At 41.3% G+C, this 115,343-nt stretch carries 90 protein-coding genes and 5 pseudogenes (2 of these 95 cut by a window edge); 52 read left to right on the top strand and 43 right to left on the bottom strand.

Annotated elements, in window-relative coordinates; all coding sequences use genetic code 11:
* Both QUD05_RS24105 and QUD05_RS24100 read right to left on the bottom strand, forming a co-directional pair.
* Nucleotides 1-628 carry the 5' portion of a PGAP1-like alpha/beta domain-containing protein gene (locus QUD05_RS24105; RefSeq protein ID WP_289798304.1) on the bottom strand. It extends 845 nt beyond the left edge of the window, so the window shows 628 of its 1,473 coding nt (coding positions 1-628); it begins with the start codon at nucleotides 626-628; its stop codon lies beyond the left edge, outside the window.
* 157 nt (nucleotides 629-785) lie between these two features.
* Nucleotides 786-2,741 (bottom strand): hypothetical protein, encoded by a 1,956-nt coding sequence (locus tag QUD05_RS24100; protein ID WP_289798303.1) that lies wholly within the window; start codon nucleotides 2,739-2,741, stop codon nucleotides 786-788.
* A 721-nt stretch (nucleotides 2,742-3,462) separates the two neighbouring features.
* Here QUD05_RS24100 and QUD05_RS24095 point away from each other — a divergent pair.
* The 8 genes from QUD05_RS24095 (at nucleotide 3,463) to QUD05_RS24060 (ending at nucleotide 11,472) form a co-directional block, all read left to right on the top strand.
* Nucleotides 3,463-4,857 carry an NADH:flavin oxidoreductase gene (locus QUD05_RS24095; RefSeq protein WP_289798302.1) on the top strand — a complete coding sequence of 465 codons (1,395 nt, stop codon included), beginning with the start codon at nucleotides 3,463-3,465 and terminating at the stop codon, nucleotides 4,855-4,857.
* A gap of 66 nt (nucleotides 4,858-4,923) precedes the next feature.
* Entirely contained in the window at nucleotides 4,924-6,390 is a 1,467-nt protein-coding gene (locus QUD05_RS24090; protein ID WP_289798301.1) for a c-type cytochrome, read from the top strand.
* A 12-nt stretch (nucleotides 6,391-6,402) separates the two neighbouring features.
* Nucleotides 6,403-6,813: a hypothetical protein gene (locus tag QUD05_RS24085; RefSeq protein ID WP_289798300.1), complete on the top strand. Its 411-nt coding sequence runs from the start codon at nucleotides 6,403-6,405 to the stop codon at nucleotides 6,811-6,813.
* A gap of 89 nt (nucleotides 6,814-6,902) precedes the next feature.
* A complete protein-coding gene (locus QUD05_RS24080; RefSeq protein WP_289798299.1) occupies nucleotides 6,903-7,583 on the top strand; it encodes a hypothetical protein in 681 nt (226 codons plus the stop codon).
* A 35-nt stretch (nucleotides 7,584-7,618) separates the two neighbouring features.
* Nucleotides 7,619-8,335, top strand: coding sequence for a c-type cytochrome (locus tag QUD05_RS24075; RefSeq protein ID WP_289798298.1), 717 nt, complete (start codon nucleotides 7,619-7,621; stop codon nucleotides 8,333-8,335).
* A gap of 92 nt (nucleotides 8,336-8,427) precedes the next feature.
* Nucleotides 8,428-10,068: a lipoxygenase family protein gene (locus tag QUD05_RS24070; RefSeq protein ID WP_289798297.1), complete on the top strand. Its 1,641-nt coding sequence runs from the start codon at nucleotides 8,428-8,430 to the stop codon at nucleotides 10,066-10,068.
* Between the two features lie 29 nt (nucleotides 10,069-10,097).
* On the top strand, nucleotides 10,098-10,406 hold the full coding sequence (locus QUD05_RS24065; protein ID WP_289798296.1) for a putative quinol monooxygenase: 309 nt from the start codon (nucleotides 10,098-10,100) through the stop codon (nucleotides 10,404-10,406).
* Nucleotides 10,407-10,419: 13 nt separating this feature from the next.
* Complete coding sequence (locus QUD05_RS24060; RefSeq protein WP_289798295.1) at nucleotides 10,420-11,472, top strand: saccharopine dehydrogenase family protein; 1,053 nt, start codon at nucleotides 10,420-10,422, stop codon at nucleotides 11,470-11,472.
* A gap of 107 nt (nucleotides 11,473-11,579) precedes the next feature.
* On the opposite strand, the gene QUD05_RS24055 is transcribed toward QUD05_RS24060, so the two are convergent.
* Nucleotides 11,580-13,145: a cation:proton antiporter gene (locus QUD05_RS24055; protein ID WP_289798294.1), complete on the bottom strand. Its 1,566-nt coding sequence runs from the start codon at nucleotides 13,143-13,145 to the stop codon at nucleotides 11,580-11,582.
* A gap of 178 nt (nucleotides 13,146-13,323) precedes the next feature.
* Here QUD05_RS24055 and QUD05_RS24050 point away from each other — a divergent pair, with 178 nt between their 5' ends.
* Together QUD05_RS24050 and QUD05_RS24045 are read left to right on the top strand one after the other, a co-directional pair.
* Complete coding sequence (locus QUD05_RS24050; protein ID WP_289798293.1) at nucleotides 13,324-14,325, top strand: DUF389 domain-containing protein; 1,002 nt, start codon at nucleotides 13,324-13,326, stop codon at nucleotides 14,323-14,325.
* Nucleotides 14,326-14,388: 63 nt separating this feature from the next.
* The gene (locus QUD05_RS24045) at nucleotides 14,389-15,942 is read left to right on the top strand and encodes a cation:proton antiporter (RefSeq protein ID WP_289798292.1); all 1,554 of its coding nucleotides are present in this window, start codon (nucleotides 14,389-14,391) and stop codon (nucleotides 15,940-15,942) included.
* Between the two features lie 163 nt (nucleotides 15,943-16,105).
* On the opposite strand, the gene QUD05_RS24040 is transcribed toward QUD05_RS24045, so the two are convergent.
* The 7 genes from QUD05_RS24040 to QUD05_RS24010 all read right to left on the bottom strand — a co-directional run bounded on the left by QUD05_RS24040 (nucleotide 16,106) and on the right by QUD05_RS24010 (nucleotide 24,959).
* Nucleotides 16,106-17,740, bottom strand: coding sequence for an alpha-D-glucose phosphate-specific phosphoglucomutase (locus tag QUD05_RS24040; protein WP_289798291.1), 1,635 nt, complete (start codon nucleotides 17,738-17,740; stop codon nucleotides 16,106-16,108).
* A 196-nt stretch (nucleotides 17,741-17,936) separates the two neighbouring features.
* The gene (locus QUD05_RS24035) at nucleotides 17,937-18,491 is read right to left on the bottom strand and encodes a DUF3124 domain-containing protein (protein WP_289798290.1); all 555 of its coding nucleotides are present in this window, start codon (nucleotides 18,489-18,491) and stop codon (nucleotides 17,937-17,939) included.
* A 68-nt stretch (nucleotides 18,492-18,559) separates the two neighbouring features.
* A complete protein-coding gene (locus QUD05_RS24030) occupies nucleotides 18,560-19,237 on the bottom strand; it encodes a potassium channel family protein (RefSeq protein WP_094352965.1) in 678 nt (225 codons plus the stop codon).
* Nucleotides 19,238-19,396: 159 nt separating this feature from the next.
* Nucleotides 19,397-19,933, bottom strand: a complete 537-nt coding sequence (locus tag QUD05_RS24025) for a general stress protein (RefSeq protein WP_289798289.1) — start codon at nucleotides 19,931-19,933, stop codon at nucleotides 19,397-19,399.
* 230 nt (nucleotides 19,934-20,163) lie between these two features.
* The gene (locus tag QUD05_RS24020) at nucleotides 20,164-23,169 is read right to left on the bottom strand and encodes an MFS transporter (RefSeq protein ID WP_289798288.1); all 3,006 of its coding nucleotides are present in this window, start codon (nucleotides 23,167-23,169) and stop codon (nucleotides 20,164-20,166) included.
* Between the two features lie 499 nt (nucleotides 23,170-23,668).
* Nucleotides 23,669-24,202 carry a translation initiation factor IF-3 gene (infC, locus tag QUD05_RS24015; RefSeq protein WP_104908867.1) on the bottom strand — a complete coding sequence of 178 codons (534 nt, stop codon included), beginning with the start codon at nucleotides 24,200-24,202 and terminating at the stop codon, nucleotides 23,669-23,671.
* A gap of 373 nt (nucleotides 24,203-24,575) precedes the next feature.
* A complete protein-coding gene (locus QUD05_RS24010) occupies nucleotides 24,576-24,959 on the bottom strand; it encodes a transposase (protein WP_289800063.1) in 384 nt (127 codons plus the stop codon).
* A 429-nt stretch (nucleotides 24,960-25,388) separates the two neighbouring features.
* On the opposite strand from QUD05_RS24010, the pseudogene QUD05_RS24005 reads away from it, so the two are divergent.
* A pseudogene (locus QUD05_RS24005) lies at nucleotides 25,389-25,532 on the top strand (IS4 family transposase); the annotation flags it as partial.
* 31 nt (nucleotides 25,533-25,563) lie between these two features.
* Here the strand turns inward: QUD05_RS24005 and QUD05_RS24000 are convergent.
* Together QUD05_RS24000 and ftsH are read right to left on the bottom strand one after the other, a co-directional pair.
* Nucleotides 25,564-26,475, bottom strand: coding sequence for a DUF928 domain-containing protein (locus QUD05_RS24000; protein WP_289798287.1), 912 nt, complete (start codon nucleotides 26,473-26,475; stop codon nucleotides 25,564-25,566).
* Between the two features lie 304 nt (nucleotides 26,476-26,779).
* Nucleotides 26,780-28,669 carry an ATP-dependent zinc metalloprotease FtsH gene (gene ftsH, locus QUD05_RS23995; RefSeq protein WP_289798286.1) on the bottom strand — a complete coding sequence of 630 codons (1,890 nt, stop codon included), beginning with the start codon at nucleotides 28,667-28,669 and terminating at the stop codon, nucleotides 26,780-26,782.
* A 441-nt stretch (nucleotides 28,670-29,110) separates the two neighbouring features.
* On the opposite strand from ftsH, the gene QUD05_RS23990 reads away from it, so the two are divergent.
* Nucleotides 29,111-29,656 (top strand): NADPH-dependent FMN reductase, encoded by a 546-nt coding sequence (locus QUD05_RS23990; RefSeq protein WP_094353353.1) that lies wholly within the window; start codon nucleotides 29,111-29,113, stop codon nucleotides 29,654-29,656.
* 44 nt (nucleotides 29,657-29,700) lie between these two features.
* Here the strand turns inward: QUD05_RS23990 and QUD05_RS23985 are convergent, their stop codons facing one another.
* Complete coding sequence (locus tag QUD05_RS23985; RefSeq protein ID WP_289798285.1) at nucleotides 29,701-30,819, bottom strand: ferrochelatase; 1,119 nt, start codon at nucleotides 30,817-30,819, stop codon at nucleotides 29,701-29,703.
* Nucleotides 30,820-31,219: 400 nt separating this feature from the next.
* Between QUD05_RS23985 and QUD05_RS23980 the strand changes: the two genes are divergently transcribed.
* Nucleotides 31,220-31,648 (top strand): hypothetical protein, encoded by a 429-nt coding sequence (locus QUD05_RS23980; protein ID WP_289798284.1) that lies wholly within the window; start codon nucleotides 31,220-31,222, stop codon nucleotides 31,646-31,648.
* Here QUD05_RS23980 and QUD05_RS23975 read toward each other — a convergent pair.
* Both QUD05_RS23975 and QUD05_RS23970 read right to left on the bottom strand, forming a co-directional pair.
* Nucleotides 31,558-33,972 carry a tetratricopeptide repeat protein gene (locus QUD05_RS23975; RefSeq protein ID WP_289798283.1) on the bottom strand — a complete coding sequence of 805 codons (2,415 nt, stop codon included), beginning with the start codon at nucleotides 33,970-33,972 and terminating at the stop codon, nucleotides 31,558-31,560. The two genes, QUD05_RS23980 and QUD05_RS23975, sit on opposite strands and share 91 nt — an antisense overlap.
* 3 nt (nucleotides 33,973-33,975) lie before the next feature.
* Nucleotides 33,976-34,392 (bottom strand): hypothetical protein, encoded by a 417-nt coding sequence (locus QUD05_RS23970; protein WP_289798282.1) that lies wholly within the window; start codon nucleotides 34,390-34,392, stop codon nucleotides 33,976-33,978.
* 454 nt (nucleotides 34,393-34,846) lie between these two features.
* Here QUD05_RS23970 and QUD05_RS23965 point away from each other — a divergent pair, with 454 nt between their 5' ends.
* From QUD05_RS23965 to ilvB, 3 genes and pseudogenes are all read left to right on the top strand, one after another.
* Nucleotides 34,847-35,440, top strand: a complete 594-nt coding sequence (locus QUD05_RS23965; protein WP_289798281.1) for a hypothetical protein — start codon at nucleotides 34,847-34,849, stop codon at nucleotides 35,438-35,440.
* 152 nt (nucleotides 35,441-35,592) lie between these two features.
* Nucleotides 35,593-36,857 (top strand): annotated as a pseudogene (locus QUD05_RS23960) (MFS transporter).
* A gap of 126 nt (nucleotides 36,858-36,983) precedes the next feature.
* Complete coding sequence (ilvB, locus tag QUD05_RS23955; protein WP_289798280.1) at nucleotides 36,984-38,879, top strand: biosynthetic-type acetolactate synthase large subunit; 1,896 nt, start codon at nucleotides 36,984-36,986, stop codon at nucleotides 38,877-38,879.
* Between the two features lie 1,485 nt (nucleotides 38,880-40,364).
* Here the strand turns inward: ilvB and QUD05_RS23950 are convergent.
* The 3 genes from QUD05_RS23950 to egtC form a co-directional block, all read right to left on the bottom strand.
* On the bottom strand, nucleotides 40,365-40,628 hold the full coding sequence (locus QUD05_RS23950) for a hypothetical protein (protein ID WP_289798279.1): 264 nt from the start codon (nucleotides 40,626-40,628) through the stop codon (nucleotides 40,365-40,367).
* Nucleotides 40,629-40,855: 227 nt separating this feature from the next.
* Nucleotides 40,856-41,935: an L-histidine N(alpha)-methyltransferase gene (gene egtD / locus QUD05_RS23945; protein WP_289798278.1), complete on the bottom strand. Its 1,080-nt coding sequence runs from the start codon at nucleotides 41,933-41,935 to the stop codon at nucleotides 40,856-40,858.
* A gap of 345 nt (nucleotides 41,936-42,280) precedes the next feature.
* Nucleotides 42,281-43,069 carry an ergothioneine biosynthesis protein EgtC gene (gene egtC / locus QUD05_RS23940; RefSeq protein ID WP_289798277.1) on the bottom strand — a complete coding sequence of 263 codons (789 nt, stop codon included), beginning with the start codon at nucleotides 43,067-43,069 and terminating at the stop codon, nucleotides 42,281-42,283.
* A 1-nt stretch (nucleotide 43,070) separates the two neighbouring features.
* Between egtC and QUD05_RS23935 the strand changes: the two genes are divergently transcribed.
* On the top strand, nucleotides 43,071-43,832 hold the full coding sequence (locus QUD05_RS23935) for a nucleotidyltransferase domain-containing protein (RefSeq protein WP_289798276.1): 762 nt from the start codon (nucleotides 43,071-43,073) through the stop codon (nucleotides 43,830-43,832).
* 392 nt (nucleotides 43,833-44,224) lie between these two features.
* Here QUD05_RS23935 and QUD05_RS23930 read toward each other — a convergent pair whose 3' ends face one another.
* From QUD05_RS23930 to QUD05_RS23910, 5 genes are all read right to left on the bottom strand, one after another.
* A complete protein-coding gene (locus tag QUD05_RS23930; RefSeq protein ID WP_289800062.1) occupies nucleotides 44,225-44,647 on the bottom strand; it encodes a DUF423 domain-containing protein in 423 nt (140 codons plus the stop codon).
* Between the two features lie 101 nt (nucleotides 44,648-44,748).
* Complete coding sequence (locus tag QUD05_RS23925) at nucleotides 44,749-45,228, bottom strand: hypothetical protein (RefSeq protein ID WP_289798275.1); 480 nt, start codon at nucleotides 45,226-45,228, stop codon at nucleotides 44,749-44,751.
* Between the two features lie 173 nt (nucleotides 45,229-45,401).
* Nucleotides 45,402-45,833: a GFA family protein gene (locus QUD05_RS23920; RefSeq protein WP_322637699.1), complete on the bottom strand. Its 432-nt coding sequence runs from the start codon at nucleotides 45,831-45,833 to the stop codon at nucleotides 45,402-45,404.
* 347 nt (nucleotides 45,834-46,180) lie between these two features.
* Nucleotides 46,181-46,549 carry a hypothetical protein gene (locus QUD05_RS23915; RefSeq protein ID WP_289798274.1) on the bottom strand — a complete coding sequence of 123 codons (369 nt, stop codon included), beginning with the start codon at nucleotides 46,547-46,549 and terminating at the stop codon, nucleotides 46,181-46,183.
* A 296-nt stretch (nucleotides 46,550-46,845) separates the two neighbouring features.
* A complete protein-coding gene (locus tag QUD05_RS23910; RefSeq protein WP_289798273.1) occupies nucleotides 46,846-47,610 on the bottom strand; it encodes a DUF6748 domain-containing protein in 765 nt (254 codons plus the stop codon).
* 740 nt (nucleotides 47,611-48,350) lie between these two features.
* Here QUD05_RS23910 and QUD05_RS23905 point away from each other — a divergent pair.
* Nucleotides 48,351-49,331, top strand: coding sequence for a helix-turn-helix domain-containing protein (locus QUD05_RS23905; protein WP_289798272.1), 981 nt, complete (start codon nucleotides 48,351-48,353; stop codon nucleotides 49,329-49,331).
* Nucleotides 49,332-49,608: 277 nt separating this feature from the next.
* Here QUD05_RS23905 and QUD05_RS23900 read toward each other — a convergent pair whose 3' ends face one another.
* The 3 genes from QUD05_RS23900 to QUD05_RS23890 all read right to left on the bottom strand — a co-directional run bounded on the left by QUD05_RS23900 (nucleotide 49,609) and on the right by QUD05_RS23890 (nucleotide 55,712).
* The gene (locus tag QUD05_RS23900) at nucleotides 49,609-50,046 is read right to left on the bottom strand and encodes a DUF6918 family protein (RefSeq protein ID WP_099103615.1); all 438 of its coding nucleotides are present in this window, start codon (nucleotides 50,044-50,046) and stop codon (nucleotides 49,609-49,611) included.
* Between the two features lie 435 nt (nucleotides 50,047-50,481).
* The gene (locus QUD05_RS23895) at nucleotides 50,482-53,784 is read right to left on the bottom strand and encodes an efflux RND transporter permease subunit (RefSeq protein WP_289798271.1); all 3,303 of its coding nucleotides are present in this window, start codon (nucleotides 53,782-53,784) and stop codon (nucleotides 50,482-50,484) included.
* A 260-nt stretch (nucleotides 53,785-54,044) separates the two neighbouring features.
* Nucleotides 54,045-55,712, bottom strand: a complete 1,668-nt coding sequence (locus QUD05_RS23890; RefSeq protein ID WP_409879345.1) for a mechanosensitive ion channel family protein — start codon at nucleotides 55,710-55,712, stop codon at nucleotides 54,045-54,047.
* A 392-nt stretch (nucleotides 55,713-56,104) separates the two neighbouring features.
* Between QUD05_RS23890 and ahcY the strand changes: the two genes are divergently transcribed.
* Nucleotides 56,105-57,382, top strand: a complete 1,278-nt coding sequence (gene ahcY, locus QUD05_RS23885; RefSeq protein WP_289798270.1) for an adenosylhomocysteinase — start codon at nucleotides 56,105-56,107, stop codon at nucleotides 57,380-57,382.
* Nucleotides 57,383-57,531: 149 nt separating this feature from the next.
* A complete protein-coding gene (locus tag QUD05_RS23880; RefSeq protein WP_289798269.1) occupies nucleotides 57,532-58,083 on the top strand; it encodes a hypothetical protein in 552 nt (183 codons plus the stop codon).
* Nucleotides 58,084-58,472: 389 nt separating this feature from the next.
* Here the strand turns inward: QUD05_RS23880 and QUD05_RS23875 are convergent, their stop codons facing one another.
* Both QUD05_RS23875 and QUD05_RS23870 read right to left on the bottom strand, forming a co-directional pair.
* Nucleotides 58,473-58,757: an HNH endonuclease gene (locus tag QUD05_RS23875; RefSeq protein ID WP_289798268.1), complete on the bottom strand. Its 285-nt coding sequence runs from the start codon at nucleotides 58,755-58,757 to the stop codon at nucleotides 58,473-58,475.
* A 5-nt stretch (nucleotides 58,758-58,762) separates the two neighbouring features.
* On the bottom strand, nucleotides 58,763-59,080 hold the full coding sequence (locus QUD05_RS23870) for a hypothetical protein (protein WP_289798267.1): 318 nt from the start codon (nucleotides 59,078-59,080) through the stop codon (nucleotides 58,763-58,765).
* Here QUD05_RS23870 and QUD05_RS34170 point away from each other — a divergent pair.
* Complete coding sequence (locus tag QUD05_RS34170) at nucleotides 59,069-59,317, top strand: element excision factor XisH family protein (protein ID WP_354666153.1); 249 nt, start codon at nucleotides 59,069-59,071, stop codon at nucleotides 59,315-59,317. The genes QUD05_RS23870 and QUD05_RS34170 overlap by 12 nt on opposite strands.
* 103 nt (nucleotides 59,318-59,420) lie before the next feature.
* Here QUD05_RS34170 and QUD05_RS23865 read toward each other — a convergent pair whose 3' ends face one another.
* Together QUD05_RS23865 and ccmP are read right to left on the bottom strand one after the other, a co-directional pair.
* Nucleotides 59,421-60,227, bottom strand: a complete 807-nt coding sequence (locus QUD05_RS23865; protein WP_289798266.1) for a pentapeptide repeat-containing protein — start codon at nucleotides 60,225-60,227, stop codon at nucleotides 59,421-59,423.
* Nucleotides 60,228-60,237: 10 nt separating this feature from the next.
* Nucleotides 60,238-60,879: a beta-carboxysome protein CcmP gene (gene ccmP, locus QUD05_RS23860; protein ID WP_289798265.1), complete on the bottom strand. Its 642-nt coding sequence runs from the start codon at nucleotides 60,877-60,879 to the stop codon at nucleotides 60,238-60,240.
* A 443-nt stretch (nucleotides 60,880-61,322) separates the two neighbouring features.
* Here ccmP and QUD05_RS23855 point away from each other — a divergent pair.
* Nucleotides 61,323-61,642: pseudogene (locus tag QUD05_RS23855) on the top strand (nitrogenase component 1); the annotation flags it as partial.
* Nucleotides 61,643-61,695: 53 nt separating this feature from the next.
* Nucleotides 61,696-62,949: a glycoside hydrolase family 10-like protein gene (locus tag QUD05_RS23850; RefSeq protein ID WP_289800059.1), complete on the top strand. Its 1,254-nt coding sequence runs from the start codon at nucleotides 61,696-61,698 to the stop codon at nucleotides 62,947-62,949.
* 70 nt (nucleotides 62,950-63,019) lie between these two features.
* Here the strand turns inward: QUD05_RS23850 and QUD05_RS23845 are convergent, their stop codons facing one another.
* The 5 genes from QUD05_RS23845 to QUD05_RS23825 all read right to left on the bottom strand — a co-directional run bounded on the left by QUD05_RS23845 (nucleotide 63,020) and on the right by QUD05_RS23825 (nucleotide 67,951).
* Complete coding sequence (locus QUD05_RS23845) at nucleotides 63,020-64,501, bottom strand: site-2 protease family protein (protein WP_289798264.1); 1,482 nt, start codon at nucleotides 64,499-64,501, stop codon at nucleotides 63,020-63,022.
* A 377-nt stretch (nucleotides 64,502-64,878) separates the two neighbouring features.
* Nucleotides 64,879-65,649, bottom strand: coding sequence for a lipoyl protein ligase domain-containing protein (locus QUD05_RS23840; RefSeq protein WP_289798263.1), 771 nt, complete (start codon nucleotides 65,647-65,649; stop codon nucleotides 64,879-64,881).
* Between the two features lie 31 nt (nucleotides 65,650-65,680).
* A complete protein-coding gene (coaBC, locus tag QUD05_RS23835; RefSeq protein WP_289798262.1) occupies nucleotides 65,681-66,892 on the bottom strand; it encodes a bifunctional phosphopantothenoylcysteine decarboxylase/phosphopantothenate--cysteine ligase CoaBC in 1,212 nt (403 codons plus the stop codon).
* An 86-nt stretch (nucleotides 66,893-66,978) separates the two neighbouring features.
* Entirely contained in the window at nucleotides 66,979-67,191 is a 213-nt protein-coding gene (gene isiD / locus QUD05_RS23830; protein WP_094351471.1) for a protein IsiD, read from the bottom strand.
* Nucleotides 67,192-67,345: 154 nt separating this feature from the next.
* A complete protein-coding gene (locus tag QUD05_RS23825; RefSeq protein ID WP_409878234.1) occupies nucleotides 67,346-67,951 on the bottom strand; it encodes an alpha/beta hydrolase in 606 nt (201 codons plus the stop codon).
* 420 nt (nucleotides 67,952-68,371) lie between these two features.
* Here QUD05_RS23825 and QUD05_RS23820 point away from each other — a divergent pair, with 420 nt between their 5' ends.
* From QUD05_RS23820 to QUD05_RS23805, 4 genes are all read left to right on the top strand, one after another.
* Nucleotides 68,372-69,448 (top strand): iron ABC transporter substrate-binding protein, encoded by a 1,077-nt coding sequence (locus QUD05_RS23820; RefSeq protein WP_289798261.1) that lies wholly within the window; start codon nucleotides 68,372-68,374, stop codon nucleotides 69,446-69,448.
* A 155-nt stretch (nucleotides 69,449-69,603) separates the two neighbouring features.
* Nucleotides 69,604-70,614 carry an iron ABC transporter substrate-binding protein gene (locus QUD05_RS23815; protein WP_289798260.1) on the top strand — a complete coding sequence of 337 codons (1,011 nt, stop codon included), beginning with the start codon at nucleotides 69,604-69,606 and terminating at the stop codon, nucleotides 70,612-70,614.
* A 3-nt stretch (nucleotides 70,615-70,617) separates the two neighbouring features.
* Nucleotides 70,618-72,255 (top strand): ABC transporter permease, encoded by a 1,638-nt coding sequence (locus tag QUD05_RS23810; protein WP_289798259.1) that lies wholly within the window; start codon nucleotides 70,618-70,620, stop codon nucleotides 72,253-72,255.
* Between the two features lie 62 nt (nucleotides 72,256-72,317).
* Complete coding sequence (locus tag QUD05_RS23805; protein ID WP_289798258.1) at nucleotides 72,318-73,358, top strand: ABC transporter ATP-binding protein; 1,041 nt, start codon at nucleotides 72,318-72,320, stop codon at nucleotides 73,356-73,358.
* Nucleotides 73,359-73,401: 43 nt separating this feature from the next.
* Here QUD05_RS23805 and QUD05_RS23800 read toward each other — a convergent pair.
* Nucleotides 73,402-73,788 (bottom strand): annotated as a pseudogene (locus QUD05_RS23800) (Uma2 family endonuclease); the annotation flags it as partial.
* Nucleotides 73,789-74,016: 228 nt separating this feature from the next.
* On the opposite strand from QUD05_RS23800, the gene purH reads away from it, so the two are divergent.
* Nucleotides 74,017-75,537, top strand: coding sequence for a bifunctional phosphoribosylaminoimidazolecarboxamide formyltransferase/IMP cyclohydrolase (gene purH / locus QUD05_RS23795; protein WP_289798257.1), 1,521 nt, complete (start codon nucleotides 74,017-74,019; stop codon nucleotides 75,535-75,537).
* Between the two features lie 889 nt (nucleotides 75,538-76,426).
* Here purH and QUD05_RS23785 read toward each other — a convergent pair.
* The gene (locus QUD05_RS23785) at nucleotides 76,427-76,648 is read right to left on the bottom strand and encodes a P-loop NTPase family protein (RefSeq protein ID WP_289798255.1); all 222 of its coding nucleotides are present in this window, start codon (nucleotides 76,646-76,648) and stop codon (nucleotides 76,427-76,429) included.
* 129 nt (nucleotides 76,649-76,777) lie between these two features.
* On the opposite strand from QUD05_RS23785, the gene gatB reads away from it, so the two are divergent.
* The 9 genes and pseudogenes from gatB (at nucleotide 76,778) to QUD05_RS23740 (ending at nucleotide 88,182) form a co-directional block, all read left to right on the top strand.
* Nucleotides 76,778-78,253: an Asp-tRNA(Asn)/Glu-tRNA(Gln) amidotransferase subunit GatB gene (gene gatB, locus QUD05_RS23780; RefSeq protein ID WP_289798254.1), complete on the top strand. Its 1,476-nt coding sequence runs from the start codon at nucleotides 76,778-76,780 to the stop codon at nucleotides 78,251-78,253.
* A 679-nt stretch (nucleotides 78,254-78,932) separates the two neighbouring features.
* Entirely contained in the window at nucleotides 78,933-80,174 is a 1,242-nt protein-coding gene (gene argJ, locus QUD05_RS23775) for a bifunctional ornithine acetyltransferase/N-acetylglutamate synthase (protein WP_289798253.1), read from the top strand.
* A 762-nt stretch (nucleotides 80,175-80,936) separates the two neighbouring features.
* Nucleotides 80,937-82,309: pseudogene (locus QUD05_RS23770) on the top strand (CmpA/NrtA family ABC transporter substrate-binding protein).
* Between the two features lie 66 nt (nucleotides 82,310-82,375).
* On the top strand, nucleotides 82,376-83,215 hold the full coding sequence (ntrB, locus tag QUD05_RS23765; protein WP_289798252.1) for a nitrate ABC transporter permease: 840 nt from the start codon (nucleotides 82,376-82,378) through the stop codon (nucleotides 83,213-83,215).
* A gap of 113 nt (nucleotides 83,216-83,328) precedes the next feature.
* Nucleotides 83,329-85,329, top strand: coding sequence for an ABC transporter ATP-binding/substrate-binding protein (locus QUD05_RS23760; protein ID WP_289798251.1), 2,001 nt, complete (start codon nucleotides 83,329-83,331; stop codon nucleotides 85,327-85,329).
* Nucleotides 85,330-85,483: 154 nt separating this feature from the next.
* Complete coding sequence (locus tag QUD05_RS23755) at nucleotides 85,484-86,341, top strand: nitrate ABC transporter ATP-binding protein (RefSeq protein ID WP_069073991.1); 858 nt, start codon at nucleotides 85,484-85,486, stop codon at nucleotides 86,339-86,341.
* Nucleotides 86,342-86,519: 178 nt separating this feature from the next.
* The gene (locus tag QUD05_RS23750; RefSeq protein WP_289798250.1) at nucleotides 86,520-86,999 is read left to right on the top strand and encodes a YbjN domain-containing protein; all 480 of its coding nucleotides are present in this window, start codon (nucleotides 86,520-86,522) and stop codon (nucleotides 86,997-86,999) included.
* Nucleotides 87,000-87,206: 207 nt separating this feature from the next.
* Nucleotides 87,207-87,473 (top strand): hypothetical protein, encoded by a 267-nt coding sequence (locus QUD05_RS23745; protein WP_289798249.1) that lies wholly within the window; start codon nucleotides 87,207-87,209, stop codon nucleotides 87,471-87,473.
* Nucleotides 87,474-87,831: 358 nt separating this feature from the next.
* Nucleotides 87,832-88,182, top strand: a complete 351-nt coding sequence (locus QUD05_RS23740; RefSeq protein ID WP_289798248.1) for a hypothetical protein — start codon at nucleotides 87,832-87,834, stop codon at nucleotides 88,180-88,182.
* A 161-nt stretch (nucleotides 88,183-88,343) separates the two neighbouring features.
* On the opposite strand, the gene QUD05_RS23735 is transcribed toward QUD05_RS23740, so the two are convergent.
* Nucleotides 88,344-89,354: a cyanophycin synthetase gene (locus tag QUD05_RS23735; RefSeq protein WP_289798247.1), complete on the bottom strand. Its 1,011-nt coding sequence runs from the start codon at nucleotides 89,352-89,354 to the stop codon at nucleotides 88,344-88,346.
* Between the two features lie 621 nt (nucleotides 89,355-89,975).
* On the opposite strand from QUD05_RS23735, the gene QUD05_RS23730 reads away from it, so the two are divergent.
* The 4 genes from QUD05_RS23730 to QUD05_RS23715 all read left to right on the top strand — a co-directional run bounded on the left by QUD05_RS23730 (nucleotide 89,976) and on the right by QUD05_RS23715 (nucleotide 92,470).
* Nucleotides 89,976-90,212, top strand: coding sequence for a hypothetical protein (locus QUD05_RS23730; RefSeq protein WP_289798246.1), 237 nt, complete (start codon nucleotides 89,976-89,978; stop codon nucleotides 90,210-90,212).
* Between the two features lie 398 nt (nucleotides 90,213-90,610).
* Nucleotides 90,611-90,745, top strand: coding sequence for a response regulator (locus QUD05_RS23725; protein WP_289798245.1), 135 nt, complete (start codon nucleotides 90,611-90,613; stop codon nucleotides 90,743-90,745).
* Between the two features lie 205 nt (nucleotides 90,746-90,950).
* A complete protein-coding gene (locus QUD05_RS23720; RefSeq protein ID WP_289798244.1) occupies nucleotides 90,951-91,505 on the top strand; it encodes an Hpt domain-containing protein in 555 nt (184 codons plus the stop codon).
* Nucleotides 91,502-92,470, top strand: coding sequence for a response regulator (locus QUD05_RS23715; RefSeq protein ID WP_289798243.1), 969 nt, complete (start codon nucleotides 91,502-91,504; stop codon nucleotides 92,468-92,470). The genes QUD05_RS23720 and QUD05_RS23715 overlap by 4 nt, the downstream gene beginning before the upstream one ends.
* Nucleotides 92,471-92,702: 232 nt before the next feature.
* Here the strand turns inward: QUD05_RS23715 and QUD05_RS23710 are convergent, their stop codons facing one another.
* A complete protein-coding gene (locus tag QUD05_RS23710) occupies nucleotides 92,703-93,839 on the bottom strand; it encodes a cob(I)yrinic acid a,c-diamide adenosyltransferase (RefSeq protein WP_069068662.1) in 1,137 nt (378 codons plus the stop codon).
* A gap of 380 nt (nucleotides 93,840-94,219) precedes the next feature.
* Here QUD05_RS23710 and fraC point away from each other — a divergent pair, with 380 nt between their 5' ends.
* The 3 genes from fraC to QUD05_RS23695 all read left to right on the top strand — a co-directional run bounded on the left by fraC (nucleotide 94,220) and on the right by QUD05_RS23695 (nucleotide 96,731).
* A complete protein-coding gene (fraC, locus tag QUD05_RS23705; protein ID WP_289798242.1) occupies nucleotides 94,220-94,759 on the top strand; it encodes a filament integrity protein FraC in 540 nt (179 codons plus the stop codon).
* A 60-nt stretch (nucleotides 94,760-94,819) separates the two neighbouring features.
* Nucleotides 94,820-95,827, top strand: a complete 1,008-nt coding sequence (gene fraD / locus QUD05_RS23700; RefSeq protein ID WP_289798241.1) for a septal junction protein FraD — start codon at nucleotides 94,820-94,822, stop codon at nucleotides 95,825-95,827.
* A 124-nt stretch (nucleotides 95,828-95,951) separates the two neighbouring features.
* Complete coding sequence (locus tag QUD05_RS23695) at nucleotides 95,952-96,731, top strand: ABC transporter permease (RefSeq protein WP_289798240.1); 780 nt, start codon at nucleotides 95,952-95,954, stop codon at nucleotides 96,729-96,731.
* Between the two features lie 249 nt (nucleotides 96,732-96,980).
* Here the strand turns inward: QUD05_RS23695 and QUD05_RS23690 are convergent, their stop codons facing one another.
* The 3 genes from QUD05_RS23690 to QUD05_RS23680 all read right to left on the bottom strand — a co-directional run bounded on the left by QUD05_RS23690 (nucleotide 96,981) and on the right by QUD05_RS23680 (nucleotide 100,958).
* A complete protein-coding gene (locus tag QUD05_RS23690; protein ID WP_289798239.1) occupies nucleotides 96,981-97,637 on the bottom strand; it encodes a pentapeptide repeat-containing protein in 657 nt (218 codons plus the stop codon).
* Nucleotides 97,638-97,912: 275 nt separating this feature from the next.
* Complete coding sequence (locus QUD05_RS23685) at nucleotides 97,913-99,667, bottom strand: asparagine synthetase B family protein (RefSeq protein WP_289798238.1); 1,755 nt, start codon at nucleotides 99,665-99,667, stop codon at nucleotides 97,913-97,915.
* Nucleotides 99,668-100,076: 409 nt separating this feature from the next.
* Nucleotides 100,077-100,958, bottom strand: coding sequence for a 4-hydroxybenzoate solanesyltransferase (locus QUD05_RS23680; RefSeq protein ID WP_289798237.1), 882 nt, complete (start codon nucleotides 100,956-100,958; stop codon nucleotides 100,077-100,079).
* 349 nt (nucleotides 100,959-101,307) lie between these two features.
* On the opposite strand from QUD05_RS23680, the gene QUD05_RS23675 reads away from it, so the two are divergent.
* From QUD05_RS23675 to QUD05_RS23640, 8 genes are all read left to right on the top strand, one after another.
* Complete coding sequence (locus tag QUD05_RS23675) at nucleotides 101,308-102,957, top strand: Ppx/GppA phosphatase family protein (RefSeq protein WP_289798236.1); 1,650 nt, start codon at nucleotides 101,308-101,310, stop codon at nucleotides 102,955-102,957.
* A 720-nt stretch (nucleotides 102,958-103,677) separates the two neighbouring features.
* Entirely contained in the window at nucleotides 103,678-104,649 is a 972-nt protein-coding gene (locus tag QUD05_RS23670) for a lipoxygenase family protein (RefSeq protein ID WP_289798235.1), read from the top strand.
* 19 nt (nucleotides 104,650-104,668) lie between these two features.
* Nucleotides 104,669-105,523 carry a lipoxygenase family protein gene (locus QUD05_RS23665; protein WP_354666152.1) on the top strand — a complete coding sequence of 285 codons (855 nt, stop codon included), beginning with the start codon at nucleotides 104,669-104,671 and terminating at the stop codon, nucleotides 105,521-105,523.
* A gap of 364 nt (nucleotides 105,524-105,887) precedes the next feature.
* A complete protein-coding gene (locus QUD05_RS23660) occupies nucleotides 105,888-106,442 on the top strand; it encodes a RidA family protein (RefSeq protein ID WP_289798234.1) in 555 nt (184 codons plus the stop codon).
* Between the two features lie 509 nt (nucleotides 106,443-106,951).
* Nucleotides 106,952-112,369: an ATP-binding sensor histidine kinase gene (locus QUD05_RS23655; protein ID WP_289798233.1), complete on the top strand. Its 5,418-nt coding sequence runs from the start codon at nucleotides 106,952-106,954 to the stop codon at nucleotides 112,367-112,369.
* 277 nt (nucleotides 112,370-112,646) lie between these two features.
* On the top strand, nucleotides 112,647-113,054 hold the full coding sequence (locus tag QUD05_RS23650; RefSeq protein WP_289795575.1) for a transposase family protein: 408 nt from the start codon (nucleotides 112,647-112,649) through the stop codon (nucleotides 113,052-113,054).
* Between the two features lie 129 nt (nucleotides 113,055-113,183).
* The gene (locus QUD05_RS23645; protein WP_289794483.1) at nucleotides 113,184-113,456 is read left to right on the top strand and encodes a hypothetical protein; all 273 of its coding nucleotides are present in this window, start codon (nucleotides 113,184-113,186) and stop codon (nucleotides 113,454-113,456) included.
* A gap of 195 nt (nucleotides 113,457-113,651) precedes the next feature.
* The gene (locus QUD05_RS23640; protein WP_289794484.1) at nucleotides 113,652-113,813 is read left to right on the top strand and encodes a hypothetical protein; all 162 of its coding nucleotides are present in this window, start codon (nucleotides 113,652-113,654) and stop codon (nucleotides 113,811-113,813) included.
* 287 nt (nucleotides 113,814-114,100) lie between these two features.
* On the opposite strand, the gene QUD05_RS23635 is transcribed toward QUD05_RS23640, so the two are convergent.
* Nucleotides 114,101-115,343, bottom strand: partial view of a M36 family metallopeptidase gene (locus QUD05_RS23635; protein WP_289798232.1) — the 3' portion only. It continues 155 nt past the right edge of the window; only the last 1,243 of its 1,398 coding nucleotides appear in the window; its start codon lies beyond the right edge, outside the window — the gene reads right to left on this strand; it ends in the stop codon at nucleotides 114,101-114,103.

Here is a 115,343-nt window from a genome sequence, read left to right as displayed (position 1 = left end):
AATACTGATACATTCGCTGAGGGCCAAAATCATCAGAATTATTCAATTGAAACTTGTCTCTCAAGTTTTCCAGCAAGCCACTCCCAACCTCAAAATAAATACCGCCATGAGGTGTACCGTAGGTAAAGAATTTGTCAATGTGATCCGCAGCTTGTTCGCCTTGTTCTGGATAAATCTTTTGAATCAAGCTGCGACAAACAAGACCTCCCATTGAGTGGCCAACCAGATAAATTTTGTCAGCACCAGTCGTTTTCTTGACATTCTGGATCAAGTCTCTTAAACCCTTGGCAATCTCCTCCATCTCTTGTCGAACTACACTTGAGGAGCCAAAACTAGGTGTAGATATATCATAAAATCGATAGATCCAAATAGTTTGATCCAGTTGACCAGACAATCTTTTAATCTGATTGCTCACATTCTGATTGTCAACAATCGGTTGATAACCATGATCGGTCATTAGCCGCAGCAATGGACTCTCGAAAAAAAACTTCTGAGGATTTTCTTCCTCATCTACTCGAATATGAGTTGAACCACTATTAAATCCATAAAAGGGATCGTTGACTGTTTGCTCAACGTCTTTTTGTGTACCTGCATATCCACGAACAAAGACGATTGGTAAATACTGCATAATATATATCCTTGCTATTTAATCAATATTTTTTCTCGTTCCCAGATTTAACCTGGGAACGAGTGCAGAATATCAAGACAAGTTGTCTTAGTACAACATTGTATTAATTCGTAGCGAATTCTCTGTATTTAAAACACTACGATTTTACAAGCTGTACTTAAAAAGTTTTCACGAACTCAATTAAGGCTTTCTTATCTTCATCTGGGAGATTTGAGCCAAAATAATGACCCTCATCTTCTACAAAGTCAGGAGATTTGTTGGCTCTTAAAAGTACACGTGCCAACTTACCCTTAATGCCACCGCCTGGTTTCAAATCTTGGAAAAGGCTGCTGAGATTGAGAGATGTAATCGCCTCTCTAATATTGATGCTTGCTAGCAAATTCACAGGTGTACCTTTAGGAACAGGAAGCCTAAATCTCGGATTCGGATCTCCTGGGGGAAGCTCTAATTTAGTATCTTGAGATGTCCTGCTGATAATTCCCTCGCGTTTTTCAGGCCATAGCAGCTTTTCCATCGCATCCGTATAGGCTTCTACACGTCCTTTCACTGAAGGATCTTCGTTATAAAGTCCTAGTGTGTTGTTATGCAGAAGTGGTGCTGTTGCCCAAATGCTCACTAGTGAAGGTGTACGGTAATATCCCAAACCGCCGTCAGGTATCTTAAATTCGATGGGTTTTTTCTCATCGAAGGGGTTGTACAGCGTCAAAGTACCTGGTGAAGGCAGTTCTTTGAACGTCTTCGACGAGAACTGATCCCAAATATGCCCTTTACTGGCATTTGTCCCTAGCGATCGCGCCGCATTAGTCCCAATTAGTGTAACTGGGTAACGCTGGTCATCAGACAAGAAGTTGTGGTCGAGGAAATTACTACTGAGTACAGACTCTTCGTACCATTTTTGAGCCTGTTCGGCGTCAGCTGCAATTTCAGCCGGTGGCTTTTTGCTGGAATGACAACTAGCGCAAGTGCTAGCAAAAACCAGCTTGCCACGTTTGAGAACTTCCTCATCTTTAGTCAAGAACTCTTCACCACCTGGTGCATCTTTCAGGTGCATCGGCTTGATGGTTTTTAAGAATGCTTCGGCATCAGCCATACGTGCTTCTGTCTGTCTCCAGCCTTCGCACTCCTTCCGCGCCTTTTCGATATCAAAAGGTTTTTGGGGAGTTCTGCCTAATAAAGGCTCATGGAGAGTTGTCCAGTAATCGCCGCACATCCCAATGTTGACGTAGACGCGTAGTGAGGCATTTGCCACTCCTGTAGAGTCTGCACCATCCTTGAGAATATGATTAACATCCTTGGTTGAACCATCATTCATTACCTCTGGATATGTGGGGCGATCGCCTAAATTAAAAATGGCATTAATCGCATTCGGATTATTGATGTGATCGGTGGCAATCCGAGAAGTATCAGAAGTTCCAGGTCTTTGAGAATCAAGTACTTGCTTAACAAAACTATTTTTTCCAACGCTGGATGCAAATAATTTATTTTCCTTAATGTACTGATTACCCAATGCTGCTACCAGGTTTTCCCATTTTGGATGTTCCTTGTCTTTGGGTGGATTGAGAGGATCTAACGCTACATGACAGATGGCGCAGGACTGCCCGATCACGTATGGAGGCTCAATTTGTGAGTCTTTGGCATATTCAACAGGGTTCCATTTCGCCGAGTCGAAGTTGGGGTTGGGAAACTTACGCAACCCAATTACGCCAGTTGAGAGCGGATCTTTACATTTATCTAGCAGCAATCCGTATTCATCTGGTGCTGTCGCCTTTTCACATCCAGGATCATTAATTGCGCCAAAACGTTGCAATCGCTCGTCATGCATACGTGAGTCAATCAGCTTTAGCAAGTCAACACCGCCATGTGTTCGCTTCGCTAAATCGCGATAGTACTTAGCATTACCACCAGTCCATAAGTACCAAGTGCAACGACCCCGTTTCTCGGCATCTGTCAAATTCTCCTTGGTGTACTCTGGGAGATAACCGATGCCCTCGCAATTATCTGGGTATTCAGATACACCCGTACCTGAATACCCTGTACTTATGGATGTAGGTATTTCACTATACTCATCGGCTAGAGCTGTAGACGTTCCATAAAAGCCGCAGACTATAAACATAGTCGCGAATAGGAGGAGCAGACAGCCCTTAAAAATTAGACTTGTCTTTTTCATAAAACTCTCTGGTCATAACACCTAAACCTTTCCCACTGCACCTCACGTTTGCAGAGGTACACTAATGCTTCATCACCAATTTCCCATTTTCCAGATTTAGTCTTGGGAGATTTTGATGATTAATGTACCCTACTGAGGTTCGTTATATATGAAGTTACTACACAAATTTGCAAAACGTCATCAATAAACTTTTATACATTTCTAAATCAAAAATTTAAAAAATTGTAAATTTACAATGGTGTTCAATAACCAATTTGCTATGGTTATATCGATTTCCTACCTACTTGGTTAAGTTTGTAACAAATTGTTAGCAGCTACTTTTAAGGTTGCCTTAACCTTTTAAGACAAATAAAAGACGGAAAATNTTCACTTTTTTTAACAATCGCTCTGTAAATCCCGTAGGTTTACAAATTGCAAAAGTCTTTATATAACTGTAAAAACCAATAAGGATAAATATCCATGCTGAAACTGGNNNAGTAAATTTAAGTAACAAAAACTTAATACTTAGCGCTCCCATCCGAAAACCTCCACTGTAGATTTGTAGACATAAAAACTTGCCTTCCCAGAGACACTAGAAATAATAGTTCTCTGGCGAGACTGTTAGTGCTACGAATAATTTTGACTTCTAATTTTATTGCCGAAACAATATATAAAGCCAGAGAAACACATGGAAAACGATATTATCTTTGAACCATTGAGATTCCGTAATCTCACAGTAAAAAATCGGATATTTCGCTCAAGTATTTCTGGAAGATGGGATAACTATGATGGTTCAGGAACTCAAGCCCGAATCAACTGGGAAGAAAAGTTTGCTCGTGGTGGTGTAGGAGCGATTATTAGTTCCTTTGTTCCAGTCGCCATCCGGGGAAGAATTATGCCCAATTACGCCACCATTAACTGTGATGAGCGCATTCCCTTTTGGCGAAAAGTAGGAGAAAGAGTCCACGAATATGACTGTAAATTTATTTTGCAATTAAGTCATTCAGGGCGACAGCAAGATATTGGTGGTGTAGAAAACTTAGGAAAAAAAGCCTTAAGTTCCACTAGCCAAACTGAGCCATTCCACGGCTTTTTGTGTCAAGCGATGACACTAACAGAGATTAAAGAAACAATCCAATACTTCGCCGATGGTGCTAGACGTGCCCGTGAAGCAGGTTTGGATGGAGTAGAATTGCACAGTGCTAATGGATATCTTTTTAATCAATTTCTCAGTTCTGGAATTAACGACCGTCAAGATGAATATGGTGGTTCATTAGAGAATCGAGCGCGGTTTTTGCTAGATGTAATTAGAGCAATCCGCAAAGAAGTAGGCAACGACTTTCATCTGCAATTCAAAATTAGTGCCGTTGACTATAACAACGCCGTCACCTTTTGGGAAAAACCAGGTAATACCATAGAAGATTCTATCCAAGTTTGTCAATGGGCAGAAGAAGCTGGGGCTGATGCGGTCCATGTGTCAACTGGTAGCTTATTTCCTCACCCGCTCAATCCCATTGGTGATTTTAATTTTGATGTAATTACTAGAACTTATGATGCCATGTTGTCAAGTGGTGTCGAAACCACACGCAACTACATTTTATTTCGCAAAGCATTTTTTCATCCACTTTTCAATTTTTTATGGAATCGTGTGAAAAAGCAATTGCCTCCTCAAGCATTTAGCGGTGATGATGTAAAAGACCCGAAAATTAAACAGCTACTAATAGAGAACCAAGGCAGAAACTTACTAGATTCCAGAGAAATTAAAAAGCACGTTAATATTCCTGTATTATGTACAGGTGGTTTACAGCAAGCTTCTTATATTCGTCAGGCAATTAATGATCAGTATTGTGATGGCGTCACAATGGCTCGTACCTTAATTGCTAATAATGACCTAGTTAAATCTTTTCAAGCAGGTAAAGACCTGGCAGATAAACCCTGTACTTATTGCAATAAATGTCTGCTGAATGTAATTGAAAATCCCTTGGGTTGTTACGAGCAGGATCGCTTCAATAGCTATGAAGAGATGATGGAAGAAGTAATGTCAGTCTTTCATGAAACTCAGTTTGCAAATTTATCTAGATAAAAAAGCGATGCGGATCACATCGACAATTTCGCTTATAAATAATCTCGACAAAATGGGGAGTGTTTCATGACTGAACAAACAAACCCTACTCTACTTCCAACCTCAATCAAGGGACTCTTTAAACGGATTTGGGTTGTGATTGTAGGTATTGTAGCAGTAGCAGTATTTTTCCTGTGGCCTGTTTTGTCCAACTCCCCAGTGGATTATGCTGATATTGAAAACCACTTTAAATATGGTTCAATCGGCAGCGAACCCATCAATGGCATCCCTTACTGGATTTGGAAAGTTTTACCAGAATTATTCTCAGATAAATTACCTGGAAAAGGTTATACTTCTTTGGGATTTATCAAAGAACCTGATAAAGATTTGCCTATAGGTTTTTCGCAACGAAGAATCTTTATCGATAGAGTTGGGTTGAATTGTGCTGTATGTCATACAGGAACGCTGCGAAATACCCCTAATAGTGAACATCAAGTCATCACAACAATGCCTGCTAATGTAGTTAATTTGCAGGGATATATCAAATTCTTATCAGCAGTTGGTGTAGATGAGCGCTTTACTGCTAACCGAATGTTGCCAGAAATTGAAAAAATCAGTGGTGGTCTTAATCCCATTGAAAAATTACTTTATCGCTTCATTGCAATTCCTCAAACTAGAGATGCACTAATTAATCAGGCATCTCGACTTAATTTCGTTGAAAAACAACCAGATTGGGGGCCAGGAAGAGTAGATACTTTTAATCCTTATAAAGCAATTCAATTTCATTTCCCAATGGATAAATTGCGTGAGGATGAACTGATTGGGACTTCTGATTTCCCTTCAGTTTGGAATCAAAAGCCCCGTGAGGGATTGCAGTTACATTGGGATGGTAATAATACTTCTGTTGATGAACGAAATAAGAGTGCAGCTTTAGGCGCTGGAGTCACACCCACAACAATCGATTTACCTCGAATTCAAAGAGTTGCTGATTGGCTTTGGGAACTACCACCACCAAAATATCCCTACGAAGTTAACGAAACTATAGCAGCGAAGGGAGAACAGCTTTTTGAAAGCAATTGTGCTAGTTGTCACGCTTTTGGTGGTGCATATACAGGCAAAGTTGTCCCAATTCAAGAAATTGGTACAGACCCTCATCGTCTCGACTCATATACCTACAAAACGATGTCTAACCAAAATACTCTGTATACAGGGTATCCGTGGCGCTTTAAGAATTTCCGCAAGACTAATGGCTATGCAAATATGCCCCTTGATGGTGTTTGGTTACGTGGCCCTTATTTGCACAATGGCTCAGTCCCCACCTTACGGGATTTACTAGAAACACCAGAAAATAGACCTAAAGAATTCTATCGTGGCTACGATGTGATTGACAGAGCAAAAGTTGGTTTTGTATCTGATGTCGGTGTAGAAAACGGTAAGCAATACTTTAAGTTCGATACCACAAAACCTGGAAATAGTAACAGTGGTCATTTATATGGAACCGATCTTCCTACAGAAGATAAAGATGCACTAGTTGAGTACATGAAAAAGCTTTAAAAGGATAAAAAAATGAATAATTACGCTAAATGGTTTAGTCGCGTTACTTGGGTTGGCATTATTGTTAATATGCTTTTTGTCATTCCCTCTTGCTTCTTTCCAGAACTAATGTTGACGTTCCTTAAAATGCATATACCAGAGCCAATTATCTGGGTTCGTGCTGCGGGAATGCTGTTGTTTATTATTAGTGCATTTTATATTCCTGGGGCACTTGACCCGTATCGATATCAGGCAACTGCCTGGATATCAATATTTCCTTCAAGAGCTTTTGGATCAACATTTTTCATTTGTGCAGTACTTTTCTTTGGACAAGATAAAGGATTTTTATCCATTGCCTTTGTAGACCTGTTTTTTGGATTAGCGGAACTAATTCTTCTGACCTTAGCGATGCGTAGCAAAATGCAATCGCTGCAATTCCAGTGAAGCAATTCTTCTAATTTTATCCCTAGTCTAGTGTAGGTATATTGCCTGCACTACAAACAGATTCTTCTGCAAAGGAGCAAAAGAGTGCCATGACAATACTCAAAAATAAAATAGGTAGGGTAATCACAAGCATTGTTTTAATTGTGATCCTTTTAGCTGGTGTAGTTGGGTATGTGGGATGGTACAACCTTTTTCGAGAGGTTCCCACATATTATGAATCGCCTGAAGAACACTTTAAATATGGTTCTATTGGCACAGAAGAAGCGCAAGGTGTTCCCTATTGGATTTGGCTGGTACTACCAAGAATATTCCCTGATAAATTACCAGGGCCAGGTGGTTATACTTCCTTGGGAATCACATGGGAAGAGGGTAAAGAAATGCCAGTTGGGTTTACGAAAAAAACTATTGGCTTCCCTCGTGTCGGTATAACTTGCGCTGTTTGCCATACTGCTACCTATAGAAAAACAGAGAAAGATAAACCCACAATTGTAGCTGCTGCTCCTGCTAATAAGTTTGATTCGCAAGGCTATTTACGATTTTTGAGTTCAACTGCTGGTGATGCCAGATTTACAGCAGATTATATCCTTGACGAAATCAAATATAATTACAACCTTTCATGGTTAGAAAATTTACTTTATCGCTATGTGCTAATTCCTCAAACTAAGAAAGCACTGCTGCAACAAAAAGAAGACTATAGTTGGACAGATTCTCGTCCTAACTGGGGCCTGGTCGAATTGACCCTTTTAATCCAGTTAAATTCAATACTTTAAAGTTGCCCAAAGATAACACTATTGGCAACTCTGATATGATGTCTCTTTGGAATCAAAAGATGCACAAAGGGTTTGCACTTCATTGGGATGGGTTAGAAACTTCACTAACAGAAACTGTTCAAACTGGAGCAATTGGTGACGGTGCAACCAAAAAATCACTTCCTGTAGCAGATTTACAACGAGTAGAAGATTTTATTCAAGAACTACCACCTCCTAAATATCCATTTGCGATTGATGAGCAAGTGGCTGCAAAAGGAAGTCAAATTTTTGCTAATACTTGTGCATCTTGCCACGCTTTTGGTGGTGAAAGAACGGGTACTGTTATCCCTGTGGAAGAAGTGGGAACTGACCGCCATCGGTTAGATATGTGGACGCAAGAAGGAGCGGATACTTACAATCATTTTGGTGATGGCTACCCTTGGGACTTTAAGAACTTACGTAAAACTAATGGGTATGTATCTGTTTCTCTAGATGGATTATGGTTAAGAGCGCCATATTTACATAATGGTTCAGTTCCATCTCTACAAGATTTGTTCGAGAAACCAGAGAATCGTCCTCAAGTTTTTTATCGGGGATATGATGTCTACGATCCGAAAAAAGTCGGCTTTATTACTGAGGGAGATGAAGCCAAAGCTATAGGTTTTAAATACGATACGACGGTAACTGCTAATTCAAATCAGGGACATATTTATGGCACTGATTTATCTGATGAAAAGAAAAAAGCTCTGATTGAGTATCTGAAAACTCTGTAATTCAAGTTGTTGCTATATCCTGACGTAATTTAGTAACTTTTTGACGTTAATCATTTACTACCAAACGCTAAAAACCCGAATTGGAGATAATCGTGAAACCATATTTACCACAAAAAGATCCTGATGTTAATGTCCGAATCAATTGGCTAGATAAAAATCGAGAAGAGTACAAATTTAATTACGATTATCTAGCTCCTCTACCAGTCATTGATAAAGTTCCTCATAAAGAAATATTCTCGGCGGAATATACTGCTAAACGTTTGGCAAGTATGGCAAGTCTTGTACCAAATATGCTAGCTGCCAAAGCCAGAAATTTCTTAGACCCATTAGATGAATTGGAAGAATATGAAGAACTTTTGTCACTACTACAAAAACCCGATGTCATAAAAAATTACAAAACAGACTCTTGTTTTGCGGAACAACGACTCTCTGGAGCGAACCCATTAGCTATCCAAAAAATTGATGTATTACCTGATAGTTTTGCTGTAACTGATTCCCATTTTCAGAAGGTAGCAGGTACAGAACTTACTTTGGAAAAGGCACTTAAGGAAGGCAAGCTGTATTTCTTAGATTATCCTTTGTTATCTGATATTAAAGGTGGTGTCTATGAGAATGTTAAAAAGTACCTTCCCAAGCCACAAGCTCTATTTTATTGGCAAAGTAATGATAGTCCTAATGGTGGTTCTCTAGTACCTGTTGCCATCCAGATTAATCATGATTCTGGTGCAAAAAGCGTAATTTATACACCAGATGACCCCCATTTAGATTGGTTTTTGGCAAAAACCTGCGTTCAAATTGCTGATGGCAACCATCAAGAATTGGGTAGTCATTTCGCCTATACCCATGCAGTTATGGCTCCGTTTGCAATTGTCACTGCGCGGCAACTAGCAGAAAATCATCCCATCGCTTTACTGTTAAAACCCCACTTCCGTTTTATGCTATTTGATAACGATTTGGGGCGCACTCAGTTTTTACAACCTGGAGGCCCGGTTGATGAGTTTATGGCAGGTTCATTGGCGGAGTCTCTTGGGTTTGTGGCGAAGGTTTATGAAGAATGGAGTGTGGAAAAGTTTACTTTCCCTCGGTTAATAAAAAGTCGGCGAACGGATGACCCAGAAATTTTACCGCACTTTCCTTTCCGGGACGATGGCATATTAATTTGGAATGCTGTCGAAAAGTTTGTGGCTGAATACTTGCAACTCTATTACAAAACCTCACAAGATATCATTGATGACTATGAGTTGCAAAATTGGGCTAGAGAATTAGTGGCTCAAGATGGTGGTAGAGTCAAGGGAATGCCAGCCAAGATTGAGACTCTAGAACAACTGATTGAAATCATCAGTGTGGTAGTATTCACTTGCGCTCCTCTACACTCTGCTTTAAATTTTTCTCAGTACGAATATATGGCCTTTGTACCCAATATGCCCTATGCAGCCTACCACCCAATTCCAGAAACTAAGGGTGTAGACTTGGAAACTATTATGAAGATACTTCCTCCCTTTAAACAAGCTGCCGACCAGGTGATGTGGACTGAGATTTTAACATCGTACCACTATGATAAATTGGGTTTTTATGATGAGGAGTTTGCCGACCCATTGGCGCAGGAAATTGTGGTGCAATTTCAACAGAATTTACATGAAATAGAACGGCAAATAGACATTAGAAATCAGACTCGTCCCATACCTTATAACTACTTCAAGCCTTCGGAAATTATTAACAGCATTAATACTTGAATTAGTTTTAGTAAAAAAGAGGAACCACAATGTCAAATCAGAAAGTAACTGTCACCGCTCGACTAAAAGTAAAGCCAGGTTTGGAAGACAATTTTAAGCAGGAATTTCAACCTGTAATAGCTCTCACTCTTGCAGAAGAAGGTTGTATTAATTACGATTTGCACCAATCTGTTGATGACCCATCTTTGTTTCTGTTACATGAAAACTGGGTCAGCCAAGAAATTTTGGCTCAACACTTAGAGCAGCCGTATATTAAAGCTTTAGGGGAAAAATCAGGACAATTTTTAGTTGAACCACCTGAAGTCAGGTTATGGCAGCAGATTGCGAACAACTCCTAGCTGGTGATAATTAATGACATCAAGGGTGTTATTGTATGGTGCAACTGGCTATGCTGGAAAACTCATTGCTGAATCTGCTAAAAATAACGGACTGGAATTAATTTTAGCTGGACGCAATCAAAATTCACTAGCAGCTGTAGCCAATGAATTAAGTTTGGACTTTCGGGTTTTTGGCTTAAATGAGCCGCGATCGCTCGCTCGCTCTCTTGAGGATATAATTGCTGTCATCAACTGCTCTGGGCCTTTCTCCAAAACCTCAAAGCCACTTGTCGATGCTTGCCTCCAAACTAAAACTCACTATTTAGACATAGCTGGCGAAGTACCTGAATTTCAGGCGCTACAAGCACGAGATGCTGAGGCTAAAAGTGCAGGGATAATGCTTCTCCCTGGTGTGGGATTTGGAGTTGTCCCTACTGATTGTGTAGCTGCTTACCTCAAACAGAAGTTAGCAGCTGCAACGCGACTGATTTTAATCTATGAAACAGTAGGCGGTGTATCTCAGGGAACTGCAAATACAGTACTGCCAACTTTACATCATATCGGGGTAGTTCGAGAAGCAGGTAAGCTCATCCCATCTGCTCCAGCATCGAAAAGACGTAAGGTTGATTTTGGTTATGGCCCGGTGACAGCGGTAACAAACCCTTGGCGTGCTGATATTATCACTGCGTTCCAAACTACGGGTATTCCCAATATTGAGGTTTATACCGTATTCCCTAATCCTGTGCGCTTCCTGATGGAGTTGAGCCAGTATTTGGGATGGTTATTTAACTCGTCTTTATTCCAAAGTGCTTTAGCAAGTCTAATTAAAACTCTACCCACTGGGCTAACGGCGGCAGAACGAGCCAAGGGGCAAGTTCGAGTAATTGGTATTGCTGAGGATGAAACTGGTCAACAAGTAACTGCAAAGCTCTTAGGACCGGAAGCATACGATTTTACGGCATTAGCGGCTGTAGCAGTGAGCAAACGGGTGATTCAAGGCGAAGTTAAGGTAGGATTCCAGACTCCTGCATCTGTATATGGGGCAGATTTTGTCCTTGAAATTCCGGGAGTTACCGGGTTCGAGTAAAAATATAAAAGAAAGCTGGGTTTTTTAGGCTTGATAGCGAAAAAACCCGGCTTTTTTTTTGCAGACTTAACAAATAAGCCCTTATTACGATCGATAAAAATTCAATTTTATTGAGATTTATTATCTTGCAAAACATCCTCAAGCATAGATGCTAATTCTTTATTTAACCGACCAGATTTGACAAATTCTGCATAAGTATCTGCCTCAATTGCCAACAGTTCTCCTCGAAATTGTTCTGTTGTAAAGCTCTGAAGATTCGGATATTCACCCTGTAATTTGTCAATTTCCATCCGTAGATCTACAAGTTCACCTTTGATTAGTGTCTCTTGATAACGGCGAAATTCTGGGTCAATACCGGGGCGTTGATCTGCCTGGAGGTGTTCTAAAACGCGTTCTAAGGCAACATGACGGGCAACGAATTCTAAATATTGCTCGCGCAAGGGTGCATCACCAAGCAAATTGAGTTTTTCCAGCAAAGGTTTGATGGTCAATCCCTGAACAAGCAGAGTAAATAAAACTACTCCAAATACTGTTGCAATGATTTTTTCTCGCTCTGGCAGTGTCGTCGATACACTCAATGCCAGGGCAATGGAGACGGAACCGCGTAACCCACCCCACCAGAGGATAGTTTGTTCTGGTAAAGAAATGTCCGATTTGGTGATGCTAGTACTCAATTTGCTGAGAATGTAAATACCAACTGCCCGCATTACAATCATTGCTGCGACTGTCACCATTATGATTTGCAGGTTTTCGCCTAAACTAGCAAAGCGTATTTGGTCGCCAATTAGCAGAAAGACAATTGAATTAACAAAGAATGCCAGAAATTCCCAAAACTCGGAGACAATAATCCGGGTGCGGGGATTCATGCCGATACGAGAGCCAAAGTTGCCTAAAATCAAACCTGTGGTGACAACTCCAATTACTCCAGAACCGCCTAAGTCTTCGACAATTAGGTAAGTGCCGTAGGCGGAAACTAAAGTTAAGGATTGTTCCACTAAAGGCAAATCGAAACGCTGGGTAAGGTAGGAAATACCAAATCCGATAAAAGCTCCCACCCCTATACCAATGCCAACAACTGTAAATAACTGTAATAAAATTGGCTGGAATTCCAATTCTACAGTTCCCAAAGATAAGGCTACCAAAAAACCAAAGGCAACTACAGCCATACCATCATTAAACAAGCTTTCGCCTTCCATTAAGGTGGTAAGACGACTACCTACGCCGAGTTGGCGAAACAAAGCGGTGACAGAAACAGGGTCAGTTGCAGATAGACTGGCTGCAATGAGTAAAGCTGTAGTTAGGGAAATACCAACGAGTTGATTGAGAGCGATCGCTACCCCGGCGATCGCAATTAACACCCCGAACACTGCATACAGGCAAATTGGCACTAAATCTCGCTTCAGTTCCGCCCATTTCAAATTCCATGCGGCTTCAAATAGTAGCGGTGGTAAGAAAATGAACAAAATTAATTCGGGGGAAAGGGTTACTAAACGGACATCGACAAAGGCCAAACCTAACCCGACAATCACCAATAGTAAGGTGTAAGGTATATTGCGAAACCAGCTAAATATCTGCGGTAGTGTCGCCACGCCTAGAGACACCGAAAGTACCAACAGAAATTGCTTGAGATTATTTGTAATGACTTCCTCGGCGATCGCTGATTCAAGTACCATAAGTAAATTCCTGGTATAATTTTGCATTTATCGAAACAGAATTCAAAATAAAGCCGTGAATTCTGTACGTCTGGTGGACTTCAACATGACTATTTTCAGATGACACTAGTTCAATGTAAGACTTTAATTAACAGAGAAAGAAGATTTTACAGTTAACCGAACATTTAGGAGGAAGGTCTTGGGTAATAACATTCGAGACCGGTTTAAAAATTTCCGCCGCCGGGGTTCGCAGCCGGAACAACTACAACAGCTACAAACCGACTTGCTGGCTGAATCGACTCTAGATTCAGCTTACATAATTTTAATTATTAGCTCTTGTGCGATCGCAACTTTGGGTTTATTATCCAACAGTGCGGCCGTGATTATCGGTGCAATGATTATTGCCCCCCTGATGTTGCCGATTCGTGGGTTAGCTTTTGGTGCTTTGCAAGCAGATATTACTTTGTTTCGCAAGGGGATAATTGCTGTAGCAGTAGGCACTATGTTAGCGGTAGCGATCGCTTTTACTCTGGGCTTGCTGGTGGGATTGCCGAGTTATGGTGGCGAAGTACTGGCTCGATCTAGACCAACATTGTTAGATTTGGGAATTGCTGTAGCAGCTGGTGGTATTAGTGGCTACGCGAAAATTGAAACGAAAATATCTACTAGTTTAGCAGGAACTGCGATCGCTGTTGCCCTCATGCCCCCCATTTGTGTCATTGGTTTAGGCTTGGCACAAGGAAATTGGTCACTCAGTTTGGGGGCAACTCTACTTTATCTCACCAACTTATTAGGTATTGCCCTCTCCTGTATGGTGACATTCTTAGTAGCAGGTTACACTTCAATGGCGCGGGCCCGTCAACCCCTAATTTGGACTATGGCTTTGACAGCTATTCTACTAATTCCCTTGGGAGTCAGCTTTGCCCGACTTGTACGACAAGCACAACTAGAAACCAGCTTACGACGGGCATTATTGAATCGAACTGTCACCTTTGGCCGCTTGCAGTTGCTTAACAGTAATACCAATTGGTTGACAAATCCCCCAGAAGTGCGTTTGAGCGTCCGAGCAAGAGAACCTGTCACACCTCGGCAAGTAGAATTATTAGAAGCATTTATCAAACGAGAGATGGGGCAACCATTCACCCTAATTTTTGAAGTTGGTCAAGTGGAGGAAATTAGAAGTTCTGAAACCACACCCTGAACTTGCTAATTTGGTATGAATGAAGAGAGAATCTATCAGCAAAGTTAAAATAGCTTTTCTAATGTGGATGTTACTGAATTAGTCAAAGTTTCAATTATCCTCTTGCTGCTTGCCACAGGAGTAGCTTTGCTATCCCGACGGTTGGGAATCCCTTATGTTACGGGTTTAGTATTAGCAGGTTTGCCCATCACTGAGTTATTGTCTCGTCGGATTGGTTTAAATCCAACCCTTGTTTTAAATCTTTTCTTGCCAATTCTCATCTTTGAAGCTGGTATTAATACAGATGTTAGCCGCCTACGCAGCACCTTTAAACCAATTGCCCTACTAGCTGGGCCAGGGGCTGTGATTTCCAGTGCGATTATTGCCCTCCTGTTGAAATTTGGGCTGGGACTGAGTTGGATACCTGCGTTATTTGTCGGAGTAATTCTGGCAAACACTGATACTGTTTCCATGATTGCTGTATTTAAGGATATACCAGTACCCTCGCGGCTTTCCACCATCGTTGAAGGGGAAACCCTATTCAATGATGCCGCTGCCCTAGTTTCCTTCAACTTGATTGTGCAAGTATATTCAACAGGCTCACTCACATTTATAGAGGGAATCCAACAACTGCTATTTATCTCTCTAGGAGGCTGCGTTGTGGGGTTGGTCTTGGGCTACTTGAGTATACCTGTATTCGCCCGTTTAGATGATGCTCTTAGCAGTCTTTTGCTGACAGTCGCAGTTGCATTAGGAACTTTTCAGGTTGGGCAATTTCTCGGTGTATCAGGTCCTGTGGCCGTAGTTGTCGCTGGATTAATTTTTGGGAATTTTGGGCTTTCTCGCAATACTTCTGCCTCTAGCCGCATTACCTTGTTGAGTTTCTGGGAATATGCCAGTTTTACTGTCAACACCTTTATTTTTCTGTTGATTGGTGTAGAAATAAATTTGGTAACGCTCTGGAAAACTTTACCTGCAATTCTACTTGCAGTTTTGGCTTATCAAATCGGGCGAGTTCTTACGGTGTATCCACTGCTAGCAGTAGTTCGTTGGATTGACCGCCCAATTCCGCTGCGCTGGCAACATTTACTGTTTTTAGGCAACATCAAAGGTTCACTCTCAATGGCTCTGGCATTGAGTTTACCCACTACATTACCAGGGCGAGAAGTCCTGATCGCTATAGTCTTCGGCTGTGTGCTGGTTTCGTTAGTGGGACAGGGTTTAAGTTTGCCTTGGGTGGTAAAACGCTTAAAGTTATCTAAATTTTCTGAAGTTCAACAACAGGTTGAAGAGTTGCAAGCCCAGTTGATGACGGGTAAGGCGGCACAAGATGAATTAGATAGCCTGTTAAAATCAGGGGTATTACCAAAAGCCGTTTATGAAGAGATGCGTTCAGCTTATCAGGTACGAATTGCGAGTGCAGAAAAGACACTGCGGGAATTATATAATCGTCGCCCTGATGAGGTGGAAGCTAGAAGTGGCAAGAGCAGTAAACTTGAGGCTATTCGCCGACGTTTACTGCTGGCAGAAAAAGGAGCGCTCAATGAGGCAATGCGGAAGCGAATTCTTTCAGAAGAAATTGTGCGCGGACGGATACAAATTCTCGATGAACAATTACTGAAATTAGAAGATGATTAACCCGGATTTCTCAGCACACCTCTTAAAGCCTGCGCATGTGCCGGGGAGAAGTAATGAGTAAGAAGTAAGAAGTTTTTACTCATTACTCATTACTTATTACTCATTACTTATTACTCATTACTCATTTGTGGGATTCTTTCTTCAAGTTGGTATTAACAAAGTGCTAGGTGATTACAGTTGGCTGTTCCCGTCCTGTCAGTTCGCGAATCTGGACTATCTCTTGAGCAATAGTGATTAAAGAAGCAAGTGCTTGCTGTGGCTCAAGGTCATGTTTGGCGGGATCTGGCTCGTAGCTTTCTAGATAAACTCTTAGGGTTGCACCTTGAGTGCCCGTGCCAGAAAGTCGCACGACAATGCGGGAGCCATCGGTAAAGCCAATGCGAACACCCTGTTGATGGCTAATGCTACCATCAACAGGGTCGGTATAACTAAAGTCATCACTGTATTCAACTTGATAGTTACCGAATTGCTTGCCTTTAAGATTTGGCAATAAGGAACGCAGTCTTTCTATTAAAGTGTTGGCTGGACCTGTCTCTATCTCTTCATAGTCATGGCGTGAGTAATAATTGCGTCCATAGGTTTGCCAGTGTTCCCGGACAATCTGCTCAACAGATTGTTGCCGGACTGCTAGGATATTCAGCCAAAACAGGACAGCCCATAGCCCATCTTTTTCACGGATATGATTAGAGCCGGTACCAAAACTTTCTTCACCGCACAGAGTTGCTTTCCCCGCGTCTAAGAGATTGCCGAAAAACTTCCAGCCTGTGGGTGTTTCATAAGATTCAATCCCAATCTGAGCAGCAACTCGATCTACTGCTTGGCTAGTAGGCATCGATCGCGCTACCCCGGCTAAACCTGCACTATAACCAGGGACTAGCTTGGCGTTTGCGGCTAACACTGCGAGGCTATCGCTAGGGGTGACAAAGAATTTACGCCCTAAGATCATATTGCGATCGCCATCTCCATCAAAAGCTGCCCCAAAGTCGGGCGCATTCTCTCCGTACAAAATATCTACTAAATCATGGGCATAAACCAGATTTGGGTCAGGGTGGCCGCCGCCAAAGTCTTCTAGGGGTGTACCATTTTGCACAGTTCCCACTGGTGCGCCTAAACGTTGCTCGAAAATAGCATGGGCATAAGGGCCAGCCACCGCATGTAAGGCATCGATGCTGAACCGAAAATTTCCTTTTGTCAACAGTTGGTGAATCTGTTCAAAATCAAACAGGGACTCCATTAACTCTTGATAATCATGTACGGAGTCAATCACCTCAACTACCGTCTCTCCTAAATGTGACTCACCCAAAGTTTCTAAATCTACATCTGATGCTTCCAGAATTTGGTAGCTATCAATCACTTTACTGCGATTGTACATAGCCTCTGTCACCTTTTCCGGGGCTGGGCCACCGTTGTTAATGTTATATTTCACGCCAAAGTCACCATTTGGCCCGCCCGGATTATGGCTAGCAGACAAGATGATGCCACCAATAGCCTCGTACTTGCGAATAATCGCGGAAGTTGCAGGAGTAGACAAAATCCCCCGTTGGCCAACTTTAATCCGCCCAATTCCATTGGCCGCAGCCATTTTCAAAATGATTTGAATGGCTTGGCGATTGTAATAACGACCATCACCACCCAGGACTATGGTTTGTCCCTGCAAGTCCCCTACAGAATCGAAGATGGATTGGATAAAATTTTCCAGGTAGTGGGGCTGCTGAAAAACCTTAACTGCTTTCCGCAGCCCAGAAGTACCAGGCTTTTGGTCGCTGAAGGGAGTAGTAGAGACTTTATGGATGTTCATAGATTTAACAAGGCATTTTTCTTTTACAGCTTTACATAAGTTCGTTACAAAAAAAAATTGCTTACGTATTATCTACCTATCGGCTATCAACTCCCCTATTCTGCGATTCCCGATAGCGCCGCATCACACAAGTCCCCTTTACCATACTGAGTGCTGACTCCTGAATTCTGTTCGATAAATTAGCTTTTGAAAAATTCTATTTTAAAGGCGATCGCTTATAGTTATTTTGACTTTTAATCACTCTACCAGGACTGATAAAAGAAATTCCTTGCTGAAAGTCAGTACCAATCATGACTGCCTCCACTATCGGTTCGGATATTTCTGTTTGGGCTACCCACTCGACAATGAAGTTTGCGCCTAAACCTCCACTGGTGTCATTTCTATTGATAAAAAAATCTGTCGAAGCTAGGGCATCAAGTTGAATAGGGCGCTCCAAATACTGCTTAATTAGTTTCCCTTCTGAGTTGTAGTAACGTACAGAAGTAATAATCATCGGATTGGTCAAATCTGTATTCCGAATACTAAGCGTAGCTGCTAACTCAAAAATCTCTTGGCGATTGTGATGATAGATATGAGAGTAGACAGGAACATAAACAGTTTGACCGCTTGCTATCTTAAAATTCTTATCCAACGTCACTGTTTTTTGCAATGGGGTTGCTGGAATGGCATTGGGTTGTGACTTGGGTGTTGATTCACAAGATGCAAGAATAATAACAGCGATCGCTAAATAAATATATCTATACAGCTTCATCAAAACTCACCAATTTTTTATATGTGTAGCTAACCCTACCTAATAAACAATTTAGGTAGGAACTACGCTCAACATCTTTGTTCAATAAAATCAATGACTTGATGTAAGCATCTTGGTTTAGTCACAATCAGCACAGTTGAATGAGGTTCCAGTATTGTACTGCCGTTAGGAATCATCAAATCTTCGTGGGGATGAGATTGATAGCCAATAATTAGCGAACCAGTGGGGAATTGGGGATCTTGAGCAATTTCGGCAACACTACGACCAGCAACATAGCAATTGTTGGGGATGGAAAGTTTCAGAACCTCAATCTGTCCCTGCTCAAAATGCATCATTGATTCTACTTGCGGATACTCAATGGCATTCACCATTGTTGAAACTGATAGTTCAACAGTACTGATAATATGGTTAGCTCCAGCTATCCGCAGCGGTTCGGCAAAATCGGGGTGGCGCATCCGACTCAAAATATGGGTGACGCCGTAGTGTTTAGCAAGAGTTACCATTGCCAAGTTTAAGGCATCACTTCTCAGAACTGCTGCCAAGGAACCGGCTTTGCGAATCCCCGCTTCTAATAATACTTCTGTACTCACAGCACTGCCTTCAAAAGCCATTGCTCCTACTTGTTCGCGGGCGTAGCGACAAGCAATAGGGTCAATGTCAATTACGGCAACAGTATGTCCTAGTTCTACCAGTTTTTGCGCTAAACTTAAGCCTACTAAGCCAGCTCCACCAATTAGTACGTACATTAATTCTCTTTATGCTCTCTTCCACTTACTTTACAAGTTAGCAGAGGATTGACATACTCACCGAGAAAGAAGGGTCGGTGATTCTGGAATAATAAGTAATGAGTAAATACCCATTTCTCATCCACTCATTACTCATTACTCATTTAAAGTCCTATGATTTCAACTGTTGGGAATGTCAAAAACTCGCCATTCCTGAATACCCCAACGCCTAAGAATAGATTCAGCTTGACGGATATCGTCTTCTGTACTTTCTATCGTCACTAAATAATCACCTTGGAATACTCGGTCATTGTAGAGTTGGGCAACTTCTTCAGGAAGAAACCAACCTCGTAGTGCGCCAATCAGACCGCCAGCAGCTGCGCTAGCTCCACTTCCTAACAGGGTGGCTAAAACAGACTCTGCTGCTAGCGCTGGGCCAAAACCAGGAATAAGCAAAATACCCAAACCCGCAACTAAGGTAAGTAAACCTCCCGCCGTAGCGCCTGCTAATCCACCCGCCCTAGCACCTTCAGCAGGAGCAATATTACTTTCACTCGTGTCGGAACTGTCAAGTTGCTCATTGAGCTTGGGTTTTTTAGTGATTACAGAAATTTTATTCATCGAAAAGCCACTACTTCTCAGTTCGTCGAGCGCCTGTAGTGCAATTTTGCGATTACGAAATATGCCAATAGCGTGTTGAATTTGACCAGAAGCCATTTTGCCTCCCAAGCTTTTGCTGGTAATTGATTTGTTTAGAGTATTACAAACAATTGTTACCAGAAAGTGTTAGCACTTGTGAGCAATTAGGTTTATTAGTAGCCAAGAAATTAACCTTGTGATTATTTTGATTTATGCCTAGTTGAAGATGGCAGAACAAAGCTAATATGAACCTTTGCGTTATTTTTAACTACAAAGTTATTTTTACTATGTTGCACTTATAAGTAATATCAATTGTACTTTTGGAATTGGTATTTTTCGAGTAACTCTTTAACTTGAGCAACTACCAAAGGATGTGGATCTTTTTGTAGCTGGGGGAGGATTTGCAGGAGAACGCGATGTGAAACCATATTTAAATATGCGATCGCAGCTTCTCTGACAAAGCCGGTGGGATGACGCAAACTCACTAATATCTCAGAACTGGTCAGTCGGATGCGTGTAACTTGAGCATAATGAAAACAGCAAGCTAGACACCAGTCAGAAAGGAAATTACCCAACATCAGCAATCTGTGGAGGCGATCGCTAACTATCATATTCTCATATTCTACGATCTTGGCTTCGACAAGATATTGTAATTTTTCTGCCTGTGGTCGGTTATCTAAAATATTCAGCAATAAAGATTTTGAAGACAAAGTGACAGTATGCTCTAATATTTCTAAGCCCCGCGCTAAGTTTACCACTGAGAGCGATCGCAGATTAAATGCTGCTGCCTGCATCTTTTCTGGCGAATAAAGCAGTTTCAATAGCAGTAGCAGCCGCTCTTTGACATCCAATTCCAATTCTAGAAGGGCGCGTTGCAGTAATTCCGAGACAATCACAATCCTTTGATTGGATTGATAATTTTCTTTTTGGTCTAGTGTTTGCAAGTCAATGTATGCGGCGTAAATTTCACCTAAAAATTTTAATTCCTGCTTAATTAAATTTTCTACCCGACTTTCATAAAATCGATCTACTAAACCTTTAATTCCTGGTTGTTTGTGAATTTTTAGTAAGCTGCGGAGAATATGATCCCTAGTAGTACCCCAGGATATTTCCAAGTTTTCCCATAAAGTCTCTAATGCTTGCTGGGTACCGACTTGAGCAATGGTACGCCAAGCATACATCCGCACTACTTCTGGTTTGTAAATATTGGTTGCCAACCGCAACAGCATTTCTAAAGCTTCATTTTCTAGTCGCACTAGGGCTGACATGGCTGTGCTGCGCGTTGATTTGTAATAAAGTGCTGCAATCAGTGCCGAATAGTACTCTTCTAAATGGGTGGCTGAAATCATTTCTAATACGGCACAGCGCACCCGTAAGGACTCATCTTGTAATAAATTCGGGATATGAATCCGCAACGCCTGCAAATAAACTGCTTCTCTCAGCGCTCTAACTCCATTCACCCGTTCCCGTTCTTGCTTATGAGTCAGCATCCGGCGCATGGTTTGAGTAGCTGCTACCTTTTGCATCGGCGTTCCCTGGCGTAAGACTAAAGCGGCGGCAGTAGCGCGGATGAGTGAGTTTTGGCGCGGGTGTAAATATCCTTCTAAAAGGCTTAAATTGGGATTTGGTTCAGCCAGCCAAACGTAGCGCAGCGCTAAGGCAAAAACTTCGGGGTTAGTTTCTTGGGATTCTTCTAATAAAGGACGGATGGCGGCTAAATAAACCGGATTTACACCTCCCATCAGCATCACTTCCAAACTTTGGCGCTGCAAATCTGGGGTTAACTTCACTAGTAGCGGGGCTAAAACTTCCGCCGCGCCTTGGGAGTCAATTTGGGCTAAAAGTTCAATACAAGAGCGTTTATCAGCCTCACTGCCTTTTTCTGCTAAAGCTTTGACTACTCCCTGTTTGAAAAAACGTAAGCCGACATTGCTTGCACTCAAGTGACCCCGCGCCACACTCAAGACTAACAGTTCCACATAGCGCGATCGCAATTCCCAAACTACTGTTAAACAAGTGCCAGTTATCAGCATGGTTTCTGCTACCAACACCCATCTTTGTAGTGGTTCGGGTACAAACCGCCCACAAAACAAGATAGTTGCAAAAATTAGCACTCCTGTCAAACCTGTGGCGATCGCTTCGGCGGTTCCACCAGATAAAGTCTGCATCCGGCTGCGAATTCCCTCTGGAATCGGTTGGTACAGGATGGGGCCGCTACTCATGACAAAGGTGTAGCGCAGAAGTTCATCAAAGAATTTGACAATTATCAAACCCCAGAAAAAGCTTTGCGATTGCATGGCTGGAATTAAATGCAGCAATACCAGCACTCCTGGAAGTGAAAAGCCGACGGTAATTGGTAAAAGCGTCGCAGTGAAAAATACCCCCATCCGTTCGATGAGTCGGCTGGAAAAAAACCACTGCAACAACAACTCACACAGTCCCAACATCCCCCCAAACAGACCCAAAAAGCTCGCAAGTTCTCGGTCGCTCAAATTGGATTGGAGTTCGCGCAGATACTGAAAATCTATTAACAAGCCAATAACTTGCAACAGTCCCACAAAAGCAAACAACTGCCAGACGTACCGCTTCAGCGGGCTTTTAATGAAACGCTCCCGTGAAGCTTGTTGTTCGGGAACTAGTCTTTGTGGGGTTTCAGGGAAAGCTGCTCGATAGTGATGAGTTAAATAGAATAGAATCGCCGATCCTAATAAAATCACAATACAGGCGATGAGGATGATCTTATTCAGCGTGGTGTATTGCACTAGCCAAGGCAAACTAAAGCCACTGATCACATCTGCTACCAAAAGACCACTACTCACCAGTGGGTAAGTCCGTTTAATCTCCCGAATATTAAATATTTGGTTGGCGACAATAGAAGTGTTAAGGTCATTGACCACATAAAGTGCATCTACCCACAGCCGCAGCAGAAATGCCGAAATCACAGCCAGGTAGGAAAAATGATATCCCCAACGTAATACAACTAATAAAACTAATGGCATCAACATGCAAGGTGCGATCGCCACAATTACCCGACGTAAGGGAAAAATCTTTTGCAGCCAAGAGTATAAAAAAACCAGTCCGGCACTCATTACCGCACTAGCAATATACATCCACGGCAGCAGGTGAGTTCCATATTCATCCAAAAACAGCGCCACCGTACTGTCTTCTGCCCACCGCAATCCTACACAGACAATTGTGTAAAAAAGAAACATTATCTGGGTTCGTTCGCTCTCCTCTGGTCGGAGATTCACCCACTGTAGTAGTCGTGGTAAAGCAACTTTATTTGCAGCCAACCAGTGATTTTTCAGTTCCATGCAGTTTTATTTTCTGGTAGTATCACCGTGTAATGGGCATTGGGCATGGAGAAGAGACAAGGTAGACAAGGAAGAGGGGGGAGACAAGGGNAGAGACTTGTTCAATAATTCCCCCTTGTCTCCTCTGCTCCTCTACTCCTCTGCCCCCCTGCCTCCTCATCCCCTGGAAATAGCAAAAGTCCTGAGCAACTGAGTATTATGTTTCCCACTCAGCGTTCAGGACTATCGATTTTAGATAAATTTAAACGCTTTCGTAGGAGTGCATAGCTAAGGGACTTCCAAGAAATAAATTATCCATTTTGTGGGGTGGGCAACATGAGCGCCCTAAATCTGGGACGGGTGGGGACACCCATCCCACAAGAAAATTTGGGATGTTTTTTTATTTGGAAGTCCCTAACTATGCGCTCAAAGCGTATATTGCATTCAAATAAAACATGAAAAAATCCCCCGACTTCTAGTCAGGGGATTTTCAAACTTGGTCTATTAAACAGTTAGAGAATTATTTTTTAGGCGAAATGAGCATCATCATGTTTCGTCCTTCTTTTTTAGGGGCTTGTTGAAGCTCACCAAAAGGCTCCAAATCCGTTGCCATTCGCTTGAGCAAATCTTCTGCTAGGTCGCTGTGTTGAATTTCTCGACCCCGGAACATCACAGTCGCTTTGACTTTATCGCCATCTTTCAAAAAGCGCTCTGCTTGCTTAACACGCACGTTGTAGTCGTGTTCTTCTATTTTGTAGCGCATCTTAACTTCTTTGACATCAGCCGTGTGCTGTTTTTTCCGGGCTTCCCGCGCCTTTTTTTCTTGCTCAAACTTGTATTTCCCGTAGTCCATAATCCGACAAACTGGCGGATCAGCTTTATCGCTGATTAGCACCAAATCTAGCTCTTTTTCTTCTGCTAGTTGTAGTGCTTCCTGTGGGGGCATAATTCCCAGTTGGGCACCGTCAGTGTCAATGACCCGAATTTTCGGGAAGCGAATTCGTTCGTTAATTTGGGGCAGATCGCGAGTTCTTTTCTTCTCAATCACAGCCATTATGATTAGTGGGAGCTCTTAAATGAAGGATTTGGTGTGGTCTAAATTGGTATGCCTCAGAGGCAAAATACAGAAGTAACTCAGGACTGAAAACATAGTCTCCAGTTCTAGGGTAACTAATCTATAAAATAGTTGCCTCGTTGTATTTGTCATTTTACTCAGTCTGAGAGAATTTCTCTGCAATAGTTAATCTAAATTACACAACCTAGACTCATATTAAATATTATTACAATTCTTGAGCAAGACTTTTTGCGATGGTGTATCGCCCACCGCAGGCGAAAACTTCTTTACTGGCAACGCCCGAAATACTGATTATTGCGTTGCCAGTTTTTTGTTAAAGTTCTTTTTTGGAGAAGGTGCTAATACCAATTATTTATGAAGCTGCGCTAAATAGAGCTTCAAGGATAAAGTCGTAGGAAGTCACTGAAGCAATCATCTCAGGTGTAATTGCTTTGAGGACATCAGTTAACTTCTGCTGTAATTGTGCAAGGGTTTTACAGTTTTCCCATTGGAGTTTTGATTTGAGAAGTTCCCAAAACCGCTCAATGGGATTGAGTTTCGGAGAGTGAGGAGGTTGAAAAATCGGGATAATGTTATCAGGGTAGTTAAGAGTTTTGGCTTTGTGAAACGATCCTTGATCAAACTGGATAACCGCGATATCATCACCAAGCTCAGCAGACACTAATTCCAAAAAGTGTTGAAAACAATCAGCATTAAGGTAGGGAAACTCGTAGAAAAAGCTATAGCCACTAAGGATCGTGGATTTAATAACCTGTGTAGTAGCACGTCCACACTAAAATGTTGGGTTTAAGCAGCAGGGACGCAGAGTGCACGAGAGAAGAAAAAGAGACTAATTAACCGATTGTTTTTTACCCAATATTTTAACCTTGCTGCGCTAGTCGGTTGGGTTGAGTCTGCGAAACCCAAAATCTCTAGAGCGTTGGGTTTCGTGCCTCAACCCAACATACAAAAGTCGATGTTATTTAATTCTCATTCCTAAGCGGTTCTACGACACCGTATAAATAAAAATCCTCATGACGCCACTGGCTGTGTTCTAAAGGTTTGATTCCTTTTGCAGTAATTAAACGTCGCTCTCTTTAATCTCAATAACCAATCTCATACCCATAACGCTTTAACCAGATGCACCCATCTCATATTTTAGCGCATCTTCATACAGAATTGGTATTACTATCGTGGTTTTCGATCTGTCCATGAAATGTTAAAAATGCTTCCCGAAATCCCTGAGCCTATTTTATTAACCCAGATTTTTGCCAGGCTTGCTACTTTAGGTCGTATTCATCCCGTTTCTACGGGCGTTGAACCCTCGTAAATTGGCAGAAGTCTTGTAAGTAATGATTAATTTATTTTTGAACAGTACAACAGGGCAAGAAAGGCTTGTTTACAACTTCTTTAATGTCTACTGAATTCAACAAATCTTCCCAATATTTCTGAACTTCGGGATCGTTAGGACGTTGGCGGCGTAAATTAGCTAAAGTTCTTAGAGAATCTTCCCAAAATCCAGCCGTTGCAAATAAAACTGCGCGATCCAAATCTGTGTTTGGTTGGTTTAGCTGAAGGGATAGGTTTTCATCTTGCGATCGCACAATTGTACCTTCTATATAAGAGTCTTTATCGCGGTTATTAGGATCGCAAATCATCGAAAAAGTCCAATTATATTCTTTACCGATTTGTAGAGATGGCTGATTTACAGGTACATTTACACTAACAATACCATTCTGCCCAACAGGTTTGAAAGTTCCCTTATATAATGGGTCGATGCTATCACCGTCGCGCAAAACAAATTCTAGTGCTTGTACTGTTGTCGAGGTTTGAGGAACGTAGAAAAAGAATGTGGGACGCTCTGATGTGGTGCGTTGAGCTTCCTTATCTGTCGGTGTCAGGGGAATCAGATATTGTCCAGTTTGAAAGCAACTTCCCCGTGTTCCAGCTGACCTTACTCTACCAGGTCTACCTGGGACAAAGGCGATACGATTTCTACCGCGTTGAATGTAACTTGTAACATTTCTAATTGCAGAAGTAGCATATCTATCTCCAGGACGTAGCCGCTCTGCTTGCTGAAAATTCAATAAAGCTTTTCTATAGTTTCTCCGTTTGGTTTCGTTATAACCAAGCTGCATATATTGGGTGTAAGCAGATTTTGCTTGTGCCAGTTGATAAACTGATGTTGCCAAAACCTGAGTCATGCTTACAGGCTCGAAGGGCAGAAATGCTAAAGTAGCAAGCAGATAACTTGCCCAATATCTATATTTCATGATGTTTATGTTTACTTGTAGTACATTTTTTGGGTATATATAATACAATAGCTTAAGCTTTACAGTGACAAGACTTTATCTGTGCTACTTTCTGGGAAGGCTGAGGTAGCATTCTGAGTTTTTTGACAACACAATTCCCGACTTTTTGAAGAAGTCGGGAATCTTAACCTTTGGATTTTCAGTAGTCTATATTGACTTTTACCTGTTCCTTAATAGACATCTGGTGAAATTAAAGATGCATCATCCAGAACCCTTGTAGAGACGTAGCAGTGCTACATCTCTACATTATTTATCACTCATATTTTTAATGAGGTACAGCCAATTGTTCATCGGCTACCTGAACATGATCGGCAACAATTTTGCGGAATACATCACCTTCAATTGTTTCCTGTTCTGCTAGCAAATCTACTAAACGCTCCAAAACTATGCGGTTTTCTTCCAAAAGTTCTTTGGCCTTAATGTAGGAATTGCTAACAATTTCGCGCACTTGTGAATCAATTTTGGCAGCAATTTCCTCAGAATAGTCTGATTTATTCATCCAGTCGCGTCCTAAAAATACCTCTCCACTCTGATTTTCCAAGGACAATGGGCCTAATTCTGACATCCCGAAGCGTGTCACCATCTGCCGCGCCATCCCTGTCACGTGTTGCAGGTCATTGCTTGCACCTGTGGTAACTTCTGGCTTACCAAAAACGATTTCCTCGGCGGCGCGACCACCCAAAGTAGCAGTAATCCGGGATTTGAGCTGGGAACGAGAAATTAACCCCTGTTCTTCGTTGGGAGTAAACCAAGTTAATCCCAGTGCTTGTCCTCGTGGAATTAATGTCACTTTCTGTACAGGATCGTGGTCTTTGAGTAATGTGCCTACTAAAGCGTGTCCAACTTCATGATAGGCAATTAAGCGCTTGCTCTTGCTGTCTACTAAGGCGGTACCTTCCATACCTGCAACAACTCGGTCTACAGCAGCATCAATTTCTAAAAGAGTGACGGCTTCTTTACGTCTTCTAGCGGTGAGAATAGCGGCTTCGTTGAGTAAGTTAGCTAAATCTGCACCAGTAAAACCAGGAGTGCGGCGAGCGATCGCTTCTAATGATACGCTAGGATCGATTTTCTTATTCCGGGCGTGGACTTTCAAAATTTCTAGTCGCCCTTTAAGATCGGGTGGATCGACCATCACTTGTCTGTCAAAGCGTCCTGGTCTGAGTAATGCTGTATCTAAAACATCTGGGCGGTTTGTGGCAGCAATAATAATGATACCTGTGTTACCTTCAAAACCATCCATTTCGGTGAGCAGTTGGTTGAGGGTTTGTTCGCGCTCGTCGTTACCACCACCGATCCCAGCACCCCGTTGTCTACCTACTGCGTCAATTTCATCGATAAATATTAGACAAGGGGCATTCTCTTTGGCTTTCTTGAAAAGGTCGCGCACGCGAGATGCACCTACGCCAACGAACATTTCTACAAATTCTGAACCGGAAATACTGAAGAATGGTACACCTGCTTCACCTGCGATCGCTTTTGCTAGTAAAGTTTTACCAGTACCAGGAGGGCCAATTAACAGCACACCTTTGGGAATCCGTGCGCCTACAGCAGTAAATCTTTCTGGCTGTTTCAGGAAAGTCACAACTTCTTCGAGTTCTTCTTTAGCTTCTTCAACCCCGGCGACATCTTCAAATTTCACTCCAGTTTTTGCCTCCATTTGGAAGCGAGCTTTGGATTTACCGAAATTCATCGCTTGGCTAGAAGCATTAGTAGAGCGCCGGAGGAACAAGAGCATTAAAGCCACTAGTGGCAAAATCCACATCAAATTAATCAACAGTCCAACAGCTGCTCGACTATTCGCAGAGGAAACTTCGCCAAAATCCACATTCTTATCTTTGAGAATGTTAATTAACTCAGTGTTTTGCGCCAAAAGTCTCACCTGTTGCGGTGGTGTATTATCTTTTTGTCCCTTGAGATAAACCTTTGCTAGCTGTTCGGTTTCGTCAAGCTCTACTTTCTCGACTTCTCCCGCCTTCACTTTCTTGATCAAATCACCATAATTTAGCGAGGCGGTTTCTGCTTTTTGTGCCATGACAGGAGTACTTCCGAAAATTCCTGGCAACATAATCAAACTAGCAGCAATTGCACCAACCCAAGCAACGCGCTTTGAAGACTGCCTTTTTATCAATGCTTTTTTTCCCGAATTTGTCATAATAATTACCCTTTGTCTGCTGGCACAAGTTAAGCGCTGGTTTTATGCCTATTCTTCTATCAAAAATTGTAATAACTGGAAATTACACTTTTCTTATCTAGTCTAACTTCCTCACAAAAGCATTCCCAAGTTTCTTCAGGCTATTACATAAAGTTGAGCGATCGTTATCTAGATTTTTGCAGTTGTTAAGACTAGACATTGGGCACAAGAGGCAAAGGTGCGCAGATAGGGGAAAACTTACTCCTACTTCTTCCTTGCTCCTCTGCTCCTCGGTCACTGAGCGTAGCCGAAGTGCTGCTCCCCTGCTTTTCCAGTCCCCAATCCCCAGTAGATATTAATTTGACACATTCCAGCACAAATCGCTAAGATAAACATAGTCATAACGATTCCGCTTTTTACAAATCTGACGATAGTAGCTAGTTAATAGTTTATGGGTTAATTATGGTGAAAATTATTGGTATTGGTGGTAGCTTAAGACCCAACTCTTATACCCAGCTTGCTTTAGAAGTCGCAGCGCAAAGAGTTGAGGCTGTAGGTGCAGAGGTAGAAATTCTCGATTTACGGCAGTTGCAGCTACCATTTTGCACTGGCGCAAAGGAGTATCCAGAGTATCCAGATGTTCAGCGGTTGCAAGAAACAGTTAGTCAGGCTGATGGGTTAATTTTAGCGACACCTGAGTATCATGGTGGCGTTAGTGGTGTCCTGAAAAACGCCCTGGATTTAATGAGCTTTGACCAACTGTCTGATAAAGTAGCAGGATTTATTAGTGTTTTGGGTGGTCAGTCTAATAGCAACGCTCTAAACGAACTACGGTTAATTACCAGATGGGTGCATTGTTGGTCTATCCCTGAACAAATTGCGATCGGACAAGCTTGGGGTGCTTTCAGTCCTGAAGGCAAACTCGTAGATGAGAAGCTCTCTCAAAGATTCGATCAATTTGCTCAGAGTTTAGTTGATAATACTCGCAAGCTGCGGGGCGTAAATTAATTGTAGGGTGGGTCTAGCTTTGCCCACCCTCGTAAACTCAAAAATTAATGATGGTGGTGGTGATGATGGTGATCCCCTGCGAGTTGAGGATTCACTGCCACACTTTGTTCTGATAACAACTCTGCTATATGAGTATCAGCCCATTGCGCCACCATTGCCAAGAATTCTGGGCGATCGTTGACACAAGCCATTTGCACGTAATTCGTACCAGGATGCTGTTTCTCTAAAGCATGGATGATATGGTGTACATCCAATAGAGTTTCGTGGTTTTCTGTGGCAAAGCCAATTGGCATAAAGATCACTACTTTCGCACCCAATTGAATCAGGTTATTAGCAGCTTGCTCTGCATTTGGCTGCGTCCAATCAATTAGGGGTGTGTCATGATTGAGCCAACCCACGGAGATTAACGGATAGCGGTTAATCAACTTATCCCGAACCAAGTCGTACATTGCTTCACTTTCGGCAATCCCAGAAGTAAAGCCTTTAGCTTTATGAGGACAGCCGTGATTCATTAAGACAATACCGATTTGAGAAGGTAGATAAGCTCCGGCTAACTCAGCAATTTTCTCTTCAACTAGATGAGCCATTAAATCGATGTAGGCTGGTTCGTTGAAGAAAGAAGGAATGTAGCGTTGTGCTTTAACCCAGTGTTCTTCACCATCAGTCAACTCAACGAGAGCATTGTTAACTTGCTCGATCGCAATACCACTGGTAAATATAGAATCAACAACCAGCAAAGGGTAGATTAATAGCTTATCGAAACCTTGGTTTTTGATTTCCGCTAAGACTTGATTGGGTAGAAAAGGGGCGCAGAAGTTGAAAGCCTTGAAAACTTGAACCTTATCGCCCCATTTTTCTTGTAAATTCTTCTCAATCCCAGCCCGCTGCTGTTCAAAGATGGCGTTGTGTGGGGAGATAAAATCGTGGTGTGTGTGTCCCCACTCATGGCGGTCAAATAGCGCCAAAAGCTTTGCCAGAGGCGGATAAATCCAGGTTGGTACTGGTGCGAATTTTGCTGTCAGTAGATTTAAAGCCTGTTCGTTATAGTTGGCGAAATCTTCGTAGCTTTCGACTTCGCCGTAGCCCATAAGCAATACGGCTACACGGTCTTTACCTGATAGATGCTCGTGGGTGTGTTGTACTTTTTCCGGCGTGGCAACCACAATTAGTTCCTCAATATAACCAGAGTGCAGAGAAATATAAAGTTAGGGAATAGTTTGCACATTTTCCCTACTTGTAACTTATTATCCCATCCAGGGGGATAGGATAGGTGGGAAAATCAAGATAATACATCAAAAGACATACAAGACATACAAGATTTTTAATTTTTATTTAGGCATAACCCCGATGAGCGCTGTTTTTATCTGTTGCAGGGCTTTGTCAATGACATTTAATTAGCTACAGCGCTTTCATTCTTTCGGTGTGATCGCTCCCAGCCTCCAGTTACCAATTTAAGTTTTGTCTACCACCAGTTCAAGAAGATATAAAAAGGCAACAACTTTTCCGAAATAGTTAAGTTAGTGGGTGTAGTAAATATCAACTTACTAAATAGGAGAAGTTTAAATGTTAAACAAACGTTTTTTTGCTGGTTTTTTTGCCTTAACAACTATTTTTGTTTCAGCACCATCTGTATCAGCAAATTCTGTAAAAGAAATGCCTATTCTAACAGCGAAAGAAACGCGTGTTTTAACGGCTAATCGTATGTTCTTAGCATTGGTGCCAGATGCTGTTTCGGAGTATTATCATGTACCTTCTTATTTTAAGAGAGTATCTGTCTTTTTTGATCAGGAATTTATCACAGTGCCAATCAAAAATACAGCTAATCAAATAGTGGGCTACCTCAATTGGCGCATTGACTGGAATACTGCAATAGATTCTAGTTCTATGTATTCAGATAATCACTATAAGCAGCATAAAAATCTTACTAAACGGAACTTACAAAGAATAAATGATTCCACAAAAAATAAAGAGGCAGCATTTATTAAAGAATAATTGTGATTTTTCTCATTGGACTCTTTTAAAAAATCATTATAATTTTTTTGGAATTGCGTTGTTGTTGGATGATCTACCCCTAACTGTTGTTTACAAATCGTTAAAGCTTTTTCATACTCTCGTTTCGCATCCGTGTACCGTCTTTGTTTACGGTAAACTTCAGCCAGACCATTGTAACTCTTAGCAATATCGGGATGGTCTTGTCTCAGCCGCGGTTCTCTTATTTTTAGTGCTTTTGTATGGAGATTTTCCGCCTCTGTGTATTTCCCTTGATCGTGGTAAAGTGAAGCCAGATTAGAGTAAGTAATGGCAACATCAGGATGGTCTTCTCCGAGCATCTTTTTTCTGACTTTTAATGCTTTTTGATACAGGTTTTCTGCCTCCGTGTATCGTCCTTGATCATGGTATAGTGAAGCCAGATTGTTGTTATTGGTGGCGGTATAAATATGATTTTCCCCGTAAAGTTGTTTTGTTAATTCTAGACATTTTTTAATCAAATCCTCAGCTTCCTTGTACTGTTTTTTATCTAAATACAGAAGAGCCAGATCGTTGTAGATTTGTGCCTTAATCTTATCGATTTGTGTCTTAGGGAAAATGCCATCTATCGATAGCCTTTCGCTTAATTCTAATCCTTGGTTAAAGTAAAGTTCCGCTTCGCTATACTTTCCTAAATAACGATAGATTATTCCTAGATTGTCGTAACAGTTAGCGATATCTATATGATTTTCTCCCAATTTATGTTTTTTTAGTTTTAATGCTTGTTGATAAAATAGTTGCGCTTCGTTGTACTTTCCTTGATTTAAACAAACAAGTCCTAAATTGTTGTTACATGTGGCGATATTAAAATTGTGATCTCCTGACAGCCTTTTGTATATATTTAATGCTTCGTTATACAGATTTTCCGCCTCCATGTATTTTCCTTGGTTACGATAGAGTACGGCTAGATTATTGTAACTGGTAGCAACATCAAGATGTTCTTTTCCCAAACGTGATTCTAATACTGACACGCACTTCTCATACCAAACCTTTGCCGATTCATATAACCCTTGATCAGAATAAAATTTGCCCAACCCCTGAAACACCCAAAGTAAATCTTTGTCAATCACCATTGTTTCCAGATGTTCTGCCACTTCTGCCAGATGGGGTATAGAATTTTTGACTAATTTAATATCTTCTTCTTGACTTGGGGAGCCAAGGATTATTTGGGCACTTTCTACTAATGTTTTTATAAAAGCCTGTTTCAAATTATTAGTTTGTTCTGAGTCTGCTAACTTGACTTTTAAAAACTCCCGTATTAAAGGATGTATTTTATAATTAGTGTCTTTTAACGATTGAATAAAATTAAACTTGTAAAGTTGCTTTTTTGCCTCAACTACATCAGATTCTCCCCAAGAAAGTGACTTACTAATTGACTGTACTAATGTCCAAAAAATTTGCTCTGGTGCAAACAAGCTTAACAATTCACCTACACGCTGCGTAGCAGGATTTAGTTCTTGCCAACTTAATTGAAATGCTGCTTTTACGCCTCGCTTGGCGGTCATTTCAGTATTCTGCAATACCTTCTCTGATAGATCAATGACGTTATCTTGCAAACTCTGAGTTTTTAGTAGCGTTAACACATCTGTTAAAGACAAATCAGGGTCTTGCACTAAATATCGCCCTACTAATTCCAACCCTAATGGTAAGTAACCTAGCCATGCACATAAACGTTTTGCTTCTGGTGATTTTCGTTTCACTCGTAGGTCTTCTTTAACCAGCACGCTTGCCAACAGTTTTAAAGCATCCTTTTCTGAGAGTACATCTAGCGATATTTCTGCAAAGCTAGTTTCCAACCGTCGCTGGCGAGTTGTCATTAATATTCTAAAACGATTACTTGTTGGCAGTAGCCCTCTACAACTTGTCCAATCTGTGACATCATCAAGTATTATCAACACCAAGCCTTCTACAGGTTTCCAATTAGCCCAAAACCACAGTATCTGATCTTTAAGATTAAGATTTTTCTCCTTCAACTCTTTTTGTACATCTAAATTCATAGACGACTTAGCAAACTTAAAAATATCTGCGGCTAAATTTGCTCCTCTCATTGAAAGCCAACAAATACCACCAGGATAATTTGCTTCATATTGTCGTGCATACTGTCTTGCTAATTCGGTTTTGCCCACCCCTGCCATACCTGACACAGCAAGAATTCCTCCTGTGGACGGTTTTATCAACTTTTCACTTAGTTGACCCAGATCATCCTCTCGTCCTACAAAATTGGCATTACCATGAAATACAAGATTATTTGGGGGATTTAACTTTGTCCCTTCCCCAGAGGACGACATCACTCAATTAGTATTATGTATCGTATTGTTACCTTGATAAATTGTGCCTGAATTATTATTGGCGTTATTTTGTTGCGCCTCTCCACCATACACATTTTGGACGTTTTGACCTTTGATCTGTCCAATATTTATTTCTTGCTGAATCTCTGAGGCTAATTTTTCTACTTCTGTAGCAAAACTTGTGTCAGATTTCATTACCTCTTGTAAGTAACTAACTACCCAATCCAAATCAACCTTTGACCCTTTTTCTGCCTTTACAAAAGCTGTTGCTGCCTCTTCCTTACCTTGAAGCTTGTTCCAAATCTTGTTACGTAGCACATTTATCTTTGCTAAAGTTACTTCTGTCAGCTTCTCAATTGTCTTGCCAAAAACTGTTTTCAAGGCCAGAGTTGCGATCGCACCCGCAGTTAGTGGTTCCATGTACTACCTCACCTATAAGCATCAGATTCTACTGATATTACAAGCTTTCTCTAATGGATTCCGCAATTGAGGCAAAATTTGGAATTACACATTTTGCCACGGAGTCATTGTAAAGACAGACAGCTTGNTAAGACCTACGGATTTTTTCTAGAGCTGCCAAGGGCGCTTTACTCACCCATACCTTGGCATCGGTCTTGGCTTGCCAGTCAATCTCTTCTTTAGGTGGTGAGACTTTCGCTATAGTTGCAGTGGGAACGGAAATAGGTACGCTCAATGCTCCCTCTTGAGTTAACTTCTTCACCACTTCAACAATTTTCTTTTCTAGCCAATATTCCAACTCTGTGACGTTGCAGGGCTATTTCCTGGAGTTGCGAAAAAGTGGACTCGATTAATTTTTTTCCTCTTGCAATTGGTTGTGGCTTTCTTCTAACTTGTTATTTATTTCCTGTAATAGATGATTATAATTATTTGCCCTGGAATTCATGAGCCAAAGTTAACTGAAAGCTTTAGAGTCGGATTGTTAGATTTAGTTTCTAATAGTGCGATCGCACTCAACTCAGTAAATATATTTATTTATCCGGGCGAAGATGTTTTGGTTTTATCAGCATTGCACATTTTGCAGTTTTTGCGCGTTAGCGTAGCTCAACGCAGGTATTGCTTGACCGACTCTCTAGAATCACCAATTATATTCATAAGCTTTAGTGCTGGCGTAGTTGGGGCAATAGGGGCAGCACATTTGTGGCAACTCTTGGGTGGTCGTGTCAAAGCGTTTATTGCTATAGATGGATGGGGAGTACCACTACAGGGTAATTTTCCTATTCATCGGATGAGCCATGATTATTTCACCCATTGGAGTTCATCTTTGCTAGGCAGTGGGCAAAATAACTTTTATGCAGAGCCATCAGTCGATCATTTGTCCATTTGGAAATCTCCCCAAACTGTACAAGGCTGTTGGGTAGATTCGTCTATTGAGATTATTCCACCCAAAGGTCGTCTGACAGCAACTGAGTTTTTGCTTATGCTGTTAGAGCACTATGAAGCAAATTAATCCGGACAATGGAGTAAGTAAACAGGAGTTAGGAGTGAGGAGTGATGAAGGGAACAGGTTACAGGTGACAGAAGACAGCCAAGAAAAACTATACCCTATGCCCTATACCCTATCCCCATACCCTATCCCCATCTACCCCAAGAAAGTATCTAATGTTTCCAACTGAACCTAGCTGCTGTTAATAACGGCTTTGGCGCACTGCTAAAAAATCGTGGTTTTATGCTCCTGTGGATTGGGCAATTGGTGTCCCAGTTAGCAGATAAGGTCTTCTTTGTTTTGATGATTGCTCTGCTGGAGAACTACTCACCGCTTCCTGGGTTGGCACAAAATTCGATGTACTCAACCTTAATGCTGTCGTTTACAATACCAGCAATTTTGTTCGGCTCTGCTGGTGGTATCTTTGTTGACCGCTTCCCAAAAAAGCTGATTATGGTTGGCTCAGATGTCGTGCGGGGAATATTAACGCTGTGTCTTCCCTTATTGCCACGAGAATTCCTGATTCTATTAATCCTGACTTTTGCCATTTCTACAGTGACGCAGTTTTTTGCACCAGCCGAACAAGCAGCGATTCCCTTGTTGGTGAAGCGAGAGAATTTGTTGGCAGCCAATGCGCTGTTTAGCAGCACGATGATGGGAGCTTTAATTGTTGGCTTTGCAATCGGTGAGCCGATTCTGAGTTTGTCGAAAAGCTTGATGGGAGAACAATACGGTCAAGAGATTGTAGTTGGTGGATTATACATATTATCGGCTGCGATCATGCAGCCAATTAAGTTTAAAGAACCCAAACCCCACCAAGAACATCAAGCATCAAATAACCCTTGGGCTGAATTTACTGAGAGCCTGCGGTATCTCAAGAAAAACCGTTTGATATTGAATGCCATGCTGCAACTGACAACTTTATATTGTGTATTTGCAGCCTTAACGGTGCTGACAATTCAATTAGCCGAGGAGTTTGGTTTAAAAGAAAAACAGTTTGGCTTTTTCTTGGCAGCAGCTGAGTGTGGGTATGGTATTTGGTGCAGCGATTTTAGGCCACTGGGGTGATAAATTGCATCATAAACCCCTACCTTTAATTGGATTTTTGATAATTGCACTAGTTTTAGGGGTGTTCACTTTTACGCACAACTTATTACTGGCGCTGGGACTGTGTGCATTTTTGGGTGTAGGTGCTTCCCTAATTGGCGTACCCATGCAAACTTTAATTCAACAGCAAACACCATCTACCATGCTCGGTAAAGTATTTGGCTTTCAAAATCATGCCGTCAACATCGCTCTGGCCTTACCTCTGGCTATTACTGGGCCATTAACTGATGTTCTGGGCTTGCGAACTGTGCTTGTAGCAATGAGTATTGTTGTCGTAGTTGTCGGTGTTTGGGCTTGGCAAAATACCCGCAAAGTCTTGCAAAACGTAATTTAATTAATGTAGGCTAATAATCTAGATTTATATTTAATATAAAAATTAATAAGATTTTGATTGAAGTTTTCAATTAAAATGAAATCTTAACTACAGAATTCAGCATTAACTTTAGCTATAGTCTGAGGTTTGACCGTGCGATCGCTTTCCCCAATTAGTCTCCCACAAACCGAGAATCACAAACAGTCTCGTGCCTCTAGCCCGCCAGCCTTGCCCAAACGAGCATCTGGCGGTTTTGCTCTGCTTGACAGCCTTCATCGCCACGGCGTTGATTATATTTTTGGTTATCCTGGTGGGGCAATTCTCCCAATTTACGATGACCTGTATAAGGTGGAAGCAACTGGTGCTATGAAGCACATTCTCGTGAGACACGAGCAAGGCGCAGCCCACGCCGCTGATGGTTATGCCCGTGCTACAGGCAAAGTAGGAGTATGCTTTGGTACTTCTGGGCCAGGAGCAACTAACTTGGTAACAGGCATCGCCACCGCCTACATGGATTCAATCCCGATGATTGTGGTTACAGGACAGGTAGCACGTGCATCGATTGGTACAGATGCGTTTCAGGAAACTGATATTTACGGGATTACCCTACCAATCGTCAAGCACTCTTATGTAGTGCGTGACCCTAAAGATATGGCGCGAATTGTCGCCGAAGCCTTCCATATCGCTAGCACTGGGCGTCCGGGGCCAGTTTTGATTGATGTCCCCAAAGATGTAGCTTTAGAAGAATTTGACTATGTACCTGTAAAACCAGGTTCAGTAAAGCTACGCGGTTATCGTCCCACGGTGAAGGGAAATCCCCGACAAATTAATGCCGCGATTCAGTTGATTACTGAAAGCCGCCGTCCCTTATTGTATGTCGGTGGTGGTGCGATCGCATCTGGTGCCCATGAAGAAGTTAAACAACTAGCTGAATTATTCGATATCCCTGTCACCACAACCTTAATGGGGATCGGTGCATTTGACGAACATCATCCCCTAGCTTTGGGAATGTTGGGAATGCACGGCACAGCTTACGCTAACTTTGCCGTTAGTGATTGTGACTTGCTGATTTGCGTCGGCGCTAGATTTGACGATCGCGTTACAGGTAAATTAGACGAATTCGCTTCCCGCGCCAAAGTAATTCACATCGACATCGATCCCGCAGAAGTTGGCAAAAACCGCATTCCCGAAGTGCCCATTGTCGGCGATGTGCGGAATGTGTTAGTAGACTTGTTGCGTCGCTGCAAAGAAACAGGCGTTAAGGCTACACCAAATCAAAACCAAGAATGGTTAAATTTAGTTAACCGTTGGCGCGAAGAGTATCCTCTCATCGTGCCGCATCATCCCGACAGCATTTCACCCCAAGAAGTTATTGTAGAAGTCAATAGCCAAGCACCCAACGCTTTCTACACCACAGATGTCGGACAACATCAAATGTGGGCAGCACAATTCCTGAAGAANCGCCCAAGGCGCTGGATTTCTAGCGCTGGTTTAGGAACTATGGGTTTTGGCTTACCTGCGGCAATGGGCGCGAAAGTGGCCTTTCCTGATGAAGAAGTCATCTGTATTAGTGGTGATGCTAGTTTCCAAATGTGTTTGCAGGAACTAGGAACAATTTCACAGTATGGAATAAATGTCAAGACAATAATTATCAACAACGGCTGGCAAGGGATGGTGCGCCAGTGGCAGCAAGCCTTCTATGGTGAGCGTTACTCATGCTCCGACATGGAAGTAGGGATGCCAGATGTAGAGTTATTGGCAAAAGCTTATGGCATTAAGGGTATGGTAATCAGCGATCGCAGTCAATTAAAAGATGCGATCGCCGAAATGCTAGCACACAATGGTCCAGTAATCTTAAATGTCCACGTCACCAGAGACGAAAACTGCTATCCAATGGTAGCCCCTGGTAAGAGCAACGCTCAAATGGTCGGCTTGCAGAAGCAACCGCCGAAAGCGGCATCCGAGCCAGTGTATTGTAGCCATTGCAATGCTAAAAATGCTCCTACCCACAACTTCTGTGCTGAGTGTGGGACGAAGCTGTAACGCTTTTTGATAATTCAGACTAGAGAGGTAGGGGAGCAAGGAGAAGGGGAGAAAGATGCAGGAATATCCCCCTAATTCCTGCCCCCTTTCCTCTTGCGTAGGTATAGCTTAATCTTCCAGATTAGGTTGAGGTAAAAANATATTTCCTAAGTAATTTACTACATCGCTTTGACTGTTGAAATCTAACAGCGCCTCAGCATATAACTCTTCTAGTTGAGTAATGGATTTACATAAATCAAAAAAATCTCATTTTAATTAATTGTTATCTGTCTTATCTAATAGGAATGGGTTGTAGTTTAAGGATGTCTACAGCTAAACTCATATCGAGCAAACCTAAATCATCTGTGGGTTTATATTCTCAATACGCTTGGGTTAAGAAGAATAGTAGGTTGGGTTGAGCAACAGCGAAACCCAACAAAGCCTTCATACAGCACTGACAGCTATTATGCAATACAGACCGCCAGGGAATAGAATTCCCTGTCTAATGGTGCAAGTCCTCTAGAAGAGGACTAGAAAAACTTGGGTTAAAGCACTGACAGCTATTATGCAATACAGTACAGTTTTTCTTCTTGCCCTTTTCTATCATAGCTTTCAGCTTTGAGGATGTACCTCATAGCTGCCGGAAGTGCTGTAATGTTGGGTTTCGTTCCTCAACCCAACCTACTAGCGCGGCGCGGCAAGCTTAATTTATTGGGTTGGTAATTCTGTTAATCATTGGATTTTGGTTTTAGTGAGTTTTTGAAACCTAAGATTTTAAGTATGTCACGCTACTACGGCAGTTTTAGTTTTTAGCTTTAACTGAACCGTATTGGTTTATGTTCTCAATATTTACTTAATATAGTCAAACTTAGTGTACATTGCTGAAATATACACGCATTTATTAACGAAAACTACTTTATCAAACTTAGGTTTTATTAAAAATTCATATACTTTTGGCTTTAATTAGTTAAATATGCGAGTTAGAGTTGATTTTATATAAATCATTTTTATCAAAAAGTTCAGTAACATTCCTCTTTTATTAATAAGTTAAATATCACTAGAATATTAATAGTTGTGCTGGCTTAGTTGATTAAAAAAACGTCAATTATTCCCGGTGTATTTATTTCTAACTCTCTTTCAAGCAGATTTAGTAGTATTAAAATAACCGCTCTCTTTCTTTTACAAAAAAGAGTTTAGCTTCCCTTGATTGAGGGAGGTTAGATTGTTGTTAGCGAATTAATGTACTAAGCATTAATAGTCTATTCATTTAGAAATCGCTGTGTTCAAGTTTTCTTGGGCAACAGCGTCATGATTTCTATTGGAAAATTGCAGTTTTATTTCCAACTAAGAACAAACACAACTTCTTTAACCTTTGAATATTTATCAACCCATTTTACCAATCCCTATGCAACAATATATTTCTCATTTGCTCATACTGGTATTAGGAACAAGTTCAACTTTGCTCATTACTCCATGTCAAGCTCAAACTCCGGTAAAAACCAACAGTCAAAATCCTGAGAATGTTACTTCCATACCTTCAAGTTCACCTTCGGCTACAAAACTAACTGATTTTGCCAATTCTACTAATAGCAAACCACCTCTCCTTTCTGAGGTAGTTAATAATTCTTCTGCTACTAATGCCAATATAACAGCAAATAAACCTCGTCCACGAGTTCCTATATTCAGCAGAATTTTTCGCACACCTTCGATGCAGCAATAATTAGGAGCTAAACATTTAGTTTGTTTGCTTAGGTTGAGCGAATTTTGCATTCATACGTTATGTACAATGTACATAATCTAGTGAAAATACTACCCCAGCAAGAGGGATTCTAATTGTTCTCTCTTGTTGGGGTGGGACGAATATCAGGGTAGGTAAATTTTGCATTTGTGCAAGAAGTCTAATATACTTTGACCTCTCTCCTTTTAGAAGAGAGGTTTTGAGTGTTACTCCCTAACGCTTGTGGGGAAGTGCTGTTTTTGTTAGGTATATATCGGACTCAACTGAGAACCGCTATATATATGAGGCGTACTTTGATTTGCTTTATGCTTGCAAGCTGACACAGCAGTAAACCAAACCATTGATTTGGATCTGTCCACACATGAAGAGGTAATAAACCTTGTGCGGTTAGTTGGTGTTTGATGATATTAAGGTCAAATTTGCGGGAAATTTCGGTGAGGATAGTCTCATCTAGTGCAAAATTAAGCTTAAGATTAAGAGCGCGTAATTCTACAATTTGCGATCGCAAGCTGCGTAAATGCATTTCTATTTGATGCTCGCTTTCATTGTAAAATGCCCGGTGTTCAAACTGGGTGGTGTCAAAGTTACCCTCAAATCGCTGATTTAAATGTTCTAGCATATTGAGGTTAAATGCAGCTGTTACTCCCTGGCTGTCGTTATAAGCTGGTTCCAAAATCTGCTTTGGCTTTCGTAAATCTATCCCCAATAAAAAATACTCACCTACTTCTAGAGCATTGGTAATTTGAGAGAAGAACACATCACACTCATCAGGGGTAAGATTACCTAAGCTGCTACCAATAAAACAAATCATCCGACTGGGTAATTGCGTCGGTAGGAGTTTTGCAAGGGCTAATTCATAGGTTCCCGCTAGTGCATAAACTTGGAGTAAGGGATAATCTTTTAATAACTGCTTGGCACTACTTTCCAACATACCTGCACATACATCAATTGGTAGGTAGTGCAGGGGATAACTTAGTTGCTGGTAGGCATCTAGTAAAATTCGGGTTTTACTAGAACTACCACTACCAAGTTCTACCAATTCACAAACACCAGTTATCTTGGCAATTTCATTAGCATACTGCTGTAAAATTGTTGTTTCTGTGCGTGTAAGATAATATTCTGGTAAATCACAGATTTGCTCAAACAGATCGGAACCACGGTCATCATAAAAGTAACAAGGGGGTAGAGATTTAGGTGTTTGAGTTAATCCCTTCACTACATCACTCCCAGCACTAGGTGCAACTATTTGAGTTGCTCCTATCAAACGCTCTATCTGCAAGCGTTTTTCAACGCTGCTTTGAGAAGTAACCTTGCTGTTAACAGCTTTAGATATCGACATGAAACCTCCGTTTGCTTGGCGTAATAGGTTACTTTGATAGCAGACCTTTACCCCAATCAGTGAAACACATAGCCATAGTTAATAAAATCATGCTTGAGCAATATAGCTCAAGCTTTAAAGCTATTTTTCAGCATTTTCTCACTAAAATAGTAGCAAGTAAGTGTCTAATTGCTATGTTCCCGCAGCGAGAAAGACTCGATATAGACAATATGTCCCAAGTAGCAGCCAACAGCAGATGAAATCAGAATGAGGTTGACTAGAGAATGTGGCTTCGTCATATCCTGGAATAGTGCAAAAGTTTTCGAGGAACATTTATCAAAGGCTTGAGAAATAGCCTCTTTCACACTAGATTTGCTCAATTTGGATCTCACAGTCTGCTCCCACACTAATGATGCTATTTTCTGGGCAAGCAATCCAATTACCTAGAAATAGAGGTTCAGAAGCAATAATTACAGATTGTGGGAAAGTCGGATCATCTCGTATCCAGTAAAGAGATGGAGGCGGTGAAGTGGTAGCAAAACGAGAAGCTATTAAACGATGCCCGTCACTAAAGATTACATTGAGTGAGGCTTCTACTTGATAGCGCTTTGCCATCTCTAAAAGCGTTAATAATGTGGTGCGTAAGGCATACTCTGGAGGTCGATGTTTGTTAATTTGACTTTGCGAAAGTAACAATGCAAAAATGTGTTCTGAGTCAGTACTGCCATTAATTTTTTCGTAAAATTCTTGGGTTAAAGTGCTGCGAATTTTTCTGTGTAATGTTTTGCGGAAATTTTCGATTCGTCCATTGTGAATAAATAGCTGTTGTTGATGGTTAAAAGGCTGACAGTTAGCAAAATCTACGGCTTGTCCTGGTGTAGCACTGCGGACATAAGCAAGTACACACTTTGATTCGACGTAACGACTGAGACTGGGTAGATTTATATCATTCCAAATAGGTAGGGTATTTTTGTAGATAAAAGGATCGGTATCTTTTTGACTATGATACCAACCCACACCAAAACCATCTGCATTTACCACCTCAGAGATCATTTCGCGGGGTTGAGAACTCTGGACTATAAGTGAGTGTTCTGGTTTATATAGAATATGTTCTAAAGAAATAGGCGAACCGAGGTAAGCAAGTAAACGGCACATTATGAATATTCCAACTTCTATTAACACAATTATTGGGCAACAGCCTTACCCGTTTTTATTCACCATCATCAGTGGTTCCCACTTATATGGCTTTCCCTCAGCCGATTCTGATTATGACTTGCGTGGTGTGCATATTTTACCAGTTCAAGAAGTAGTGGGATTACAGACTAGAAATGAAACTATTGAAGTTTCAGAAGTTCGCGAATCTTTAGAGATTGATTTAGTAACTCATGATGTAAAAAAATTCTTTTTGATGCTACTTAAAAAGAATGGTTATGTATTAGAACAATTGTATTCTCCTTTAATATTAATAACCTCACCTGAACATGAGGAATTGAAAATTATTGCTAAAAATTGTATTACCCGTCACCATAGCTACCATTATATTGGTTTTGCCGCAACCCAATGGAAACTTTTTGAGCAAGAACATGCGCATCGAATTAAGCCATTGCTTTATGTTTACCGAGTTTTATTAACTGGGATTAATCTGATGCAAACAGGAGTAATTGAATCTAATTTAATTAAGCTAAATGAGATTTTCGATTTACCATATATTTCTGATTTGATCGCCCAAAAATTAGCAGGTACAGAAAAGTCTGTTTTGTCAGATATTAATGTAGCTTTTTATCAAAGAGAATATGAACGTCTGCGTAATAAGTTACAGGAGGCACATCAATCCAGCCCATTACCCGAAACATCTTCAGCTAATGCAGCTTTGGATAATTTATTAATACGTCTGAGAGCAAAAAGCTATAAAATATAAGCTTTTAAATTCTCAGTAATAGCTTTCTTAAAAAAGATCAATTTAGGAATTTTACATTCTGCGTTATTTCTAGATAACGGTACTAGTTTATTTGTGTTTTCATAAGTAAAATCATTGCCAATTCCGCCCATTGCTGAAATTATGATTGATGAATTGGCTAATTTTATTTGTTAGAAAATATTTTTGTTTATTTATTAGTTTTTGTACATACAAAAGAGTCACTTTGCCTACTTAAAAAGTAAGGAATCTAGTTCGTAATTTGTAGCTTATAGGTTGGGCATTACAACGCTAAATTTAGTATGGCATACTTGTATAAAATATGCTGTAAAAACAAGGTAAATAAGTCTCGAAAAATGGAGTTAGGAGTTAAGACTTTTTAACTCCTAACTTTTTTACAACTTCAAATTCCAAGCAGCAAAAGCTAAAGTACCCCAAGCTGCAAGAAAGGCTGTGCCGCCTAGTGGTGCGTAGGCGTAGCCCGTCGTAGACATCGCTCCCAAGGATTTAATACCGGTTAAGCTAAGGGCATACAAGCTACCTGAGAAAATAGCAATACCAATGATAAACAGCCATCCACTGGCTACAAGTGAGGGTTGAGGCGACTCAGTGCGGCTCATTAGGATTGCTACTAAGAAAAGTGCTAGAGCATGATACATTTGGTAACGAGCGCCAGTTTCAAAAATTTCTAGCGTAGGCGTAGCCCGCCGCAGGCATCGCTCACTAATTTTTTCCCGTAACGTATGGGAAGCAAAAGCACCAGCAGCGACCGACAAACCGCCTAAAATGGCAGCTACGCTCAAAAAAATCTGCGTCATTAGAACTAGCCGTAAGTTGGTAAAGTAGTCATTAGTCATTGGTCATTAGTGAATAATAAATGACAAAGGACGAAGGACAAACGACAAATGACTAATGACAATTAAACATCAAAATGATATGATACAGCCCCTTCTTCGTTCACCTTAAAGTTTGCATTGAATTCTTTAGCTTTTTCATCTAAATATTGTCTGGCGTGGGCTGCTGGTAGTTGTGACTGGATGGCAAAGCCTAAAACAGTTACACGCCCGTGATTTTCTTGTAGCATCTCATAAAAAATCGATTGCAGGCGATCGCTAACTTGTTGATTAATCGCCTTTTTCTCCTGCCGACTTTGACGGTACAATCCCAATGCTAACCACGTGCCCAGTGTTAGGGTAGGGACACCAAAAATTAGACCACCAGCAGCAGCATTATTATCTTCATAAGTAGCATTCGGTGCATTAAACTCATACTCACCCGTGGGTATTATGATGGCTTTACGTGTAGCAAATTTTTCTAAGGCCGCTGTTGCTGATAGAGTTACAAACATGAATCCGAGTGTCAGTAGCCAACCAGCAGCTAGTTTTTCAGCAGTTTTCATAGTTTCACTTCAGATTTACACTTTGCTAGCGATTTTAACCTGACTTTCATAAAGGTTCCAATATATCAATCTACTCCCAGCGACAGTTTTTTAGCTTTTACACAATCTTTTTCAGGACTTACGCAACTGGCACAATGCGATTGATTGCTAGTTGATAGTAAATCAGCCAATCTTTACCGCTCTGATGGAGGTGCAAACTGTGCAAATACCTCTGCCCCTGTTAGGTTCTTGGTTTCATTGGCAAAACAGTAATATTTGGGCTTTTCATCAATGAATATCTGATGATCGAAAACAAGACCTTCACAGCTATCGAATAGTCCAACGGGTATGAAATACTGGTTACTTTGTTTCAATTTGTAAAATAGATGGCTACCACACTTCTTACAGAATCCACGCTCTGCCCATTCTGAAGATTGATAAACTTCGATATATTCTTCACCAGAGAAGCTAACATCACTCTCACACTCAACTACTAACAAAGGTCCTCCACCCCAGTTGCGACACATACTACAATGACATGCTCCTACCTGATTACTCATACGGGTTGTAGAAACGTTTACTACTCCGCACAGGCAGCTACCTTTTGCAATGCTCACATTAGACATATTTTTTCTCTAAGCTATTGCGCCTTTAGTTTGCACTAATATTTTTCAAATATGATTGTGGGGTGGGCATCTTGCCCGCCCTGATAATGTAAGTTGTATACGTAACAGCTTACTCCCAAAAATGCGCTGCAATTTTACATTCTTTTTTGTTTCATGCTGGAAGTATCTGCACTATTGAGTTTAAAGGCTGATACAACTAATCTAGTCGCTTTTTGACGCTGCTTAAAATCAACATTGATGTTACATCTCCAATTTAAAATATGGAGTTTTGCGTTTATCGCGTAGAGCCTAACTTGATGGATGGGCTGAGGTACAAAGCCCATCTACCGTGCTTGAGTACAAACGTCTTATTTCAGTTTGCAGCTTGCGGTAAGTTCCAGATTGTAGAAAGTCCCTGGTTTGGGATTAATTGAACGCAACTGCTGGATAAAAGCATTAAATGTTGTATTGCTTATGCCGAAGCCAGCTTCAGCACAAGCAGATAAACCTCCTTCGATGGGAATAGATCCGGTTCTGGGACTATATACAATGAATTTATCGACGGTGCTAGTGCCGACTGCAAACCCGATAACCTGGCGAACTGTTCGCAAAGCGGCATTATCTAAAGGACCACCAATACTGCCAATACTGATATTAACCGCACGACTTTCAGCAAAAGCTAACGCACTAATCGACAATACAGTCCCGACAATCATCAAACAGGTGAACTTCTTCATTTTCCTCTCCTCCAAAAAATTGAAAAACTAATAATTAGGTTTCGACATGGATGAAGTACATCAGAGACTTTACCATGTAAGGTTTTCAGACACTAGGGTATGTGTAAACTACAAAATCTATGATTCTGAACTTTTGGGGATTACTTCAGCATTAGGTCTTTCGTTTTCTGAAAAATGTTAATTTCTTAAAAATTCTTTATAAAATCGCTTTTGCAGACCCTGGCTGTCTAATTGGTGTTGTTTACAGGTAAGCTGAAAAAACATCTACCAACGGCGGTACCAGCGTGAGACTACTATTAGTTCGGTTCCACTCTCAGATAAAATTGCGTAGCCACAAACTTAACATCTCTCTTGGTCGGGTTTAAGTCGTCTACTACCTTAGTTGTACCCACAGCAATCAAACCTAGAGCGAAAATTTCTTTGTTTGCAGCTTCAATTTGTTCTGGTGTTGCAAGCGTTTGGCTCAAATCGATTGACGAAACTTGAGAACTCTGAGGCTGATTCAAAATAAACCGATCCGTGGAGAAGCAAGGGGTGGTGAAACAGACAATGCCATTGTTTTTAAGCGCAACAAAAGTACCTTTTGCTGGAGCATCTGTAGGAGCTATGAAAGCTTCTTTAACTCTCAATTCTCCAAACTTACCAATTTCACCAAATTCCACTGGAACTATAGTACCTCTGAGAATCAAACGGCTAGCATCCTGATTTTGAATTTTTGTCAGTTTGTCAAGTGGTAATTTCAGGGAACTCCAATCAATTGAAGACACATAGCATTCATTGCGAAAGACACCATCAACACAGGGAGTAGCTTTTAGATTGTTCTGCTTGATGAAAAATCCCCCGCATCTCGGAGAAGCACATCTGCGAAAATCCCTCCGCACCGTGTAATATCCCCACTGGGGAAAGTCTTGATTTTTGACACTGATTGCAACAGAATCAGTAGTGTCTGGAGAAGAAATGTCCTGAGCATGTATCTTCGGGTAAAATCCGAAGCTAGCTAGAAGAATTGCACCTAATGGGAGAATGATTCGGTATTTGTAGTAAATTGATTTTTTGCTCATGGTATCTTGAAATTTTGTTTAAGGTTTTTCAGACATCTTGTTGCACCTGACTCGACTGAAACCCTATGTAGATAAAAAACGTGGAATAACTACCTATTATACTGTCATGGTGTTTTTTTAGTGTATCAGTGATTGATACTGAAACTGTTGTTAACTATATTATGAGTGCCTTTTCTGACTATAGACTTTAGCATTACGTTGAATAAAAGTTAGAGGTGTGAGAAAGCTGCGCTTAACTGCTTCAGGGTTCATGGCTAATGCTAATAGTAATTATTTACAAAGGAGCATACCATACGGTCTTAAGGCGCTACATGATTGTTACACTACTTAGTTACTGCGATCGCAAATTAGACTAGATCCAGGAGCAGGCTCAGTCTACATTGATATTTCGGTTACNTGTACTACTGTCACCACGAATGCAACTCCTCAGCGATTTCACGAAAGCTATGTGCTGCGACGAGTCAATCATGTTTCTAGCTCAACTCCAGAGCAGCGTAGATGGTATTTCCACTCGGCGAATATTTGCAAATGGTACGCACTCAAGGTTTTTTCTTACAGAGATACGAGTATCATTTTTATGATCGTGACTGCGTTTATTATTTGTTTGTTCCAGTGTTAATGATGAATTAAAAAAATTAAATTATACAAATAGCATCCGGAAAATGAAGGTGAAGTGAGGAAAAATAGTGAAGATATGATTGTAATTTTCTTTGATTGAGTTAATATAAAAGGCTTTCACAATGGTTACTACTCCTGTATACTATTTGCAAATTCTGGGCAATCCGAATATTGAAATTTCTCAAGATGAGTTGCGATCGCTTTTAGGAGACATAGAAGTACAACTGCATCGTAGCCGAGTTTATCGACGTGCTTTAGCGATTGTGCAGAAGTTAATAGGTGAAGAAACAGATCAGGCTCAAGATTTATTAAAAGCCGTAGGTAGAGAAGCGATCGGTTTGGCATTTCGACAATTTGCCCAACAAGATCAAAAAGTTGAAACAGCTACAGATACGAAGCAAGCTACAGAAACAGTCAATTCTTCATCAGAGATACAGCAGGAGCATTGCACCCAAACAGAGCAATCCTCTAAAAATGCAGCAGAAAATTCGCTGTGGAAAAAACCACTACAATTTCTGAATCATCAGAGAATTTCTCAAGCAGAACTTGCCTTGCAAGCAGATCAACAACGCATGGTGTGCCTACGTCAAATCGGGCAACAACTCCAAAAAACCCGTCAGTCCAAAGGGCTTTCTTTTGACCACATCCAGCTTTCCACTCATATCCGAACCGGCTTGATAGAGGCATTAGAAAACGGCAACTCGAAAGAATTACCAGATGACATTTTTTTACGTGGATTTATACGACGTTATGGAGATGCTTTAGGACTTAATGGTGTTGCCTTAGCTGCTTCTTTGCCAGTACAAGCAGCTATACCAGTAACTCAGACCCTTTCGTACCAATCTAAAAAAGGAATGGGATTGGAAATTCGTCCGACGCATTTATATGTAGGTTATACAGCTCTTCTTGCTGGTGCAATGGGAGGATTAGCCTTGATGTCCCAGCAACAAGCAACTACCAATATATCAACTGAGCAAGATAACTCTTCTTCTGTTTTACAATCGTTAAAACAACAATCCCCTACTGTTAAACCAGGGATTAAATCTACTAACACTGGTGTAGCTGTCGGATCTGATATTTCCCCACCAGAAGGATTATATTAACGACGCACCTTCTAGAATTATCTCAAGCGATCGCTTTAGCCATGAACAACTATCCCAAGCGATCGCAGTCGATTTATTAACAAAGCTGTGCAATATTATACTACTCAAAAAGCCTGAATCAATCTTAGAGAACAGTTAAAAGAAGGAGCCATCCAACGGGCAAAACGCGATTTGGAGTTGGTGAAGTTTTGAGGCTATATCTGGTGAAAAGCTACTTTCTATCTGCGCTTCCCACCTTTCTAGAAGACGCGATTAATCGCGTCTCTAATCGTTTGGCTCAGACCTTAGTGTAATTATTGATTACTTTGGCTAAATCTGGCACTGCTTCTTCCACGTGCTTTTTGGCTGAACCACGAAGTTTTTCATAGGTTCCTCGCACGATTTGGCGGTTTGAGTTCTTGACTCTCGCATCGGTAACACCTAGTAGTGCATCTGCTGTATTAGAGCGATTCGCACTCAGATATTCAACTGGGTCGCCTTTCTCTACGCCTTGACTCCAGATGGGATCAAGAGCTGTAAAGCATTGCGGTAATATCTGCTCAACGACATAGGGAATATACCCTGGCTTAACCCCCTTCAAAGCAGCAAAGGCAGTTTTCAAAGCGATGCCGCTCATGCCTGACTTGGATGCAAGCTGTCCTTCAATCATGTTGCAACAATCATCTATGACCATAGCCTTTTTGGTCGGGTTCAAAAGTCCGTCGCTAAGTCCCATTTCACTCTTCCTTATCTAAGTACTTAATTCTATTCGACTAATTTTTTTAGCAAGCAGGAAATTACAGAAAATGGTATCAGAGTTAGAGGATATTGTGGATAAGCTGATACGCTTTTAACCTGCATAGTTGAGAAGAGGCAGGGAGCAGAGGAGCAGAGGAGCAGAGGGGCAGGGGGCAGAGGGAAAGAAAAGACCCTTTACTGCTACCGTGAATCAGAGCGGAACATGGGTTTAAGTACATACACTTAATTATAAGAAGTGGTTCTCGTACCCTACAAGAAGGTAGCACAACAGGTGGCGTTAATCCCTTTTCTGTTTTGTCCCCCCTGCTCCCCTACTCCCCTGCTCCTCTGCTCCCTGCCCCCCTGCCCCCCTGCTCCCTGCCTCTTTTGAAAGAGTTACTCTGCACTTTGCTATGAGACTTAAGGGCAAAAGTTAGGTTATCCCATCCTCCTGAGACCTAAATTGCGTCTCTGGCTGACTTGAGCCAGCTGGTAGAGCTTCATGTCTAGTTCCCGAAGCTCCTGGAGAATCTGGAGGATTTGAACCTCCTCGCTTCCCAGGTAATATAGCCTGAGCCAAGGTTTTAACCAAAATATAGAGAATTGGCACTAAGAACAAACTCAAAAACGTCGAAAGCATCAACCCCCCAAACAACGCTGTTCCTAAAGACCAACGGCTGCTGGCTCCAGCCCCTTCAGAGATTACCAAGGGCAAAAATCCTAACAACGCTGCAAAGGATGTCATTAAGATTGGTCGCAGACGTTCTTCCCCAGCTTTCACTGCCGCCCTTGTGTAGCTCATGCCCTGCTCATGCAGTTGATTGGCAAATTCTACGACTAGAATTGCATTTTTCGCAGCTAGACCAATCAAAGTCACCAAACCTACCTGGCAATAGATATCATCCACTACTTTCGGGAAGAGGCTGCCTGCCATGAAAATATTGGAACGCAGCCAAATCGCTGTCATTGCTCCCAAAACTGCTAGGGGAACTGTCAGCAAAATAATAATCGGGTCAATGTAGCTTTCATACTGAGCTGCCAGCACCAGAAAGACAATAACGATCGCTAAACCAAAAATCAAGCCTGTAGCTCCCCCCGATGTCTTCTCCTGGAGATAAGTCCCTGTCCACTCATAACCAAACCCTTGAGGTAAGTTTTCTGCTGCTAGTTGCTCCATCGCTTTAATCGCCTGTCCAGAGCTAGCACCGGGAGCCGGAGCGCCCTGTACTTTGATTGACCTGTACAAGTTGTAATGGGCAATGGTTTTCAGGCCCACGAAGGGAGTAATTTTCACCAAACTGCTCAACGGAATCATTGCCCCACTGGCAGAGCGAACATACAGCTTGCCAATATCATCTGGATTCGAGCGGAACACTCCATCTGCTTGGACATATACCCGATACTGTCGCTGTCCCTGCACGAAGTTATTCACATATTGCGATCCCAGGTAAGTTTGCAATGCTCCAAAGATATCGTTAATTTCGACATTGAGAGCTTTGGCTTGGTTGCGGTTTACCTGAATGTCAAATTGGGGAGTATTTGCGGTGAACTGAGTGAAGACTCCTTGGAGAGCAGGGTTTTTATTGGCCGCCCCAATCAATTTTTGAGCAGTCTCAATTAGGGTTTCAATCGGCGCACTGCCGGTTTTGTCTTGAATGATAAACTCAAAACCACCCGTAGTACTTAATCCTCTCACTGGAGGAGCATTTACTGCGATCGCTCTGGCTTCTGTAATTGTAGAGAGCTTTTTGTTCAGCCTCTGAAGTATGCCATAAACAGATTGAGATTCTTCAGTTCTCTCTTTCCAGGGTTTCAGGTTAGCAAAGGCAATGCCTAAATTAGAAGCATTGCCATCGAAACCAAAGCCACTGATCATAAAACTAGCTCTAACTTCGGGAGCCGATGTGACTTCTTTGGCCACCTTGTTCATCACAGATTCGGTATATTTCAAAGAAACGCCATCAGGTCCCTGGACAATGACAAAGAAGTAACCCTGATCTTCTTCTGGAATAAATCCGGTAGGTACTGCTCTGTACATCAAAACCGTTGCTAATAAACCAGTAACAAAAACCCCAATTACAATTGGCTTGACATGGGTAAGGTAGCTAACAAACCCGACATATCGCCGCGTGAACCAGCTAAATCCCCGATTAAACTGTGTAAAAAACCACCCCAAAGGGCCCCGTGGAGTCTGAGCAGGGCGCATAAGAATGGCTGCCATACTCGGAGAGAAAGTTAAGGCGTTAAAGGTCGAGATGGCAATGGAACAAGCAACGGTTAAGGCAAATTGTTTGTAAACAATCCCTGTTGTACCCGGAATGAATGCAACGGGAATGAATACTGCCATGAGTACAAGTGAAGTTGCAATGATTGCCCCAGTTAACTCCTTCATGGCTTCGACAGCCGCCTCAAAGGGCCTCATACCCTGCTCTAGTTTGACTGCAACTGCCTCAACCACAATAATGGCATCATCCACAACGATCCCGATCGCGAGAACGAAACCAAATAAGGTCAGTGTATTAATTTGAAATCCTAAAACCAACAGAGCCGCACACGTCCCAATCAAGGAAACGGGGATCGCTACAGTCGGAATGATCGTAGTACGCCAGTCTTGCAAAAAGACAAAAATTACCAAGACTACTAGGACAATCGCCTCAACCAGAGTGTGCAGAACTTCTTCTAAAGAAATTTCTACAAACGGAGTGGTATCAAATGCCAACTGTGCTTTGAGTCCAGGTGGAAAACTTTTCTCTAAAATCTTGATCTGTTCTTCAACAGCATGAGCAACCTTGAGGGCATTACTACCAGGAAGTTGATATATCCCCAAACCCACGGCTGCCTTGGGAGCATTTCCTGGGATGGTGAATTTGGCATCAGCCAGATAGCTCTCTGCTCCCAGTTCAACTCGACCGACATCTCTGACTTTAACTAGAATGCTGCTAGTGGGGCTATTAGTAGTGCCAGCTGGACTCACCTTCAGCACCATATCCTCAAATTCAGCCGCATCTTTGAATCGACTGGTTGCCCGTAAAGCAAATTCAAAGCTTTGATTATCTGGTGCTGGTTCCTTACCAATAGCCCCTGCACCCACTTGAATATTTTGTTGTTGCAGGGCAGTTGTCACATCTTGAGGAGTTAGTTTATGTTGGGCAAGCTTGTTGGGATCGAGCCAGAGACGCATGGCATATTTGCGTTCCCCAAAAACCCTGGCACTTCCTACACCAGGAAGCCGTTTGATCTGATCGAAAATATACAGGTCGACATAGTTACTGATAAAAATGTTGTCATACTCGTTATTTTCTGAGTAAAACCCATAGACGAGAAGGAGACTGCTCGATGCTGTTTCAACAGTCACACCTGTTCGTTGAACAGTATCTGGCAATTGAGGTGAAGCCAGTGCTTCTTTATTTTGAACGTTTACTTGAGCAATATCGCTATTGACATTAGTCGGAAAGGAGACAGTTATATTGCTCGAACCATCATTACCCGTATTAGAAGATATATAAGATACATCTTTAACACCATTAATTTGTCGCTCAATAATGTTGGTGACAGTATTTTCTGTTGTTTGAGCATCCGCACCAATATTGTTGGAGCTAACAGTAATTTGCACTGGAGCAAGGTCTGGTAGCTGAGAAATGGGAAGAATAGGTATACAGATGCTTCCCAGCAGCAAGATGATGAACGTGCAGACCGTCGTCAGCACTGGCCGTCTGATGAAGGTATTGACAAACATAAATCAAGGAATAAAGGAAAAGTTTCAGACTAGTTAGGAACGTAGTAGCTTTTTATTAATATAAGGATTTATTAAGGTTTAATGTTGGCGATCGGGCAAGATTAGGAGTTAGGAGTACAGACGCGATTAATCGCGTCTGTACAAGAGTTAGGAGTTTTGTTTATCCCCTTGTCTCCCCAGTCCCCAGTCCCCAGTCCCCAGCTAGGAGAGGTTGCGATTTGCTCTAATCAACTGAAAAATGCGGTAATGAATCCAAATTTCTAATTAGCTTTGCCATTACTCGGAAAATTTAACAATTGATCGTCATTGACCCAAATTGCTTGTTGAGGTACAGAGATGGAAATTCCAGCTTCGTCTAGGGCAACTTTTAGGCGGCGGCGAAGTTCCCGTGCGACATCCCATTGTTTGAGGGGCTGTGTTTTAATCCATACACGAATAATCAAACCGCGATCGCCAAATTGATCTATTCCCAAAACTTGCGGCGGTTCCAAAATTTGACTCTGCCATTGCATTTCTTGATTCATCTTATCGGCAATAGTTGCAATCAAGTTCAAAGCCTTTTCTGTATCGGCTTGGTAAGCGATGGGAATTGTTAAATCGGCTCGCGACCAACGACTAGAAAGATTGGCAACAACTTTGATTTCACTATTAGGAATTGTGATTAAGCGTCCTTCGGAATCTCGTAGTTGAGTCATCCGCAGATTTAGATTTTCTACTAAGCCTCCCACGTCTCCCACATTAATTACATCCCCTAAAGCATACTGGTCTTCTAAAATGATCAGGAACCCGTTAATCGCATCTTTAATTAAGTTTTGCGATGCCAGAGATAATGCAACACCAACTAAACTAGCACCCGCCAGTAAGGGAACGATATCTATCCCCAAGGATACCAGCGCTATCAAGAAACCTACTCCTACCCAGATAGCAGTAGTAATACTTTTAGTGACACCAGAAAATGTGGAAACTCGCAGTTGCAGACGTGCAGAACTTTCTGGAGTGAGGAAAGCACCACTGCTAATCAGAGTGGAGGCGAAGCGGTCAATCAGGGCGTAGGTCAAACGAATTGCTACATAGGTTGCCAGGCATACGACACCTAATCGCAAAGGAAATTGGGCGGCTGTGAGAATTGCTACCTGAAAACCTCGTGTATAGGGAAATAAGCCCAAAATAAAGAAGCTTCCACCTCCCCAAATTCCGGCTTGACTTAGCTGAAACAATCGTCTCTTGGCTTCTTGGAGATGTTGCTGTTGTCGTTGATTTAGTTGTGTTGTAATTGCTTGATCTGCTGGTTTTGGGTAGTTGAAGAGTTCCCTTTGGGGTTGGGAGGCAAGGGAGCGTTCTAAATTCTTTTGGGAACGCTGCTGCCAACTATATACTCCCCAACTCATGACAATCATTGCTAGTCCGATACCGCCAGCAATTTTACCTTGGTCGATTAAATATTGAATTTGCCTTTCTTGCCTGGCTTGTTGCAAGTCTTCTTGTAATGATTCGGCGACTTGATTTGCCGATGTCGATATATCTACCTGTCGCAGTCCCGCGTCTTCAGAAGTAACGGTCATCAGATATTGACCGTTGACATAAATTACTGGTAATTCGTTTACTTTGCGAACATCCACCTTGACTGGTGTTTTTGCTGGTGATTGAAAGTAATTTTGACTAATTTTCTCCAATTTCTTTTGAATATCTTCTGAACGCTCAGGAAAGTTGGTTCTTGTTGCCGCTATTTGAAATAACCGACGACCATCTAAATAAATCCAGCCCGAAACAACTCTGTTATCTGAATCATTACTAATACTGCTGGGAGCTTGCAGTTGCGGTACAAAAGGAATCTGGGCTGTGGCTTTTGGCACAGATACAACGCCTATGGCCATTGAACTGGCGATGCCTACGGCGGGCAAAGCCAACGCCAAAAATTGAAAACGCACTCAAACACCTCCTTGAATTAAATCTACTGGTGACTACTTCGATAACTATCCTCCGCAATTACTTTGGGTAGATGTACCTATCTAAAGTTGAGGTTTTCTCTTTAGACGATGAAATTTTCATATTTTTTTATTTGTCTTCTATCTTTAGAGAGATGACAAGATACTGAAAATCAGCAGATAAGGCTGATAAGATTATTACTCTTACCAAAGATAAAACAAAAAGGAAGAAGCTGGGGAGGAAGTTGACATTAGGGTAATCAAACGTCAAGCTAGTTTTGAGGACTCTTGACTAGTGATTTGCTTTCATACAAGCAAAAATCGCCAGTAGTAGAATAACCTAGTAGAGTGCGTAAACTTTACGTAGCTTTTTTTATTTTTTGAGGTAACTTTTGATGACCGCAACTTCTCCCCGATTAAAGCACGAGGTTAAAGACCTCGGCCTAGCTGCCTTGGGAAGACAGCGCATTGAATGGGCTGGACGCGAAATGCCAGTTTTGAAGCAAATCCGCGATCGCTTTGCGATCGAAAAGCCCTTCGCTGGTTTACGCCTTGTAGCTTGTGCCCACATTACAACCGAAACAGCACATTTGGCGATCGCTCTGAAAGCCGGTGGTGCAGACGCGCTTTTAATTGCTAGCAATCCCCTATCAACTCAAGATGACGTAGCAGCTAGCCTCGTCGCCGATCATGAAATTCCCGTCTTTGCTCAAAAAGGCGAAGATAACGCAACTTATAACCGCCACGTCCAAATAGCTTTAGATCATCGCCCCAACATTATTGTTGATGACGGTAGCGATGTGGTTGCAACTTTGGTACAAGAACGTCAACACCAAATTGCTGATTTAATTGGTAGTACCGAAGAAACCACAACCGGTATCGTGCGGCTACGCGCCATGTTTAGAGAAGGCGTTCTCACCTTCCCCGCAGTCAACGTCAACGACGCTGATACCAAACACTTCTTTGATAATCGCTATGGTACTGGGCAATCAACCCTAGATGGCATTATCCGCGCCACAAACATTTTGTTGGCTGGGAAGAACGTTGTTGTCGTCGGTTATGGCTGGTGTGGGAAAGGTACAGCCCTCCGTGCCCGTGGCATGGGTGCTAACGTCATCGTCACCGAAATCGACCCCATCAAAGCAATTGAAGCCGTAATGGATGGCTTCCGCGTTCTGCCAATGGCTGAAGCTGCACCCCAAGGTGATATATTTATCACTGTGACTGGTAACAAACACGTCGTTCGCGGCGAACACTTCGATGTCATGAAAGACGGTGCGATCGTTTGTAACTCCGGTCACTTTGACTTGGAACTTGATTTGAAATACTTGGCTGCACAAGCTAAAGAAGTCAAAGAAGTTCGTCCTTTCACCGAAGAGTATAAATTGAAAAATGGTAAATCAGTTGTCGTTCTTGGACAAGGACGCTTGATTAACCTAGCTGCGGCTGAAGGACACCCTAGCGCAGTAATGGATATGAGTTTTGCCAACCAAGCTTTGGCTTGTGAATTCCTGGTGAAGAATAAAGGTAAGTTGCAACCTGGTTTGCACTCAATTCCTGTTGAAGTCGATCAAGAAATTGCTCGGTTGAAGTTACAGGCTATTGGTATCACGATTGATAGCCTAACTGCCGATCAAATAGAGTACATCAATTCTTGGACTTCAGGAACTTGATACATTGATTAGTTGATTTTTTAGGGGATAGGCTTTTGGGCTTATCCCTTTTTTTGTATTTCGCGCGAACACGTAAAGGAAGATAGGTAATATTTTTTATACTATAATTTGCTAATACGATATATTACATCATGCTTAGAAATTTTATTATGAAACAACTTAAGCAAGCAGTCCGGCAATCCATATCAGAAGGTAATTGGTATTGTGCACTTGCAGCTGCACTAATACTACCAGATATTTGTAGCTCATTAGATAACCCTGAAATTAGGGTGGTTAAAACACGCTATCTAAACTGGTATAACAGTTATATAAAAGAAAAGTATACTGGGATTGGAGGCAGATGGAATGAAGAAAAAGAATATGTATATGACGAAAACGCAAAATCGATTTTTCTTAGTGGTGAAGATTGTTATGCTTTACGATGTGCATACTTACATAATGGTCTAGATGAAATTACAGAACAAAAAGCTCGAGAATCACTTAATAAATTTCTATTTGTAACTCCACCAAAAGCAGGTGAGTCATCTAAACACTTAATAAGAACTACTACTTGCTATGACAATCGACGAGTTTTACAATTACAAATAGATATATTTTGCGAAGACATTTGTAGTGGAGTAGACGAATGGGAAGCTAAGGTTGCAACGCAAAAGTATATTCAGGAGAAAGTCGGACAGCTTTTAACAATTTATGAAGGTTAGTCACGAGCAACTAAAAAGCCTAAATGATCGAGCATCGATGCTACTGTTCGTATATCTTATACAGTTGCTCGATTAAATAATTTTTTATAGGTTAATTTATCAATTAATATCTAAGCAAAGTAACTTATAATCTTATTTTTTTAGTCCATGTTCGCATAGATTCCTAAGGAAAGTTAGACTTTATTTGTGTAGCTAGGATTTCTAATCGCCAGATTTTTTTGTATGATATGAAAGCCAAAAATCTGGCATCATTAATCGTTAGGAGGATGCCAATTTAAACTAATCCAAATTGCTCTAGCTTGTACAATATCTTCATTGTTTAACCTTAAAGCTAAAACCGTTGCCCTTCCACAAGCAGTTATCCCAATAATATGAGTACCACCATTTGCCTACTGAAAATGCTCTAACCATCTTTGTTGACGAGGATTAAACAAAGAAACAGATTCATTAGTAACAGGATCATTAGCAGTTATTTTTGCTCCTTTAAATTCATTACAACGATAACAAGAAGCACATAAATTTTCTCGCCCATCACTTCCTCCTAATGAAGTGGGAAAAATATGATCCATTACTAATGGCATACCTATTAAACGGCTAGATGTGCAGCAATATTCACATCTATATCCAGCTTCATTAATAACTTTTTGACGAATAGATTTAGGGATAGATGACACAGCTGTTACTTTACTAGTTGCTCAAAATCTGGAATAGAATAGCCTTTCCATTTTAAAAGTGCATAAGCATAGGCTTTTTTCAGCATTAAATAATCAGCACTCACTCGGAGCGATCGCAGCAATAATCTATCTGATTCACTTAATTGATTATTTTGATTTTTTTGTAAAAGTTGTAAATGTAGTTCTTGTTGACTTTCTGGAACTTGACTTTGAGCAATAGTTAATAAATCCCCAATCGTTAATTCTTGCATGGCGATTAATTCCCCTTGTAATTCTAGAGGTGCATAATCAGCAGCAGGAGGAGCATTTGTTTGGTTAGTCATAATTTTTGTAGAAAATGCTTTAGGGCAATATATCAATATATCTTATATTACTATATTCTCTATTACTATATTCTCACTCGCTTAGAACCTGACCGCCGCTTGTATCTGGCTATTCGTCAAGAAACCTACTCAGAACTATTTCAAGAACCAATTGGTAAAATATTATTAGAAAAGCAACGCCTTTGTTTACTTGTCTTCGACTCAAAGCGAGAGGTCATACTGCAATGGATACCTTGACAAAGCCATTAAGATAACGACAAAGCAAGAAATTTTATATACTTCTTGTGGGAAGAGATACCCCAAAAAATGAATCTAAACGTCAATTCCTAGTTCTTGTAAACTAATGGTGTCTTGAAATGTTAGGCATAATTGTTTCTTGAAGATTTACGCCGCTGAGGTTAGCTCCCCGAATATCGGCTCCTCTAAGGTTAGTTCCTCTAAGATTCGCCCCTGCCAAATTCGCGTCTCTCAAGTTAGTCCAACTCAAGTCAGCTTGACTCAAATCAGCTTCACTTAAGTTAGCCCGCAACAAGTATGCACCACTTAGGTGAGCCTTGGTCAGATTAGCTTTGTACAGGTCAGCTTTGTAAAGATAAGCCCCTAAAACTTCTGCTTCGTACAAACTCGCCTCACTGAGGTCAGCCGCAATCAAGTTAGCTTCAATGAGGTTGGCAAAAGAGAGGTTAGCCCGCATCAACTTTGCTGCACCTAAATCGGCATCTCTCAAGTTAGCGCCTTTTAAGTCAGTACCAATTAGATTAGCGTATGCGATCGCAGCACCTCTAAGATCCACCTGACTCAAGTCAGCTCCAATCAAATCGGCATGACTCAAATCCGCCTGCGTAAGTATAGCGCCACTCAAGTTAGCAACACTGAAGTTAGCTGCACTCAGGTTAGCTTCATTCAGGAGGGCTTTGTAGAGGTTGGCACTACTGAGGTCAGCACCACTGAGGTTAGCCCGCACAAGTAAAGCATTACCCAAATCGACTTTTCTCAGGTTTACCCCTTGAAGGTTTGCACCTCTGAGGTTATTGCCTTGCAAATTCGCAGCGCTGAGGTCTGGTTCAATCTGGGGATTTTTCTTTCTCCACTCAATCCATTTAACTGCACCTGCTTTGAGTAAAGTTAGATGCTCTCGATTTGCCATTTTCTCTCCTTTACTCCTGACGCCCACCCAGAGAATTTACCCGATCAGCGACACTTTCAATAGCTGTTAATGCTCCCGCTGCTCCTGCTAGAATATCCTGTTCTTGTCCACCTAAGTAAAGCCTTCCAAAACTACCTACAGCTTGAACTTCTAGAATGTTAATCCTCGCTGCTTTTTCCGCTTCATTGGCAGCCAGTGCGGCGTAAGCAGCAGGCTCCACTTCTAATACATACAGCGTTTGACCTGCTAGTAATAGCTGTCCCCGGCGCGTGCGATTAATCAGTTGTGTTTGATAAGCATCGATGTTGCGGATAATCTGGCTAGAAATAACACGCGGTTTCAGACATTCCTCTCTTTTGACTCCCAGGAACGCCAAAATAGCTTGACCAGCAGCTCTGGTTTCGCCTTGAGAGCTAGAATGAACTTCCAATAGTCCGTATAGTCGTTCAACTACCTGTACTCCCGGACGGACAGAGGCGGATTTCAGGGCTATATCCGTAATTTTATTAATTTCAATACCAGGAGAGATTTCAATCCACAGTGATGTATCTCCTGGTAATGGTAAGAAGCCTTGGGCTACTGTTCCCATATATGCTGCATGTTGAGGTTGCAGGTTGTCGAGAAATACGAAACTGCGTAATTCTATGCCCAAGATTTTGCTCTCCAGTCGTGAGGGTAAAAGTTATGTATATGCAAGATATAAGTGCCTAAGTTGACAATATAGGGTATAGGGGAGCGCAAAATCCGTTTAACGGATCTACACCCGTGTGTCAAATGGCAATTATAGAAGCTAATGCTTATTTAAAAGACCATTGTCGTCTTGGGATAAAATCTACTTTGATCGGACGACATAATTTTTGTTTAACACGGCTGCTTTGTAAACATCTTGACCCTTTTACATTACCCCAGTTTTACCCCAAATATTTATTTCCCCAACATCTCCCAGGTGGAATCGCAAGGATTAGATCCCAATGAATATGGCTCTTTCTAGCTCAAGTTGTTTTTCCTAAAGTATTTTCATCCCGATCCCCCCAATCAGGTAAATAAGCAGATACAAAGCACTTAAACACTTTGTCGTGGTTTGGGATTTCGGCGCGATCGCTTGGAGTTGAGATTCACGCAGCAGTGACAACGACACGCTTTCCTCTGCTAGAAAAACTGCCGATTAAGAGCGTCACTATCGGCGATTTGGAAGACTTTGAGCAATTGGCGGTTGGATCTGATTTGCTAATAACCAACTCTTATGGAGTGGCGATCGCTCAACGCTTAAAAATTCCTCTCTACCGTCAAGGAATTCCCATTTTTGACCGCTAGATAGTGGTCAGTTCTGCAAAGTTGGCTATCGCGGGACTATGCAACTTTTATTTGATATTGGCAATCTGTTTTTAGAGCAGGAAACAAAGGTTAAGCATTAATATTAGTGATCATGCCAATGTTTCCTTCACTGACACAGACATTTTAAATAATGATGAAAAGGTTTGTAGAGTGGTGTGTTGAGTTTTCTTCTTGGTGGAATATTCGCCAAAGTAGAAAGTCTCTTTTGTTTATCGTTATGCTTACCTTGAGTGCGATCGCTACAGCGATGTTGTCGTTCCCCTTGAACGCTCAGATTAATCTGCCGTCAACGCCAAAATCTGAGTTAAGGGGGGTGTGGTTAACCAATATTGATAGTGATGTGTTATTTGAGCGCGATCGCCTCAAGGGATCTTTGCAACGCCTTGATGAACTCAATTTTAACACGATATATCCGGCGGTTTGGAATTGGGGATATACATTGTATCCTAGCAAAGTTGCCCAAAAAGTTATCGGGCGATCGCTCGATCCCACACCCGGACTCAAAGGGCGAGATATTCTCAAAGAAATTGTGGATGTGGGACATCAAAAAGGGTTAACAGTGATTCCCTGGTTTGAATTTGGCTTCATGGCACCAGCAGATTCTCTATTAGCTAAAAATCGTCCCCAATGGCTCACTAGTCGCAGTGATGGGACTCGGATTGTCAAAGAAGGGACACATAATCGCGTTTGGCTAAATCCCTTTCGCCCAGAAGTACAACAGTTTATCCAAGATTTAATTGTTGAAATTGTTAGAAACTACAATATCGATGGCATTCAATTTGATGATCATTTTGGCTTACCATCAGAGTTAGGATATGATGCCTATACAGTGGCACTCTACAAAAAAGAACACCGTGGTAAAGCTCCTTCTAAAAACTTTAAAGATCCAGAGTGGGTACGCTGGAGAGCTAATAAAATCACCGACTTTATGAAACGGGTATTTACAGCTATCAAAGCTACTAAAAAAAATTGCTTGGTTTCAGTTGCACCCAATCCTCAACGTTTTTCTTATGACTTCTTTTTAGCAGACTGGCAGAAGTGGGAACGGCTGGGAATTGTTGAAGACTTAGTTTTGCAGATATATCGAGATGATTTGAATATCTTTGTTCGTGAATTAGAGTATCCAGAAGTGAAAGCAGCTAAGAGCCATATTCCAGTGAGTGTAGGCATTTTGGCTGGCTTGAAAAATAAATCCGTACCGATGCAGCAGATTCAAACACAAGTGCAAAAAGTACGCGATCGCAACTTTGCTGGAGTTTCTTTCTTTTTCTATGAAACCCTCTGGAACATGAGCAAAGAAAAGCCGCAAGAGCGTCAAACTGGCTTCCAGAATATTTTTCCCACACCAACGGCTTACCCGAATCTGCTAGCAGGTTGGAAACCATAGAAATGTGGGGAGTAGGGAGATAGGCAGAGTTCTTCAAACTCCTAACTCCTAACTCCTCACTCAGAACTCTCTATCCTATTCCCAAACGCCCAGCCAAGGCGGGAGTTAGGGGTAAAAGAGTAGTAATCATCAAGAATAGAGCTAAAAGACCCAAAGCGGCTCTAGCATCATCAGGTTCAGTGACTTCATTCAAGCTGGGGCGTTCTTGATCCCGTTGCAAAAAGAAAATCACGATCGCCCAGTACATGGCAATCATATTACCAAGAGACACTAGCGCCAGTAAAATTAAAGTTGCGATCGTTGCCCTTCCTGCGGTTTTGCGTCCATAAATCGCCTGCACAATCCGCCCACCATCTAGTTGTCCTGCGGGCATTAAGTTCAAAGCGGTAATTACTAACCCCAGCCAACCAATCACCACTAGGGGATGAACGCTTACTAGGGGTGACTGCAACGCCGAACCAAGGACAACTCGCGCCAAACTTCCCACCAAAATCGACCCTTGGAAAAACTGATTGGGCAATTGAAATAAACTACCTGGGCGGGAAAGTAGCAAGCCTGTCACCAGCATTAACAAAGAGACAATACCACCTGCGGCTGGCCCTGCCAAGGCAATATCAAATAATACCTTGCGGTTAGGCAACAGAGACTCAAAGCGGGTAATTGCCCCAAAAGAGCCAATTTGCACTGCGGGTAGAAAGAAGGGCCAGCTAAGGCGAATTTGGTGACGCTGTGCAAGTAACCAATGACCAATTTCGTGAGCTAGTAAAATCGAAAATATTCCAGCACCTATGGGCAAAGCTTCTTGAAACCGCCCTGGATTGCCAAAAAAATCAAAATTCAGTAGTAATCCCGCAGCTTCTAAATTAGTAGCAATGGTCGCTACCAACAGAATACCTGCAAAGACTTTTTGCGATAACAACATCGGCCGGGGATCGTTACGGCTCGGTAGGACAATCATCACGGGTCTACCGTCTGTGTTTTCCACTAAAAACAGACGATAGCGATCGCCAAGGCGTTGCTGTAAACTTGCAGTTAAACGGTTGTGAGTCTCTTCTGGTTCTCCCCGCAAATTACCTTTGAAAATGGCTCCATCTTGGTAGGCGATGGTTTCTGTGGCAAAAAATGTATCGATACCAAAAATGCCTTTAATTGCATTCAAGTCATCTTCCGGTATTGGTGGAATTTCCGCTTTCAGTTCTGCGACTGCTAATTGTGGGGAATTTGCTTCAAGTGAGGAAGCAGCAGCGAGTCTTTCGGTTGCACGTTGCTTGAGGATGGCATCTTGCCCAGCTGCGCGTAACTGTCTGCCCAAATAAACGTACAATCCAGCGGATGTCACCACTAAGAACAATATACCCGCTATATTAATGTAAATCCCTGCGGCAAACAATCCAAAAAACAGGAGCCAGGGAGTCATCAACACCACCGACTGTAACCAGGCTAAAATTCCCAGTTTACCAAAAGGTCTGGCGCGATAAAAGCCCCAGCCTAAAATGCCTAAAGCTACCAGTAGGATTGCTGCCAGGATAGAAGTTTCTGATAAAGTAAACATCTCCAAACCTTTGCTATTGAGACTAAGCCAGAACAAGTCCGGTATTGCAGATACACTTATTAATGTATAACGCCGCCTGTAATCTGCTCAAATTATCCAGCTTTGCGACGCCGAATAGCTCAATACAGCCGGTTTCATTTTTTTCCTTTCTCAATTGGTGCTTGATATCATGTCCGCTTGATTGCTGATTAAACCCGAAGAACCCCACCCCGCCAAAGCTGTGCTTTGTCTCCCCTCCCCGCAGGCGGGGAGGGGTTGGGGGTGGGGTTATTTTATTATGGGTAATTTGGCAGACATGATATGATATCATAGACTTTTCTACGTATTTGCTACATAACCTCAAGTTTTGGAAGAGGCGATACTTACGGTGAGCTACGCTAATGCACTTCATAAAGCGATCGCAATTTGAGAATATCTTGCCATTCAAGATCAGTGAATGGTTGGGTAACTAGTTCTATACCAAAGTGCTGTTTTGCTGTCTCTGTCAGCGTATCCACAATCTTTGCAATCCACCCATCCTCTTCCTGCGTATTACAAAGTGAGATATTCCACGGAGCTGGTTGTTCAAAGATTTCCTGAAATAAACCTTTGTCTGTAGATAAAATCATCGAACCGTGTTGAAGAATGGTATTTCTTCCCTTGCGTTGGGCACTACCAATAAATTTACTTCCATCAGCAGTAACTAAGTCCGCAGCTGTTGCTGTATTGAAGCAACTGGGATTATGAATGTAACCTCGTCCAGCAGAACCATAATTTAACTGGATACCCAATGTTTGCCAGCCTTGGATTAAAAAGTTACAGATTTTTTCATAAGTACCCCAGCTTTTTCCACTACTAGCTGAGGTAATCAGGGCGTAGCTTAAATCTCCTTGGTGGAGAACAGCTCTACCTCCCGTTGGCCGACGTACTAGTTCGAGGGACTGTCCCTGGTAAGTCAGATTATGCCACTGGGTAGGCCATTGTCTTTGCAGATGTCCCAAGGAAAGCGCGTGTGGATACCAGGTATAAAAACGCAGCGTGGGCGGGTGCTGCCCCTTTTCACATTGATTGAACAACCAAGCATCGATCGCCATTTGCACTCCTCCTGATGTCTGAAGCATAGGGATGAAACGCCAGGTGGATGGTGATTCGATTGCTAATTCTCTCATCGATTTCGGACTCTGGAAAAATATTGATATCCTAAAATTTGGCGATCGCAAAATCAAATAATTGATGTGCCATTTCTAATTTAGAACAAGGTGCAATTTCTACCTGATTTCCTTGACTATTTAAAAATATCGCTTGATTACGATCGCTCCCAAAACCACTATCAGGTTGATCGATGGGATTAGCAACGATCGCATCTAATTTTTTCTTCTGTAATTTTTCTAACGCAGGTTTGACAATATCTCCAGTTTGTGCAGCAAAGCCAACTAATATCTGATGCGGCTGTTTGAGTTCTGCTAATTGGGCGACTATATCTGGTACGGGTTCCAAGGGTAAAGCTTGAGGGAGCGATCGCTTGGGCAATTTCTCTGTACTATAATCTCGTGGCTTCACATCGGCCACGGCTGCTGACATCACAATGATATCAGCGTTGGGTAAACATTCCACCATGACGTGCTGCATTTCGTCTGCACTAACAACGGGAATTGCTTCTACTCCTAATGGTACATCCCAATTAGCTGGGCCATGTACCAAGGTGACGTTTGCGCCTCGGTGAAATGCGGCTTGTGCTAAAGCTAATCCCATTTTACCTGTGGAAGGATTACCAATAAACCTTACTGGGTCAAGATACTCTCGCGTTCCCCCAGCACTAATTAAGACTCGTTTTCCGACTAAATCTCGTTTGCCTTGAGTGTGTAACAGCGATTGGATGTGAGCCAAAATTTCTGGAGGTTCTGCTAATCTACCAGCACCGATGCGATCGCACGCTAATAACCCTGATGCTGTATTCATTCCATGATATCGGCTATCTGGCAATAACTGTTGCCAATTCCGTTGCACCGATCGCTGTTCCCACATATCAGTATTCATCGCTGGTGCTAACAGCACGGGACAAGTAGAAGCCAGCACGGTATTTGTGAGTAAATTATCAGCCATCCCGTAGGCTAACTTGGCTAATGTATTAGCTGTCAAAGGAGCAATTACCATGACATCTGCCCATTCACCCAACTCAATATGCAAGGGACGAGAGTGAGTTGGCTGCCAGAAATCATCATCTGTGTAGGCGGGATGACGAGATAGGGTGGATATTGTCAGAGGCGTGATAAATTTTTGCGCCGAACGGGTGAGGATAACTCGAACCTCTACCCCAGTTTTAAACAGCGTCGAAACCAATTCACAGATTTTGTAGGCGGCTATACCGCCACCTACACCAATAAGAACCCTGTTCAATTTTGGATTAGTCATGGTAAAAAGTTAGGAGTGAGTCGTTCAAAAATTAGTACTAAATAGTTATAAATCCTAATTCTTAACTCCTAACTCCTAACTCTCAACTAAGCTTCATCATAGGGTTCCAAGTCTAAGAGGTAGATATAGGGTTCAACTAACTCTGGACGCTGAAATGCGATCGCTCGCAATAGATGCCAATCGTTTAAACCCTCAAAAGCATTACTATAATTATCCAGTTCCAGACGTGTAGCTAGTTCTTCTACTTCTACTGCACTCATGGCAGCAATTTCTTTTTGGGAAATGCTTAAAGTTGTCATAATACTTGCCCCTCCCTTATGCAGCACTCGCCTTCAGCATGGGTTAAGTTGCGCTGAACGCAGCCACCCAATATATATTACTCATTAGAAGTCATTAAGTTCGTGAAAATTGTCAGAATTTGTACCAGAATTTATCAAAAATTCGTAATCCTGACTAAGCAATTGTATTTACAACGAAATTTCGTAGCACCTCTAACGTTTTTGGATCTATTTCATGCCCCATATCAAATTCGTGGTATTCTACTGCCACTCCTAGAGACTTGAGAGTTTCTCGTGCCTTCAAAGCAGCTTTCAGGGGCACAACTTCATCATATGTACCGTGAGTGATTAAAGTCGGCGGAATCCCACTTTTAGCTGCCGTTAGCGCGTCAGGATGTAAATACCCGCTCATCACAACTAAACCTGCTAAGGGTAATTTTGAACCGACATCTAAAGTCATTGCTCCGCCTTGAGAAAATCCACTCAAAATGGTACGTGACAAAGGTATGCCAGTGGTACTTTCTAAAGATTCCAAGAAATCTGTTAGCAGTTGCCGACTTTCTGCCAACCCTTGATACATATTTTCCACCCGCAGGTCATACCATGCCCTCCCTATAGGGGAATAGGGATAAGGATAAGGTGCATTGGGCAATACAAACTGGTAATCGGGTAAGTTGAGCAAGGGTAACAAAGATGCTACATCCTCAGCATTAGCACCCCAACCATGCAAAGTGACAATTAAGCCTGCTGGGGGTTGAGAAGTTGCTGTGGGAACGGTAATGGCTTGTAAAGACAGAGGTTTACTCCTAAAATTCTACTCTTTTCATAGATCCTATCTGTTTGCCCAAAAAATACCTACGTTGTTTTGGTGCTAGCAACCAAAAGCCAGACGGTAATTTTGTCTGAAAACATTTTTTCACCAATTTATATAAGAATAATTTCCAGATAGAAATTATTGCTTTTAGGCATTTTTTATTTAATAAAAACAATTATCAATTCTTTTTCAAAAAATTATTCTAATTAATTGACAATAATATGGATAAATAATTATCTTAACTAAGAACTTAATTGCTTCTGTCTATTGAATTAGCAATATATTAATCTGAGTATACATTAAAATGTCATTAGGTAAACTGCCTAAATTAATAGTAATATATTTCAATAAAGTTATTAATAGTGTGTGTTCTATTGGAGAAAGCTTATGAAGCGCCGCAAATTTGTCTATATAGTAGGACTAGCAACTGCTAGTGGTGGATTAGCGATCGCTTGTAATCCTAATCAAACTCCCACCGATACTGCCGAATCGCCTTCAGGGCAAGCTACACCAGCTACGGCTGCTACTGGTGTCTTAGAAAAAGAGCTAGTAATCTACTCAGGACGCAACGAAAAACTCATTGGCGAGCTGATCAAACAATTTGAGCAACAAAGCAATGCTAAGGTACAAGTCCGCTATGGCGATACTGCTGAGTTAGCATCAGCAATTTTGGAAGAAGGGGCAAACAGTCCCGCAGATGTCTTCTTCGCCCAAGATGCTAGCGCCCTTGGAGCTATTCAAAAAGCAAATCGAGCAGTACAGTTACCAACATCTCTTCTCAATCAAGTAGATAGTACCTACCGTTCACCAGAGGGGAAATGGCTAGGTATTTCGGGGAGAGTGCGTACAGTAGATTACAACTCTAAATTAGTAAAACCAGGGGAATTACCATCGTCTATTTTTGGCTTTACTGAACCGAAATGGAAAGGTAAAATTGGCTGGGCACCTACAAATGGTTCCTTTCAATCCTTTGTCACCGCCTTACGAGTTGCAGAAGGAGAAGACAAGGCTAGGCAATGGTTAGAAGGTATTAAAGCTAACAATGCTAAAGTTTATCCTAATAATACTGCGATCGTAGAAGCCTTATCTCGCGGCGAAATTGCTGTGGGATTTGTCAATCATTATTATCTAGAACGAATCAAACAAGATAATCCTCAAGTTCCTGTGGAGCATCATTTTACTGATGATGTGGGTTCCTTGGTAAATGTCGCAGGTGTAGCAATTCTTAACAGCGCCAAACATCCCAATATTGCTCAAAAGTTTGTCGAATTCATGCTGAATGAAAATGCCCAAAACTACTTTGCTAATCAAACTTTTGAGTATCCTCTAACTTCGGCTGTTGCGCCCAAAGGTAAGCTAAAATCTCTCCAAGAAATTAAAAAACAAACTCAAAAAATCGACTTGAGTAATCTTAGCGATTTAGAAACAACACTCAAGCTCATGCAGCAAGTACAAGTCATATAACTTGCTATTGACTGGAATACATCTGGCCAAGGTAGGAAAAATCTAAATTTTTTGAGAAAGTTTATTGCTTACCAGTACAGGTTAATGGTAAAGGTTGAGAATACCAAGATTATTGCAAAAACTTCCTGGTAAGTATTAAGGTGGAGGATTGGAAATTGAAAAGTTTACCATTGCTGAAAGTTTCAGCGTTAGCTCTAGCTGTAACGCTAGGTTGGGGAATCGGGGTGGCTGTAAATGCTCAAACGAAAACCCTCGTAATCTATTCAGGCAGAGAAGAAAAACTAATTGGCCCCTTAATTGAGAAAGCCAAAAAAGACTTGAATCAGGATATTCAAGTGCGTTATGGCGATACTGCTGAATTAGCGATCGCACTTTTGGAAGAAGGTAAAAATAGCCGTGCAGACTTGTTTTTCGCTCAAGACGCTGGTGCTTTAGGCACTTTGGAGAAAAAACAGGTAACGCTACCAATTGCCTCTAAACTGCTAAACAAGGTTGATTCTCGCTTTCGTTCTGCTAAAGGGCATTGGCTAGGAATTTCCGGTCGCGCCCGTGTCATTGACTACAATACAAAGTTAGTTAAATCAGGGGAACTACCGACATCAATTTCGCAGTTAACAGAACCAAAATGGCGCGGTAAAGTTGGCTGGGCACCGGCTAACGGCTCATTTCAGTCATTTGTTACAGCAATGCGAGTCTTAAATGGAGACGAAAAAACTCTCCAATGGCTCAAAGCGATGAAAGCTAACGGTGTCAAAGATTACGGTAAAAATGCTGCGATCGTCGAAGCTGTGGGGCGGGGAGAAGTTCATCTTGGTTTAGTGAATAATTACTACTTGTATCGCTTCAAAAAAGATAATCCGAACTTTCCTGTTGCCCACCACTATACAAGCAAAGATGCAGGATCAATGATTAATGTGGCAGGAGTAGCAATTACGAAAACCACAGATCAAAAAGCTGATGTAGAAGCTTTAATTGATTATCTGCTCAAACAGAGTTCACAAAATTACTTTGCTCAAGAAACTAATGAGTATCCTTTAGTAAAAGGAATCCCAGCACCATCAAAACAAATACCAATCAGTAAGCTAAATCCACCCAATGTTAACTTGACAGATTTAGATGATTTGCCAGCAACGTTGAATTTATTGCAGAAGGCAGGAGTTTTGTAACAGTTGAAAGCGGTTCGCCCTCCATTATTTCTCACATTATCGGCAGCGGTAGTGGCAATTGCTATTGCCCTGCCATTGCTATACTTAGTAATTCGCACCGCAGGTATTGGCGGGGAAGAGTTCTGGGAATTGATTTCTCGTCCCCGCAATATTATGGTTTTTTTTAACAGTGCGGCAATGGCGGCAACAGTGACGTTATTTTCTACACTAATTGCCGTACCATTGGCATTTTTAACAGTGCGGACAGACTTACCAGGAAGACGTTTCTGGTTAGTGGCAACAACATTACCCTTAGCGGTTCCTAGCTATGTAGGCAGCTTTGCGCTGATTGCAACTTTGGCACCACGGGGTAGTTTTTTGCAGTTATTGCTTCAACCATTAGGAGTAGAAGAATTACCTTCAATTTATGGTTTTCCTGGGACAGTTTTGGCAATCACTTTGTTTACCTATCCCTATATGCTGCTGAGTGTGCGTTCTGGATTACAAGGTATTGATCCATCTCTAGAAGAAGCGTCTCGTAGTTTGGGTTATGGTAGTAGAGAAACCTTTTTTAAGGTAGTTTTGCCACAGTTGAAACCATCACTAATTGCAGGTGGATTATTAGTAGCTTTATATGCCTTGCGCGACTTTGGTACACCTTCGCTGATGCGATTTGATGCCTTTACGCGGGCAATTTTTTTACAATATAAAACTAGCTTTAATCGGAACTCAGCCGCAGCCTTATCTTTGATGTTGGTGACATTGGTGCTGCTGATTTTGTGGTTAGAATATCGAATGCGATCGCGGGCAGCTTATTATAGTCGTGGTTCCGCCTCTCTACGTCCACCAAAAATTGTCAAGTTGGGAATTTGGAAATGGCCGGCTTTCGGTTTTTGTCTACTAATTACTAGCTTCGGTGTAGTTTTGCCAGTAGGTATCACCTTATTTTGGCTGATTCGCGGACTTAACGGTGGCTATACTTTCCCCAATTTATTCCCCACCATTCTCAACTCCATTGGCGCAGCTGGATTAGCGGCTTTAGCTACCACCATCTTTGCCTTACCAGTAGCAATTTTAGCAGTCAGATTTCCGAGTAAAATCACCGCCATAATTGAACGCTGTTCTTATATAGGTTTTGGAGTTCCAGGAATAGTTGTTGCCTTATCTTTGGTATTTTTTGGTGCCAATTATTTGCTAGCATTGTACCAAACTCTGCCGATGCTGATATTTGCATATTTAGTTTTATTCTTACCGCAATCAGTGGGAACAGTCCGCAGTTCGCTTTTGCAAGTCAATCCCCAGCTAGAAGAATCAGCGCGTAGTCTAGGTAGGAATGCTTGGCAAACTTTAAGAGAAGTTACCCTACCTCTAGTACAACCAGGTGTGTTGAGTGGTGCGGTGCTGGTATTTTTAACAGCGATTAAAGAACTACCCGCCACCATGTTGTTAGCGCCTATTGGCTTTAGTACTTTAGCAATGCAAATTTGGCAAGCTACAGAAAATGTAGATTTTGCCGATGCGGCGGCGGCTTCGTTAGCGATGCTGTTGGTTTCTATGGGTTCAACTTTATTGGTGCTATCTCAAGAGAACGTCAAAAAAGAGCAAGTATTGAAGGAGACAGGGGGCAGTAGGCAGGAGGTAGAAGGAGTAAATCACTTATAGAATTCCACCTCTACTGATTTGAAACTTTTCAAGTAATTGAACTATAGTACTCTCCACTCCCTATGCAACAAGTAATTCTAGATTTACAAAATGTCACCAAGCGGTTTGCAGAAAGTGCCTTCCCTGCTGTAGATAACGTATCTTTGACGTTGCAACAAGGAGATATCTTGGGATTGCTCGGCCCATCCGGTTGTGGTAAAACTACGCTGTTGAGAATGATTGCTGGTTTTGAGCGATCGCAAGTAGGAGAAATTAAAATTGGTGGGCAGATAGTTTGTAATAATTCTACTTGCATACCAGCCGAACAGCGTGACATCGGCGTTGTTTTTCAAGATTATGCCCTGTTTCCCCATCTAAATGTGGCAGAAAATGTGGCTTTTGGGTTGAAACATTTCAGTAAACAACAAATACAAAAACGCATAGCCGAAGTCATTAATTTGGTGAGACTCGAAGGCTTAGAAAAACGTTACCCTTATGAACTCTCAGGTGGACAGCAGCAAAGAGTTGCCCTCGCCCGTGCTTTAGCACCCCAACCCCAACTCATGCTTTTGGATGAACCTTTGAGCAATCTTGATATCCAAGTTAGGTTGCGCTTGCGAGAAGAAGTGCGCGACATTCTCAAAGCTGCGGGTACTTCAGCAATTTTTGTTACCCACGATCAAGAAGAAGCATTAGCTATTTCAGATATAGTGGGTGTGATGCGCCAAGGACATTTAGAGCAATTAGGCACGCCAGAAGAAATTTATACTCATCCAGCATCAAGATTCGTCGCCGAATTTGTCACTCAAGCTAATTTCCTTCCCGCCCATCGTCAAGGGAATTTATGGAAAACAGAAATCGGCAGTTTTGAGTTAACAGCAAATCATACTGATGATAGTGGCGAAATCATGATCCGCCAAGAAGACTTTATCTTAAAGCCAGCCACAGATGCGCCCGTAGTTGTCCGTACTCGAAGGTTTTTAGGACGTGAATACCAATATTGTTTACAAACTCCCTCTGGTAAAGAACTCCATGCCAGGACGCTGAAAGATATAGCGTTACCTGTGGGTACAAGAGTAGAGTTATCTATAGCCAGTGAGACTGTAAAGGTTTTTCCCCGCTAGATTTTTTGGCATTGCTAAATCAAAATATTAATTTTATGTAGCCCTTCTCTGCAATTTCACCAAAAGTTTGACCAGGTGAAATGATTTCGATGACTAATTCAGGTGCGACAGGACAAGCTTCGTCTAATAGCCAATCAGCAGGAAGACGGTTATGAGAAATATAGGTCAGATCGGCTACAGGCATCCAATCTTGTTGATTTCGTGTTAGTTTAATTGCCCATTCAATCACAACCCGACCCTTTGCTTGTGCCCATGCAGACAATAGTATAAATAAAGCACCAGTAGTCGAGCTATGAAAAAATTTTGGTGACATTTCATTATCTTTATATTTTGGTACAGCTTCACCGTTAACAAACTCGTGTGTAATATCTCCTTCGGGAAGTGCGAGAAATTCTTCTAGAGTTAAGCGTTGATTAGAAGACTGAACCATAGATGTTATGTGGATAAAAGATGCTTACTTTTAGTTTAGGCGATCGCAAATATTAGAGACTAAGCCTACTTAGCCCTTATTTCCAGCATTTTCAACAGTGCTGACTCTGAGCGATGTAACCATATAAATTACAAGAGTCAATATTATTCCTCATGGTCTTGAAGTGAACCAAGGCTTATGCAAAACTTGAGATCCTTCGCTTCTAGCCTACTTTTAAGGAATTGATCAATGGCGCGTCTAGCCCTGCTGAGTGTATCTAACAAAACTGGTATAATCGACCTAGCCCGTAGCTTGGTTGAAGAATTCGACTTTGATTTAATCAGCAGTGGGGGAACAGCCCAAGCACTTAAAGATGCGGGACTCCCAGTTACCAAAGTTGCTGATTACACAGGTTCTCCAGAGATTTTAGGTGGCCGAGTCAAAACGCTGCATCCCCGAATTCACGGTGGGATTTTGGCGCGGCGAGATGTTCCCGAAGATATAACAGATTTAGAAAATAACCAAATTCGCCCGATTGATTTAGTGGTGGTGAATCTATATCCTTTTGAGGAAACGATCGCTAAACCAGGGGTAACATTATTAGAAGCTGTTGAACAAATTGATATCGGTGGCCCAGCAATGTTAAGGGCATCATCGAAAAACTTCGCTCATCTGGCTGTATTATGCGATCCGGCACAGTATGACGAGTATTTGCAGGAATTGCGCCAAAATAACGGTGTAGCATCCCTAGAGTTTCGGCAAAAAGCGGCATTAAAAGGATTTTCGCACACTGCTAGTTATGATCAAGCTATAGCATCTTACCTCGCAGAAGCACAGCAGTACACCCTTAGCGGCACACAATTGCAATCTCTGCGTTACGGTGAGAATCCCCATCAACCCGCCGCCTGGTATCAAACTGGTACTACCCCAACTGGATGGGCAGCCGCTACAAAACTCCAAGGCAAAGAACTTAGTTACAATAACTTAGTTGATTTAGAAGCCGCACGCCGAATTATTGCTGAGTTCACTGATACTCCAGCCGCAACGATTATCAAACATACAAATCCCTGTGGTACGGCATTGGGAAGTACTATTTCAGAAGCGTATCAAAAAGCTTTCAATGCTGATTCGACTTCTGCCTTTGGTGGAATTGTCGCACTCAACCGCCCGATTGATGCGGCTACAGCTAGCGAGTTAACCAAAACATTTTTAGAATGTGTGGTTGCACCAAGTTGTGAAGCCGAAGCTCAAGAAATCCTGGCAAAGAAATCTAACGTGCGGGTTTTGACTCTAGCAGATTTGAGCAGTGGCCCTAAAGATACAGTGAAAGCGATCGCAGGTGGTTTTCTTGTCCAAACTAGCGATGATATAATTGCTGACACCAGTCAATGGCAAATAGTCACTGAACGTCAACCCACCGACAGCGAATTAGCCGAACTGCTGTTTGCTTGGAAAGTTTGCAAACACGTTAAATCGAATGCCATTGTTGTCACAAGCGATCGCACTACACTAGGAGTAGGCGCTGGTCAAATGAACCGCGTTGGCTCAGTTAAAATAGCTCTAGAACAAGCTGGAGAAAAAGCCAAAGGTGCAACTCTAGCCAGCGATGGATTCTTCCCCTTTGATGATTCTGTGAAAACAGCCGCAGCAGCAGGAATTACAGCCATTGTTCAACCAGGCGGAAGTCTGCGCGATAAAGATTCAATCAAAGCTGCTAACGAACTGGGTTTGCTGATGGTTTTAACTGGTGTACGTCACTTTTTACACTAAATTATTGACTGTAAGGTGTGCAGTTTACAAAGTGTCACATAATTTACTTGCTTTTGCATTGGACTAGTGATATATTTTAGTCGTGTGTGAGGAGCAAGTTAAAAATAAAAAGCGCCTGGGGTGGAAACACGGCAACACTCCCAAGCGCTTTTTAATTTGTCAGAAATTGGATTGCCTGTGTGGTTTTAGAATTGTCACTCAATATACTTGCCATCTGATAGAAGTAGTGATATTATCTATTTGTGTGTGAGGAGCAAGTTAAGAATAAAAAATGTCTGGGGTGGAAACACGGCAACACTCCCAGGCATTTTTTAATTTGTATATAAAAATTATAGAAATTAACGCTTCCAAAATAATTTCATATTTTTACTTCCAGTTAAAGACACGAATATTGTTAAAGTTAATCACGTCAACTTCTACACTCTGAAGATAACTTGCTAGCTTGAANTCATCAGTTAGTACAAGATACTTCCCTTTAGATAAAGTCAGGATTCCACTGTCAGTAAGTCCGAACTTGATAAATTTATTAGTATTAACAGCATTTAAACTATTTACGTAGTATTCATCCAAAAGAGCAACATTTTTAACAAATTGAGCAAATATTGCAAAGCATTGAGAACGTTCAGGTTCACCAAGTTGATTTGCAAGGCTATTAACNNNTGTCAGAATATTCGGAGTTGTTACAAGCTTTTGAAAGTATGCAATAAATTCTAGCAGAAGCTCATAATCTTCTTGTATAAATTGCTGGGTTCGATTAAATTTAGTTATTCGTTCTTGATTGACACTCCCAACTAAAAAGAGAAGCAGGATATTTGTATCAATTAAAATCCCTTTTTGGCAATAACGACGAACAAGGGAAGCAATCAAATCTTTCATACTTGTCTAATTTTCATTCGAGAGTACCGCCATAGTTACCATCCATAATCCAAGATTCTCGTAGGGTTAGGTCTTGGATTATGCTTTGCCATTCAGTTTTTGGAGTCTCAACCCAACCAGGATTCCAGTACCAAGCATCCAAGTGAATCACTTCTAAACCTAAGATGGTTCCGAGTTCACGGGCTAGGGTAGATTTACCAGCACCTCCAGAACCAATGATTAAGATTTTCTTCACCTTAGATGTGCATCTCCCTTTTCAAGCTCAAAAGGTAAGCATTGCTCACCCAAATAACCGTCTTCTGAGCAACTCAATACGCCGCTACAATAGTACCACTACAAGGATTATGCCCAAATTATTGATATTATGACCACTGCGACGACCGTAAAAACTGAGTATGAAGCGATTATTGGTTTAGAAACCCATTGTCAACTGAGTACCAATACCAAGATTTTCTCTAATAGCTCTACGGCATTCGGCTCTGACCCCAATACTAACATTGACCCGGTTTGTATGGGTTTACCTGGGGTTTTACCTGTACTCAATGAAAAAGTATTAGAATACGCAGTCAAAGCTGGTTTAGCACTAAATTGTCAAATCGCTAAATATAGCAAATTTGATCGTAAGCAGTATTTTTATCCAGATTTACCGAAAAATTACCAAATTTCTCAATACGATCTACCGATCGCAGAACATGGTTGGTTAGAAATTGAGTTGGTAGATGCTGAGGGTAATCCGATTCGCAAACGCATTGGTATTACGCGTCTGCACATGGAAGAAGATGCGGGAAAATTGGTACACGCAGGTAGCGATCGCCTCTCCGGTTCTTCCTATTCTTTGGTAGACTACAATCGCGCAGGTATCCCATTAGTAGAAATTGTTTCCGAACCCGATCTGCGTTCTGGACTAGAAGCTGCTGAATATGCCGAAGAATTGCGTCGGATTGTCCGGTATCTCGGCGTGAGTGACGGCAATATGGAACAAGGATCTCTGCGGTGCGATGTCAACATTTCTGTGCGTCCAGTGGGACGAAAGGAATTTGGCACCAAGGTAGAAATTAAAAACATGAACTCCTTCAGCGCCATCCAACGGGCGATTGACTACGAAATTGAACGCCAAATTGCCGCCATCGAAGCAGGCGATCGCATCATCCAAGAAACTCGGCTGTGGCAAGAAGGCGCACAATGCACAAGTAGTATGCGGGTGAAAGAAGGTTCTAGCGATTACCGCTACTTCCCAGAACCAGATTTAGCACCAATTGAGGTGTCAAATGCACAATTAGAGCAATGGCGTAGCGAACTACCAGAACTACCAGCCCAAAAACGCCATCATTATGAAAGTGAGTTGGGGCTTTCCCCTTACGATGCGCGAGTGCTGACAGAAGATCGTTCAATCGCCGAATATTTTGAAACTGCGATCGCATCTGGAGCAAATCCCAAAGCTGCTGCCAACTGGATTACTCAAGATATTGCAGCACACCTCAATAAGCAAAAACTCACTATTACTCAAATCGGACTGACTCCAACCAATTTAGCAGATATTATCACTCGCATTGAAACGGGCAAAATTAGCAATGCTCAAGCTAAACAAAAGTTGCCAGATTTGCTTAGTGGTATTTCTCCTGAGAAAGCCTTTGCAGGTCTTGAGTTAATCACCGATCCTAGTGTACTAGAACCCATTGTTGATGAAGTCATAGCCGCCAATCCCAAAGAATTAGAAAAGTATCGCAACGGTAACACTAACCTCAAAGGCTTCTTTGTTGGACAAGTTCTCAAAAAGACAGATAAACGTGCCGATCCTAAGCTGACTAACGAATTGGTCGAGAAAAAACTGAACGCCTAGTGGTTCATCGCATTAATTTTGCGGGGCTGCTAGATCCCCGACTTCTTCAAGAAGTCGGGGATCTGAACACCACTAACCTCTTAAAACTTTTGCGATAGACCACTAGTACTCTGTCAAGCCAACTTTGCTGGGTGAGGGAGCAGAGGGGAAATAACCAATTCCCAATTCCCCAACTAAGTATTTTCCCGGTCTTGCTTCACACAATCTTCATATAAAAACTGGTGACAACCCTCATACGTAAAATGATATGCTGTGGTAAGTAGATGCACCCTGATGATCTGGAGAGCTGCCTAAGTAGCTCTCTTTTTTATTTTATTTTCGTGGTATTTACGGATAAACCTCAAAAATTTTTAGAAATAATCTCAATAAATAAGTATTAACCCTTAAAAAGTAAATCAGAGAGATTAGTAAGTAGATGTATCCTAACGATATAGAGAGTGACCCAAGTGGCTCTCCTTTTTTGTTTTGGTTTTTCGTCATAAGAAAGGTAAAAACAATTATGCCAATCGCTAACTGGTGCATTATTATTGCCATCAGCAAATAAAAGGGACTGGGGAAGTAAGGAAAAACTAATAACTCCTAACTCCTGTACAGACGCGATTAATCGCGTCTCTCCTAACTCAGCACTTTTGTAAAGCACAAATTGACCTATCCAACCTGATAGTTGTAAGGAAGAAGAATGGCAGATTGGCAAGAAATAACAGGTGGTATCACAGCACCAAGGGGGTATCAGGCTGCGGGAATTACCGCAGGATTGAAACCTTCGGGGTTGCCAGATTTAGCTTTGATATTCTCAGAAGTAGAAGCGATCGCAGCGGGTGTGTTCACCACCAGCCAAGTGAAAGCTGCCTGCGTAGAATATTGTCGCCAACGCTTGCAAGCCAAACAGAGCGCTCGTGCCATCCTCTGCAACGCCGGACAAGCAAACGCCGCTACAGGGACTCAAGGCTACCTTGATACCTTAGAATCTGCTCTGGCAGTAGGTCAAGCATTAAACATTCCATCTGAATCTATATTATTGGCTTCCACTGGTGTGATTGGTCAAAGAATTAAGATGGATGCTTTGCGAAGCGGGATTCCCAAAGTAGTAGCAGCACTATCAGAAACAGGCTCAGATGCCGCCGCCGGAGCGATTATCACTACAGACTTGGTAACAAAATCCATTGCCCTAGAGACAACTATAAGTGATCGCCCAGTACGAATTGGTGGTATTGCCAAAGGTTCCGGTATGATTCACCCCAACATGGCAACCATGCTGGCATTTGTTACTTGTGATGCTGTGGTTTCGCCTCACCTTTGGCAACAGATGTTAGCAAGGGCAGCTGATAGAAGCTTTAATTCCATCACTGTGGATGGTGATACCAGCACCAACGACAGCTTAATTGCCTTGGCAAACGGTCAATCTCGCACCCCAGCAATTATAGAATGGGGTGCAGAAGCAGAGAAATTAGAGGCGATGTTAACAGCAGTTTGCCAGCATTTAGCCAAAGCGATCGCTCGTGATGGAGAAGGTGCAACCTGTCTAATTGAAGTGGAAGTGACTGGCGCTCATGATGAACTCTCAGCCCGACAAATAGCCAAAACCATCGTAGGTTCATCCTTAGTTAAATCTGCAATCTTTGGACGCGATCCAAATTGGGGACGCATCGCCGCCGCCGCCGGACGTGCAGGTGTGGCATTTGAGCAAGAAAACCTGCAAATTAAGCTAGGGGATTTCTTAATGTTAGAAAATGGGCAACCTCTACAATTTGACCGTGCAGCAGCAAGTGCTTATTTGAAAAAAGCATCGGTGGGTGCTTATCTCCAACAGGATACGGTGTTAATCTCCGTTAACGTTGGCAATGGTTATGGTGTGGGTAAAGCCTGGGGTTGTGATTTGAGTTATGACTACGTGAAGATTAACGCCGAATACACTACATGAGCTACTCACAGCTGTTTGCTAAGTTGAGACAATCATAACTAAGGGACTTGCGTGAAAATAAAGTACCAATAAACCGAGTTTCGACACTTCGACTGCACTGAGCGCAGTCGAAGTGTCGAAACCCTCCTGGCTGGGACACTATTAACCCGCAGATCCCTAACTAATTATCTGGACATGACATAGCAATCCGTAGAGGAGTTACGAACAACAAGATCCCCGACTTCTTGAAAAAGTCGGGGATCTGAGCCTCTCGGTGTTTCCAAATCAAATAGTATTGCTACATAAATCATAGTCTCAACATAATAGTCATGATAAATGAAAACTTATATATGACACATTACGACTAAAATTAAGTTAGAAAATAAACCGAGACAGTAAATCATAAAGTAAACATAATAGTCTTCATAAATAAGAGTTGATATATTAAAAATTATTTTTATAGTTGAGGATAATAGATAAATTTTTACTTATACATCCAATCTAATATTTGTTTAATAATCTCCACTCCAAGTTAACAATTTCGGCTTCAAAAGCTGTAAACTGATTTCAACAAGGTGAATGACACCTCTGCATCACACTATAAAAGCAGAGCCAATAATTTAACCGAGTTCTTAATATAGGTAGCTATTTCATTTATGAGATGGCTGCGATCGCTTGGTCAAATATAGCTTGATTAATCATTAATAATGCAAGAAACACAAGGTTTTTTGCCTAAATTGTCATAGCTATAAAAAATAACATTCACGTTTTCAGGAGATATTTATGACAGAATTTTTTAATCAAATTTCTCGCCGCAAATTTATCTTCACAGCCGGAGCATCTGCGGGTGCTGTATTCCTCAAAGGCTGTTTGGGTAATCCTCCTGAAAACCTAACTGGTGGAAGCACTCAAGTACAGCCAACTGCTCAAACGGTTGCTAATATTAGTCCCGAACAAACACCAGAAACTACTACAGTCAAGCTGGGATATATCCCCATTGTAGAAGCGGCTCCTTTAATTATTGCTAAAGAAAAAGGCTTTTTTGCAAAGTATGGGATGACTAATGTTGACCTTTCCAAACAAGCTTCTTGGGGTGCAGCTAGAGACAACGTAGAAATTGGTTCTGCCGGTGGTGGGATAGATGGCGGTCAATGGCAGATGCCAATGCCACATTTAATTACAGAAGGTTTAATTACCAAGGGCAATCAAAAAATTCCCATGTATGTATTATGTCAATTAATTACGCATGGAAATGGAATTGCGATCGCCAGCAAGCATCAAGGCAAAGGTATTAGCTTACAACTCGCCAGCGCTAAGTCCCTATTCACGGAATTAAAATCTTCAACCCCCTTCACAGCTGCATTTACCTTTCCCCACGTCAACCAAGATTTATGGATTCGCTACTGGTTAGCAGCAGGTGGCTTAGACCCGGATGCAGATGTCAAGCTGCTCACAGTACCAGCAGCGCAAACTGTAGCCAACATGAAAACCGGAACAATGGATGCCTTTAGTACAGGAGATCCTGGCCTTATCGCCTGGTTCAAGACAAAATTGGCTACGTAGCAGCATTAACCGCAGAAATTTGGAAAAATCATCCTGAAGAATATCTAGCCATGAGAGGCGATTGGGTTGATAAAAATCCCAAGGCTACCAAAGCAATTTTAAAAGGAATTATGGAAGCCCAACAGTGGTTAGATAATTTTGATAATCGCAAAGAAGCGGCTCAAATTCTGGCTGGACGAAATTATTTCAATCTTTCTTCACCCGAAATCCTGGCTGATCCATACCAAGGGAAGTATGACATGGGTGATGGTCGCAAAATTGATGATAAATCAATGGCTGCTTACTACTGGAAAGATGAGAAAGGCAGTGTTTCCTATCCATATAAGAGTCATGATTTATGGTTCATCACTGAAAATGTTCGTTGGGGATTTTTACCAAAAGATTACATTGACAATAATGCTGCTAAGGCTAAAGAACTTATCAACAAAGTCAACCGCGAAGATATTTGGAAAGAAGCTGCAAAAGAAGCTGGAATTGCTACTGCTGATATTCCCACAAATACATCCCGTGGTGTAGAAGAGTTTTTTGATGGCATCAAATTTGACCCTGAAAAGCCAGAAGAATATTTGAAGAGTCTCAAAATCAAAAAGTAGAGACGCGATTAATCGCGTCTAGAGATATTACAAATGACAAATAAAATTTGAGGAGAACTCAGCATCATGACACTCGCCCAAAAACGCCCTGCAAGTCCTAGATTGAGTAATAGCTTTATATCCAGTCTGAAAAAGCAATTTCCTGACCTGATACCACCAACGATCGCCATCTCAATTTTCCTCGTTCTCTGGCAACTCTTCGCTTGGATTCCAGGAGCCACATTACCAGGGCCGATACAGGTTATCCAAGACACTTGGGTTCTGATTTTCTGGCCATTTTATGACCGAGGTGGCATTGACAAAGGCCTATTTTGGCAAATTCTCGCCAGTCTACAACGGGTTGCTATCAGTTATACCCTAGCTGCGATCGTTGGTATTGGTTTGGGCATTTTGATTGGGGTGAATAAAACCATGTCCAAAGCTTTAGACCCCATCTTTCAACTACTGCGGACAGTACCACCTCTAGCTTGGGTTCCAATTTCTTTAGCAGCCTTACGACAAAACGAACCCGCCGCCTTATTCGTCATTTTCATCACCGCCATTTGGCCCATCTTAATTAACACTGCTGTCGGCGTTACCCAAATTCCCCAAGATTACAACAACGTCGCCAAAGTTCTGCAACTTAGCCGCAAAGAATATTTCACTAATATTTTGATTCCGGCGGCATTACCCTACATCTTTACCGGCTTGAGAATTGCGATCGGTTTAGCTTGGTTAGCGATTATCGCCGCCGAAATTGTCATGTCCGGTATTGTCGGAATCGGCTTCTTTATTTGGGACGCTTATCAAAATAACAACGTCAGCGAAGTAATTTTAGCTCTAGTTTATATCGGCGTTGTTGGGTTGCTTCTAGATAAGGCGATGGGCTGGCTTCAAAACAAGATTTTACCAACAGAACAGAAATAGTTATTCGTCATTAGTCATTGGTCATTAGTCATTTGTAAAAAGCTAAGGACTAATGACCGCATACTAAGGACTAATGGCAAAAGACAAATGACAAATGACAAAGGACTAATGAGATGTTTGTAGCTGTTGACCAAATTGATAAAGTTTTTGAATTAACTGGTGGTGGCAAATATATCGCCCTGAAAGGAATCGATCTCCAAATTAAAAAAGGAGAATTTGTCTCTCTTATTGGTCACTCCGGTTGCGGTAAATCCACTCTATTAAATATGATTGCGGGTTTGGATTTGCCTACAGAAGGTATTGTCACTCTCGAAGGACAAAGAATCACCAAACCTGGCCCAGACAGAATGGTGGTTTTCCAAAATTATTCGCTATTACCTTGGCGGACGGTAAGAGAAAATATTGCCCTCGCCGTGGACTCAGTAATGAAAGGTTCATCCGCAGCCGATCGCAACGCTATTATCGAAAAACATATTAATATGGTGGGTTTGCGTCCCCATGCTGACAAACAACCGGGAATGTTATCAGGTGGACAAAAGCAGCGAGTTGCGATCGCCCGCGCCTTAGCGATTCGTCCCAAATTACTCTTGCTAGATGAACCCTTTGGTGCATTGGATGCACTCACACGCGGCAATTTGCAAGAACAACTGATGCAAATTTGCGAAGAAAATGAAGTAACTGCGGTGATGGTGACACATGATGTCGATGAAGCTGTGCTGTTATCTGACAGAATCGTGATGCTGACCAACGGCCCCGAATCTAAAATCGGCGACATTCTCGAAGTGGATATTCCCAGACCCCGTAAGCGGATGGAAGTAGTAGAACATCCCAGCTATTACAGCTTGCGAAGTGAGATGATTTACTTCCTCAATCAGCAAAAACGAATTAAGAAAATTCGGGCGCGCAAAACTGCTGACATTGCCCGTCATGGATTAGAAAAAGTTAACCTAGAAATTGGATTTTTACCTCTGACAGCTTGTGCCCCCTTAGCAGTTGCTAAAGAAAAAGGTTTCTTTCTCAAGCATGGTTTAGATGAAGTTAACCTCGTGCGGGAAAGTAGCTGGCGGGGTATAGAAGATGGCATAAGTGGTGGTTATTTAGATGCGGCTCAAATGCCTTCAGGGATGCCGATGTGGCTAACTTTGGGAGGACATAATAACCAACCTTTGCCCGTTGTCACTGCCCTCACCATGACTCGCAACGGTAACGCCATCACCTTGGCAAAAGACTTTCTCGACCAAGGTGTACAAACCTTATCAGATTTTAAAAGATACCTGCTTCGCACCCGCGAACAACGGCACACAATGGGAGTAGTACATGCTGCATCAATGCACAACTTGCTACTGCGTTACTGGCTAGCGGCTGGTGGAATTGACCCCGATAGCGATGTGGATATGAAGACCATTCCCCCAGCGCAGATGGTAGCCGACCTCAAAGCTGGAAGCATTGATGGTTACTGCGTGGGTGAACCTTGGAACTATCGCGCTGCTGTGGAAAATGTCGGCTTTACCATCGCTACCGATTTAGAAGTTTGGCTGGGACACCCTGGTAAAGTTCTTGGTGTGCGGGAAGATTGGGCAGAAAATTATCCAAATACGCATATTGCCTTAACCAAAGCTTTGTTAGAAGCTTGCGTGTATTGTGCAAATCCCGAAAATACCCAAGAAATTCGGCAAATTTTAGCAGGGCGAGATTATGTCAGCACTGATTTAGAATACATTCAACTCGAAGATCCAGATAGTCTCACCTGTGACTTAAACCATCCGTTGCGAGACTATGCCCATCTCCAGTTTTATTCCGATTCTGCCATTAACCGCCCCAGTCGCACCGAACAAATTTGGATTATGAGTCAATTGGCGCGTTGGGGTGACACTCCTTTCCCCAGAAATTGGGTAGAAGTTGTGGAACGGGTGTGTCGCGTGCGTGTTTTCAGCACCGCCGCACGAGAATTAGGTTTGGATATTAGCTATATTCGCCAACCGATCCAACTGTTCGATGGTACTCCCTTTAACGCCGACGATCCGATCGCTTATCTCAACAGCTTGAAAATTAAACGTGATTTTTCAGTCGCGGAAGTTGTTCTTGATGCACCGAGAAGGAGACTTGCTTCATAAAAAAATCGTGAGAGAAAGAGGGAGTGGAAGGACTAGGACATCACGCGCGAACCTCTGAACTCCGTTAACGAGTCTTTGAACTTCATTAAGAAACCTCTAGGTTGCAGCGACTAGTCCCCAATACCCAATACCCAGTACCCAATCCCCAAATACCATGCAAAACCGCAACTCAACAGCTACAACCACACTAGGAAAACCATTCGCCCCTGCAACCACCAGCCGCAGACCTTTCCTAGAAATTAAAGACGTTACCAAAGTCTATCCCACAAAGAAAGGCCCCTTTACCGTACTCGACGGCGTTAACCTCAACGTCGAACAGGGAGAATTTATTTGCGTCATCGGCCACTCTGGCTGTGGCAAATCGACACTGTTAAATATGGTATCCGGTTTTAACTTTCCTACCTCTGGGCAAGTGTTACTCGAAGGAGAACCCATTACCAAGCCAGGCCCAGACAGGATGGTTGTCTTCCAAAACTATGCCTTGCTACCTTGGCGGACTGCTTTTGAAAACATCTACTTAGCTGTCAACGCCGTTTATCCCAACAAACCACAAGCTGAAAAAAGAGCGATCGTCCGCGATCATCTAGCAATGGTGGGACTGGCTGATGCGATGGAAAAGAAACCAATGCAAATGTCTGGCGGGATGAGACAACGGGTTTCTATCGCCCGTGCTTTGGCGATTCGTCCAAAAGTATTAATTTTAGATGAACCTTTTGGGGCGCTGGATGCCATCACCAAAGAAGAATTACAAGAAGAATTGCTGAAAATTTGGGGCGATAACCGTTGTACAGTGCTGATGATTACCCACGACATCGACGAGGCACTATTTTTAGCAGATAAATTGGTAATGATGACCAATGGGCCTCATGCGAAAATTGGTGAAGTTATGGAAATTCCTTTTTCTCGTCCCCGCGATCGCAGCCGTATTATGGAAGATCCACAATATTACCAATTGCGTAACTATGCCTTAGACTTCCTCTTTAACCGCTTTGCCCATGATGACGTAGGTTAAGTGCGATCGTCATTGATTTTTCCAGAATAATTCTTTGTTCCTCCCGCCATCATTTTGCATAGTGGCGGGAGGAACGTTGCAATCAGTAGGGGTAATTCATGAATTGCCCCTCCAACTGCGTCCACAAGTTATAAAGTATGTGTAGATAAAACAGCAAGTATGTTGAGAAAAAATCTGTATGACAAGCTACCCAGAAACCCTAACTAATGACGAATCCATTAATCAGCTAATCGCTGAGACTACAGGCATTAACCATCTGGAGGTAATTGAAAATGTCATCGATTCTCTGGAACAAGATGATAGTGCGATGGTTAACCACACTCCAGAGGGTGGTTATCTTTGGAAATTTAAGTATGGAAGTGTGGAAGTATTTGTCCAACTCAACGGGACAACCGATGAAGACACCATAACAGTTTGGTCTGCGGTGCTAAATCTACCTGCCAAGGATGAACCTAAGTTGATGCGATATCTTTTGGAGTTAAACTGCTCCAGCACTTTTGAGGCACGTTTCGGCATTATCGAAAACCGGGTGGTTGTCATATCAACACGCACCTTAGCAGAGTTATCTCCTGGCGAAGTGTCCCGGCTAATTACCATTGTGGCAACGATCGCTGATAATAACGATGAAGCCTTACAAACTGAATTTGGTGCAACTTAAGGAATTTTAGATTTTAGATTGGGCTATTGCTACATCCGATGCATAGCAATCCGGTTTGGGCGAATCTGCAAAGACTTTTTTCTGTGTACCAATTAAAAAACGCCTGGGAGTGTTGCCGTGTTTCCACCCCAGGCGTTTTTTATTTTTAACTTGCTCCTCACACAATTAGATAGTATCACTGCTTCAATCAAAAGGCGAGTCTAGTAGGTGACACTTTTAAAACTGCACTGTCAAGTGAGTTTAAATTTATACTCCCTTGACTTGACCCCATCTCCCGCATTTCTCACAAGCTTGAGGGTAAGGATGGGCAGAGGAGCAGAGGGGCAGAGGGGAAAGAACTTGGTATTTGAACTCTCCCCTGCTCCCCTGCTCAAGCGCAGGCTTAATCGAGATGTGGTGAGAAATCCAGGATCTGTATTTTGGGTGCGATCGCTCCAGAAAGGCGGTTTGGTTGGCAGACTTGATAGCATCTAGCATACGTGTTGGGCTGCTGATTTCATTACACAGCCACTTTATTGATCATCACAAGCCTTAAAAATATGGGTTAGGCAGGATCTAGCTTTTACAAGCCGTAACGTAACTAATTAAATAATTATTAAAGATATATACATCCTTGAATTAATGCCCGAAACTCTTTATTAATCAATCAAACTCTTAAATAAATATTAGCACTCAACGCTTGTCAGTGCTAATTTATAGCTGAGGTTTAACGCCTATGATATGGATCAAAACTGTACTTTTTGTAGATGCTTTAGTTCCTTTCCAGATATTATTTTAGAAATAGAAAAAACTAAATATTTCCTGTAATTAATATAAAGTTGAGAGTACTGGCATGAAATACACTTTTGATATTGTAGGAATATCTCCACTTTTGCAGTTTTTTAATCAGCAACAGCAAAATGGGCAAAAACCACCCCACCAAGGTGTGGAATACTTGGGAATGCATAGGTGTACGCTAGATACGTTTTTAGAATCGGTGGAATCAGTTCCAGCAAAGTGGGATTGGAATCTGGATCAAGTCGTAGATACGGTGATTAAGTTTTGGTTGAATAACTCAGACAGTATTCGTTATTGGAAAGTGCGTTTAAATGATGCTGGTAAGGATAATTTACTAGTCACAAGATTGGCAGATATAAACGCCTTACAAGCTGAATTTGAATCCCTACTAGATAAGGAGTGGTGAAGAGATAGAATTGAAAAAGAACTCAGGAGGGGAGCAATCCCTGCTTCGCCTCCAGTCAAAATCAATTGTTTACTCTGCTAAGCTGTTACGTATACAACTTACATTATCAGGGCGGGCAAGATGCCCACCCCACAATCATATTTGAAAAATATTAGTGCAAATTAAAAGCGCAATAGCTTATTCTCGCTTTCAAGTACTTTGAGAACTTGGAGATATAAATTTTCTACTCTTTTCGTCTGAACTTCACCAAATGACGCATAGTGAGTTAAGCTAGGAGCGCCATTTACTTCAATAATCGTATAATCTCCCATTGGTGACGTTATATCACTAGCAAGAATATCTACACCTGCTAATCTCAATTCCATATCTTTTGTAATATTTACTGCTAATTTTTTAAAATCAGCATGGATATTGTCAGTGAAGTCTATTGCCTCACCTCCAGTTGATAAATTCGCATTATCTAAAAGATAGACTATATTATTCTTAGGTATAACATTACTAAAACTTAGCTTCCGTCTTCGCAAGTTTTTTTTGATTCTGTAATCTTCAAAATCTATAATTTCTTTTCTACCATTTTTGATAAAAGTTTCCTGCTTCTGTTGCATAAGTTGCAAAACAGTAGATTGACCATCTCCGATGATAAATAAGGGAATTCTTTGATATGCCGAAATTACTTCATTATCAAGTACTACGATTCTATAATCATTGCCACTATAAAATCTCTCAACAATAAATCCTGGTATTTTTTGCAAGATTTTCTTAGCTACTTGATAATATTCTTGTTTATTGTGAACTTTAGTAACAAACATTCCTTGACTAAGATTAATCGGCTTGACAATTACAGGAAATCCCAACTCCTTAGCATAATAAAATCCTGCATCTACATTTCTAGGATTAGCTATTTCTTCGCATAATTCGTCACTAAAAAATGTTTTTCCTTCAGTAACTTTATAGCCAAATTTATTTAAAAAAAAGTTTGAAACTCCTTTGTCTTTAGCGATTGCTACTGAACCAGAAGAATTAATACTAAACCTGGCACTACGAAAAAAGGTTTTATTGCCGTTTTTAAATGTAATCAATCCCATAAAGCTGCATTCTGGGTCTACTAAAACTACTGCTCCTATTTCCTTTGCTACTTTTTGAATTATTGATGTTACAAATGGTGTTTTCATTATCGATAACTATAATTTTATCGAGAAGATTGTAACTATTTTGTGACAATTAGTCAAGAATTTTTAATTTCAACAATTGCATCATGTTTTTTCCCTAAAGCTCTAGTCCAAAGCTAAAGAAAAATTCATCTTTGAATATTTCAATCAACTATGAAAATTTAATTATTCTCAACTAACTATAAAAAATGTAACTGCCTGCAATGTAGCTTTACTAATCACACTATAAAAAAATTAAGACTGTGTACGTGCTGATTAATTCTAGGTACGTTATTATTCATTTTCTCTTCAGTTTCTAAATAGTATGTTTTCAGACATTAATGTTTGTTTTAGCACTGATGCGGACTTTACTTATGTGTATGCATATAAATCATGCAAACCCAATAATTGCCAAACTTTCTACTTGAACATTGTTGTGTCCTGGAAACAATTGCAAGTTAAGGCTTTGAGATTCATTGTCACCTGAAAATTCCAACTTAATTGGTCTAAAATATAGCGCTCAGTGTTGACAATTTATTAATAATCGAATAACAAGGTGGCAGCAGCATTAAAAAAAGCGTTAGTGCATTCCTACCTAGAAACTAATTAACGCCCTTCATTAAACTTCATACGGTTAACATAATTATGCCAGAAAATACGGATAACAAAACTTCTCAATTAGACAATCAGACTATTGCGTATAAAGAACGCCTCAATTCTTGGGCGATCGCTCGTCTACTTCCGAATACGCAACGGGAGATTGTTGCTCGCTTCCGCAGCCGTTCTGATGCCGATGGCTACATGCGACACCTTCCTCAAGAAATACCAAATGCTTCCTACATGGTTGTTTTTGATTGTCAACGCCAAGAAGCTGTAATTTAAAGTGCAAGCGAATGGCATTAACCCTTGTTTTTCATCCAATACGCTTGAGTTAAAGGTTATTGGTGTAGATAATTGGTCTTCAAGACGCGATAAATCGCGTCTCTACAATCTGGTTTTGGGTTTATCTGGACTGTATTGGTTTTTAATCTCCATTACCCTTTTGTTGTGATCGCGGGCGTAGTCTACTTAAAATTTGCGTGAACCACTATATTTAATTTGCTCTCCAACGAGAGGCTTAGATCCCCAACTTCCTTCAAACAGTTGGGGATCTTTTGATTTGTTGTACCTTCTTCCATCTCAATAAACCAGACAAGCTGTTCCACATTTAAATTACATATACTGGACGGGCAAGATGCCCATCCCACAAGAGTTATATTTAATTCGATTATGCAAATTAGATGTTTTTTAGCTTACAGAAAATAGGTTATGGCGCAGATGTTGTCAGCAATGGGCTAGAAGCGATTGCAGCTCTGCAAAAACAGCGATTCGACGTAGTGTTGATGGATGTTCACATGCCTAAAATGATGGGTTAGAAGCAACTCGGAGAATCTGTCAAGAATGGGGAGTGGGTTTTCGTCCCCATATCATCGCCATAACTCAATACGGTTCAGTTAAGCATTTCTTCTCTTTGCGTCCTCTGCGTCTTGGCGGTTCGTTAAAAAATTGACTTTGATTAACAGAGTTTTAGCCTTAACTGAACCGTATTGGGCGTATCCCGGCTGAATCCCTATTGCGCCATTGGGCGATCGCCAAGTTTGTCTTGCTGCTGGTATGGATGACTACATTAGCAAACCCATTCAACTGCAAGAGTTAGCTCAGGCACTCAGCAAATGTCCACCCCAAAGAAATTCTGAATTCACTTCCATCAAACAACAAGAGGAAGTGATGCACCGAGAATTGCAACCTTCGTCAAATCTCTTACAATCAGGGCAAAAACAGACATTAAAAAGTGCCAAAATCCTCCCATCTTTACAGCTTATACTTAGAGGAGATCGTGTGGCATTTGCTGAACTCATTGAGTGTTGTCTTACAGAGACAGCTAGACTAGTGCAACATATCAGCACAGCGATCGCAACTCAGGATATCCAGACTATATGGCAGACAGCGCACAAACTCAAGTCCAGCACTGCTTCTATTGGAGCGATCGCCTTGGCGCAGCTTTGCAAGGTGTTAGAAGTACAGGCACGCAGCAGTAACTTACAAAACAATTTAGAATTACTTTCACTACTGTATCAGGAGTATGAACAAGTTAAAACTGCCTTAGAAAAAGAACTTGCGAAGGAAGCACCATGAAAGCCACTGCTCAAGAAAGCCAATGTTTAGTTTTAATTGTTGATGATGAACCTTTTATTCGCCTGATATTGCGGCATTTCTTGGAGCAGGAAGGCTATCAAATAGCGGAAGCTCAAAATGGCATAGAGGCAATAAATGTTTTTAAGCAACTGCACCCTGATATAGTACTCCTTGATGCCATAATGCCGGATATGGATGGATTCGAGTGTTGCACTCAGTTGGAGCTTCTGGACTGTAATAAGCACACTCCAATTTTAATGATTACAGGACTTGAAGATCAAGAGTCAGTTGACCGTGCATTTGCAGTGGGAGCAATGGATTTTGTGACCAAACCGATTCATTGGCCAGTTTTGCGACAACGGGTAAAACGCTTGATTCAGCAATCTCAGTTACAGCAAAAACTGGAAGCCGTAAATCTGGAATTGCAGCGATTAGTTACTATCGATGGATTAACTCAAATAGCGAATCGCCGACGCTTTGAAGAGTATTTTTCCCAAGAGTGGCACCGCCTAAAACGCGAGCAACGTCCGCTTTCCTTGATTCTTTGCGATGTTGATTTTTTCAAATTATATAATGATACCTATGGTCATCGGGTAGGCGATCGCTGCCTTCAGAAAATTGCTCAAGCTATCAAAGATATTATTAAACGTCCCGGAGATTTAGTTGCCCGTTATGGTGGGGAAGAATTTGCTGTAATTTTACCTAACACAGACATTGACGGGGCGATTCATGTTGCCAAAAAAATTTGTCATACTGTGCGAACACTAGCAATTCCTCATCAAAATTCCCAAGTTAGTTCTTATGTAACTATTAGTGTTGGGTTTACGACAGAAATTCCTCAGCCAGATTCTGACTTAGAAGAAATGATTGCCGCAGCGGATCGGGCGTTGTATAAAGCAAAGGCAGCAGGACGCGATCGCTTTGTGCAAAATATTCTACTACCCGAAAGTACAAATTTCCGCTAGTATGCCAAACTTCACATATTTCTATCCTATTTTCAATATATGGACTTTCGTCTGCTTATTCTATGCCTTGAAAATGCAAGCTCACTTTTAAAGCATTCATCCAAGACTGATCAATTAGATGATCGTGTTGCAGCCGACCTACAACAATAGCAGGATGAATATTGATACATTCCGCAAGAGCAATCACATCAGTTTCAGATTTAAGCTTCGCTAATTCCCCCTCATACTCAGGTTAAAAATCTACACCTCGTTTAAGTTCTACACCTTGATTAGCATAGTGTTTGTGGCAATAAACCTCTGAGTGGACGCTAGCCAAGTCGAAGTATGCAGGTGGATTTTGGCAACGGCCAGTGATAATAATTTCGGTGTCGCGGGGTTTGCGGAGTAAAGCTTGGACAATGGGTTCAACGGGGAGTAGTTCTAAGTCAACGGTGGGATTAAGTTCATCAAGAATAATAGTTTTATACAATCCAGAGGCGATCGCAACTTTTGCAATTTCCCAACCTCGTTCGGCTTCTACATAATCTAATTCTTGTCGGGAGTTTCGCCAGACGATCGCATCTCCACCGCAACGCTGATGATCCACCACTTCTGGATATGACTGCTGCAAAGCGGCGATCGCGGCGTCTTCTGTGTAGCCGCTACCACCTTTAAGCCACTGCATAATCAATACACGAGTAGACCCTGGATGATTAATTCCCCTACCAATGGCCTGTAAGGCTTTACCCAAAGCACTAGTAGATTTACCTTTACCAGCACCAGTATAAATTTCAATCCCTTCCAGGAAGAGGGCTTTGGCTGTTGGGTGGTGATGAGGTTTCATTTCTGAGTGCAAATCTGCAATATCGAGCAACTTTTGGGGTGCGGCGCGTCCGGTAGCGATGATTTCCAACTCTTGGGGTTTGGATTTTAATGTCTTTACGACTTCATCCACTGGTAGCAAACCCAAATCCAGAACTGGGTTAATTTCATCTAAGACGACAACTGAATATAAACCACTAGCGATCGCACCTTTGGCCACATCCCAACCCCGCATTGCTTCATCTCGGTCAAAGGTGGTAATTTCCTCTGGGCCAAAAAATTCGGCTCTCCCGGTGCGAACCTGGTCAATTAAATGGGGAAACCCGCGTTGTAAAGCTGCGATCGCGCCATCTTCATCATAATCACGTTCTGGCCCTTTTAAAAATCGCAGCAGTAAAACACGATTAGAATTGCTAGGCGTATTTATTCCCAAGCCAATGGAGCGCAAAACCACCCCCAAAGCCGCTTGAGATTTACCTTTACCCAGACCATCGTAGACGTGAATTTGACCAATAAGCCGTTCTTGACGCACTTGCGCCGTCCTAATCCCAATACCGTTCCTTGTCATCTCTCGAAAAGCTATAACTATGGCAGTCTTTAATCTTACCTAACCTCTTGTACTCTCAGTTAGAGAAACTGCCCCTCTAACGTGTCTGTACAAGGGTCAATTCGATCTATTAACAATATCAATAGACCAGAAAGCACAAGTAACTTTTGCTTTCCAGTTGGGGAAAGGTTAAAGGGGAAGGAATAATTCCATACCTTTACCCTTTACCCTTTACCCTTTACCCCTTAGCCCTTAGCCTTTTCCCCACTTCTGGAAGAAGTCCAATAGAGGAATACTGGCACACTCGCATAGTAAAGGACAAGAACAATGGGATAATTTCCCCCATCACCCTTACTATCCCAGTTATACTCACTACAGTTAACCCTTACCCGTAAACATTTATGCCTGACAATTGGATGCTTCCCAGGATTTTTCCCATTGGTGGATTTCTATTTGACTTTTTATTTGTACTGATTGCTATCCCCATCGAAGCTTATGTTTTACATTCTCGACTAAAATTTGACAAAAAAACCAGTACTTTTTATGCAATTTCTATCAATCTGTTTTCCAGTGTAATTGGTTGGCTCATGTTTTTTATCTCCGAACCAATGTTGCCAATACAGGTGAAATCAGAATTAATTAACTATATGTTTTTTAATAATTTCAAATCACCGAACACACAACCTTTAATTATTTTAACTGCTTGTATAATTTTTTTTGCTACGTTTTTGATGAAATTTTTTATTTTAAGGGTTTTGTTATTCTCATTAAATGAATCATTTGCGAAAAAAGAAGAGGAACCTAAAACATCCCAGCGGATGCAAAGGCGTCGTTTTACCACCCTTAATTTCCAAAATACTAATTTAGTTACAACTATACTAATAGCAAATTCTCTAAGCTATACTGCAATAACTATTATTTTATTATTTCGCTCAAAATAACAAGAAATTACTTGTTTAATTCAGATGGAAAATATTGATTAATCGGGTGTACGGAGGAATATGAATACGCTACTAAAAGATGTTTTTGGGGTTTTTAAATTTGCTGAAGGGCTTTATGCAGGAATTAGAAAATTATTAGTTCCACCCAAAGCTTATTCTTGGCAGACATTTATTTATATGAGTGTTTTCTCTTGGGTACTCTCATATTTTGCCACAGGTTATATCAAAGATATAATTGCCTTTTTCGGTTGGTTATTTTTAATTGCTGGTACAGCTTGGTATACAACTGAAGATCCTTTGAGGGTTCCTGGGACTTTTATGCCAGTTGGGGCAGTAATCACTGGATTCTTAGTGAGTGTTTTTGCATTTGGAGATCAACGAGATGTAATTACACCAAGAACAATCGTTTTTTGGCCAACAATTTCAGCACTAATTACGGCAATACCAGAGTTTATTGAAGGAAATGACACCGACGCAAAAGCTCGCATTCCTAAGCCACAAGACCGCCAAAAAATCATAATTTTAGTTGCTAGTAGTATGCTGCTAAGTTGCTGGATTCAGTTTCACTTTGTGACGGATAATTGGTTACGACAATATCCGAGTTTGCAAGCAGATACTTTTAAAAATAGTACCTTTATTGTCAGAACAGAACAGGCAGTGAAAATTCCCCGAAACGGCGTTGTAATTCTCCAGAGACTTCAACCAATAGTAGTAGAGCAAATAGCTGAAAGACCTTGGTCAGAAGTAGAGAAATGGTTGCTAGATGCAAAAGAGCGGGTAGGAAATCTGGGTAGGGAAATCATTAAAAAGAACCTGAGTAAATATGAAGAGAAGGAATTATGGCGCGTTGAACCACGTGTAGCTAATACGAAGTCTGGATATATATTAGATTTATTAAGTATTTGGATAGGCCCGAGTTCTAACCCACGGGGCTATTACTTAAAAAAATCTTGTCGCATTGAACCAGTTGCAGAAACTACTAATTCAGAGAATAAGATTACAGTTGCAGAAATTGAATGCGATCGCGCCAGTAAATTAATTCCTGGTTCACCGCCTCCGCAGCAGTGAGGAGTGGGGCAGAGGAGCAGAGGGGCAGGGGAGCAGGGGAGCAGGGGGAAGAATAATAAAATTACCTTTTTACCCTCTGCCTCTTCCCAATGACAAATGACCAATGACAAATGACAAATGACCAATGACAATTAACAGAATTTTTGTATTAGCAAAGAATGTGTTTCAGGAAGTGGTACGCGATCGCATCCTATATATTATTGGTTTTTATGCGCTAGTACTCGCCACTGCCTTCCGCGTCCTTCCTGAATTTGCAGCTACGACTGAAGATAAAATGTTTTTAGACTTTGGGATGGCAGCGATGAATGCCATCGGGTTAATTATTACAATATTTATTGGTACGGGACTAATTAATAAAGAAATTGAAAAACGCACTATTTTAGTATTAATTGCTAAACCTGTTAGTCGCAGCGAAATTATCGTCGGCAAATACTTGGGTTTATCCGCAGTCCTAGCTGTGCTTGTGGCCACGATGACAGCAATTTATCTGGTATTTCTGCAAATTGGTAATATTCCTCATCCAACAGCAAGCATTCTAATTGCTGCAATTTTCTTATTTTTGCAGTTGTCATTAATTACTGCCGTGGCTATTACCTTCGGTGTTTTTACTGCTTCTCTGCTAGCGACTATTTTAACCTTTGCAGTATATTTAATCGGAAATATTACTCAAGATTTAGTACAACTTGGTCGTCTTAGTCGTAACCCTGGTATGGAACGTCTAACTCAAGCTTTGTTTCTTTTCTTGCCAGATTTATCTCGATTAGATTTGAAAAATGATGGCGTTTATGGTCTGCAAGCACTACCTGACACCACTGCACTGATTATGAATGCTGGTTATGGCTTACTTTATAGTGCCATGTTGTTAGCGATCGCTATTTTTATCTTTTCACAACGCGAATTTTAGACATTGGGCATTGGGCACTTGTACTGAGCTTGTCCTGAGTTTCGACTACGCTCAACTACGCGTAGTCGTTCGCACAGCGTCTCCGACAGGAGAAGGGCGTAGTCGTAAAGCCTGCGGCATAGCTTCGCTTCGGGCGNNNCCTCTCGTAGAGAAGTATTGGGCATTGGGAATTGAAAAGAAGCAGAGGGGCAAACAGAAAGTTCTTCCCTCCTGACAAATGACAAATGACTAATGACTAATGACAAATGACTAATAAATAACTATTTGAGGTTGCTCAATTGTGCCATCAGGCATAATAGTATCTCGCAACTTTGCATAAATCAAATTTGTCTTCCAAAGGTTTGCCTTACTCAAGTTTGCTTTAGTTAAATTTGCCCATGTCAAATCTGCACTAGTTAAGTTAGCCTCAGTCAAATTAGCTTCTAGTAATTTTGCTCCACATAGCTTTGCTCGTGTGAGATTTGCAAAACTTAAGTTAGCTTCAATCAGTGATGCTTCAATTAATTTGGCTTCACTTAAGTCTGCTTCTCTCAAATCCACATCACATAAAGAAGCACCCCAAAGATTACTACCTGTGAATTTCACCCGCCATAAGAAAGTTCCGCACAAATTTGCTCTTGTTAAATCAGCATTAGTCAAATTGGCTTCACATAAAGATGCTTCGTACAAATTAGCTTCACGTAAGCTAGCTTGCATCAAATTTGCGCCACTTAAATTAGCACGAGTCAGAACACAGCCAGATAAGTTTGCATCACGCAAATCTGCTCCGATAAAGTTAATACCACTTAAATTAATTCCTTTCAGGTCGATTCCCCTCAAGTCACATCCACTGAAATCCCGACGCTGAAAATATTTATTTGTAATTTGACTTAAAATAAATTCCTGTTGTTGAGCATAATTGTTCATGGTATTCACCTCTGGGTGTAATTGATCTCAAAGGTTGAGTGTAGTAGTTACCGTATATTGAGATTACACCGCAAACGGAGATTAGCTCAGTAAATAATCAAAAATAAATTAACAAAAAATCGGCAATCACTTGAAAATACGTTTTTTCAGTGGTTTATAAAACAAAAAATGCTGACATAAGTCAGGAAATATTTATATAACAAGAGTCATGTTGCTTACTGCAAATTCAAAATTAACATAAGTAATATTAATGGCGTATCCTTTTGTTGCTTTCATTACTGTGCTTTTTGATTTACTTGTAACCAAATTTCTAAACTAGCAAGCAACCACAGCTTTACTCCATAACGACTCCAAGTATCGCCTTGATAGTTTAACCAATTACGAATTGGCAACTGGTTTAAGTAAGGAGTGATAGCTGCATTCCGATTTAGCAATAAATCTCTGGCTTCTTGCTGCCAATATTTCCGAAATCCTAACTGCACCGGTACCATCATGCCACTTTTGGGACGATGAATAATTGTGTCTGGTAAAATATCTGCGATCGCTTGCTTTAAAACTGCTTTTTCTTCCACTCCAGAAAGCTTATATTCTGGAGGTATTTCCATGCTTAAGTCTACTATTCGTTGGTCAAATAAAGGAGAACGACCTTGCAAAAGAGCAGCTTGAGTCAAGTTACTGACTTTGGTCAGAATTTGGTCAGCGCCTTTAAATTTGATATTCATTGCCATCAAACGATTCAGATAGTTTGCTTGGGAATATAAATCTTCTGCAAAAACCCAAGGCGCTGTTTGTACTGCTGTCCAAACTTCTGGTTTTAAAAGTTGCGGTAAATCAACAGCACACTTTTGAAAGAAAATTAAATAAGCTTGCAATGCATCTTGATTGGTAACGGAGCCATATAAACTATTAATTAGCATCGGCTGATTTTTTGGGCCGCCAAAACAGGGGTCGCCACCTTCGCCATTCAAAACTACTTCTACACTTTCTCTCGCCAGTCGTCCCAGCAAAAGGTTGGGAACAGTCAATGGGTCGCCAATGGGGTCATCTAAATAAGCCATTGTTTCCGGCAAACGTGACCACATATCCTTAAAAGTAATTTCTAAAATGTGATGCTGCGTTTGACAATGGGATGCAACGAGATTGGAAAATTCTAACTCATTGGGACATTCTGAACCAAAATGAATCGAGAAGGTGTGGACTGGTGCTTTGTGGAATTTTGCTACTAAAGCAGTGATACTGCTAGAGTCCAAACCACCAGAAAGAAAAACGCCAACGGGTTCATTTACTGGTGGTAAATATTCTTGAACAACTTGCTCTAGGAGTTCTCGCAAGCGATCGCCATGCCATGCTAAGGGTCGATCTATTGCTACAATCTGTTCTTGAAGTTGCCAATAAGCTGTAACTTTGTGGTCAGGAAATTCTAAAACGGTTCCAGGTCGCAGTTCCCGCACCTGTTCCCAAAGGGTTCGTTCGCCAGGAACAAAGGCACAACAAAGATAATCTCGCAACGCCACCAAATCTAAATCAGATGAACGATGGGGTGATAAAGTTCTTAGCTGAGGCGCAATCCAACGAACTGAACCAGTGGTAGTGTAATAGAGAGTACGAACACCGATGCGATCGCGAATCAATCTCAACACCTGTTTCTCTCTATCCCAAACCACTAGCGCAAACACCCCTACAAGTTGGCTAAGACTTTCATTAACCCATCGTTCCCAAAGATTAGCCACCAGTTGCAGAGAACTTTCTTGAAAGCTATCCGGTTCAATTCCCAACTTTTGCAGCAATTGCACTCGGTTAGTTAACCAAACATCACCAACAACAACAAATCGTCCTCTAGAACTGATTGCTAATTTCTCCGTCGGCAATTCCGAATTTGTGTGTGGTAAGATTACAGAAATTTTTTCATCTCGCCAAGCTATATCTTCATAGTTTGCATCAACTGTTCCCCACGCTACGCGCCAGCTTGGGTTAGTTTTGATGAATTCGATTTTAGGAGATTTACGATTTTTAAACGCATCAAATAGCATGGTAAATTTTCAACGCATAATTCAGTAAGAACCTCATCTCCAAGCACCTAAGAGCGAGGCTAAAGTGTACGCACAAGTCTTTCTGACCCCCTCTAACTCCCCTTGTCAAGGGCTACGGTGTACACACAAATCGAAAAATCCTCTACAGTGAAACTGTCACGCCCACCCATATCCCGCCCAGAACTGAAGTTCTGGGCTGATAGCGAAACTCCACTGAAAGTGGACTAAATAATTAATTCAGTCCACTTTCAGTGGACTTGGGCTATGAGACTCGGAATTCATTCCGAGGCGGGATAAAAACACAGTGCGAGATTCATTAATAAACAAAGATATGGCTGCGGCAAGACTTGTGTGTACACCGTAGCCTTTACAAGGGGAGGGTTAGGGTGGGGTAAATCCAATTTACTCCTTATAAAGATCCAGCAATCATCCCAGCAAGTAAAATAAAACCAATCCACACATTTTGCCGGAACATCTCACCATAAGCAGAATTAGGTAAGTATTGGTCTCTTAATCGCAGAGACTGCCAAACCCATCCGATAGTAGCAACTGCAAGGCTAATCCAGAAGGCTAAGTGCAGATGTATAACTATGCCTAACCAAGACAATAACAAGATTGTGCCAGCAAAGAAAATTCCAATAGCTAGAGGGGCATAATTACCAAAAAATAGGGCGCTGGATTTAACACCAATGCGGCGATCGTCTTCCTTGTCGCTCATGGCGTAAACTGTATCAAATCCCAATGTCCACAATACAGTCGCGCCCCAAAGCAACCAAGTTGGTTGAGAAATGCTTTGTGTTACTGCACTCCAACTAATCAAGACCCCAAAACCCCAAGCGATGGAAAGTACTAGTTGCGGTACAGGAAACACCCGCTTTGCACCTGGATAAAGCAAAATTACAGGCACTGCTGCTACACATAACCAGAAACTCAGGGGATTAAGATAAAAGGCCAAAACTGCTGCACATACTAAAGAGACGATCGCGACTACAATCCCAACTTTCACAGATAAAGCGCGAGAAGCAAGGGGGCGATCGCGTGTTCTCTCCACTTCTGGATCGATATCCCGATCCCACAAATCGTTGACAACACACCCAGCCGCACTCGTAGCCAGAGTACCCAATATAATCACACCAACCAGAGGTAAAGGGGGTTTCCCTGAAGCTGCCAAAAACACAGCCCAAAGGGCAGGAATCATTAAAATTAACCGCCCTTCTGGTTTATGCCAGCGTAAAAGCCGGATAATTACAAGCCAAATTGGTGACTGGGGGCGTTCTGGCGTCGTTAACATAGAAATCAACAAATAACTTTAGAGAGATGAATTCACACTTCTTTACATCTATAGAATAACGTTATTTGTTATTTGTAAAAACATAACCTAAAGTGGCAACTTTAAATATCTTTAAATAGTCACTCAGGTTATAAATAGTAGGGTGAATATACATAGCTCAGTTACCCTCGATCAAGCTGAGTTGCGAATGCTGAGTATTTTTTAATTTACTCAATATTCAGCACTGGCTCAACGCCCTGCTACCGCTAACAGCACTCAGTCTGAGCAAGTGTGTTGTCATAAATATCAGTGCTAGCTACCCCGACGTATCACCGTTTGCCATCATTTCTTAATAAAGAGAGAAAACTAGATGCTGAATTTAGTTTCTAGCTGGGAGAGTATTCCTACTCAACCATCTAAGCAACATCGGATTATTGCTGCCATTGACCTGGGAACAAATTCTCTACACATGGTAGTAGTCAAGATTGACCCCACACTACCAGCTTTCAGCATTATTGCTAAAGAAAAGGAAACCGTGAGGCTTGGCGATCGCAATCTTACCACTGGAGAACTCAAGCCAGAGATAATTGAAAAGGCGATCGCTGCTTTAGGACGCTTCCAAGAAGTTGCCAAAACTATCAACGCTGAAACAATCATCGCTGTGGCAACTAGTGCTGTGCGGGAAGCCCCGAATGGTAAAGATTTTTTGCACAAAATAGAAGCGGAGTTGGGTTTAAGCGTTGACTTGATTTCTGGTCAAGAAGAAGCGCGGCGAATCTATCTTGGCGTGCTATCGGGGATGGAATTTCACAACCAGCCCCACATGATTATTGATATTGGCGGTGGTTCCACAGAATTGATTTTAGGCGATAGTCACCAAGCCCGCACTCTCACCAGTACCAAAGTTGGTGCAGTGCGACTCACTAGCGAGTTAATCACCACTGACCCCATCAGCAACACTGAGTTTAACTACTTGGAATCTTATACACGGGGCATGTTAGAACGTTCCGTGGATGAGATCCTAGCCAACCTAAAGCTTGGGGAATCTCCCCGTTTGGTGGGTACATCTGGCACAATTGAAACCCTGGCGATGATTCATGCACGGGAAAAGTCGGGTGTTATTCCTTCCACTCTCAATGGCTACCAATTTAGTTTTAAAGACTTGCAAGAGTTGGTAAATCGCTTACGGAAACTGAATAATTCCGAAAGGGCTGAGATTCCTGGTATGCCAGAGAAGCGCCCTGAAGTTATCCTTGCGGGCGCAGTGATATTACAGGAAGCAATGACCCTTTTGGGCAGTGAATCGGTAACAGTTTGTGAGCGTTCTCTGAGAGAAGGCGTAATTGTAGACTGGATGCTAACCCACGGTTTAATTGAAGATAAGCTACGCTACCAAAGTTCAGTTCGGGAACGGAATGTTCTCAAACTCGCGGATAAATACCACATCAACTTAGAATACAGCGATCGCGTGGCAAAATTTGCCGAGAGTTTATTTGACCAAACTCAAGGTACTTTACACCACTGGGGAACTGACGAGCGACAAATGCTGTGGGCAGCGGCAATATTACACAATTGCGGTCATTACATCAGCCATTCGTCTCACCACAAGCACTCTTACTATCTGATTCGCAATGGTGAATTACTCGGTTATACAGAAACCGAGATTGAAATTATTGCCAATTTAGCGCGTTATCATCGCAAATCGCCGCCCAAGAAAAAACATGAAAACTACCAGAGTTTGTTGACTAAACAACAGCGACAAATTGTTAGTCAATTAAGTGCAATTTTAAGATTGGCAGTCGCATTAGATAGACGACAAATTGGTGCGATCGCTCAAGTGCAATGTGAGTATTATTCACAACTTAATCAGGTCAATTTGCTAATTTTCCCAACTCAATTGGATGATGATTGTGACTTAGAACTTTGGAGCTTAAATTATAAAAAAGGAGTGTTTGAGGAAGAGTTTGGAGTGAAATTAGTAGCGAGTTTAGAAAGGTCTAGTATTCCTAACTTGTCTTAGAAATTAGGGTGCGTTAACTAGTGTAACGCACCTGCACATAGCTTATGTTTATGGTTGCGATCGGTAATCAGCTTGAGAAGTTAGTCTCAATATAAAAGCTTAAGGTAAAAATCAAAAAATTTATTTAATGACTTTTTAAGAAGGTATTATTAACCAGTAATGTTGTATTATACAACAAAAATCCTAATTAATTTTGCAAAGTGTATCAATTTAAATAATATATATAATTTTGACATCTAACTTAAGGATGAATTTATAACTGTCCCAAGGAACCATTTAAAAACAAAAAATAGTAATTAGAATAGAGTTAACAATCTATTAAATGTAGGTTATGTTGCTAGTGGATATCTAAGCCGGGAAACTTAGATATCCTTATATAAAATTTCACTAGTTTAATAAGTAATTATGCAGACATCATATTGAGGGCTGTAAAAGAAACTTGCGCAGATTCTTACCGATAGGTATGGCGATGTCTACGACGGGTGGTTCCTGAGCGCAGCCTCTCGCAGAGAAGGGCTACGCCTACGCAGTTGCTAGCACTTCAAGGTAAAATTTCGGTAGGCTCATCACGATCAACTTGCACGCATTCTTCCCGACGCTCCCCAAGAGTTTTTTCCTTTTTTAATAAGTTGAAGATAAGTATCATGTTTTACACAAAAAACGATAGATACCGTATGATTTTTATTGGTGAAAAGTATGTTTTTTGGGGAGGATAATGTAATGCGCTTACCGACTCGACAGCAACGACACCAACAATTAATAGAGAAATACATCCTATCGCGCCGTACTATGCTAGCTCTATTAGGTCTAGCCTGTACCCCTGGCTTGGAAAACTTGGTCAGAGGCGATACTCACCCTTCAAAGCCAAGTCCTCCTGTCAATCCGCACATCCCAACTTTACCGCAACACGATTCGCTGAAATGCCAGCAAGAGCGTCAACAGCAGCTACAACAAACACGTCAAGAATATCAGATTGCATCACGGCTACCAGCTTCTGTCCGTGTGGCAACTTTACCTGCCCAAGAGATTTTTTCTGAGGAATATAACAGTAATCGGGGAATTTTGGCAGAGAAAGTGACAGCGAATCAACAGGCGTTTCTCAAGAATCCTCAGTTGTTTCTCAAGCTAGAAGACTACGCTGCGGTTTTTCCTATTCTGCCTTTACCAGATGTAGCCAAGAAGAACTTTCAAAGCGATGCCACATTCGCGCAACAGCGGCTTTCTGGCCCCAACCCAATGGAACTAACCAATGTCTTGGCGCTCAATTACAGCCTGACTCAAAAACTTGGAATAACGGATGAGATTTTTCAAACTGTGCTTAGAAGTGTATATAAAAAAGGGTACGTTAGAGAAACTCTCAAAAGTGCTACTCAAAATGGCAATCTGTTTGTCACCGATTATGCATTACTTGATAGTGATACCATTGCTCCGAAAAAGAATCAATTTCTGACTGCCCCAATTACACTTTATTATAGCGATCGCAGTCGCAGGGATTCGCGCTTAATCCCTATTGCCATCCAACTAGGACAAGTTCCCGGAATCAGCTTGCTTTGTACACCAATGGATGGAGTTGACTGGACTTTAGCTAAACTGATTGCTCAGATGGCTGATTTTTATGTCCATGAGTTAGTACGTCACTTGGGGCAGACTCCATCTTGTTTTAGAACCAATTGCACTAGCTACTGTTCGTGAACTAGCAACTCGCCATCCCGTGAATGTGCTACTAAAACCCCATTTTGAGTTCACAATGGCAATCAATGCCCTTGCGGATCGGGTACTAATCAATCCTGGAGGATTGGTAGATATCATTTTAGGAGGCACTCTTGAAAGCTCACGCAACCTTGCAAATCAAGGAGTTACTGAGGTTTTTAACAATTTCAGCAAATTTGCTCTTCCTACTAATTTACGCCAGCGCGGTGTCGATGATCGTTCTGTATTGCGAGATTTTCCCTATCGTGATGACGGGTTGCTAGTCTGGAAAGCCTTAGAAGAATATGTTAGTCAATATGTAGGAATTTACTACAAATCCAACCGAGATATCCGTGAGGATTTTGAACTACAAAATTGGATACAAGCTTTACAAAGACCCATTAGCGAGCAAGGTTTTGGTATAGCTTCTTTGCCGCCCCGTCTGACCAACCGCGACCAGTTGATTGATATACTCACACAAGTCATTTTTACTGCTAGCCCACAACACTCAGCTATTGCCTGGATTCAATACCAATACATGGCTTTTATTCCGAATATGCCAGGAGCCATCTACCAGCCTATTCCAACTATTAAAGGAATCGTTCAAGGCGAGAACCTCACTAGTTTCCTACCTGGCGTTGAGGCAACCTTTGCTCAGGTTAACGTTATGGCAGTGATTGGTACCAAACAAGATCCCAAGGCATTTACAGATTTCGGTGTGAATAGTTTTCAAGACTTTCGAGCTATTAATGTTTTAAGAGGCTTGCAATATCGACTTCAAGGTTTAGAAAAACTCATCGAACAAAACAATAAACGCCGAAAGGAATGTTACTCTGGCTTTCTACCTTCTCGTATGGCTAACAGTACAAGTGGATAAGCTTCTTGTGAGCTGCACTGCTTACCGACGATGCGGTGAGACAGTTCCGTATGGCTAACAGTACAAGTAGGATAAGCTTCTTGTGAGACCACGCGGTAGGGGCACAAGGCCTTGCGCCCTGAAGTTATTACGAAAATACCACGCACTGCGATCGCCTAATACACTTTTTGGGAGTTAATAACCTGATTTAGTATAAGTTTTAACTGTATCCATATCAAAAGCTAAAGGAACTAAAACCGATCCAGGCTTATTATTTATGTGATTGCACTGAATAAATTTGCTAATTAGTGCTTTTTAGCTTGATTAGATAGATAATAAAACTAAGTATGAGCAAAAATAGAGAACTCACATTTAAGGAGCTTTAATGACTAGACCTATTAGCAGTGCTGTAAATTCATTAGTAGCAAACTTCTCGCGACGAAATGCACTTTTGTGGCTTGGAGGTAGTGGAATAACTACCGCCTTGATGGTGGCAACACAAAAGGAAGTAAGCGCTAAAGACAACAAAGAGTTGAAATTAGTGAACCCACCAACATTATATAATGCACCCCAAAATGGCTATAGTCATATAGCTGTGACACCATCAAGGGCGAGAACCGTCTATATTTCTGGTCAATTTGGTTCCGATTTACAAGGTAATCTTGTCTCAGATGACTTTGAAAAGCAGTTAATACAGGCTTTTAAAAACCTCCGTTATGCCTTAGCAGCGGTTGGGGCACAACCACAAGATGTCGCAAAAACTACTGTTCTTATAGTGGATCACAACCAAAATAAATTGATCCCGTTAGGACGTGAAATTATAAATTTATGGGGGAATAAACCACCAGCAAACACTCTTATTCCCGTTCCTAGACTTGCACTTGACGGTATGTTGTTTGAAATTGATGCTTATGCGGTAATTCCAGATAACCGTAGTTGAGGACTGGTTATAACATAACCCTATCTAATAACAGTCGGCAGAGTAATAAACTTCCGCTACTGTCAATCAATAATAGTCTCTCCTATTTGAGTAGATAATTGCGTTAAGTCAAACTGCGAAACTTAACTAAAAATCCCAGCAGGTACTAGTAGTTTGCTCTTGTTAACTTGGTTCTTTAAAGTTTAAAGGGAAAAGGTTGAAAATTTTTCACCTCTTCCCTTTTCATCTTTCTCCAGCCCTTACAAGCATATTTTTGAGTTCAAAAATTCCTGCTTGACTCTTTGCAGGTTCCTAATTTACTACTGAGAATTTTGACGCTTTGTGTGAGATAGTCTATCTCTGCATTGGATGTTTTAAAGCTAAAGCAGCGTGTAATGTACCCTACAATTTAAAGCTTATCTTCATAAATGGTCTCAAAAGTAAAGCCATAGTAATCTTTACTAATTAACATTAAACTGCCGTTATTAATTTGGGAATAATCAAGTTATAACTTACTCGGATTTAACAGTATGTTTAGCACTAATATTAATATTTCTGGATATAAAATCATTGAAGAAATCTACAATGGTTCGAGAACTATAGTTTACCGAGGGTATCGAGAAGGTGACTCATTACCTGTAGCGATTAAACTGCTGAAAAATCCATATCCATCCTTCAACGAACTGGTGCAGTTTCGCAATCAGTACACCATTGCCAAAAATCTAAACTCATCTTTAATCGTCCAAACCTACAGCCTGGAGGTGTATCAAAATGCCTATGCGTTGGTGATGGAAGATTTTGGTGGTATTTCTCTAAAAGATTATTTTGCTCGCGATCAAACGCGAGATATTAGGTTTTTGCAAGAGTTTTTTCAAATAGCGATCGCACTCTGTAATACCTTAGAAATACTCTATAGTCAGCGTATCATCCATAAAGATATCAAACCGAGCAATATTTTAATTAATCCTCATTCCAAACAAGTTAAATTAATCGACTTTAGTATTGCCTCTCTATTACCAAGAGAAACGCATACGCTAATCAGCCCCAATGTGTTAGAAGGAACACTAGCTTATATTTCTCCAGAACAAACAGGGAGAATGAATCGGGGAATTGACTACCGGACTGATTTTTATTCACTTGGTGTAACTTTCTACGAATTACTCACAGGTGAATTACCTTTTCAATCAAACGAGCCAATGGAGTTGGTGCATTCCCATATTGCTAAGGTAGCCTCATCAATAGATGTAATTAACTTACAAATTCCGGCGGTAATTTCGGATATCGTTAGCAAATTAATGTCAAAAAATGCTGAAGACCGCTATCAGAGTGTATTAGGATTAAAGTATGATTTAGAAAATTGTTTAGCTCAACTGAAAACAACTGGTAAAATTGAAAGTTTCCCAATTGCTCAAAGGGATGTGTGCGACAGATTTATTATCCCTGATAAACTCTATGGACGAGAAGCAGAAGTAGAAACTCTGCTAGAAGCATTTGAAAATATCAGCCTGGGAGCAACAGAAATAATCCTGGTAGCTGGGTTTTCGGGGATTGGTAAAACTGCTGTTGTTAACGAAGTCCATAAACCTATTGTTCGTCAACACGGTTATTTTATCAAAGGCAAATTTGACCAATTTAATCGGAATATTCCTTTTTCGGCATTTGTCCAAGCTTTCCGTAACTTTATGGAGCAATTACTGGCAGAAAGTGATGTCCAAATACAAAAATGGCGAAATAAAATTATTCAAGCATTAGGTGAAGACGGACAGGTAATTATTGAAGTCATTCCCGAATTAGAAAAAATTATTGGCAGACAACCACCTGCACCAGAATTATCAGGTAACGCAGCACAAAACCGATTTAATTTATTATTTCAGAAATTTCTCCAAGTATTTACAACTAAAGAACATCCTTTAGTTATATTCTTAGATGACTTGCAGTGGGTAGATTCGGCTTCATTGAAACTCATGCAATTATTAATGAATGAAGCTAATCAGGGATATTTATTGTTAATTGGTGCGTATAGAGATAATGAAGTATTCCCAGCACATCCATTGATGGTAATGTTGGATGAAATTCGTAAAACAGGTGTAAATGTAAATAGTCTTAACCTAAAACCACTCAACCAATTACAATTGAATCAACTTGTAGCGGATACATTAAATTGTGCAGAAAATGTGGCATTATCTCTTTCACAGTTGATTTATCGAAAAGCTCAAGGAAATCCGTTTTTTGCAACTCAAATCTTGAAATCATTACATCAAGATCGGCTTATTCAATTCAATTTTGCCGAGGGATGTTGGCAATGTGATATTTCTCAAATAAATCAGCAAACTTTAGCAGACAATGTTGTTGATTTTATGGTTTTTCAATTACGAAGACTACCAGAATCAACTCAACAACAATTGAAGCTAGCCGCTTGTATTGGTAATCAGTTCGATTTAAAAACATTAGCGATTGTTTCTAAACAATCAGAGATAGAAACCGCAGATTGCTTGTGGAAGGCTTTGCAAGAAGGGTTGATTTTGCCGCAAAGTGAGGTTTATAAGTTTTTTGTTGGTTCCGAAAATCAAGCAGCTACTCAAGAACAGTCTGAGATGGTTGTATATAAATTTTTACACGATCGCGTCCAGCAAGCTGCCTATTCACTCATTCCAGATGCACAAAAACAGTCAACACACTTGCAAATTGGGCAATTGTTGTTGCAGAATACACCTAAAGAGCAGCAAGAGTCAGGAATTTTTGCGATCGTCAACCAATACAATTACGGACTGGAATTATTAGAGGAAGCTGACGAACGAGAACATTTATCCCGGTTAAATCTGATAGCTGGTTGTAAAGCCAAAAACTCAACTGCTTATGCGACAGCAGTTGAGTATTTAAAAGTGTCAATTCTTTTATTACCGATAAATGCTTGGCAAAGCAGCTACGATTTGGCCCTTGCTGTTTACGAATCTGCGGCTGAGGCAGAATATCTGAATACAAACTTTGATTCATCAAAATCATTAGTAGAGATTATCCTCAAAAACGCTAAATCTCCATTAGAAAAAGTTCGTACCTATGAGATTCAAATCCAATCTTATACGGCGCAAAATAAATTCATTGAAGCAATAGCCACAGGTAGAGAAGCACTGCAATTACTAGATTTGACATTACCTGAAGACAGTAATACTCAAATTATTTTTGAGGAACATGACCAATTACAACAAATGTTGGTTCATCAATCGATTGCAGCATTGGCAAATCTGCCAGAAATCATTGATCCCCAAAAATTAGTTGCGCTCCGCATATTATCGGGTTTGTTTGCTCCAGTTTATATAGCCAAACCGATGTTATTGCCGCTCAAAATTTTTACAATGATCAAAATTTGTATCAAGTACGGCAACTCACCACAGGCAGCTGTTGCTTATAGTCTCTATGGATTATTTTTGTGCAGTATTGGTGCAATTGAAGATGGGTATCAGTTTGGTAAACTGGCAGTACAGCTTTTAGAAAAGTTTCAAACTAAAGAACTTAAAAGTAGGGTTTATTTAACCTTTAGTCTGTTTATTAAACATTGGAAAGATTCAATTAAATCCACATTGAATCTATTTTTGGAAGGATTGCAGAGTGGATTAGAAACCGGAAATTTAGAATATGTAGGCTATTGTGCCAATTGCTATTGTCAATTTCTCTTTTGGAGTGGAGAAAATCTAGAAAATGCTGTGCTGGAAGCAGATAAATATTGCGAGCTAATGCAGCAAATTAAACAAGAAGTATCTCTGGTTTGGGGAAATATCTGGCGGCAGACGGTTCTAAATTTACAAGGAGAAGCGGCTAATCCCTGTTGTTTAATTGGTAAGCATTTTCACGAAGTTGAAATGTTACCGACTTTAATTGAAACTAACAATATCAATGGTATTTGTTATGTCTATCTAGCAAAAACGCTACTGGCTTATCTTTTTGGTGAATATGAATCTGCTTGGGAATATTCCCAAAAATTTGAGCAGTATGAGCAGGGAGCAGCAGGATTATTAATTGTTCCTTTGCGGAATTTCTACCAATCTTTGAGTTTGTTAGCTCTTTGTTCTCAGGTAAATGAAGCACAGCAACAGCTTTATCTCCAGAAAGTAGCCGAAAACCAGTCGAAAATGCAAAAATGGGCGGCTCATGCACCCGTAAATTATCAGCATAAGTACAATTTAATTTTAGCTGAACAAGCTCGTGTAACGGGCGATCGCTTACAAGCCGCAGATTATTATGAAATAGCTATCCAAGAAGCGATCGCCAATGACTATGTTCAGGAAGCCGCGATCGCTAACGAACTTGCGGCCAAATTTTACTTAGAATGGGGTAAAGAAAAAGCCGCAGAAGGATATCTGCAACAAGCATATTACAGTTATGCCCATTGGGGAGCAAAAGCCAAAACTGATGACTTGGAAAAACGCTATCCCAAATTACTCAAACCCATTTTGCAACAGCAAGAATTCAACTTAAATCCCTTAGAAACCATAGCCAGCATTGCTCGTACATCTACTTACACTACCAGCAGCACTAATATTTCTGATGCTCTAGATTTAACCTGCATTCTCAAAGCATCTCAAACTATCTCCAGTTGTATCGAATTAGACGCACTTATCAGCAGTCTCACTCGCATTATCTTAGAAAATTCTGGTGCGAAAACATCTGTATTAATTCTTCCTCAAGAGGATACTTGGCAAGTGCGGGCAATTACCTTTATCGATCAACAGTTAAATTCACAGACTGATGTCAAAACCATTCTTGAGTCACAACTAATAGATGCTTGTCAATATATTCCAAGAAAACTCATCAATTACGTTAAAAATACTCAAGAAACTGTGATCATAGACAATTGTGAAACGAGTATCCCTGGTGTAATTGGAGAATATATGCTCCTACATCAACCTCAAAGTGTATTATGTACGCCCATTATTAACCAAGGTCATTTGATGGGTATTCTCTACCTAGAAAATCAATTGAGTCAAGGAGTATTTACTAGTAACCGTTTACAGGTGATTAATCTACTATCTTCCCAAGCAGCAATTGCCTTAGAAAACGCTCGGCTTTATCAGCAAGCTGGGCAAGCTTTACAAGATTTGCAACAAGCTCAATTACAAATCGTCCAAAGTGAAAAGATGTCTGCGTTGGGTAACTTAGTTGCTGGCGTCGCTCATGAAATGAATAATCCTCTTGGTTTTATTGCTGCCAGTCTTAAACAAGCTAAACCAACATTTATTGATGTTATCGAACACTTGAAACTATATGAACAAAAGTTTCCTACTCCCGGAGATGAAATTTTTACCCATGCTGAAGAAATTGATTTGGAATATAGCTTAGAAGATTTGCTCAAGATGATTGATTCAATGACGATAGCGTGTGACAGGCTCAAGAATATTAGCACCAGTCTCCGTACTTTCTCCCGTGCTGATAGAGATTACAAAGTACCATTTAACATTCATGAAGGCATTGATAGTACGATTTTAATTCTTAAACATCGCCTGAAAGCTAACGAAGAACGTCCAGCTATTGAAATAATCAATGAGTACGGAAATTTACCCAAAATTGAATGTTTTCCTGGACAATTAAACCAAGTATTTATGAATATCTTAGCAAATGCCATTGATGCCTTGGATGAATCAAATACAGGTAGGAGTTTTGAAGAGATTCAAGCCAATCCCAACCGGATTACAATTACCACCTCTTTAAAAAATAAACAAGTTGAGGTGAGTATTGCTGATAATGGTCAAGGGATGAGTGAATCAGTTAAACAAAAAGTATTTGACCACTTATTTACTACGAAAGGTGTTGGTAAAGGAACAGGATTAGGATTAGCGATCGCTCAGTCTATTGTTATAGAAAAACATGGCGGTTCACTGATTGTAAATTCTACCCAAGGTGAAGGAACAGAATTTGTAATTACCTTACCGATTCTGGCTCAAACTCAAAATTAACTTGGAACCACTAGCCTAATAGTAAAAGTTAGAGTTGAGCTATAGCGGTTATCAGTATAATTGCTCTCTCCTAAGTGTACTGAACTGGACTGATAACCGCTATAATGCCTCATATCATGTCCGCATAATTAGTTATGATTTCCACAGTCATTGCACCCCACCCCCAGCCCCTCCCCGCTCTTCGGGAGGCAGGGTGGATTAATTGTCGAGAGAGAAAATATAACATAGAAGGATGATTCCTTAAGAAAAACACGGTTCTCCCAGAGGAAAGTTAGGAATGAATTTAATCGAAGCAATCCAAGGGGTTCCCGATTATCGACATGCTAGAGGTATTAGACATAGACTTTGGATAATACTAACTATAGTTTTGTTAGGTAGTTGTACAGGATATTGGGGGTATAAACCTTTAGCTGAGTTCACAAAAAATCATCGATTATCTCTAATCAAATTATTAGATTTATCTCCAGATATTCAATTTCCGTCAGCATCAACATTCAGAAATATTATGATGTCAATTGATTTTCAGATATTAGCTGAACTGTTTAACGTCTGGGCAGAAAAGAGTTTGCCAATTAATTTCAAAGAATTATTTGCCATCGATGGGAAATGTATTAAAAGTACTGTAACCGGGGGAAATCAATCCTATCAAAACTTTGTGAGTATCGTTTCAGTTTTCAGTTTATAGTCATCAGCAAGGATGGGTAATCAGACATCAAGCTATGGAAAATAACAAAAACAGTGAGATTAGTGTGGTAGAAGAGCTAATTAAAAAGCTTTATGGGCATCATATCGTGATTACAGCCGATGCACTACATTGCCAAAAAAAACTGTTGAGCTGATTATCGAGGGAGAAAATGACTACATTATTACTATTAAAAGAAACCAGCCAAATCTCCTGAAAGTAGCTACTGAGCTAGCTGAATCCTCAATCGCTATCGATACCAATTACCATGATGAAAATTTACATGGACGAAAGACTACTCGTCAAGTCAAAGTCTATCCAATTCCATTTGAGTCACTACCTGATTGGGTTGGCGCTAAAAGTTTAATTGAGGTTAACAGATATGGAACTCGACCTCAAGGATAGAATTGTCGTCGCCAGATTGTTGACTATCATGAACAACACTTTTATTTAAGTAGCTGAAATTATTCAGCTTCAGAATTCGCGGAGATTATTCGTGGTCATTGGTCAATTGAAAATCAACTTCATTGGGTCAAGGATGTAACTTTAAATGAAGATAACTGTATTCATACTGGCGGTTTTTCACCAGCTAATTGGGCGATGGTCAGACAGTTTTTAGTTTCCCTGGCTCGTCAGTTAAATTGTCGGACTCTTCCCGAAGCGTTAAGGCTGATGGCTAACCAACTTCAAATGATTTTTGATGCGCTATTTGACCACTCCGACTCCTTTTGCCCAATGCCTGTGAGTCCAATGGTCGAGTGAGAAAACTTTTTCTCTCCCGACAATTAATCCACCCTGCTCCCCGTAAACGGGGAGGGGAGACAAAGCGCAGCTTTGGCGGGGTGGGGTTCTTGGGGTTTAGTAAGTAATCAAGCGGACATGATATCATTCATGCTTTTTTATCTCCCTAATTGACGCTGATTATTTTATTATATAAAAAAGCCGGAAATGATCTTGTGGCAATTATTTCAGGCTTCAGATTCTCTAATTTCATAATTATTAAATCCGCTTTAATATCTGCGGAATTTTAGATGCGTTTCCCCTGATGTTCAAAAGGTACTATCAGGAGTTTTTAAGTCAATACCGCGTTTGGCAAAAGTATTGATAATTAAAGTGCGGTTGGCGTTTTTATAGAATAATTTGTCTGCTTTAAGTATCTTTGCTAAACCATCACGGAATTCATCTTTTTGATCAATTTTTTCATTTCGGCGAATTTTGCGTTTTGCTTTTGGGTTATCTGCTTCAATCTCACCAAACAACAATAATGTTTTCATCAGCAGCAAATCGGTTTTGCGACCATCGCCGATCGCTTGTCGTAAGTCCCATAGTGTGGAACTCCAAATGTTACCGTTCTCATGAGGGTCGCCGTCTTGGACAAAATTGGCAGTTGTGCGAGGGCCGCTGAGATTGCGATTGCTTTTATCTGTTAGTTTTTCGTTAGCTCTTTGCCATTCGTAAATGTCAGGAGAGTTTAGCATTACTGCTGTCCAATAATCACAAGTTCCTTCATCCAGATGGATTTTACGGTTGCTATATTGGTTATTTTGGCGGTTCTGGTTTTCACGGAAGTCTGCGGTGTGGCTGACAATATGATGTGCTGTTTCATGAATAATAATTGCGGCGTTGTGGGAAGGATTTTCGTTATAAGGATAGCTGTTAACAACCACGCGATCGCCATTAGCATCTTTAATAAAGTCATTACCAGGGCCTAAATGCACTTCTCCTGTAGAATTAATTTCTTCCACTTGATGCTCAAAGCCTTCATCATCGAAGCGATCGCTTGGTCGGCGATAATGGCCCCCACCAAAAGAAAGCGCCTCACCACTACGCTTGTCACAATCATTTTGTCGGTAGCCTGGTAATTGTGAACAAGAATGGTCATTTACTACTACGCGCAAGTAGGGAAGCGGTTTTTCGCCCAGTTCTGCTAGTAAACTATTAGCGTAGGTTAATGTCCGATCGGTGTGGTAATAGGCATTAACTTCACCGAAGCGTGCCGCACTTAAAATGAGATCGTTTTCTCTTCCTTTAGCCTCCTCATTTTGTCGGGGAGTCGAACCACCACTAGCCGGATCGTACAAAAACGAATCTCCCTCAGCATTCCCCATTGGAACACCTCGCAATTCCCCTGTTTTGTTATCTTTCTCAACTAGCACTCCGTAGTTAACAACTTCTACTTGTTTACCCTTCAAACGCCAAGGTTCATTTGTTTTTTTTAACAAGTTCGGTAATTTCACAATCTCAGGCTTAATTTTATCGGCTGTTTTGGCATTAACCTGACTTTGGGGTAAA

The organism is Nostoc sp. GT001, assembly GCF_030382115.1.
Taxonomy (GTDB): domain Bacteria; phylum Cyanobacteriota; class Cyanobacteriia; order Cyanobacteriales; family Nostocaceae; genus Nostoc.
Note: the sequence above shows the minus strand (reverse complement) of the source record. Positions and strands in the feature narration are given on the sequence as shown.

Excerpts from the sequence above, each read along its gene's own strand:
- QUD05_RS24100 (WP_289798303.1), bottom strand. The coding sequence starts at position 2,741 with ATGTTTATAGTCTGCGGCTTTTATGGAACGTCTACAGCTCTAGCCGAT.
- QUD05_RS24095 (WP_289798302.1), top strand. The coding sequence starts at position 3,463 with ATGGAAAACGATATTATCTTTGAACCATTGAGATTCCGTAATCTCACA.
- QUD05_RS24090 (WP_289798301.1), top strand. The coding sequence starts at position 4,924 with ATGACTGAACAAACAAACCCTACTCTACTTCCAACCTCAATCAAGGGA.
- QUD05_RS24085 (WP_289798300.1), top strand. The coding sequence starts at position 6,403 with ATGAATAATTACGCTAAATGGTTTAGTCGCGTTACTTGGGTTGGCATT.
- QUD05_RS24080 (WP_289798299.1), top strand. The coding sequence starts at position 6,903 with ATGACAATACTCAAAAATAAAATAGGTAGGGTAATCACAAGCATTGTT.
- QUD05_RS24075 (WP_289798298.1), top strand. The coding sequence starts at position 7,619 with ATGATGTCTCTTTGGAATCAAAAGATGCACAAAGGGTTTGCACTTCAT.
- QUD05_RS24065 (WP_289798296.1), top strand. The coding sequence starts at position 10,098 with ATGTCAAATCAGAAAGTAACTGTCACCGCTCGACTAAAAGTAAAGCCA.
- QUD05_RS24060 (WP_289798295.1), top strand. The coding sequence starts at position 10,420 with ATGACATCAAGGGTGTTATTGTATGGTGCAACTGGCTATGCTGGAAAA.
- QUD05_RS24055 (WP_289798294.1), bottom strand. The coding sequence starts at position 13,145 with ATGGTACTTGAATCAGCGATCGCCGAGGAAGTCATTACAAATAATCTC.
- QUD05_RS24040 (WP_289798291.1), bottom strand. The coding sequence starts at position 17,740 with ATGAACATCCATAAAGTCTCTACTACTCCCTTCAGCGACCAAAAGCCT.
- QUD05_RS24035 (WP_289798290.1), bottom strand. The coding sequence starts at position 18,491 with ATGAAGCTGTATAGATATATTTATTTAGCGATCGCTGTTATTATTCTT.
- QUD05_RS24030 (WP_094352965.1), bottom strand. The coding sequence starts at position 19,237 with ATGTACGTACTAATTGGTGGAGCTGGCTTAGTAGGCTTAAGTTTAGCG.
- QUD05_RS24025 (WP_289798289.1), bottom strand. The coding sequence starts at position 19,933 with ATGGCTTCTGGTCAAATTCAACACGCTATTGGCATATTTCGTAATCGC.
- QUD05_RS24020 (WP_289798288.1), bottom strand. The coding sequence starts at position 23,169 with ATGGAACTGAAAAATCACTGGTTGGCTGCAAATAAAGTTGCTTTACCA.
- infC (WP_104908867.1), bottom strand. The coding sequence starts at position 24,202 with ATGGCTGTGATTGAGAAGAAAAGAACTCGCGATCTGCCCCAAATTAAC.
- QUD05_RS24000 (WP_289798287.1), bottom strand. The coding sequence starts at position 26,475 with ATGAAATATAGATATTGGGCAAGTTATCTGCTTGCTACTTTAGCATTT.
- ftsH (WP_289798286.1), bottom strand. The coding sequence starts at position 28,669 with ATGACAAATTCGGGAAAAAAAGCATTGATAAAAAGGCAGTCTTCAAAG.
- QUD05_RS23990 (WP_094353353.1), top strand. The coding sequence starts at position 29,111 with ATGGTGAAAATTATTGGTATTGGTGGTAGCTTAAGACCCAACTCTTAT.
- QUD05_RS23980 (WP_289798284.1), top strand. The coding sequence starts at position 31,220 with ATGTTAAACAAACGTTTTTTTGCTGGTTTTTTTGCCTTAACAACTATT.
- QUD05_RS23975 (WP_289798283.1), bottom strand. The coding sequence starts at position 33,972 with ATGTCGTCCTCTGGGGAAGGGACAAAGTTAAATCCCCCAAATAATCTT.
- QUD05_RS23970 (WP_289798282.1), bottom strand. The coding sequence starts at position 34,392 with ATGGAACCACTAACTGCGGGTGCGATCGCAACTCTGGCCTTGAAAACA.
- QUD05_RS23965 (WP_289798281.1), top strand. The coding sequence starts at position 34,847 with ATGATTATAATTATTTGCCCTGGAATTCATGAGCCAAAGTTAACTGAA.
- QUD05_RS23950 (WP_289798279.1), bottom strand. The coding sequence starts at position 40,628 with ATGCAAAATTCGCTCAACCTAAGCAAACAAACTAAATGTTTAGCTCCT.
- egtD (WP_289798278.1), bottom strand. The coding sequence starts at position 41,935 with ATGTCGATATCTAAAGCTGTTAACAGCAAGGTTACTTCTCAAAGCAGC.
- egtC (WP_289798277.1), bottom strand. The coding sequence starts at position 43,069 with ATGTGCCGTTTACTTGCTTACCTCGGTTCGCCTATTTCTTTAGAACAT.
- QUD05_RS23935 (WP_289798276.1), top strand. The coding sequence starts at position 43,071 with ATGAATATTCCAACTTCTATTAACACAATTATTGGGCAACAGCCTTAC.
- QUD05_RS23930 (WP_289800062.1), bottom strand. The coding sequence starts at position 44,647 with ATGACGCAGATTTTTTTGAGCGTAGCTGCCATTTTAGGCGGTTTGTCG.
- QUD05_RS23925 (WP_289798275.1), bottom strand. The coding sequence starts at position 45,228 with ATGAAAACTGCTGAAAAACTAGCTGCTGGTTGGCTACTGACACTCGGA.
- QUD05_RS23920 (WP_322637699.1), bottom strand. The coding sequence starts at position 45,833 with ATGTCTAATGTGAGCATTGCAAAAGGTAGCTGCCTGTGCGGAGTAGTA.
- QUD05_RS23915 (WP_289798274.1), bottom strand. The coding sequence starts at position 46,549 with ATGAAGAAGTTCACCTGTTTGATGATTGTCGGGACTGTATTGTCGATT.
- QUD05_RS23910 (WP_289798273.1), bottom strand. The coding sequence starts at position 47,610 with ATGAGCAAAAAATCAATTTACTACAAATACCGAATCATTCTCCCATTA.
- QUD05_RS23905 (WP_289798272.1), top strand. The coding sequence starts at position 48,351 with ATGGTTACTACTCCTGTATACTATTTGCAAATTCTGGGCAATCCGAAT.
- QUD05_RS23900 (WP_099103615.1), bottom strand. The coding sequence starts at position 50,046 with ATGGGACTTAGCGACGGACTTTTGAACCCGACCAAAAAGGCTATGGTC.
- QUD05_RS23895 (WP_289798271.1), bottom strand. The coding sequence starts at position 53,784 with ATGTTTGTCAATACCTTCATCAGACGGCCAGTGCTGACGACGGTCTGC.
- ahcY (WP_289798270.1), top strand. The coding sequence starts at position 56,105 with ATGACCGCAACTTCTCCCCGATTAAAGCACGAGGTTAAAGACCTCGGC.
- QUD05_RS23880 (WP_289798269.1), top strand. The coding sequence starts at position 57,532 with ATGAAACAACTTAAGCAAGCAGTCCGGCAATCCATATCAGAAGGTAAT.
- QUD05_RS23870 (WP_289798267.1), bottom strand. The coding sequence starts at position 59,080 with ATGACTAACCAAACAAATGCTCCTCCTGCTGCTGATTATGCACCTCTA.
- QUD05_RS23865 (WP_289798266.1), bottom strand. The coding sequence starts at position 60,227 with ATGGCAAATCGAGAGCATCTAACTTTACTCAAAGCAGGTGCAGTTAAA.
- QUD05_RS23850 (WP_289800059.1), top strand. The coding sequence starts at position 61,696 with ATGAAAAGGTTTGTAGAGTGGTGTGTTGAGTTTTCTTCTTGGTGGAAT.
- QUD05_RS23845 (WP_289798264.1), bottom strand. The coding sequence starts at position 64,501 with ATGTTTACTTTATCAGAAACTTCTATCCTGGCAGCAATCCTACTGGTA.
- QUD05_RS23840 (WP_289798263.1), bottom strand. The coding sequence starts at position 65,649 with ATGAGAGAATTAGCAATCGAATCACCATCCACCTGGCGTTTCATCCCT.
- coaBC (WP_289798262.1), bottom strand. The coding sequence starts at position 66,892 with ATGACTAATCCAAAATTGAACAGGGTTCTTATTGGTGTAGGTGGCGGT.
- isiD (WP_094351471.1), bottom strand. The coding sequence starts at position 67,191 with ATGACAACTTTAAGCATTTCCCAAAAAGAAATTGCTGCCATGAGTGCA.
- QUD05_RS23820 (WP_289798261.1), top strand. The coding sequence starts at position 68,372 with ATGAAGCGCCGCAAATTTGTCTATATAGTAGGACTAGCAACTGCTAGT.
- QUD05_RS23805 (WP_289798258.1), top strand. The coding sequence starts at position 72,318 with ATGCAACAAGTAATTCTAGATTTACAAAATGTCACCAAGCGGTTTGCA.
- purH (WP_289798257.1), top strand. The coding sequence starts at position 74,017 with ATGGCGCGTCTAGCCCTGCTGAGTGTATCTAACAAAACTGGTATAATC.
- gatB (WP_289798254.1), top strand. The coding sequence starts at position 76,778 with ATGACCACTGCGACGACCGTAAAAACTGAGTATGAAGCGATTATTGGT.
- argJ (WP_289798253.1), top strand. The coding sequence starts at position 78,933 with ATGGCAGATTGGCAAGAAATAACAGGTGGTATCACAGCACCAAGGGGG.
- ntrB (WP_289798252.1), top strand. The coding sequence starts at position 82,376 with ATGACACTCGCCCAAAAACGCCCTGCAAGTCCTAGATTGAGTAATAGC.
- QUD05_RS23760 (WP_289798251.1), top strand. The coding sequence starts at position 83,329 with ATGTTTGTAGCTGTTGACCAAATTGATAAAGTTTTTGAATTAACTGGT.
- QUD05_RS23755 (WP_069073991.1), top strand. The coding sequence starts at position 85,484 with ATGCAAAACCGCAACTCAACAGCTACAACCACACTAGGAAAACCATTC.
- QUD05_RS23750 (WP_289798250.1), top strand. The coding sequence starts at position 86,520 with ATGACAAGCTACCCAGAAACCCTAACTAATGACGAATCCATTAATCAG.
- QUD05_RS23740 (WP_289798248.1), top strand. The coding sequence starts at position 87,832 with ATGAAATACACTTTTGATATTGTAGGAATATCTCCACTTTTGCAGTTT.
- QUD05_RS23735 (WP_289798247.1), bottom strand. The coding sequence starts at position 89,354 with ATGAAAACACCATTTGTAACATCAATAATTCAAAAAGTAGCAAAGGAA.
- QUD05_RS23730 (WP_289798246.1), top strand. The coding sequence starts at position 89,976 with ATGCCAGAAAATACGGATAACAAAACTTCTCAATTAGACAATCAGACT.
- QUD05_RS23725 (WP_289798245.1), top strand. The coding sequence starts at position 90,611 with ATGTTTTTTAGCTTACAGAAAATAGGTTATGGCGCAGATGTTGTCAGC.
- QUD05_RS23715 (WP_289798243.1), top strand. The coding sequence starts at position 91,502 with ATGAAAGCCACTGCTCAAGAAAGCCAATGTTTAGTTTTAATTGTTGAT.
- QUD05_RS23710 (WP_069068662.1), bottom strand. The coding sequence starts at position 93,839 with ATGACAAGGAACGGTATTGGGATTAGGACGGCGCAAGTGCGTCAAGAA.
- fraC (WP_289798242.1), top strand. The coding sequence starts at position 94,220 with ATGCCTGACAATTGGATGCTTCCCAGGATTTTTCCCATTGGTGGATTT.
- fraD (WP_289798241.1), top strand. The coding sequence starts at position 94,820 with ATGAATACGCTACTAAAAGATGTTTTTGGGGTTTTTAAATTTGCTGAA.
- QUD05_RS23695 (WP_289798240.1), top strand. The coding sequence starts at position 95,952 with ATGACAATTAACAGAATTTTTGTATTAGCAAAGAATGTGTTTCAGGAA.
- QUD05_RS23690 (WP_289798239.1), bottom strand. The coding sequence starts at position 97,637 with ATGAACAATTATGCTCAACAACAGGAATTTATTTTAAGTCAAATTACA.
- QUD05_RS23685 (WP_289798238.1), bottom strand. The coding sequence starts at position 99,667 with ATGCTATTTGATGCGTTTAAAAATCGTAAATCTCCTAAAATCGAATTC.
- QUD05_RS23680 (WP_289798237.1), bottom strand. The coding sequence starts at position 100,958 with ATGTTAACGACGCCAGAACGCCCCCAGTCACCAATTTGGCTTGTAATT.
- QUD05_RS23675 (WP_289798236.1), top strand. The coding sequence starts at position 101,308 with ATGCTGAATTTAGTTTCTAGCTGGGAGAGTATTCCTACTCAACCATCT.
- QUD05_RS23670 (WP_289798235.1), top strand. The coding sequence starts at position 103,678 with ATGCGCTTACCGACTCGACAGCAACGACACCAACAATTAATAGAGAAA.
- QUD05_RS23660 (WP_289798234.1), top strand. The coding sequence starts at position 105,888 with ATGACTAGACCTATTAGCAGTGCTGTAAATTCATTAGTAGCAAACTTC.
- QUD05_RS23655 (WP_289798233.1), top strand. The coding sequence starts at position 106,952 with ATGTTTAGCACTAATATTAATATTTCTGGATATAAAATCATTGAAGAA.
- QUD05_RS23650 (WP_289795575.1), top strand. The coding sequence starts at position 112,647 with ATGAATTTAATCGAAGCAATCCAAGGGGTTCCCGATTATCGACATGCT.
- QUD05_RS23640 (WP_289794484.1), top strand. The coding sequence starts at position 113,652 with ATGGTCAGACAGTTTTTAGTTTCCCTGGCTCGTCAGTTAAATTGTCGG.